The 114849-nt window shown below is 67.1% G+C and carries 102 protein-coding genes, 2 pseudogenes and 1 riboswitch (1 of these 105 cut by a window edge); of the genes and pseudogenes, 63 read left to right on the top strand and 41 right to left on the bottom strand.

Annotation, left to right across the window (positions count from 1 at the left end):
- Window positions 1–7: 7 nt before the first annotated feature.
- Window positions 8–1897, bottom strand: a complete 1890-nt coding sequence (locus ACQPW1_RS24720; protein WP_433653839.1) for a tetratricopeptide repeat protein — start codon at window positions 1895–1897, stop codon at window positions 8–10.
- Between the two features lie 13 nt (window positions 1898–1910).
- Window positions 1911–2690: a hypothetical protein gene (locus ACQPW1_RS24715; protein ID WP_433653838.1), complete on the bottom strand. Its 780-nt coding sequence runs from the start codon at window positions 2688–2690 to the stop codon at window positions 1911–1913.
- A gap of 237 nt (window positions 2691–2927) precedes the next feature.
- Between ACQPW1_RS24715 and ACQPW1_RS24710 the strand changes: the two genes are divergently transcribed.
- The 6 genes from ACQPW1_RS24710 to ACQPW1_RS24685 all read left to right on the top strand — a co-directional run bounded on the left by ACQPW1_RS24710 (window position 2928) and on the right by ACQPW1_RS24685 (window position 10265).
- Entirely contained in the window at window positions 2928–6956 is a 4029-nt protein-coding gene (locus ACQPW1_RS24710; protein ID WP_433653837.1) for an FtsK/SpoIIIE domain-containing protein, read from the top strand.
- Window positions 6949–7872: a hypothetical protein gene (locus tag ACQPW1_RS24705; protein WP_433653835.1), complete on the top strand. Its 924-nt coding sequence runs from the start codon at window positions 6949–6951 to the stop codon at window positions 7870–7872. The genes ACQPW1_RS24710 and ACQPW1_RS24705 overlap by 8 nt, the downstream gene beginning before the upstream one ends.
- On the top strand, window positions 7869–8090 hold the full coding sequence (locus tag ACQPW1_RS24700) for a hypothetical protein (RefSeq protein WP_433653833.1): 222 nt from the start codon (window positions 7869–7871) through the stop codon (window positions 8088–8090). The genes ACQPW1_RS24705 and ACQPW1_RS24700 overlap by 4 nt, the downstream gene beginning before the upstream one ends.
- 23 nt (window positions 8091–8113) lie before the next feature.
- On the top strand, window positions 8114–8377 hold the full coding sequence (locus ACQPW1_RS24695; RefSeq protein WP_433653831.1) for a hypothetical protein: 264 nt from the start codon (window positions 8114–8116) through the stop codon (window positions 8375–8377).
- 759 nt (window positions 8378–9136) lie between these two features.
- A complete protein-coding gene (locus ACQPW1_RS24690) occupies window positions 9137–9709 on the top strand; it encodes a TerD family protein (protein WP_433665326.1) in 573 nt (190 codons plus the stop codon).
- 1 nt (window position 9710) lies between these two features.
- Window positions 9711–10265 (top strand): hypothetical protein, encoded by a 555-nt coding sequence (locus ACQPW1_RS24685; protein WP_433653830.1) that lies wholly within the window; start codon window positions 9711–9713, stop codon window positions 10263–10265.
- Between the two features lies 1 nt (window position 10266).
- Here the strand turns inward: ACQPW1_RS24685 and ACQPW1_RS24680 are convergent, their stop codons facing one another.
- Genes ACQPW1_RS24680 through ACQPW1_RS24650 form a run of 7 tightly spaced genes read right to left on the bottom strand, consistent with a single transcriptional unit; the run spans window position 10267 to window position 17163 of the window.
- Complete coding sequence (locus ACQPW1_RS24680) at window positions 10267–10440, bottom strand: hypothetical protein (protein WP_433653829.1); 174 nt, start codon at window positions 10438–10440, stop codon at window positions 10267–10269.
- Window positions 10437–12194 carry a protein kinase domain-containing protein gene (locus ACQPW1_RS24675; RefSeq protein ID WP_433665110.1) on the bottom strand — a complete coding sequence of 586 codons (1758 nt, stop codon included), beginning with the start codon at window positions 12192–12194 and terminating at the stop codon, window positions 10437–10439. The genes ACQPW1_RS24680 and ACQPW1_RS24675 overlap by 4 nt, the downstream gene beginning before the upstream one ends.
- Window positions 12187–12927, bottom strand: a complete 741-nt coding sequence (locus ACQPW1_RS24670; protein ID WP_433665109.1) for a PP2C family protein-serine/threonine phosphatase — start codon at window positions 12925–12927, stop codon at window positions 12187–12189. Before ACQPW1_RS24670 ends, ACQPW1_RS24675 begins: the two co-directional genes overlap by 8 nt.
- Window positions 12927–13391, bottom strand: a complete 465-nt coding sequence (locus ACQPW1_RS24665) for an FHA domain-containing protein (protein ID WP_433665108.1) — start codon at window positions 13389–13391, stop codon at window positions 12927–12929. Before ACQPW1_RS24665 ends, ACQPW1_RS24670 begins: the two co-directional genes overlap by 1 nt.
- The gene (locus tag ACQPW1_RS24660) at window positions 13388–14128 is read right to left on the bottom strand and encodes a 4Fe-4S cluster-binding domain-containing protein (protein WP_433665107.1); all 741 of its coding nucleotides are present in this window, start codon (window positions 14126–14128) and stop codon (window positions 13388–13390) included. The genes ACQPW1_RS24665 and ACQPW1_RS24660 overlap by 4 nt, the downstream gene beginning before the upstream one ends.
- A 60-nt stretch (window positions 14129–14188) precedes the next feature.
- The gene (locus tag ACQPW1_RS24655) at window positions 14189–16018 is read right to left on the bottom strand and encodes an AAA family ATPase (RefSeq protein WP_433665106.1); all 1830 of its coding nucleotides are present in this window, start codon (window positions 16016–16018) and stop codon (window positions 14189–14191) included.
- Window positions 16015–17163: a hypothetical protein gene (locus ACQPW1_RS24650; protein WP_433665105.1), complete on the bottom strand. Its 1149-nt coding sequence runs from the start codon at window positions 17161–17163 to the stop codon at window positions 16015–16017. The genes ACQPW1_RS24655 and ACQPW1_RS24650 overlap by 4 nt, the downstream gene beginning before the upstream one ends.
- 261 nt (window positions 17164–17424) lie before the next feature.
- Here ACQPW1_RS24650 and ACQPW1_RS24645 point away from each other — a divergent pair, with 261 nt between their 5' ends.
- From ACQPW1_RS24645 to ACQPW1_RS24615, 7 genes are all read left to right on the top strand, one after another.
- Window positions 17425–18792: a hypothetical protein gene (locus ACQPW1_RS24645; RefSeq protein ID WP_433665104.1), complete on the top strand. Its 1368-nt coding sequence runs from the start codon at window positions 17425–17427 to the stop codon at window positions 18790–18792.
- Between the two features lie 12 nt (window positions 18793–18804).
- The gene (locus ACQPW1_RS24640) at window positions 18805–20211 is read left to right on the top strand and encodes a hypothetical protein (protein WP_433665103.1); all 1407 of its coding nucleotides are present in this window, start codon (window positions 18805–18807) and stop codon (window positions 20209–20211) included.
- A complete protein-coding gene (locus ACQPW1_RS24635) occupies window positions 20208–21566 on the top strand; it encodes a CHAT domain-containing protein (RefSeq protein ID WP_433665102.1) in 1359 nt (452 codons plus the stop codon). The genes ACQPW1_RS24640 and ACQPW1_RS24635 overlap by 4 nt, the downstream gene beginning before the upstream one ends.
- Window positions 21567–21951: 385 nt before the next feature.
- Window positions 21952–22647 (top strand): response regulator transcription factor, encoded by a 696-nt coding sequence (locus ACQPW1_RS24630; RefSeq protein WP_433665325.1) that lies wholly within the window; start codon window positions 21952–21954, stop codon window positions 22645–22647.
- Window positions 22644–23831: a sensor histidine kinase gene (locus ACQPW1_RS24625; protein ID WP_433665101.1), complete on the top strand. Its 1188-nt coding sequence runs from the start codon at window positions 22644–22646 to the stop codon at window positions 23829–23831. The genes ACQPW1_RS24630 and ACQPW1_RS24625 overlap by 4 nt, the downstream gene beginning before the upstream one ends.
- Window positions 23828–24910, top strand: coding sequence for a hypothetical protein (locus ACQPW1_RS24620; RefSeq protein ID WP_433665100.1), 1083 nt, complete (start codon window positions 23828–23830; stop codon window positions 24908–24910). Before ACQPW1_RS24625 ends, ACQPW1_RS24620 begins: the two co-directional genes overlap by 4 nt.
- 126 nt (window positions 24911–25036) lie before the next feature.
- Entirely contained in the window at window positions 25037–25318 is a 282-nt protein-coding gene (locus tag ACQPW1_RS24615; protein WP_433665099.1) for a response regulator transcription factor, read from the top strand.
- Between the two features lie 60 nt (window positions 25319–25378).
- Here ACQPW1_RS24615 and ACQPW1_RS24610 read toward each other — a convergent pair whose 3' ends face one another.
- Window positions 25379–25861: a hypothetical protein gene (locus ACQPW1_RS24610; protein ID WP_433665098.1), complete on the bottom strand. Its 483-nt coding sequence runs from the start codon at window positions 25859–25861 to the stop codon at window positions 25379–25381.
- 473 nt (window positions 25862–26334) lie between these two features.
- Here ACQPW1_RS24610 and ACQPW1_RS24605 point away from each other — a divergent pair, with 473 nt between their 5' ends.
- Entirely contained in the window at window positions 26335–26748 is a 414-nt protein-coding gene (locus tag ACQPW1_RS24605) for a hypothetical protein (protein WP_433665097.1), read from the top strand.
- Window positions 26749–26761: 13 nt separating this feature from the next.
- On the opposite strand, the gene ACQPW1_RS24600 is transcribed toward ACQPW1_RS24605, so the two are convergent.
- Window positions 26762–27046: a helix-turn-helix transcriptional regulator gene (locus ACQPW1_RS24600; protein ID WP_433665096.1), complete on the bottom strand. Its 285-nt coding sequence runs from the start codon at window positions 27044–27046 to the stop codon at window positions 26762–26764.
- A 266-nt stretch (window positions 27047–27312) separates the two neighbouring features.
- Between ACQPW1_RS24600 and ACQPW1_RS24595 the strand changes: the two genes are divergently transcribed.
- Window positions 27313–28545 (top strand): TetR family transcriptional regulator, encoded by a 1233-nt coding sequence (locus ACQPW1_RS24595; RefSeq protein WP_433665095.1) that lies wholly within the window; start codon window positions 27313–27315, stop codon window positions 28543–28545.
- Between the two features lie 62 nt (window positions 28546–28607).
- On the opposite strand, the gene ACQPW1_RS24590 is transcribed toward ACQPW1_RS24595, so the two are convergent.
- A complete protein-coding gene (locus tag ACQPW1_RS24590) occupies window positions 28608–28751 on the bottom strand; it encodes a hypothetical protein (protein ID WP_433665094.1) in 144 nt (47 codons plus the stop codon).
- A complete protein-coding gene (locus ACQPW1_RS24585) occupies window positions 28703–30127 on the bottom strand; it encodes an alpha/beta hydrolase family protein (protein WP_433665093.1) in 1425 nt (474 codons plus the stop codon). Before ACQPW1_RS24585 ends, ACQPW1_RS24590 begins: the two co-directional genes overlap by 49 nt.
- An 83-nt stretch (window positions 30128–30210) precedes the next feature.
- On the opposite strand from ACQPW1_RS24585, the gene ACQPW1_RS24580 reads away from it, so the two are divergent.
- Window positions 30211–30651: a nuclear transport factor 2 family protein gene (locus tag ACQPW1_RS24580; protein WP_433665092.1), complete on the top strand. Its 441-nt coding sequence runs from the start codon at window positions 30211–30213 to the stop codon at window positions 30649–30651.
- A gap of 2 nt (window positions 30652–30653) precedes the next feature.
- Here the strand turns inward: ACQPW1_RS24580 and ACQPW1_RS24575 are convergent, their stop codons facing one another.
- Window positions 30654–31745, bottom strand: a complete 1092-nt coding sequence (locus ACQPW1_RS24575; RefSeq protein WP_433665091.1) for a ThiF family adenylyltransferase — start codon at window positions 31743–31745, stop codon at window positions 30654–30656.
- The gene (locus ACQPW1_RS24570; RefSeq protein ID WP_433665090.1) at window positions 31742–33181 is read right to left on the bottom strand and encodes a phenylacetate--CoA ligase family protein; all 1440 of its coding nucleotides are present in this window, start codon (window positions 33179–33181) and stop codon (window positions 31742–31744) included. The genes ACQPW1_RS24575 and ACQPW1_RS24570 overlap by 4 nt, the downstream gene beginning before the upstream one ends.
- A 119-nt stretch (window positions 33182–33300) precedes the next feature.
- On the opposite strand from ACQPW1_RS24570, the gene ACQPW1_RS24565 reads away from it, so the two are divergent.
- Entirely contained in the window at window positions 33301–34959 is a 1659-nt protein-coding gene (locus tag ACQPW1_RS24565; protein ID WP_433665089.1) for a pentapeptide repeat-containing protein, read from the top strand.
- A gap of 145 nt (window positions 34960–35104) precedes the next feature.
- Here ACQPW1_RS24565 and ACQPW1_RS24560 read toward each other — a convergent pair whose 3' ends face one another.
- On the bottom strand, window positions 35105–35230 hold the full coding sequence (locus ACQPW1_RS24560) for a hypothetical protein (protein ID WP_433665088.1): 126 nt from the start codon (window positions 35228–35230) through the stop codon (window positions 35105–35107).
- A gap of 382 nt (window positions 35231–35612) precedes the next feature.
- On the opposite strand from ACQPW1_RS24560, the gene ACQPW1_RS24555 reads away from it, so the two are divergent.
- From ACQPW1_RS24555 to ACQPW1_RS24510, 10 genes are read left to right on the top strand one after another with little or no spacing between them, the layout of a single operon-like run.
- The gene (locus tag ACQPW1_RS24555; RefSeq protein ID WP_433665087.1) at window positions 35613–36044 is read left to right on the top strand and encodes a hypothetical protein; all 432 of its coding nucleotides are present in this window, start codon (window positions 35613–35615) and stop codon (window positions 36042–36044) included.
- Window positions 36041–38713 (top strand): vWA domain-containing protein, encoded by a 2673-nt coding sequence (locus ACQPW1_RS24550; RefSeq protein ID WP_433665086.1) that lies wholly within the window; start codon window positions 36041–36043, stop codon window positions 38711–38713. The genes ACQPW1_RS24555 and ACQPW1_RS24550 overlap by 4 nt, the downstream gene beginning before the upstream one ends.
- A gap of 51 nt (window positions 38714–38764) precedes the next feature.
- Window positions 38765–42310, top strand: coding sequence for a tubulin-like doman-containing protein (locus ACQPW1_RS24545; protein WP_433665085.1), 3546 nt, complete (start codon window positions 38765–38767; stop codon window positions 42308–42310).
- A 1-nt stretch (window position 42311) separates the two neighbouring features.
- Complete coding sequence (locus ACQPW1_RS24540; protein WP_433665084.1) at window positions 42312–44948, top strand: hypothetical protein; 2637 nt, start codon at window positions 42312–42314, stop codon at window positions 44946–44948.
- A gap of 14 nt (window positions 44949–44962) precedes the next feature.
- Window positions 44963–46993, top strand: coding sequence for a hypothetical protein (locus ACQPW1_RS24535; protein ID WP_433665083.1), 2031 nt, complete (start codon window positions 44963–44965; stop codon window positions 46991–46993).
- 1 nt (window position 46994) lies between these two features.
- On the top strand, window positions 46995–49772 hold the full coding sequence (locus tag ACQPW1_RS24530) for a hypothetical protein (RefSeq protein ID WP_433665082.1): 2778 nt from the start codon (window positions 46995–46997) through the stop codon (window positions 49770–49772).
- Window positions 49769–50746, top strand: coding sequence for a hypothetical protein (locus ACQPW1_RS24525; RefSeq protein ID WP_433665081.1), 978 nt, complete (start codon window positions 49769–49771; stop codon window positions 50744–50746). The genes ACQPW1_RS24530 and ACQPW1_RS24525 overlap by 4 nt, the downstream gene beginning before the upstream one ends.
- Window positions 50743–51906: a hypothetical protein gene (locus ACQPW1_RS24520; RefSeq protein WP_433665080.1), complete on the top strand. Its 1164-nt coding sequence runs from the start codon at window positions 50743–50745 to the stop codon at window positions 51904–51906. The genes ACQPW1_RS24525 and ACQPW1_RS24520 overlap by 4 nt, the downstream gene beginning before the upstream one ends.
- A 46-nt stretch (window positions 51907–51952) precedes the next feature.
- Window positions 51953–52459, top strand: a complete 507-nt coding sequence (locus ACQPW1_RS24515; RefSeq protein ID WP_433665079.1) for a hypothetical protein — start codon at window positions 51953–51955, stop codon at window positions 52457–52459.
- Window positions 52456–52977, top strand: coding sequence for a hypothetical protein (locus tag ACQPW1_RS24510; RefSeq protein ID WP_433665078.1), 522 nt, complete (start codon window positions 52456–52458; stop codon window positions 52975–52977). Before ACQPW1_RS24515 ends, ACQPW1_RS24510 begins: the two co-directional genes overlap by 4 nt.
- 26 nt (window positions 52978–53003) lie before the next feature.
- On the opposite strand, the gene ACQPW1_RS24505 is transcribed toward ACQPW1_RS24510, so the two are convergent.
- Together ACQPW1_RS24505 and ACQPW1_RS24500 are read right to left on the bottom strand one after the other, a co-directional pair.
- On the bottom strand, window positions 53004–54122 hold the full coding sequence (locus tag ACQPW1_RS24505) for an alpha/beta fold hydrolase (protein ID WP_433665077.1): 1119 nt from the start codon (window positions 54120–54122) through the stop codon (window positions 53004–53006).
- A 304-nt stretch (window positions 54123–54426) separates the two neighbouring features.
- Window positions 54427–55339 (bottom strand): annotated as a pseudogene (locus ACQPW1_RS24500) (esterase/lipase family protein).
- A 382-nt stretch (window positions 55340–55721) separates the two neighbouring features.
- Between ACQPW1_RS24500 and ACQPW1_RS24495 the strand changes: the two are divergent.
- Window positions 55722–56789 (top strand): annotated as a pseudogene (locus ACQPW1_RS24495) (fused (3R)-hydroxyacyl-ACP dehydratase subunits HadA/HadB); the annotation flags it as partial.
- Between the two features lie 39 nt (window positions 56790–56828).
- On the opposite strand, the gene ACQPW1_RS24490 reads toward ACQPW1_RS24495, so the two are convergent.
- The 4 genes from ACQPW1_RS24490 to ACQPW1_RS24475 all read right to left on the bottom strand — a co-directional run bounded on the left by ACQPW1_RS24490 (window position 56829) and on the right by ACQPW1_RS24475 (window position 60956).
- On the bottom strand, window positions 56829–57863 hold the full coding sequence (locus ACQPW1_RS24490) for an LLM class flavin-dependent oxidoreductase (protein ID WP_433665076.1): 1035 nt from the start codon (window positions 57861–57863) through the stop codon (window positions 56829–56831).
- A gap of 72 nt (window positions 57864–57935) precedes the next feature.
- Complete coding sequence (locus tag ACQPW1_RS24485; protein ID WP_433665075.1) at window positions 57936–58937, bottom strand: alpha/beta hydrolase; 1002 nt, start codon at window positions 58935–58937, stop codon at window positions 57936–57938.
- A 29-nt stretch (window positions 58938–58966) separates the two neighbouring features.
- Window positions 58967–59953, bottom strand: coding sequence for an acyl-ACP desaturase (locus ACQPW1_RS24480; protein WP_433665074.1), 987 nt, complete (start codon window positions 59951–59953; stop codon window positions 58967–58969).
- A 58-nt stretch (window positions 59954–60011) separates the two neighbouring features.
- Window positions 60012–60956 (bottom strand): transcriptional regulator, encoded by a 945-nt coding sequence (locus ACQPW1_RS24475; protein ID WP_433665073.1) that lies wholly within the window; start codon window positions 60954–60956, stop codon window positions 60012–60014.
- 554 nt (window positions 60957–61510) lie between these two features.
- On the opposite strand from ACQPW1_RS24475, the gene ACQPW1_RS24470 reads away from it, so the two are divergent.
- Window positions 61511–63058, top strand: a complete 1548-nt coding sequence (locus ACQPW1_RS24470) for an acyl-CoA carboxylase subunit beta (RefSeq protein ID WP_433665072.1) — start codon at window positions 61511–61513, stop codon at window positions 63056–63058.
- A 240-nt stretch (window positions 63059–63298) separates the two neighbouring features.
- Here ACQPW1_RS24470 and ACQPW1_RS24465 read toward each other — a convergent pair whose 3' ends face one another.
- The 6 genes from ACQPW1_RS24465 to ACQPW1_RS24440 form a co-directional block, all read right to left on the bottom strand.
- Window positions 63299–63883: an Rv1733c family protein gene (locus ACQPW1_RS24465; RefSeq protein WP_433665071.1), complete on the bottom strand. Its 585-nt coding sequence runs from the start codon at window positions 63881–63883 to the stop codon at window positions 63299–63301.
- Entirely contained in the window at window positions 63880–64524 is a 645-nt protein-coding gene (locus ACQPW1_RS24460; RefSeq protein ID WP_433665070.1) for a TetR/AcrR family transcriptional regulator, read from the bottom strand. The genes ACQPW1_RS24465 and ACQPW1_RS24460 overlap by 4 nt, the downstream gene beginning before the upstream one ends.
- Before the next feature lie 188 nt (window positions 64525–64712).
- Window positions 64713–65660, bottom strand: coding sequence for a helix-turn-helix domain-containing protein (locus ACQPW1_RS24455; protein ID WP_433665069.1), 948 nt, complete (start codon window positions 65658–65660; stop codon window positions 64713–64715).
- Between the two features lie 140 nt (window positions 65661–65800).
- The gene (locus ACQPW1_RS24450; RefSeq protein WP_433665068.1) at window positions 65801–66868 is read right to left on the bottom strand and encodes a fused (3R)-hydroxyacyl-ACP dehydratase subunits HadA/HadB; all 1068 of its coding nucleotides are present in this window, start codon (window positions 66866–66868) and stop codon (window positions 65801–65803) included.
- A 212-nt stretch (window positions 66869–67080) separates the two neighbouring features.
- Entirely contained in the window at window positions 67081–68520 is a 1440-nt protein-coding gene (locus ACQPW1_RS24445; protein WP_433665067.1) for a lipase family protein, read from the bottom strand.
- 227 nt (window positions 68521–68747) lie between these two features.
- Window positions 68748–69971, bottom strand: a complete 1224-nt coding sequence (locus ACQPW1_RS24440; RefSeq protein ID WP_433665066.1) for a lipase family protein — start codon at window positions 69969–69971, stop codon at window positions 68748–68750.
- A 299-nt stretch (window positions 69972–70270) separates the two neighbouring features.
- Between ACQPW1_RS24440 and ACQPW1_RS24435 the strand changes: the two genes are divergently transcribed.
- Window positions 70271–70513 (top strand): hypothetical protein, encoded by a 243-nt coding sequence (locus ACQPW1_RS24435; RefSeq protein ID WP_433665065.1) that lies wholly within the window; start codon window positions 70271–70273, stop codon window positions 70511–70513.
- 110 nt (window positions 70514–70623) lie between these two features.
- On the opposite strand, the gene ACQPW1_RS24430 is transcribed toward ACQPW1_RS24435, so the two are convergent.
- Window positions 70624–71751 (bottom strand): lipase family protein, encoded by a 1128-nt coding sequence (locus ACQPW1_RS24430; RefSeq protein WP_433665064.1) that lies wholly within the window; start codon window positions 71749–71751, stop codon window positions 70624–70626.
- Between the two features lie 209 nt (window positions 71752–71960).
- On the opposite strand from ACQPW1_RS24430, the gene ACQPW1_RS24425 reads away from it, so the two are divergent.
- From ACQPW1_RS24425 to ACQPW1_RS24410, 4 genes are all read left to right on the top strand, one after another.
- Window positions 71961–72488: a DUF2599 domain-containing protein gene (locus ACQPW1_RS24425; RefSeq protein WP_433665063.1), complete on the top strand. Its 528-nt coding sequence runs from the start codon at window positions 71961–71963 to the stop codon at window positions 72486–72488.
- 34 nt (window positions 72489–72522) lie between these two features.
- Window positions 72523–73218: an SDR family oxidoreductase gene (locus ACQPW1_RS24420; RefSeq protein ID WP_433665062.1), complete on the top strand. Its 696-nt coding sequence runs from the start codon at window positions 72523–72525 to the stop codon at window positions 73216–73218.
- 30 nt (window positions 73219–73248) lie between these two features.
- The gene (locus tag ACQPW1_RS24415; RefSeq protein WP_396993548.1) at window positions 73249–73548 is read left to right on the top strand and encodes a putative quinol monooxygenase; all 300 of its coding nucleotides are present in this window, start codon (window positions 73249–73251) and stop codon (window positions 73546–73548) included.
- A gap of 155 nt (window positions 73549–73703) precedes the next feature.
- A complete protein-coding gene (locus ACQPW1_RS24410) occupies window positions 73704–74072 on the top strand; it encodes a hypothetical protein (protein ID WP_433665061.1) in 369 nt (122 codons plus the stop codon).
- A 676-nt stretch (window positions 74073–74748) separates the two neighbouring features.
- Here ACQPW1_RS24410 and ACQPW1_RS24405 read toward each other — a convergent pair.
- Both ACQPW1_RS24405 and ACQPW1_RS24400 read right to left on the bottom strand, forming a co-directional pair.
- Entirely contained in the window at window positions 74749–75642 is an 894-nt protein-coding gene (locus ACQPW1_RS24405; RefSeq protein ID WP_433665060.1) for a helix-turn-helix domain-containing protein, read from the bottom strand.
- A gap of 89 nt (window positions 75643–75731) precedes the next feature.
- Window positions 75732–75953 (bottom strand): DUF397 domain-containing protein, encoded by a 222-nt coding sequence (locus tag ACQPW1_RS24400; protein WP_405163765.1) that lies wholly within the window; start codon window positions 75951–75953, stop codon window positions 75732–75734.
- A 326-nt stretch (window positions 75954–76279) separates the two neighbouring features.
- Between ACQPW1_RS24400 and ACQPW1_RS24395 the strand changes: the two genes are divergently transcribed.
- The 4 genes from ACQPW1_RS24395 (at window position 76280) to ACQPW1_RS24380 (ending at window position 79548) form a co-directional block, all read left to right on the top strand.
- Window positions 76280–77080, top strand: a complete 801-nt coding sequence (locus ACQPW1_RS24395; RefSeq protein ID WP_433665059.1) for an SAM-dependent methyltransferase — start codon at window positions 76280–76282, stop codon at window positions 77078–77080.
- A gap of 210 nt (window positions 77081–77290) precedes the next feature.
- On the top strand, window positions 77291–77521 hold the full coding sequence (locus tag ACQPW1_RS24390; RefSeq protein WP_433665058.1) for a hypothetical protein: 231 nt from the start codon (window positions 77291–77293) through the stop codon (window positions 77519–77521).
- A gap of 260 nt (window positions 77522–77781) precedes the next feature.
- A complete protein-coding gene (locus ACQPW1_RS24385; protein ID WP_433665057.1) occupies window positions 77782–79044 on the top strand; it encodes a PucR family transcriptional regulator in 1263 nt (420 codons plus the stop codon).
- Window positions 79045–79113: 69 nt separating this feature from the next.
- The gene (locus ACQPW1_RS24380) at window positions 79114–79548 is read left to right on the top strand and encodes a CBS domain-containing protein (RefSeq protein WP_433665056.1); all 435 of its coding nucleotides are present in this window, start codon (window positions 79114–79116) and stop codon (window positions 79546–79548) included.
- A gap of 13 nt (window positions 79549–79561) precedes the next feature.
- Here the strand turns inward: ACQPW1_RS24380 and ACQPW1_RS24375 are convergent, their stop codons facing one another.
- Complete coding sequence (locus ACQPW1_RS24375) at window positions 79562–79984, bottom strand: pyridoxamine 5'-phosphate oxidase family protein (protein ID WP_433665055.1); 423 nt, start codon at window positions 79982–79984, stop codon at window positions 79562–79564.
- Between the two features lie 123 nt (window positions 79985–80107).
- Between ACQPW1_RS24375 and ACQPW1_RS24370 the strand changes: the two genes are divergently transcribed.
- From ACQPW1_RS24370 to ACQPW1_RS24350, 5 genes are all read left to right on the top strand, one after another.
- Window positions 80108–81424, top strand: a complete 1317-nt coding sequence (locus ACQPW1_RS24370) for an aminotransferase class V-fold PLP-dependent enzyme (RefSeq protein ID WP_433665054.1) — start codon at window positions 80108–80110, stop codon at window positions 81422–81424.
- Complete coding sequence (locus ACQPW1_RS24365; protein WP_433665053.1) at window positions 81421–82710, top strand: heavy-metal-associated domain-containing protein; 1290 nt, start codon at window positions 81421–81423, stop codon at window positions 82708–82710. The genes ACQPW1_RS24370 and ACQPW1_RS24365 overlap by 4 nt, the downstream gene beginning before the upstream one ends.
- Window positions 82707–84197, top strand: coding sequence for a decarboxylase (locus ACQPW1_RS24360; protein WP_433665052.1), 1491 nt, complete (start codon window positions 82707–82709; stop codon window positions 84195–84197). The genes ACQPW1_RS24365 and ACQPW1_RS24360 overlap by 4 nt, the downstream gene beginning before the upstream one ends.
- Window positions 84197–85522 carry a pyridoxal-phosphate dependent enzyme gene (locus ACQPW1_RS24355; RefSeq protein ID WP_433665051.1) on the top strand — a complete coding sequence of 442 codons (1326 nt, stop codon included), beginning with the start codon at window positions 84197–84199 and terminating at the stop codon, window positions 85520–85522. Before ACQPW1_RS24360 ends, ACQPW1_RS24355 begins: the two co-directional genes overlap by 1 nt.
- Window positions 85523–85638: 116 nt before the next feature.
- Window positions 85639–86046, top strand: coding sequence for a hypothetical protein (locus tag ACQPW1_RS24350; protein ID WP_433665050.1), 408 nt, complete (start codon window positions 85639–85641; stop codon window positions 86044–86046).
- Here ACQPW1_RS24350 and ACQPW1_RS24345 read toward each other — a convergent pair.
- On the bottom strand, window positions 86012–87517 hold the full coding sequence (locus ACQPW1_RS24345) for a condensation domain-containing protein (RefSeq protein ID WP_433665049.1): 1506 nt from the start codon (window positions 87515–87517) through the stop codon (window positions 86012–86014). The genes ACQPW1_RS24350 and ACQPW1_RS24345 overlap by 35 nt on opposite strands.
- 205 nt (window positions 87518–87722) lie before the next feature.
- On the opposite strand from ACQPW1_RS24345, the gene ACQPW1_RS24340 reads away from it, so the two are divergent.
- Window positions 87723–88352, top strand: a complete 630-nt coding sequence (locus ACQPW1_RS24340) for a TetR/AcrR family transcriptional regulator (RefSeq protein ID WP_433665048.1) — start codon at window positions 87723–87725, stop codon at window positions 88350–88352.
- A 106-nt stretch (window positions 88353–88458) separates the two neighbouring features.
- Window positions 88459–88629, top strand: a riboswitch (M-box (ykoK) riboswitch).
- A 70-nt stretch (window positions 88630–88699) separates the two neighbouring features.
- On the opposite strand, the gene ACQPW1_RS24335 is transcribed toward ACQPW1_RS24340, so the two are convergent.
- Window positions 88700–88891: a hypothetical protein gene (locus ACQPW1_RS24335; RefSeq protein ID WP_433665047.1), complete on the bottom strand. Its 192-nt coding sequence runs from the start codon at window positions 88889–88891 to the stop codon at window positions 88700–88702.
- Between ACQPW1_RS24335 and ACQPW1_RS24330 the strand changes: the two genes are divergently transcribed.
- The 4 genes from ACQPW1_RS24330 to ACQPW1_RS24315 all read left to right on the top strand — a co-directional run bounded on the left by ACQPW1_RS24330 (window position 88890) and on the right by ACQPW1_RS24315 (window position 93264).
- Entirely contained in the window at window positions 88890–89606 is a 717-nt protein-coding gene (locus ACQPW1_RS24330) for an MgtC/SapB family protein (RefSeq protein ID WP_433665046.1), read from the top strand. The two genes, ACQPW1_RS24335 and ACQPW1_RS24330, sit on opposite strands and share 2 nt — an antisense overlap.
- 73 nt (window positions 89607–89679) lie before the next feature.
- Window positions 89680–91416, top strand: a complete 1737-nt coding sequence (locus ACQPW1_RS24325; RefSeq protein ID WP_433665045.1) for an ABC transporter permease — start codon at window positions 89680–89682, stop codon at window positions 91414–91416.
- Window positions 91417–91456: 40 nt separating this feature from the next.
- Window positions 91457–92803 carry an ABC transporter ATP-binding protein gene (locus tag ACQPW1_RS24320; RefSeq protein WP_433665044.1) on the top strand — a complete coding sequence of 449 codons (1347 nt, stop codon included), beginning with the start codon at window positions 91457–91459 and terminating at the stop codon, window positions 92801–92803.
- 71 nt (window positions 92804–92874) lie between these two features.
- A complete protein-coding gene (locus tag ACQPW1_RS24315) occupies window positions 92875–93264 on the top strand; it encodes a hypothetical protein (protein WP_433665043.1) in 390 nt (129 codons plus the stop codon).
- Here ACQPW1_RS24315 and ACQPW1_RS24310 read toward each other — a convergent pair.
- A complete protein-coding gene (locus ACQPW1_RS24310; protein ID WP_433665042.1) occupies window positions 93261–94139 on the bottom strand; it encodes a LysR family transcriptional regulator in 879 nt (292 codons plus the stop codon). The two genes, ACQPW1_RS24315 and ACQPW1_RS24310, sit on opposite strands and share 4 nt — an antisense overlap.
- 91 nt (window positions 94140–94230) lie before the next feature.
- Between ACQPW1_RS24310 and ACQPW1_RS24305 the strand changes: the two genes are divergently transcribed.
- Window positions 94231–94947, top strand: a complete 717-nt coding sequence (locus tag ACQPW1_RS24305) for an SDR family oxidoreductase (protein WP_433665041.1) — start codon at window positions 94231–94233, stop codon at window positions 94945–94947.
- Window positions 94948–94961: 14 nt separating this feature from the next.
- Here the strand turns inward: ACQPW1_RS24305 and ACQPW1_RS24300 are convergent, their stop codons facing one another.
- Entirely contained in the window at window positions 94962–97991 is a 3030-nt protein-coding gene (locus ACQPW1_RS24300; RefSeq protein WP_433665040.1) for a tetratricopeptide repeat protein, read from the bottom strand.
- A gap of 167 nt (window positions 97992–98158) precedes the next feature.
- On the opposite strand from ACQPW1_RS24300, the gene ACQPW1_RS24295 reads away from it, so the two are divergent.
- From ACQPW1_RS24295 to ligD, 5 genes are all read left to right on the top strand, one after another.
- Window positions 98159–98392, top strand: a complete 234-nt coding sequence (locus ACQPW1_RS24295) for a hypothetical protein (RefSeq protein WP_433665039.1) — start codon at window positions 98159–98161, stop codon at window positions 98390–98392.
- 19 nt (window positions 98393–98411) lie between these two features.
- Entirely contained in the window at window positions 98412–99512 is a 1101-nt protein-coding gene (locus tag ACQPW1_RS24290) for an SPFH domain-containing protein (protein ID WP_433665038.1), read from the top strand.
- A gap of 34 nt (window positions 99513–99546) precedes the next feature.
- Window positions 99547–99951 (top strand): cold-shock protein, encoded by a 405-nt coding sequence (locus ACQPW1_RS24285; RefSeq protein ID WP_433665037.1) that lies wholly within the window; start codon window positions 99547–99549, stop codon window positions 99949–99951.
- A gap of 135 nt (window positions 99952–100086) precedes the next feature.
- A complete protein-coding gene (locus tag ACQPW1_RS24280) occupies window positions 100087–101166 on the top strand; it encodes an ATP-dependent DNA ligase (RefSeq protein WP_433665035.1) in 1080 nt (359 codons plus the stop codon).
- Entirely contained in the window at window positions 101163–102164 is a 1002-nt protein-coding gene (ligD, locus tag ACQPW1_RS24275; protein ID WP_433665033.1) for a non-homologous end-joining DNA ligase, read from the top strand. Before ACQPW1_RS24280 ends, ligD begins: the two co-directional genes overlap by 4 nt.
- A 9-nt stretch (window positions 102165–102173) precedes the next feature.
- Here ligD and ACQPW1_RS24270 read toward each other — a convergent pair whose 3' ends face one another.
- Entirely contained in the window at window positions 102174–102944 is a 771-nt protein-coding gene (locus ACQPW1_RS24270; RefSeq protein ID WP_433665032.1) for a hypothetical protein, read from the bottom strand.
- 196 nt (window positions 102945–103140) lie between these two features.
- Between ACQPW1_RS24270 and ACQPW1_RS24265 the strand changes: the two genes are divergently transcribed.
- Entirely contained in the window at window positions 103141–103503 is a 363-nt protein-coding gene (locus ACQPW1_RS24265) for a hypothetical protein (protein ID WP_433665030.1), read from the top strand.
- Between the two features lie 21 nt (window positions 103504–103524).
- On the opposite strand, the gene ACQPW1_RS24260 is transcribed toward ACQPW1_RS24265, so the two are convergent.
- From ACQPW1_RS24260 to ACQPW1_RS24250, 3 genes are all read right to left on the bottom strand, one after another.
- Entirely contained in the window at window positions 103525–104178 is a 654-nt protein-coding gene (locus ACQPW1_RS24260; RefSeq protein ID WP_433665028.1) for a TetR/AcrR family transcriptional regulator, read from the bottom strand.
- Window positions 104162–105307: an acyl-CoA dehydrogenase family protein gene (locus tag ACQPW1_RS24255; RefSeq protein ID WP_433665026.1), complete on the bottom strand. Its 1146-nt coding sequence runs from the start codon at window positions 105305–105307 to the stop codon at window positions 104162–104164. Before ACQPW1_RS24255 ends, ACQPW1_RS24260 begins: the two co-directional genes overlap by 17 nt.
- A 131-nt stretch (window positions 105308–105438) precedes the next feature.
- Window positions 105439–106128: a TetR/AcrR family transcriptional regulator gene (locus ACQPW1_RS24250; RefSeq protein WP_433665024.1), complete on the bottom strand. Its 690-nt coding sequence runs from the start codon at window positions 106126–106128 to the stop codon at window positions 105439–105441.
- Window positions 106129–106425: 297 nt separating this feature from the next.
- On the opposite strand from ACQPW1_RS24250, the gene ACQPW1_RS24245 reads away from it, so the two are divergent.
- The 7 genes from ACQPW1_RS24245 to ACQPW1_RS24215 all read left to right on the top strand — a co-directional run bounded on the left by ACQPW1_RS24245 (window position 106426) and on the right by ACQPW1_RS24215 (window position 112739).
- The gene (locus ACQPW1_RS24245) at window positions 106426–107355 is read left to right on the top strand and encodes an alpha/beta fold hydrolase (RefSeq protein ID WP_433665022.1); all 930 of its coding nucleotides are present in this window, start codon (window positions 106426–106428) and stop codon (window positions 107353–107355) included.
- A 45-nt stretch (window positions 107356–107400) separates the two neighbouring features.
- Window positions 107401–107616 carry a hypothetical protein gene (locus ACQPW1_RS24240; RefSeq protein ID WP_433665021.1) on the top strand — a complete coding sequence of 72 codons (216 nt, stop codon included), beginning with the start codon at window positions 107401–107403 and terminating at the stop codon, window positions 107614–107616.
- Window positions 107613–109136, top strand: a complete 1524-nt coding sequence (locus ACQPW1_RS24235) for a hypothetical protein (RefSeq protein WP_433665019.1) — start codon at window positions 107613–107615, stop codon at window positions 109134–109136. The genes ACQPW1_RS24240 and ACQPW1_RS24235 overlap by 4 nt, the downstream gene beginning before the upstream one ends.
- Before the next feature lie 45 nt (window positions 109137–109181).
- Complete coding sequence (locus ACQPW1_RS24230) at window positions 109182–109973, top strand: hypothetical protein (RefSeq protein ID WP_433665017.1); 792 nt, start codon at window positions 109182–109184, stop codon at window positions 109971–109973.
- A 95-nt stretch (window positions 109974–110068) separates the two neighbouring features.
- Window positions 110069–111499 carry an SDR family NAD(P)-dependent oxidoreductase gene (locus ACQPW1_RS24225; protein WP_433665015.1) on the top strand — a complete coding sequence of 477 codons (1431 nt, stop codon included), beginning with the start codon at window positions 110069–110071 and terminating at the stop codon, window positions 111497–111499.
- A gap of 54 nt (window positions 111500–111553) precedes the next feature.
- Window positions 111554–112333 carry an O-methyltransferase gene (locus tag ACQPW1_RS24220; RefSeq protein WP_433665013.1) on the top strand — a complete coding sequence of 260 codons (780 nt, stop codon included), beginning with the start codon at window positions 111554–111556 and terminating at the stop codon, window positions 112331–112333.
- A gap of 16 nt (window positions 112334–112349) precedes the next feature.
- On the top strand, window positions 112350–112739 hold the full coding sequence (locus ACQPW1_RS24215) for a DUF2784 domain-containing protein (RefSeq protein WP_433665011.1): 390 nt from the start codon (window positions 112350–112352) through the stop codon (window positions 112737–112739).
- Window positions 112740–112774: 35 nt separating this feature from the next.
- On the opposite strand, the gene ACQPW1_RS24210 is transcribed toward ACQPW1_RS24215, so the two are convergent.
- The gene (locus ACQPW1_RS24210) at window positions 112775–113548 is read right to left on the bottom strand and encodes a thioesterase II family protein (protein ID WP_433665009.1); all 774 of its coding nucleotides are present in this window, start codon (window positions 113546–113548) and stop codon (window positions 112775–112777) included.
- Window positions 113549–113588: 40 nt separating this feature from the next.
- Here ACQPW1_RS24210 and ACQPW1_RS24205 point away from each other — a divergent pair, with 40 nt between their 5' ends.
- Window positions 113589–114849, top strand: partial view of a CoA transferase gene (locus ACQPW1_RS24205; RefSeq protein WP_433665008.1) — the 5' portion only. 86 nt of this gene lie beyond the right edge of the window; 1261 of the gene's 1347 nt are visible here — the first part of the coding sequence; the start codon lies at window positions 113589–113591; its stop codon lies off the right edge, out of view.

Genomic DNA, 114849 nt, shown 5'->3' with positions numbered 1-114849 from the left:
CGCCGAATCACCAAACCCGGACCGGTGCGGCCGATCTGGCGATCCGGCGATAGCGCGTCTCTATGTGATCCAGATGCGGAGTCAGCGCCTGGTGACCATCCGGCATGATCAGGCGGGGCGGCGCCGCCATCGGCAAAACGGCCCCGAGGATCAGCCGCACGGCGCCGCCGGATCGGGGCATTTCCACGCCGGATTTCGCCGGATTGTCCGCTGCCGCAGTGGGCGCCGCCGGCTCGACGACGACACCCGCCATCCCGAATTCACCGGTCGGATCATCAGGCGATGATGTCGTATGAATGCCGGAATTGATGGCCGTCTCGACCAGATCCGCGACCAGCATCGCATCGTCGAGCCGCGCGGCCAGCTGAAACAGCCGGGACATCGAACCCTGGTTGGCCGCGGTCCAAGCCAGCCGCTTCGGTGCGTGTTCGAATTGGAAGCGGGTCGCATCCGAGAACATCACCGCGGGCACCATCACCGCCACTGCGGTAGCGACCAATTCGGTCCCTTCCGGCATGCCCTGCTCGAGTCGACGACTCCGGAACAGCATGGTCGACGCCCGGGCAGCATCGCAGCGGGCCACCTGCTCCGGCAAACCCAATTCCGTATAGGACGCCGCCGCCTCGACGAATTTCGCCTCGGCCTCGTCGTATCGGCCCGCGGGCGTATAGATGTAGCCCAGATCGGCCACACAGGCGACGACCCGATCGACGCTGCCGAGCTCGCCATACAGTTTCTGAGCCCGCAGCACTACTCGCTCGGCATCGTCGAATCGTCCGGTCGACATATAGACGTTTCCGAGATTCACCGAGCTGTCCGCGACGCCTTTGTCCAATCCCATTCGGGCACAGATGTCGCCCGCGGTGATCAGGGCTTGTTCCGCTTCGGGGTACCGGTCGGTCGATGCATACACGTTTCCGAGATTCGCGACGCACTCGGCGACGTGCTTTTCCAGGCCCAACGTCGTGTACACCGCCTGCGCCTCGAGGTACGCCTGCTCAGCGGCATCGTATCGGCCCGCAAGCAGATGTGCGGTCCCGAGGGTGAACGTGCACGCTGCCGCGTACTGGTCGACGCCGCGCTCAGCGAAGCGGTCTCTGGCGGCGGACAGCACACGTTCGGCGTCGGCATAGCGTCCGCTCGAGAAATAGACGTTGCCGAGTGCCACAGCGCACCTGGCGAACTGCTCGCTCAGGCCCAATCGAAGAAACGTCTTCTGGGCGCTCACCAGTGCCTGCTCCGCGAGACCGAAGCGTCCGGTCGCGGTGTAAACGTTGCCGAGGGTGAGCGAACACACGGCGACATCCTCGTCGGCACGTTCCGCTATGTAGGACGGCACCACGCCGAGAATGGCCTCTTCCGCTTCGGCATAACGCCCTTGCGACTCATAGATATTCGCCAGATTCATGATGGAGGCGCGAGCGCGGCCCGCCTGGCCTCTGGCGAGGTAATAATCTCTGGCCTCCAGGTGCGCCGCTTCGGCTCGACCGAACTGCTCCGTCACCCAGTAGAGATTCGCGAGCCCCGCGTTACATTCCGTGACTTGCTCGTCGACGCCGACGCGCTCGAATGCGCCACGCGCGCTGAGCAAAGCCGTCTCCGCCTCGGCATATCGGCCGAGCTCTCGGAGCACCAAGCCGAGATTCTGGTCGCATCCGGCCACTCCGAGCTCGAGTTCCAGCCGCAGACACGACTCGCGCGCTTGTCGATAGACGTGCTCGGCCTCGGCATAGCGGCCCGTGGCCAACAGTGAGTTTCCGATAGCAATGGTGCAGCCGACCACCATGGTCTGCAGACCGAGCGCTTCGAATATCGCTCGCGCCTTGGTGTATTCGTACTCGGACTCGCGATAGCGGCTGCCTTCGGCGTGCGTGATCGCCGCCTTCAGGTGCCGCATCGCGGCATTGCGATCATTGATAACCGGTACTCCCCTCGACCGAATGGCTGGTGCTGATCAGCTTCGCGTAGCAGTGGTCGCGATCCAATCCGTTGTCGGCACACCACCGAATCGCACCGTCCTTGCTCGGGAATCCGATGGCGACGATGGTGATCCAGAAGTCGGGATAGCTGAACGTCGACCAAGCGCCCGACCACAGCAACCGGACGTTCGGATAACGCGCGCGCAGTTCCCGATGCTCGCGCAGGATCTCCGCGTGGTGCCAGGTGATGCCTTCGGCGACGAGGCCGAACTGCTTGGAACTGATCTGCGGCACCCAGCGCTCCGCGACATCGCGGGTCAATACGGGCAGGTCGCTCGCGACGGTCGACTGCAATCCCGTCAGCCCGGCGGTCTCCGGGTCGGTGACGACCGTTGTCGCCGTGACGATGCCCACCGCCGAGGTCGAGATCGCGATCGGCACGCTGTTCGACACATTCGTACTGGCCGCGCGGGTCCGGTCGTGCAGCAGCAGGCCCGCCGGAATCAGCAGGATGAGCAGTGCGATCGTGACGCCTATCGCGAGGCCGGCCTGGTTGCGCCGGGTGGCCATGTTCGGCGCGAACGTCAGCCGGGACGCGACGGGCACCGGTGTCGGTGGCGGCGAATCCGCCTGGCTCGTCTCGGATCTCGCGCTGCCGAGGCCGAGGGCGTGGCGGCCGTCCGACGACACCGACCCCTTCCGCAGATTGACGCGGACGCGCGGACGAACCACGTCGGACGAGTGGGTGGACTCGTCGCCGGAACTTCTCATGCGTCCCCCTGGGGTCCGCTCGCGGTCCTTTGCTCGCCGGTGTCCGCTCTTACCTCGTCCCTGATGCTAGGGGCCGAATCCCGCTACCGATGTCGGTCGATCGTCGGACAGCGACGTCGCGGCAAAACCGTTCGCCCGCAGCGCTGTCGGCTGTTTGCAGGACAGCCAGCGGGGTCTCGGTGAACCGATAATCGGCAGCAACAGCCTCGACGGTGTCCGCGACGAAGGAGAAGGCCGATGCAGCTGACGAAGGGGCAGAACACGCAGCTGCACAGCACAGCGTTGGATATTCGCCTGAGCTGTCCGGCCGGTGCCGTGCCCACGGTGTACGCCGCACTGCTCGGCGGCGACCATCGCGTCGCCACCGGTGCCGACTTCGTGCGCGGCGATACCGTCCCACCCGTCGCCGGTCCGGTGTCGTGCACCGAAACCGGTCTGCACATCGATCTGGTCGGGGTGACCGCAACGATCCAGCGCATCGTGGTACTCGCCGACCTGGGCGGGATCCGGTTGCCGAGTCTGGAACTGACCGTGACCGGTCCGGGCGGCGTCACCGTCGCGGGCTTCTCGATGCCCCCGGCTGATGAGGAGACGGCGATCATCGCATGCGAGGTGTACCGGCGCGACACACAGTGGAAGGTGCGGGCGGTCGGCCAAGGCTATCGGGACGGACTCGCCGCTGCCGCAATCGATTTCGGCTTCGATGCGACCCCGGCCCGGACGCAGGCGCCTGAACGCACTGCGCCGCGGATACCCGAACGGGTTTCGGTACGGCCACAGATCGGCGAACACGTTGTGACGCAACGTGCTCGGCGCAACCGCGGCCTACGTGCGCCGGAACGCTCGACACCGGACACGATCCAGTCCGCGCCTCCCCCAACACCCCTCGCACCGACACCGGCCACGACACCGCCGGACCAGACCGCACCATGGACGAACTCTCCTGCGCCACCGACACACTCACCAACACCGCGCACGAATGAGCAGCCACCGCGCATTCCCGTTCTCGCCCGCCGCACCGAGCTGGCCGGGCTCGTCGCTCAGGTCGGCGCCGAGGCCATCACGTCGATCACGGCACTGCTGCAACGCATCACCGCGAGCGCGACGAGCAACATGCCGTCCACCCGAGACGGCGTGCGCCGAATCGGGCAGGAGAACACCGCCGATCGCGCCGTCCTCTGGCGCGCACACGAAACCGTACGTGGCGAAATCGTGCGCAAGTACCACACGAATGCCTTCAGCAATCGCCTGCCCGCCGATTGGCGCGAGCGACAGCCGGAGCCTCGCGGCGGCTACAACAACACCGCGGACATCACCGCGACCGTCTGGCTGGCCGACGCCGCCGTCGTCGCGGAAGCCGTGCGAACAGCGGGCTTTCGACCGACCTCGACCGGACGTGCGAAGCAGCGCAGCGAACTGACCGACGCGGCAGCCTCCGTGCTCGGCGAGTACGACGGCGCGCTCCGCAATGTCGAGCAGGCGACGCAAGACAAGACCGCCAAACTGTTCGCCGACACCTTCCAGGAGTTCCGCCGCCGCATGACCGTGACGATCACCCAGGTCGTCGGCGAATACATGGCCGCCGAGCTCCATTCGGTCACCCCGTGCCCACCGGAGGGCGCACCCGTCTGGCAGGCCGTCCCGTCCGCGGCGGCCATCGCGCCCTCGCCGCCCACTCGAATGATCTTCCCGCTCGGGGTGCTGTGGCTCGCGCAGGCGAGCGTCGACACCGAGCTGACCGTGCCCTCGCCACCCGGCGGCAAGCATCAGCATCGTTTCACCATTCCGCTGGCCGACGCGACACCACCGATTCCGGTGCTGCTCGATCTGGACGAGACCGGCGGCATCGTCACGGACTCGACGGCGGTGGTGGAGAACCTGACCCTGGACATGCTGGCCACCTTGCCCGCCGGACGGCTGAAGATCGACGTCGTCGACCCGGCGAAGGTCGGCGCCTCGATGAACTTCCTCTACGGCGTCGGCGAGGCGGGCGAGAAGATCTACGGCCAGAAGGTGTGGGGCTCGCACAACGTCGGCGAGCTGCTCACCGAACTGGAGAATCACGTCGCCTTCGTGACCCAGAAGTACCTGCAGGGCACCCACGAGACACTCACCGCCTACAACCGCGCCGCAGGCGAGGTCGCCGAGCCGTACCGGCTGCTGCTGTTGTTCGATCACCCGAACGCCTTCACCCGCGACGGCAAGATGTTCGACGACGAGTCGCTGCGCAGGCTCGAACGGCTGGCCACGGTCGGCCGCCGGGCAGGCGTATTGATCGCCGCGACAACGGATTCGGCGACAACCGCGCTCGAACCGCTGGCCACCGCGTTCACCGGCATGGAGGATCCCGCGTTGCTGGCCCGGATCGGGCTGCCCCGCACCATCCCGAGCAGCAGGCATGTGCCCGGCGGGCAATTCCAATGGCAGCTGGTCCCCTACCCCCTGCCGTCGGACGAGATACGCGCCGAGGTGCTGGCACACATCGAACGCAGCCTCGCGACTTCCGGCAGCACGCAGGTCGAGCCGAAACGCATCCATGAGCTCGCGGTCCAGGCCATGGAGCGCGCGGTGGCGCGGGGCACGCAGTCGCCGGAGGTGATCGCCGACCCGCACGACACCGACACCTGGTGGCGTTCGTCGGTCGACGAACGGATCGTCGCGCGATTCGGCCGGATGGGCGCCTCCGACGTCGCCGAGCTGCGCTTGGATTCCGGCGGCCTGTCGAGCGCGCTGATCGGCGGGCGCACCGGCTCGGGCAAGTCGGTGCTGCTGCACTCGATCATTCTCGGTATCGCACTGCAGTATTCACCCGTCGAGGTCGAGTTCTACCTGATCGACTTCAAGGAGGGCGTCGAGTTCAAGCCGTACGCGACGCCGGGCCTGCCGCACGCCAAAGTCGTTGCCATCGAGACGAATCGGGACTTCGGCATCAGCGTGCTGGAGAGCCTGGACAGCGAGATCGCGCGCCGCGCTTCGCTGTTCAAGAACGCCGGGCAGGGCCAGATGGAGATCGGCCGGTACCGGCAGGCCACCGGCGAACGGCTGGCCCGGATCGTGCTCGTCATCGACGAGTTCCACATGCTGCTCGAGCAGGACGATGCCACCTCCACCCGCGGTGCGGCACTGCTCGACCGAATCATCCGGCAGGGGCGCGCCTTCGGCGTGCACACTATCCTGGCGTCGCAGTCGGTGTCCGGCGGCGGGCAGAAGATCAGAACGGCCCTGAACCAGATACCCAACCGGCTGGTGCTGGCCAGTTCCACGCAGGACTCCGAACAGCTGCTCGCGGAGGGCAATGCGGACGCTCAGCTGCTGTCCAAGCCCGGCGAGGGCATCATCAACGACCACGCGGGCCAGGCCGAGGCCAACAACCGATTCCAATGCGCGTACTGGCCCGCTGAACTGCGCTCGCGGCTGATCGAGCAGCTGCGCGAGAAGGCGGACGCCGGCGGATTCACCGGGCGCCCCGCCGTTTTCGAAGGCGATATCGCGGTGGCGCCGCAGGATTACCCCCTGGACATCTTCCGGCAGTCCGACCGCGCCGCAACGCTGGTGCTGCCGATCGGCGCACCCATGTCGCTCGACCCGCCGCTCGCGGTCCGGCTCGGCCGTCAGCCGGGTAACAACCTGCTGCTGGTCGACCCCGGCGGGCTGACCGCGATCGGGCTGCAGATCGTCGCGCTCCGCGCGGCGGATGTCCGGGTGGAGTACGTCGATTTCGCGGCCATCGAGCAGCAGGCCGAGCCGATGTTCGCGCGGTTGCGGGCCGCAGGCGCCGAAGCGTACCACCGGCGCAAGCTCGGCGACGTGCTCGACTCGATGCTGACCGACCTGGCCGAGCGCACCGAACTCGACGACTACCACGCCCCCGCCCGCGTGCTGTTCCTGATCGGCGCACACCGGGCCCGCGAACTGAGCACCGACACGTACGACGAGGACACCGAAAGCGGCAGGCTGGCCCGGGTGCTGCGGCACGGACCGGAGGTCGGCATCCACGTCATCGTCTGGGCCGACCGCTATGCGTCGCTGCAACGCCGATTCGACCACGACGGCTTGCGCCAGTTCGGCTTCAAGATGCTCGGGCCCGCGAGCGAGGACGACTCGCGAACCCTCATCGACTCCGAAGTGGCCGCCACGCTGACCCCCAATCAGTTCGCGGTGGACGACTACGACAACGCACGCACCGATACCGTCCGCCGGTTCGCCGACCCCGACCCCGGCTGGCTGGACACCGTGCTGCGCGGTGAGCGCGGTACCGATGGCTGATACCGCACGCAACGACCCGCGGGTGGTCCGGCAGCTCGCCCAGGACCTGGACCGGTATCTGCGCGAGGCCGAATCCGGTGAGCGGACCGGCGGATTCGCGCAGCGCAAGGTGGAGCTGGAGATCACGCAGGAGGTCGGTCAGCGGCGGCGAACGCTGCGGCAGGCCGAGCAGGCGTACGCGGCGTGCTGCCGGATCGAGGACGCGGATTGCTCCGGACCCAAGCGCGAGCTCGATCGGGCCGTGCGCGCGTTGGACGCCGCCCGTCGCGCGCAACGGATGTACACGCAGGCGACCGTCGAATACACCGCGGCCTGCGCCAGATTCGCTCAGGTGCGGGTCTCGTTGACGCTGGAGTCGAAACAACTGCTGCACGACATCGCGCACGACCTCGACCGGTACAACCGCGCCTCGTCGGCCGCCGGAGCGGTGTACACCGGAAGCGCGCCGAGCAGACCGAGCGGAACCGGTGGCACGAGCGGAACCGGTGGCGCAGCAGGCGTTCAGACCGATAACCCACCGCTCGTCACCCCGGTGGGCTTCCCCGCCGGGTTCGCTTTGGTCCCACTGTCCTCGATCGACACCTCGGGCAGCACCGTCACCGGACCCGAGTCCTTCAAGTCCGATGCGTCGCCCACCGATCTCGAATGGGGTCTGGAGGCGTTCAACAGCGTGATCGTCAACGCGCTGCGACTCGGCAAGGGCATCGACTACTTCCGCGAACGCGACGCCATCGAAAAACGCTACGGCGCACGCAGTTACGCCGACACCTACACCTGGTTCTTCGGCGAGCAGGAAGCGTTGCAGGTCGGTCGGCGCGCCGACGGGACCTTCGAGGTGCACAACGGGTACCACCGGATCTGGGTCGCTCGGCGAATGGGACTGACCGACATCCCCGCTCGGGTGGTGCAGGCATGAGCAGACTGTGCCCGGCGATCGACATCTTCGACGCCAACCGCCGCGCCCGCGTGCAGGCCGAACAGAACGCGGGTCAGGTGTGGCAGGACACGGTGCTGCGCCGACTGACCGACCGCAAACTACAACCCCTCGCCGACGAGGAACGCCGGTTCCTGCAGGCCCTGGTCGCCTATGACGTCGCCATCGACTGCGTGCTGCACGAACTGACCAACTACTGACGATCGTTCGACAAGGAGACACGATGAGTTCCATTCAGGCGAACCCGGATTCGCTCAAGAAACTCAAGGGCGATATCGACCGGTCGCAACGGGAGATCAATCAGGCCATCGCCAGGGTCCGCTCCTCACTCAAGTCCGCCGAATGGCGCGACAGCGTGAAGGATCAGTTCGAGCGCGATCTCGAGCAGGTCCTTCGCTCGGTCGCGGCCTTCGACAAGAACGCCGATCAGCTGAAGCGGTACCTGGACAAGAAGGTTCAGATTCTGCAGAGCTACCAGGGGCGTTGAGCGATGGGCATCTTCACCAAACGGTCCCGGCCGCAGCCGAGTTCGCTGACCGAACGGGTCACGCTGACCGATCCGCACGATGAAGGCAGTCCCAAGCAGGGGGCCTTCATCGGTCTCGACCAAGCCGGGCTCAGTCTGTTGATCTACGGCCCCGGTGACATTCGCAGTTGCTTCGCCGCGCTCAGTGCGGCGGCGCCGGCCTTCCGGACCGCCGAGCTCGTCTCGGATTCGCCGTATCTCGGCTGCTTTCCCGGCAAGAGCGAGATCATGTGGATGGCGCTGGACGGGCCCGCCGGTTCCGCGATCGCCGTGCACTGTTTTCCGCAGTCCGACAGCGAGTTCACCACGACGCAGATCGCAGTCCGGGTGAGCGGGCCCAAGAGCGCGCTGAAACCGCCGTGGCAGTTCGGCATCGGGACGGTCGGTGCGCAGGTGCCCGTCGACTTCGCGGATGTGTTCGGTGTGGCGCGAGCGGTACCGCTCGGCATTCTGCCCGGTTTGGAGCGGTTGCCGGTGCCGGACTCGGAGCGGGCGCTGGATGCAGCGAAGGCCGAAGAACACCGTGAACCGCTGCTGGACAACGCTTTCCGGGTAGACGCCGCAGGAGTCGCTACCTCGCCTGCCGCTCCGCCGAGTAGACCCGTACCCGTCGCGCCGGTTCCAGCGGCGCCGGTCCGGCCGGTTTCGGCTCCGCCGGTCTCGCGTCCCCCTGCCCCGCCGTCGGCGCCGCCGGTCGCGCCAGTGACACGGCCGACGCAGATACGGTCACTGCCGCGGGGCGGCAATGTGTCCCTGTCCGCACAGGCGCCCGCCCTCGCCAAGGTCTCGGTCGGCTTGGGCTGGGACGTGCGAACGACCAGCGGCGCGGAATTCGACCTGGACGCCAGCGCGATCGCCACCGACGCGCGCGGAAAGGTCGTGGACGACGCGTATTTCGTGTTCTTCAACAACCTGCGCTCCCCCGACGGATCGATCGTGCACACCGGCGACAACCGCACCGGGGTGGGCGACGGCGATGACGAGGTGATCAACGTCGACCTGGCCGCCATCCCGGCCAACATCGCGAAAGTCGTTTTCGTGGTGTCGATCTACGACGCGGACGTCCGCGGCCAGTCCTTCGGCCAGGTCACCGCCGCCTTCATCCGGGTGGTCAACAGCATGACCGGCGCCGAACTGGCCCGCTACGACCTCACCGAGAACGCGGCCACCGAAACCGCCATGATCTTCGGCGAGCTGTACCGGCGCGGCGCCGAGTGGAAGTTCCGCGCCATCGGCCAGGGCTACGAGTCCGGCCTCGACGGCATCGCCCGCGACTTCGGAGTGTATGTCTGACATGACCACACCACATTCCCGGCTCGCCGCCGCACTCCTCGCCGACTCCACGGCCCTGATCGCCCGCGACGAACGCCGCAACCAACTCGACACCGAGGCCGAAGCCCGTCAGCGCCGCAACCTGCCACAGCTGGCCGACCGCCGAGCAACGCGCGCGCAGTGGGCCAATCCAGTGGCAGGCTGCGCGACAGGCGCGACGATCGGCATCATCGCGATGGTCAACATCGGCCCCCTCGGCTTCCTCCTGTTCCTCATCGGCGTCGCCGGGGGCGCGTGGGTCGGTCGCTTCGACAGCAACGCGGGCGGCGGGGGCAGTGACCGGCTGGTCGGCTTCGTCATCGGCGCGGGCATGTTCGGCGCCGTCTGCGGCGCCCTGATCGGCGCGATTCTCACCACGGTCGCAGGCTGGAGCAGCGACGGGCCGATCATCCTGCTCGCAGCGCTGATCAACGGCATCGGCGGCGCCATCGTGGGTGCCTTCGTCCTCGGCGTCGCCGGTCTCCTGTATTGCCTACTCGGTTGGGTGGCAAGGGTTCTGCTGGAGTGGACGGCGTAGCCTAGGCCTTTCGACGCTGTTCCTGTTCGGTAGCGTCGGCGCGGCGACGACGTTCCGCGGCCTCGTTCTCGCGCAGCTGCTCGTACTGTTCGCGGGCCTGTCCTGCCGTCGCATCGGCCAGCAGCACAGCAGCGAGTTGGCGGTGATAAGCCCGTGCGACAACGGGTTCGGTCACAGGTGCGCCTCGCGGCGGAGCTCGGCGAACCACGGGATCTCGCTGGCGGGGGCCAGGTCGGGGGCGTCCAGGCGTTGGCGGACGTTGTCGAGGTAGGCGTCGATCACCGGCTGGTCGGCGGCGGAGACGAGCAAGCCGTGGCCGATGACTTGGTTGCGAGCGGTTTCGCCCAGGTCGATCAGGCGGGAACGCGCGAGATCCAGGGCCTGTTCGACGATGTCGCGCCAGTTCGCCTCGATCATCCGGTACGCGCTGCGGGTGGGGCCGGCCAGGCAGCCCAGCAGTTGCTTGTCGTACAGCTCGACGACGGCGTCGAATGCCCGTGGGTTGGTGCTGATCACGCACAGGTCCTCGGGGGTGGACACCGACCAGCCGCGGTAGGTGAGCGGGGCGGCCGGATCGAGTTGTGCGGTGAAGTAGGTGGCCAGTTCGTCCGGACCCCAGTGTCCGCCATACGTTTTCAGGTCGGTGTAGGGCGCGCCGGTGCGGACCTCGTCGGTGAGCCAGTTCACCAGTGCCTGGCGGCCACGCCCACTCAGTGCGCGTGCGGCCGACTCGGGGTGCCGCGCCATGGCCGCACCGAGTGTGGCGGGCTCATAGAAATCGCCGACGCCGGGCAGCGCGAACGAGACCGACGCGCGCCGTGGCCCCTGCGTCGGCTGCGGTGCCGCGGGGCCGCCGACGATCGACCGATGTACCGCGGGCGCCTCCCCGGCAAGCCAGGCCTGCACCTGAGCCATCCCCCACCGGAGGTCGGGATCGCGCGTCAACAGCCCGGCCAGCAACAACTTCCAGCGTTCGCGATCAGCGGGCCGGAAGGCGATCGCGTCGATCGCGGTGAGCGAGATGTCGCGAGTGTTGATCTCGGCCTCGATGGTGCGCTCGTTGAGAAAGCGCCCTTCCTCGTCCTGGAAGATACTGCGCCCCACCAGCACTCGGTACATGATCATGCCGACGCTCCACCAATCGTCGGCGGGCTTCATCCGCTGGAGCGCGCCGGGCGCGCTGTAGGCGATGGTCCCCTGCCCGGTATTGGTCAGCTTCGACCGACCGCCGAGGTCGACGGTCAGGCCGAAGTCGGCGATGACCAGATCCAACGGGCCATCGTTGCGGACGAGAATGTTGCGCGGATTCATATCGGCGTGCACGAGATTGGCCGAGCCGCCGGATCGTTGCAGGCCGTGCAGCGACGCCGCGATCTGCTCGAGAATCTCCACCGCGTGCTTGTTGGTGCCGACGCCGCCGCAGGCGGTGAGGAAGTCCTGCAGCGACCCGAACCGGCAGTACTCCATCACCTCGTAGTGCACGCCGTGGTCGACACCCCGTTCTTCCACCTGCACGGTGTGTTCGCGGGGCAGCTGTTCGAGGAAGTCCTGCGATCCGGCTTCGCCACGGTATCGCGGCGGATGGTGAAACAGCTTGATCGCGTACTCGTTTCCGCTCGCGTCCGCGCACCGCCACACCGACGCCTCACCACCGCTGCCGAGCGGCCCGGTGATCCGGAATCGCGAGGCCAGCCCCGGCGGCAGATTCACCGGATAGAACTCGGGCGACTCGGCCCGATCTGCGGCCTGGGTGGGCGGCTCAGGCTGGTCCAGCCGCGTTCCTGGAGCACCCGGACTCGGGGGTTGGTCCAGCCGCGTCGCAGGCGCGGCGGGCGGCTGCGACGGCGGCGCCCACTCGCGCGGATCCAGCCGCGTCTCGGCCGGCCGGTCGTCCGGCGCTGCTCCGTCGAGCCGAGTTGTCTCAGCCATGGGCACCTCTCAGTATGGTCTCGATCCGGACGATGCTGATGTTGTCGCCGCCGCCCCCGGCCAGCGCCAGATCCCTTAGGCGCGAGAGCATCTCGGGCCCGCCCGCGACGACCGTCTTCTCGATGTGGCCCGCGCCCGCGTAGTCGTTGAGTCCGTCGGTACACAGCAGGAGGTCCTCGGCAGGCGATAGGCCGCACTCGAAGAAGTCCGGCTCCAGCACGGTGCGCAGACCACCGCCGAGCGCCTGCTGCAGGCGGTTGGAATCGGGGGCACGATGGTCCACGCTCAACTGGGCCAGGTAGCGGCCCTCCAGTCGGTAGGCGCGGGAGTCGCCGATGTTGAACACCAGCGCGGACCCGTCCGGGTACACGGTGACACCGACCGCGGTGCAGCCCATGCCGCGTAGATCCGGCCGCCGTTCGGCGACGTCGTTGATCATGTCGGAGGTCTCCTGCAGCAACGCACGCATGCGGTCGACGGGTTTCGCGTCCGATGCCAGTTCATGTGGTGCGCTGAGCATTTCGCTGGCCAGGCGGCTGGCATCCGCGCCGCCGGCGTGCCCGCCCATGCCGTCGCAGACCACGATGGTGACCGGCTCGACAACGGTCCGTTCGATCGAGATCTCGGCAGGCGCACTCCCCCGCAGCGACCATCCGCCGCAACCGATGCTGTCCTCGTTGTGCGCGCGGCTGCACCCCCGATGCGTCACGGCCGATATTCGGATGCGCACCATCAGGATCTCCAGTCGATAGTGATCGGCACGTCGACGGCCAGCCGCAGGGTGGTGCCCGGCTCGATCCGATGCTCACGGTGCGGTTCGAGCCTGACGCCGTCGACGAATGTGCCGTTGCTGGAATCGGTGTCGGTGACGAAGAGTTGCTCGCCGTCGTATCGCAGCATCGCGTGATATCGAGACACATTGGTGTGCGCGGCGAAGGCCGCAGCGGCAGGATAGCTTTCGTCGCGACCGAGACCGAGGCCACTACCCGGCGAAAGACTCAGCCGGGCACCACCCGCCACCGTCAGTTCGATCGACTGCGGGACCGGCGGCGCGGGCGGCGCGGTGTCCCACAGATCATCGCCGCTGAGCGGGCATTGCTCGAATTCGTTGCGGTCACCGGTCCAGCCGCACTGGCAGGTCACGATGTCGGCAGCCGGATCCGCGCCGGGTTCTGCCGGACCGAGCGGCGTACTCACGTCAACCACGATGTTCGCTGCGGCCGGACCCCGCGGTCCGCCAACGCCACGCCGAGCCGAGTCATGTCGCCCGGCAACGGGATACCGACCAGGCGGATCGAGTCGCCATCGACATGCACGCCCATCCGGTGCCGCTGATCGGCATACGCGTCTTCCAATTCCGCTGCGGCGTAGCGTTCTCGCCCGAGTTCGGTGCCGACGAGCACCCGCTGATTCGCCGAACCACGCAGCGCGTCGTCACCCGCCTGCGCGGCGACGAACGGTTCGGTGACCAGCACGTCGACCGAGGAACGCAGCCAAGGGAATTGGTCGTCGAGCAGCGCGGTCGGCCGTCCCGAATACAGCAGGATGTCGGCAGGGCGCTTTCGCTGCGCACGCCACGCGTCGATCCCGTCCAGCAGCGCCCGCAATGCGACGGGCTGGTCGGTCGGCTCACCGCCGGAAATCGTGACCCCGTCGACCTGATCGACCGGCAGCGCGCCGAGCCAGTCGAGCACCACATCGACGCCGCACCTGGTCGATTCGTCGAAGACCCAGGTGTCGCGCGCGAGGCACCCTCGGCAGAAGACCCGGCAACCTTGGAACCAGATACCTGCCCGAATCCCGTAGCCGATGTTGTCGACCGGAAAATGTAAGCGCGACAACAGCATTGTGGCGCTGTCCGGCTGCTGACTCGAGTGCACGTCGTTCTCTCCTGAGTCGTACCACGCGGCAGCGGTACGCCACGCGATCCCCATTTACCGAGTCTCGTTGTGCCGCAGCGTGCTGTCTGTCCGCCGAACACTCGACATCGGACGTCAGCCGAGCAGCGCGGTCCAACCCTCGTCCGACTCCACCAGCGCCGTGACCACCACGTCGGTCACCTTCGGCGCCAGATCGAACAGGGCGCGGGCCAACGGATTGACCAGTAGCGATTCGACGGTGGCCGCGACACCACGCCCGCCGAAGTCCAGCCGGGTCAGCGCAACGTCGAGCAGCGTCCGATGCACCTTCTCGTCGACGGTCACCGACACGCCGGTATGCGCGCGCACCCGGTCGGTGACATTGCCGACGAACATCGGCACCAGCCTGGCCGCCGTCTCCGCCGAGATGAAGTCGAACACGACGACGTTGTCGCCGATCCGATTGAGAATCTCGGGCCGCCCGATCTCCTTGATGAAATGATCGGCCACCGCGGCCCGGATGGTCGACTCGACAACGGGATACGGCGATCCACGCGCGACCACCGGCACCCGCCTGCCCTGCTCGTCCGTGCGATACACCCCCAGGTTCGAGGTGAACACAAGCAGGGTCTCGGAGAAGAACACCGTCGACCCGTTCCCGTCGGTCAGCCGGCCGTCCTCGAGGATCTGCAGGAACTTGTCCAGGATGCGCGGGTGCGCCTTCTCGATCTCGTCGAACAGGATCAGCTGAAACGGTTGCTGCCGTACCGCATTGGTCAGCTCGCCGCCGCTGTTGTGCCCGATGTAGCCCGGCGGCGCGCCGATCAGCCGGGCCTCGGCCTGCTCGGCGGAGAACTCGCTCATGTCGAATCGAAGGAACGCTTCGGCCCGGCCGAAGACGAGTTCGGCGATCGACTTGGCGAGCTCGGTCTTGCCCACACCGGTCGGACCGGCGAAGAACAGCACACCTTGCGGGCGTGCGCCGCTGCTCGCGGTATGCGCGCCGGTCAACCCCATCGATGACCGGATCAGGATGTCGACCGACTTGCGAATCGCGGCAGGCTGCCCGAGCACCTTCACACCGAGCAGTTCGGTGCCGCGCCGAATGCGTTCCTTCAGCGCCATGTCCTGCCACGGATTGTCGGGCACCCCGACCCGGAACATCCGGATCGCGTCCTCGATGTCGGCCGCGGCGATCCGGCGATCGATGGCCAACCGGTTGATCTCACGGATCGACCGCAGGGTGAGTCCGCTGGTTTGCCGCGCGTATCGATCGATCAGGGCGTCCCGCGCGGGCGTTCCCCGCTCGGGGACCTCGGGCAGCGACGACACCAGCGTCGATACCGCGTCCCGTCGTTGGCCGAGGCCGGGCGCCGGAATCGACACCACCCGTGCCGCTTCCGCACCGATCAGCCAGTGCGGCAGATCGTTCTCCTGGTCCACCAACCAGAACACCGTGTTGTACAGCTGGGTGCGATGCGGCCCCGCGACCGGATGCCTGCGCGCGGTGTTCATCAACTTCTCGGCGATGATCAGCACCCGATGCATCTCGGCGATGCTGAAATCGGAGTCCGGCACCAGCCGGGACGCGCCGTCGATGATCAGGCAGCACGGCCGGTCGGCGCCGACCACCTCGCGCAGCAACACCGAAAGCACACCGAGCGCACCCTCGGCCGATTGCGCGCCGCGCACGATCTTGGCGGCGCTGCTGTGCGCGTCATCCATCAGGACCCGCGGCCCGTCGACCGGATCGAATGCGATCAACGCGGTATGCCCGGCCGTAGCAAGCACCGCGTGCAAGGCCTCGACCACGTCGGCCAGTTGCGCCGGTGCGGGTTTGGGTCGCGGCAGCAGGATGTAGTCGCGCAGGTTGCCGCTGATCAGGATCTGCGGATTCGCCGCGAGCGCGATGTCGACCTCGCGCAGCCAGGCGGGCAGCGGCGCGAGGGGTTGCGCCGTGGTCATTCCCGGCTCCGCTCAGCAGGCTTCCGCCGCCGCTTGTTCGGCGTCGTCGGCTGCGGTGCGGGCAAGGCCACGTGCTCCTTGGCCGCCGTTCCCGGCGGCGACTGGCGCACCCGTTCGGGTAGCACGCCGCGCTGCCGCAGGGATTCCGGCAGGGTGCGCAGATCGGCACACACTGCCGCCTCGGCGGCGGCATCGTCGCTGCCCGCACCCGTGTCGACGGTTCGGACATCGATCTCGCCGTCGACCACCCGTGCCCGCAGCCCGTAGCGCGTCGATCCAGGGGCACGGGCCACGATCGAATCGGCCGTGTCCTGGCCGACCGGCACGACGGCGTAACCCAGTTCGGTAAGCGCCGCCTCGACCGCGTCGAGCACGAAGCTCCGGTCACGGGCGGCGCCTTCCAGGGTGATCCGCTCCTCGATCAGCTGCCGCACCCGGTGCAGTAGCGATGCGGCGCTGCGTCCGGCGCACACCTCACTTTCGGCCCGATCCAGCAGCACAACGGCGCCCCCTGGATCCACCAGACCGTCTGTGTCGGCACGCAATTCGATGATCTCGGCCTTCTCGGCGCGGAGCAGTCGGGTGGCGGCGTTGGCGGCCGCGACTCGGGAGCTGAGGTCATCGAGCAGCAGGCGGGCGCGCGCGGCATCGTCGACGGAAATGGTGGCCGCCGCGCGGTCGATCTCGGCGGAGTGTTCGAGTAGTGAGCCCAGTAGGCGGGCACGACGTTCGGCGATGTCCAGCGGCGGCAACTCTGCGACCGGCGCGGAGGATTCGGTGACAGTATCAACGGTTTCGGTGCGGGCCCGGGCTGCCGCCCGCAGTGCCGCAGCCGCGAGCACCTCACGCAGCGCCTGCCCGAGCTGCTCGGAACGCTGCGTGGTCTCGGCTTGCTCGAGCTCGGTCATCGCGGTAGCGCAGCGTGCTTCGAGGCGATCGCAGGCCGCGCTGATGGCGGCCGAGTCACCGGCGGGCCGGGCCGGCACGTCGATCCCGGTCAGCCCCGCTGACGCACAACGATCCGCCAAGGCCGTGGCCCGTCCGGCGAGCCGCCGCCATCGTCGCTGCGCGTCCTCCACCCGGCGACGCTCAGCGGCGATCGCGTACTGGATACCCGAGTTGCTCAACAGAATCCGCCTGTTCACCGCGCGATCGATGATGCCGTCCGGTAGCCAACGATACGACGACGACCTCGGCGGACGGTGTCGGTCGAACACCCGACACCGGGCCGATCGGTGGCGTGCGATGCGCTCGACAGATCGGCTGCGCGCGGGTCGTTGCCGACTGTCATTCATTCGAATGCATTGTGCGCGAATATCTCTCGTTTTCCGCCACAGCCCGCACAATGGCGAACAGCACCTCGGTGACGAATTCGCGCGCCGCGTGCGTGACCATGTGGAGGATCGATGCCGCCCTACGACCGACCGAGCTGGGTCGTCCCCCTCTGGTGGGTAACGGATCCCGACCAGCACGCCATCTCCGGCTGTCGGCTCATCGAGCGCTGGTGCGCCGAGATGACCCCGCCCAAGCCGCTCAAGAAGGCGCTCGAACCCGAGCTCGCCGGGTGGTCGGGCCGGCTGGGCGCGACGCCGTGGGTGCAACGCCAGTACGGTCCGCGCCCCGCCGAATTGGCGCGCGGCAGCGGATTCCGCCGCATCCCGCTCGACGAACCGGTCGACTGGTACCAAGTGAGCCTGCTCTACGCCGACTACGCCGACCCACTGGCCCGGTTCAGCGCCCAGTTCGCCGCGGCGGTCGCCCCGCTGTGCCCGGAGGGGCTGCCGAACGACGGCTGGGTGCGCCCGCTGAAGAATCGCGTGCCGCCCAGCGTGCGCGCGGTGATGGCAGGCCCGGTGGTTGGGCCGGTGGGCGGCGTCATCGACTCGGCCGAGGCGGCCGACCAGTTCCGTGCGGACCCCGCGGCGCAGTACGAGCACTACATCAATCTGGCGCGCCGCAGCTACCTTTCGGTGCTGCTGGATCGACTCGACAAACTCAGGGACGCCGACAGCCCGGACGAGTTGGTGATGCAAGTGCTGACGGACACGATCGCCCGGCACGCCGCCGACTACGGCGACCCGGAACAACCGCTGCGCAAACCCACCGACGACGAGCGCAAGCGTGTCCACGAAATGCTCGTGGCGAAGATCGAGGAGCAGCCGGAGATCCAGCACAATCCCTACTTCACCGAGGCCTACGAACGTGCGACACGCACGTTGCTCCGCTGGGTCGTCGAAGGCCGGGAAACCATCGACGCGGGCATAATCCGCAACGCGCTCAAGTGGTCTCGACTGGATGCGCAACGCAAAGAAGGCAGGATGGCCGCACACGCGGAGGTGCTCACCGACCTCCGGGCGGCGGCACCGGATATCGACCACGGCATCGACGTCCGAACACAGCTCGCTCGAGCGCATGCGGCGCTGCTCGCCTACGTCGAAGACGGCGTTTCCGTGAGCACCGAGAGCTGGGAGAAATCCCTCGCATCGCGCCTGCTCACGGACGGCAATTCACTTGCCCTCGTTGCCTTTCCGACACTGGCAGACCTGGTTACGACGGCTTGGCACGAGGCGGTTCCGGCGGGCGGGCGTGCCCCCGTCGGCGCGGCCGAGCGCGATGCCACGGCCGCAGCCTGCTACGTGCACGCACTTTTGTGCACGGCAGTCCTGCTCGTCTCACCCACCGGCGGCGCGGCCACCAAACGGCTGGCCCGAATTCGCCGCGACATCGAGAGAAACCTCGACGCGCATCGGCGCGACAATGCTGAGCGACAGTGAGGAGCTGCGGCGATGAGTGCTGACACCGCGCATCCGGCGGACGGTGTGCTGTTCGTCGACGGCGAGCGGACGGCGCGCTGGTACTCCGAACACGTCGCCGCCGTCGCACCCGTCGAGCTCGACCTCGGCGACGGGTGCGTCGTCGAGATCGACCCCGCCGATCCGGATGTTGTTCTCGCCTGGCGCGCCTCCTCCGACGCGGCCGTCACGGCATTGGCCAGGGCGGTGGACGATCCGGCGATCGCCGAAATCGTCGGCAGCGCACGCGCGGCCGGAACCGGGGAGCGAGTCGTCCGAGCGCCGATGCTTATCAACGCGTGGGCACGTTTCGCGCTGGTCGCCGCTGCCACGCGATGGACCATGCGGCCGGTACACAAGGGCGCTCTGCTGATCGACCGCGCGGTAGCCGCGGCAACGGTCGGCCAGGACGCCGCGGCCAAGACTCTGTTCATCTACGCCGAGGACGCGCTGCTCGAGCTAGGCCAACAATGTGTCGACGGCGAATTGCCCGCCGCGGTAACCGATCTCGTCGCACAAGCGGTGCAGGTGGCGAACAGGCTGGGCGTGGCAGGCGATGCGGCCGGGCTGGCCGATGAGCTGGACAGCCGCACCGCGATCGACGACGACATCCTGCGGGAGTTCCTGACCCGGCGACGGCGGGCCGCCGCCACGGCGAGCACCGACCTGCAGAGCGGAACGCTCGATGGCGAGGAAGCCGTCCTCACCATGGGATCCGATGTCGTCGACATCCAGGCCGTGCCACCGCGGATCATCGCCTGGCACGGTGCCGAGCAGCCCGAGCTGGTGATCGAACACCTCAGCGACAGTGCGGTTTTCGTCATCACCACCACACTCGCCGACGGCGTGGATCCATCCTGCCGCGAGGTCCGCAGACTGCTGGCCTACGCCGCCGAACGCGACACCGGAACGCTTGTCGCAACCGCGCCGCTGCGGCCGCTCGGCCCAGTACTCACCGCGAAACTGCCCGCAGGCCAATGGGTGATCGCCGATCTGCACTTCGGCGTGCTGGACGCGGGCACCGACCTCGAAGCACTGCGGACCGACCCGATCGGCCGCTGCCTGGCCGCGGTGGACCGCACGATGGTCGAAGCATGGGGCCACCAGCGCGCCGCGAACGCCACACTGCACACGGTGCCGGCCACCGCCGACGCCGAGCTGCTGGACAAGGCGCAGGCCGAGCACCGCGCACAGCTGCGCACCGCACGGAGCTCGGCGGCCAACGCCCGCAAGCGCATCGAGCGCGAACTGCGCGTACTCGACCCGGCCGACCAGGACACGGACGCGCTGCGCGCACTCCTTCGGGACCGACTCGACGCAGTGAACCGGTACCCGCAGGCAATGGCGAGCGCCGCGGACCCGATCCTCACCGAATTGATACCACCGGAGCAGGACGAATGACCGAGCCGATCGATGTCCTGGTCCGCGCGGCCGACGCGGGCGACACCTATCTGGCGTGGCGCTGGCTCGACGACGTCGGCCAGCCACGCTTCGAGGTGCTCACCACGGCAGCCATCGAACCCGCACTCACGGCACTCGCCGACGCGCTGGTGCACCGCCGCGCGGGCGAGCGCGGCACCGACGCCGCGCACCGGGCGCTGACCGAGGGCGCCTTCGCCGATGTAGACCGGGAGCGCGAACTCGCCCGCCTGCTCACCGACGCGGTGCTGCCACCGGGACTGCGCGCGGGCATCCGGCAGCGGATCGCCGCGGGTCAGCGGGTGCGCGTGCGGTTGACCCCGAGCCCTCGTCTGGCCCATGTGCCCTGGGATCTGCTCTGCGTCGACGATGACGATCGCCGGTTGCTCGAAGTCGCCGAGGTAGTGCTCGAACCGCCCGCCACCGTGCACGCCGAGCGCGCGATACTGCCCGAGCCGTGGCCGGATGTCCGCGATCGGCCGCCGCTGGTCATCGTCGACCCCGTCTTGCCGATGCGAGCCGGGTCGCACGGCCTCGGCCAGGTGCTCGATCGGGCGGAGCTCGACCGATTCGCCGAACGCGTCGACGAATACGTCACCGCGGGACGCATGCCGGTCACCGATGGCGATCAAGTCGTGCACTGCGCGATGGATCGGGTCGAGCTGAGCGCGGCGCTGCGCAGCCCGCGGTCGAGGTTGTTCTACCTCGGTCATGTCACCTCCTCCCCCGACGAACCCGGTTCGGCGGCAATCCATTTGAACGACACCGTCGCCGAATGGGGCATGGCGGCACCACTGCGATTCCCCGGCCGGGACGGCGACCGGCTCGACCGCGACGACCACCGGCCGTTCGCGGCGCTCGATCTGCTGATGGGCACCAGTTCGGCGGACCGAGAGACGTGGCGGCGCTACGGATTCGACGAAGCGCGCCTCGGCCACGAACTCTGGCCGATGCCGCAGCGGGTCGCCGTGATCGCCTGCGAGGGCGGCGCGGACTATCGCTCGGCGGAGACCTTCGGCCTGGTGATCGCCATGGTCAACGCGGGCGCCGCGCTGGTCACCACCACCCGCTGGACGCTGCCCGCCGATCGGGTATTCCGCTCGGCCATCGGCGGATTCGAGGCACAACCGACGACCGAACTCGCGCTGCGGGTGGACCGCGCGCACGAGGGCCTCGACCCGATCGGCGAGCTCGCCGAGTGGCAACGCGGTAGGCTGCGCGAGTGGCGGTCCCGCGGCGAACTCGCCGACACACCGCTCGTGTGGGCGGCGTTGACGCACACGATCGCGCCGCTGAAGCAGCCCGCCGTCGTCGGCGACCAGCAGCCGGAACAGTGATCACGCCATTTCCAGCACGCTGGAACGAAATAGGTAATTGCGAGACATTTCATATAACTTCGAAGATCTCGTTCGTGACCGACAAGCCCTTGCTTCGCGCAGTAATGCAGAATTCGAATCATCGACGCACCGGCATCGAGAAGGTGGTGCATCGCACGCTATGAACTCCTGATCGCCGGTGCCGCAACCGGATTCGAGGACCAACAACTCGAAACCGACCGGTCGATATTAATATACGACGTACGACTTTCCCGGCAGGACGACATTCGATCACTATTCGATCGAGCGGCACCAGGCGCGAACTCCGAATATGTGAACGACTTCACTTGGCACCTCGGTGGCCGAGTGCTTTAATCCATTCATGGTGATCCGTCGACTGCTCACAATGGCGGGCGTCGCCGTCACCGATCTACCCGGCCCCTACGCGACTCCGGGAGTCGTCCGCCGGATCGGCATCGTCGAAGACCACCAGGCGGTCGCGGTCGGCCTGGCCGCGATCCTCTCCGATCAACCCGATCTGACCGTCGTCGCGATCGCGCCGACGGTCCCCGAGTTGCTGGAGCAGGCAACGGATCTCGATCTGGCCGTCCTGGACCTCCGGTTGCCCGACGGCTCCAGCCCGCGCGCGAACGTCGAGATGCTGCACAACCTGGACATCCCCTGCCTCGTCTACACCACCGGCGACTGGCGCGACCTCATCCGCTCGGCGGCCCGCGCGGGCGTGCTCGGCGTCGCGTTGAAGAGCGACCCGGCCGAACACACCACCGCGATGATCCGCGCGGCCGCCTCCGGCAGGCAGGTCGCGACGACGGCCTGGGCGTCGGCCATCGACAGCGACCCGGCGTTGACCAATATCGATCTGCCGCCCAGACAACGAGACGTGTTGGAGCACTACGCGAATGGCGAGACCGCGGGGGCGGTGGCGCACAAGCTCGGACTCTCCGAACACACGGTCAACGACTACCTGAGCCGGATCCGCCGTCGCTACGCCGAGGCGGGCCGGCCGGTCCGTTCGCGCGTCGATCTCTACCGCGAGGCCAAACGAGACGGTTTCATCGGCGGCGATCCCCGGCCCCGATGATCGATGCCGCCGCGCCACCGCGCAGCGCCGAAGCCCGCCTCGTCCGCGGCGCCTGCCTCTTCGTCGGAACAGGCGGCCTGTTCTACGCGGCCCTCACCGTGCCGATCGCGCTCGCCCAGTCGGCGCTGGCCGCGTCGTGGTGGACACCGCTCGCGCTCACCGCGGTCTACGCGCCGACCGTACTCGTCATCGCCGCCGCGCTGCGCTGGCGCCTCGACCTGGCCCGCTACGCGGTACTCGCGTTCGCGATCGGCTATCTGCTCGCCGCGGGCAGCTGGCTCGTCGTGCGGACCGGAGCCACCGTGCCCGCCGAGGAATCGTTATGGACCACCTGGATTCCGGGACTGCCCGCGGTGGCACTGTGTATCTTCTGGCGGCGCATGCCATTCGGCTACCTCACCGTCGCCGCGGTCCTCGCCCAGATCGCCGCCGCAGCCGCCCGTGGACCGGAAACGCACAACCCGATAGTGCCGGAATTGCTTTTCGCCGTGGCATATTCGGCGCTCCCCTGTGCGGCGTGCGTCGTCCTGGTACAGGTCGGGCGGACACTGGATCGGACCGCGCACGCGGCGCGCGCGAAGGCCACCGCCGGCGCCGCCGCCGACGCCCGCCGATTCGAGCGGCGGCGCTTCGACGCCCTCACCCACGACTGGGTCATCGCGACACTGCTGGAGGCCTCGCGCACACCCAACTCCGCGGTGCTGACCCATCACGCGGACGTGACGTTGCGCGATCTCGAACGGCTGCGCTCCGGGCTGCCGGTGCAGGACAACCTCGATCTCGACCAGGTCGTCGCCAGCATCCGCGCGGCGGCGGCCGAGGTCGACGACACGGTCCAGCTGCGGGCCGACCGGGCCGCCGATGTCGACCTCGTCGTCCCGAGTGATGTCGCGACCGCACTGGCCGCCGCGGTGGGTGAAGCGATGCGTAACTGGCAGCGGCACGCCAGTTCCCGGACGCGCGAGGCGGCCTGCGAGGTACAGGTCACCGCCGACGCGGCGTCGGTGCGAGTCGACGTCATCGACGACGGCGTCGGTTTCGATCCCGCGACCGTCCCGCCCGATCGCCTCGGCCTGCGGGCCAGCATCACCGACCGCCTCGCCGAACTGCCCGGCGCGTGGTCCGCCATCGATACCGCGCCGGGCCGAGGTTGCCGGGTGAGCACCGGATGGGTGGCGACATGACGGTGAATCACACGGTCCGCGACAATGTGCGCGACATCCTCGGGATGCGGACGCCGGCCGCGTGGCTGCTGTCCGGGTTGTTCGCCGTCGCGATCTGTTCGATGGCGCTCGCCGCCGACGACGGGATCCGCGACATCCGGTTCACCGCGTTCGCCGCGGTGCTCATCCTCGGCGCCGGGCTGAGCATGATTGTCGCGCCCGGAGATCCGCTGCCCGCCCGGTTCGCGGTACCGGCCGCCGTGGCCGCCCCGCTGGCCACCGCGCTGGCCATCTGGCAGCTGCCGGTCCCGATGGCCAACTCCACGCAGATCTGGTTCCTCGGCGCCGGATCCGCGTATCTGAACTTCCTCTGTGTGCGCGGAGCGCCGCTGTGGGCATGGGTGGGCGTGCTCGGACAGATCGTCATCTGCGCAGGCTGGACCGCACACACCGGCCAGGGACTGCTCACCGGCGTGGGGTTCTCGTTCATCAACCTGACCCCGCTGCTCATGGCGACCTTCTTCGCCAGGGTGGTGCGCCCGATGGCGCACTCGATTCTCGCGCTGCGCCAACAAGATACCGAGCGCGCCGCGGCCGAGGCCGCCGCATTGGCCGCCCAGCAGGAGCGCGACGAGCGGGTCGCCCGGCTGGACAGCGCCGCGCGGCCGCTGCTGGAGATCATCGCCTCCGGTCGCCAGCTCACCGCGCAGGAACAGGCCGAGTGCCGGCTGGTCGAGGCGGAGTTGCGGGACGATATCCTGGGCGGCGTCATGATCGATGCCTCGGTCGGCCTCGCGGCGCGCTACGCGCGACAGCGTGGGGTTACGGTGGTGCTGGACGATGGCGGCGGCCTCGACGAGGTCAGTGCCGAGCTGCGACAGCACGTGCGCACCGTGCTGCGGGATGCGCTCGACTACGCCGACGGCGGCACCGTCACCGCCCGGATCCTGCCGCCCGGGCGCAGCACCCTCGCGTCGATCCTGTTGCGCGACAACACGGAACTGCGGATCGAGGTCGAGTCCACCGGCAAGGTGCGCTCCGACCTGGACAGCGGGCAACTTGTTCGCGAAGCGAAGCAAGACCCCAGACCTAAGGGCTGAGAGCTGGGGAATTCCCCTGGGCGGCAACGGATCATATATTCATTAGGCACATCGGTTATTGGTCCGCAACCTTCGGGGAGGTGGGGTACCGGAACCGACGGACAATGCTCGAAGTGGGAAGTACTGATGACCTCGATCGTTCCGGATCCCCGACCACACCCCGACCAGCCACCATCGTGGCGCGACCCGCACCTGTCGGCGCGCGAACGCGAGGTGCTCATCGCCTGGGTGAAATGCGATTCGAAAACCCAAGTGGGAAAACAGCTGTATCTGTCGATCGGAACGGTCAACACCCACATCACCCGTATTCGCGGGAAGTACGCGGCGGCCGGACGGGCGGCGAATACCAAAGCGGCGCTGGTGGCGCGCGCATTGCAGGACGGCCTGCTCGTGCTGGACGAGTTGTAGTCGAATGAACAAAGTTTCGCTGGCCGGGAATTGCCGACCAGCGAGACTTCGCCGCGATCTTCAGTAGGTCACACCCGCGACGTCGTCGAGCCGCGCGAGCTTGCGGGCCAGCCGCCACCGCTTCGAGATGACCCGGTCGCAGCACGCGGTCACGCCGAACCTGCGCGTCCATTCCGACATCCAGATCTCCACGCCGGTGCTGCCGTCCTGCCGGTCCACCAGGTCGATGGACAGCACGGGATGCTCCATCCCGTACGAGTTCAGGCCGATCCCGCGGGCCTGAAAGTTGAGATCGCCCTTCCCCTGCACCGCACGCCAGCCGGCACCCTTGAAATGCCGTGCCACCGCTTCGGCCACCACATCCGGCGGCCCCGGCGCGACCAGAATTACGTGCCGCCGGGCCGCGATACTGAGCACCCAACCCGCGACGAGCAGTCCGACCATATAGATAATGGCAAACGTAAAGAATGCCTCGACGCTGATGGCCCACGAAGCGAAGATGCCGACCATGCCGATGGCAAAGGCAATAAGAAATACTTCCACGATTCCACTCCAAATCCGACTCCGGATAACAGTCCGAGGAAACCGTGGAATGCGGTATGGCCCGGACACAAACGACGCTAACATCGCTGTCCGGGAACCGAAATCATTCAAATGACGGATGCCGACCGGGCGACGCATGCTCGCATTGCGGCAGTGCTACGCCGATCACCCGAACCCGGCCCGCGCGCTGCCGACGACACCGCGACACGGCCGGCCCGCATCGCCCGACGGAGCCCCCGGCGGTCGTGTCGGACATTCGACCGACAGACAACGATGCCAAATCGTGACACCGTCAGTGTTCGAGGACGAAACATGACAAGGCATCCGGCGAGGACCGCGCGGGGTGCAAAGCAGTTGCGCCCACGATCTTCTCGAACATTAGATTATTCTGAACTCGGTCGCCGGTGCGACAGGATCGCGACCGCATGCGGAAGGTGTGGGCACCGATCGTGAACCGTCGACAAACATATGAGGTGACTGTCTCGGCCTCGGCACTCGGCGAGCTCATCCTCGCGGTGCACGAAGCCGCGGGACAGTCGAGTGGGCCATCGGCGCGCCGGTGGAGATACGGCAACGTCGTCGGGATCAGCACGCCACGGGTGCGCGATCTGGCCCTGGCCACCGTCCGGGTGAAGCATCTGGTCGAGCGCAGGGCGATCGCGGCGATCACCGTCGCGGTGCACCGGAAGGTCGCCGTTGATGTGGTCTTCGCGCTGGACAACAGCGTGGCGTCGGCTCAGTTCCTCTGTGCGACAACCGACTCCGAGATCGTCATCGAGCAGGAGACGTCCTGGGCCGAGTACCTCGCGACCAAGACATCGGCGGCGCTCACCGCCACCGATATTGCGACCAGTCTGTCGCACCGGTGCGCGAGCGCCACCGACTGAACCCGTGAGGCGATCACAGGTCATCGATACCGACGAGCCCGTCCTGCAGCGCCCGGACGACCAGGATCGCCTTGGTCGGTGCCGGCCTGCCCACCGCCGCGTACTTCTCCCTGATCCGGGACAGGTGCGTATTCACCGTACCCAGCGAGATGAACAGCAGCACGCAGACCTCCGGCTTCGAGTCGGCGCGCAGCCACGCGAGCAGCACCTCGACCTCACGGCCGCTCAACGTCGGGCGCTTGCCCGGGTCGGTCAGGGCCCGGATCGGGTCGTTCTGGTGATCGGCCACGGTACTCATCGACGGTTCCTTCGTTCACTGTGCCAGTACCCGACGTGCGCAACGGCATCGAGGGGACAGCGCCTATGTAACCGTGGATAGATCCGCACGTCACTGCCACCGCGCGGACCGATCGCACGCACCTGAGAGCGATCACTCTCAGCGCCTGGGCGTAACGGCTCACCGGCGAGTCCGGATCAAGTCACTGACCGCCCGCGCACCACCCGAGCGAGGATTCCAGTCAGGAGCAACTCATTTCCATCGATGACCGCGCCGCCGCCGAACTCGTGCACGCCGGACTGCAGCTCGTCCTCGACCAACCGGCCAAGCTGCTGGACAGCGGTCTGCGCGTCGAGGACGTGATCGCCCGAGCGAACTCTTCGAACGCGACCTTCTACCGAAAGTTCGCCACCAAATCCCGGTATCTGACCGAGGTACTCGATCAGTTGATCGATGACGCCCGGCCCGCGCCCGCCGATGTCCGGCCGCGCGTGCAACTGGTGCTGGACAACGCCGATGGCGACCGCATCCGCGCGGTACGTCAGCTCGTACTCGACTACTTCGACCAGGCCTTCGCCGACAAGGCCGCTACCAGAAGACTTCTCGCGATCACCCTCGGCCCGTCCAGCCCGCGCACCGCGCGCGGGATCCGGGCGACGTACCGGCGCACCGATCAGCTGATCCTGCAGATCTTCGAGGTCCTGTTCGCCCGGTCCGGCGCGACGCTGCGCAAGCCGCTCACCAAGGAGAGCTTCTGCGTCGTGCTGACCGCCCTGCTGGAGGGGTTCATCATCCGGCACCGCGCCGAACCGGCGGCGGTGTCCGGCGAACTCGTCGCCGATGCCGTACTCGCGGTGCTGAACATCGCGGTCGACGGTTCGCAGCGGCACGCGCACATCGACGACGCGCTCACCGCACTCGCCGGCACCCCCGCACAGCCGACCGCGCTGCCGAGCGAGCCGCGCGTGGCGCTGCTGATGGCCGCCCGCGCGGAGTTCACCAAGCGCGGCTACTTCATGACCGGGATCGATTCGATCGCCACCGAGGCCCGCGTGCCCGCCGAGGCGGCCCGCCGGATCTTCCCGACGAAAACACAACTCATCGTCGACGCATTGAAGTCGGCGTACGCGGGCCTCGGCCAGGACATCACCGACGACACCACGATCGGGTACGACGCGGTGGCCATCGTGCGACGGCATTTCGTCCGGGTCGCGCGCCTGGTCGCCGACGAACGCGCGTTCATGGACGCGCTGATGGCCGCCGTCGCGCACGATACCTATGCCGACGAGGACGGGTTGGTCTCCGTCAAACGGGAACTCAACTTCCCCGGTCTGCTCGTCCCGCTCATCCTCCGGGCGCAGAAGGACGGCGAATTCGCCGATGATCAGCCTGCCGAGGAGATCGCGGCGCTGCTCACCAACACCCTGCTGCTCCGCTGCTTCACCCGCAGGGAGCACAGCCCGGCCGACAATGCCGACTTCGTCAGTCGGCTGGTCCTGGACGGACTGCGCATCCGGTAACCGATCATGCTGCCGCACAACCGAATATGCGGCGCCCGCCAGTCGACGCGCGCCGCATACTGTTATCGGTTGAGCATCCACCAGGCGATCATCGTGCCGCAGACACTGCCTACGGCGTTGCCGAGGCCCTGGATCGCGGCCACCAGTGCGGCGGTGGTCAGTTCCGCGCGGCGAGTGGCGCGGGTACGGCGGGCGAACAGGTCCATCTGGAATCCCTTCGGTCGAGCCGGTGCGGGTCCACCGTCTCTCCTCGCCCACCGATCCCCCGCCACAGCCACGCCACCGCATCGTCCAACCAGTCCACGAAATGACCTGGCGCACAATGATCATCATCGGGATACAGGCGCAGCGTCGCGCCCGGCACCGCCGCGGCGAGTTCCATCGAGTCGCGCACGTCGATCACCGCGTCGTGCTCGCCGTTGACGACCAGGAGCGGAATCCCGATGCGTTGGTACATCCCGCGCAGCGACAGCGCCGCCAGCTTCCCGCCGATGCCGAGCATGCTGCCCGCACCAACCGCGGCACCCATGGCCCGCAGCACGGGCTGCGGCATGCCGATCGCCGCGGCCGGGCCGAAGCCGCGGTGGGTCGGCGTGCCGACGCACACCGCGCACCGCAGCCTGGCATCGACCGCAGCCAGCCGCGCCGCCCAGTAGCCGCCGAAGCTCATGCCGAACATCGCGATTCGGCCGGCGTCCACCCGTCGATGTGCGGACAGGTAGTCGAGCACCGAGCGATAGACCTCCTCCGATGCCGCCGACATCGGCCGCGGAGCGGTGTAGCTGCCCGGCATCTCCATGATCAGCATGCCCAGGCCCGCGTTCCGGTACTTCAGCAACGGCAGCACCAGCTCCTGGACCGTCCCGTCGAGACCGTTCGTCACGAGCAGCACCGGGCAGCGCCGCGTCCCCGTCGGGAAAACCGTGATCGCCCGGACGATCTCGGACCCGGCCGGAATCTCCACCGCCTCGACCTCGACGCCGAGCCACGGCCCGAGGGCCGTGAGCAAGACCTCGAACAGTCGCCGCGAGGTGCGGTAGGCCCGCAGCCGGGCGGCCGTCGCGCCCGGCCAGGCCGCCACCAAGTGGTAGACGATCGCCTTGACCAGCACGTCCAGGGCGACGACCATCGAGCGCTCCCCTGCGTCGACTGGACGCCCGGACAGGAACCGCTCGACGGCGTCCGCGCCCGGCGCGGGACCTCGGTCGCCGACGAACTCGGCCGCAGGTCCGAGCAGCCGGCCGAGCAGCTCCGCGAACATCATGGCGTCCGCCCCGAACAGCACGTCCGACTGCGGCAGTCGTTCCCCTCGCTCGGCCGCCACGACCGTGAGCGCGCGATACGCGGTGGCAGTCCGATCCGCGGCCAGCCGCTCCCAATGCTCGGTCCAGCCTTGATCACTGAACGACCGCGCGTTGTCGATCTGCGCGGTGAACTCGGCGATCTCGAAACCGCCGAGCCCGGCGAACCGATGTACCAGCACCTCGGGCAGAAACCATCGCGCGCCCGTATACCGGGCAACGAGATCGGTCGTCTTGGTGAGCGCACAAGCGGTGACCAGCGCGCGCCGCAGCGGCCTCATCGCCGCACCTCCTGATTCGGTCTTGTGCGCTCGGCTGCGCGATTGCCATGGCATCGGCGGCCGGGCTGCATTAGTTTGACCGCATGACGTCGAAGCCCCGGTGCATCGAGGACCTGTTCGACCGCGCGGAATTGCACGATCTCGTCACGGTGCTCACCGGCTGCCTGGACACCAGGGATTTCGACGGGCTGTCCGGCGTGTACACCCCGGACGCGACGCTGGAGACGCCCGCCGGTGTGTCGACCGGCGCGGCCGCGATCGTCGACGTCGCCCGGAGCAACCACGAAATATACGCCGCCACACAGCATTTCGTCTCGGGTGTCGCGATCACCCAGAACGGCTCCCAGGCGACGGTGACCGCCGATGTGCTCGCGGTATTCGTCCCCACGCAGAGCCAGCCCGGCGAGCACCGAATGTTGGGCAGTCGCTATACCTTCCAGGCCCGCAAGGGCCGCGCCGGCTGGCGGTTCCAGCAGCACGTCATCACGCCGATCTGGGCGCACAGTCCGCCGACCGACCAGTAGCCTCATTTCTCCTGCCGCCCTTCCGAATTCGCCGACATGGCGGCGAGGAAGTCGCCCTCGCCCAACTCGTTCCAGCCATCGGTGGCGTCGGCCGCCGGGCCGAGCATCGCCCGGTCCAGATCCACCCGGTACCGCCCGGACGGCAGCCCGTGTCCGGTCGCCACCATGCGGGCCGCGTAGGCCGCCGCCGCGCCGGCCACCGTCGCCGCGGTGCCGAGCTGCGGCCAGGAGGTCAGCGAACGACCGACCTCGGTCAGCGAGAACCGGGTACGCGGCGTGAGATCCGCGCCGACGATGCGCTGCGCGATGCGAGCCCTAGTGCGCGGATCGGCGAGATCGTCGCCGGTCGCGCCCGCGAGGTCACCGGCCAGACCGTGGAAGATCGGGTAATCCCGATCCAGATCGAACCGCTCGACATCGACAATCGCGTTGTCTCCGTTGTCCGTTGCCATCACGACCGGGATGCCCGCGGCGCGGGCGCGCCGCCGGATATCGATCTTGGCCGGGAGGTCGTCCATCTCCTCGACCAACACGGTCAGCGGTTCGTCGCCGGGGCCGGTGCCGAGGAAATCGGCGGCCGCCGCCGGTGTGTAGCCGTCCGGGAGCGCGAAAAGCTCACTATAGGGATCGGTTTCGAGCACCCGCCGCTGCGCGATCGTCAGCTTCGGCAGTCCGAGGTCGCAGACCGAGGCGGACAACCGGTTCAGGTTGGTGATGGACAACCGGTCGTGCTCGGCCAGCCGGAACCGGCGCGCGCCGGTCAGCGAGCACACCGACAGCGCGGACGCGCCGACGCTCAGTCCCGCGACGCCGACCAGCGCGGCCGACCAGCGGCGCTGCTCGGCCTCGTCGAGCAGATACCGGTTGCGCGCGGTGCGCAGCCGCCAGAACGTGTCGGCCTCGGGCAGTCGCACGATGGTCTTGCGCCAGGGGTACACCACGTAGCGGCTGGCGATCGGTCCCGCCGTCGGGTCGATGGCGGCCAGTTCGTCCGACGCGCTCGTCCACGCGTCCACCAGGCCATACCGCGCGGCGGGCCGCAGCAAGTAGGCGAGGCGCTCGGCGTGGATCATCGGGTCAAGGATCTCGATCATCGGTTGCTCTCCAGGTACTTGTGCTTGACGGTGTAGTGGAATCCGTTGCCGCCGAAGGGAATCAGGGTGATCACGGGTTCGGCCACGACACCGGGAACGGTGCGCAGCTTGCGGTATTCGCTGTTGGTGCGGTCCAGCGCCGCCGTGACGAGCTGCTGGAGTTGGGCGGCGAGTTCGCCGCTGGGCTCGACCGATTCGCGCAATTCGACCCGGAGGTCCAAGGTCTGGGCGAAGGCCGCGTCGGAAACGGTGGCCAGCACGAACTTTCCGGTGACCAGCTCACGGACCGCGGCGGACTCCAACGCCGCACGGACACTCTCCGGATAGAGCTTGACCGCGTAGAAGCTCGCGGCCACGTCGCTGCGCCGGCGCAACGCGAGGAAGCCCGCGCCGAAAGTGGAGGTGCGCACCGGAATTCGGTAGCCGCAGCGGCGCAAGACCGCGGCGACGCGCCACGGGGTGCGGATCGTGCCCTCGTCGTTGATGCGGTAGCGCACCAGCGGCAGCGCGCTGTCGACGGTGAACAGGAACCGGCCCTGCTCGTCGGTTTCGGTGAACCGCAGGTTCGGGTCGTATTCGACGAAGGTCGGCATGGCCGGGTCGTCGTCGCCGAACAGCTCGGTGCGCAGCCGCGGATCGGTGCGGGCGAGTCGCCGGATATCGATGGTGGTCGGTGTCTCGTGACCCATCACTCCGGCGTCGGCGGTCCCGTAGATCAGGCACGTCCGGTCCGGCCGGTCCGGCTGACCGATCCGGTCGAGAATGTGGTCGCGCCACTCCTCGCTGATGTTCTCGCCGGCCAGCAGCACGCCCAAATTCATTGCGCGCACGTGCTTGTCGGCCCGATCGAGCACGTCCTGGACGAACGGCGGATATCCGGCGAGCACCACCTGGTCGTAGCTCGGACCGAGGTCGGCGATGTTCGCCAGGATGGTCTCGGCGTCGATGCCCGGCGCGACCACCGACACCCGGTGGCCGCGGCGGCGCAGTTCGAGCGCGGCCTGGTAGGTGTAGGTGCCGCCGATCCAGTTGCCCATCGCGAAGCCGACGACGAGCAGCGTGCTGCGCCCGATCGAATCGAAGCTCCGGGTCAGCATCCTGCTGTAGAACTCGATGCTCTCCTGGAGCGACATCAGGTCACGCGGAAAGTAGGTCGGCTTGCCCGTGGAACCGGAGCTGCTCGACCAGGTCCCGGCCTCGCTGATGTCGCCGTGCCAGACCAGGGCGCCGAGCGGATTGCGCCGCAGGTACTCCTCTTTGGTGACGACGGGAACCCTGGCGAAATCCTCGGGCGTCCGAATCGAATCCGGGTCGATGCCGTGGCGTTCCAGGTGTGCCCGGTAGGCGGGCACATCGCGGGCCGCCCGGTGGAATATGTCCAGTGCCCGAACGAATCCCGGCTCGCCGCCCGGCGCGAGCGACAGTAGCGCAGTCATTTTCGTCGAATCTCCCTCTGTGAGCTGGTGGACCGAAGTCCTGTGCTCGCAGAAGCGATCCCCCGGGCGGGAACGGCATTGTGGGTGCGACGTGGTGCGGCTTCGATAAGAATCGAGCCGTGACTGGGTGGGTTGGCACCGTTCGTGGGCGCGCGAACAAGGCGACCAATGCCGTTGCGCGGCGCGCGGAACGGATGCGGCTGCTCAACGCGGTCCTGTGGGCGGTCATCGCCGGGCTCGGCGTCGCCTTCGTCGCGCAGTGGTACCTCAAACGCATCATCCACACGAACAGCGCCGCCGCGGCCGCGCCGATCGACATCACCCGGGTCGCGCTGACCATCGTCGGCGGGGTCGGCGGTGTCGTCGCGCTGGTCATCGCCTATCGGCGGCAACGCGATCTCGAGCAAGGCCGATTCGTCGAGCGATTCGGTGCCGCCGCCGCGCAGCTCGGGGCCAGTGACGTCGCGGTCCGGATCGCCGGGGTGTACGCGATGGCCGGTGCCGCGGACGAATCCGACGGGCTACAGCGTCAGCAATGCATCGATGTGCTCTGTGGGTATCTCCGCCTGCCCTACACACCCGAGCTCGGCGGCAACCACCAGACCAAGCTGGTGCTCAAACATCACCGAGCCGTTGCGGACGGCACCCGGGCCGACGACGAGGAACGGCATCTCGAATATCGACACAACGACAAGGAAGTACGGCAGACCATCGTGCGGGTCATCGCCGACCGGACCCGGCCCACCGCGGAGTACAGCTGGTCATCGAGCGAGTTCCGCACTGCGTATCTGGAGGATGTCGACTTCAGCGACGGGGTGTTCGGCGGTGCCGCGCGGTTCGGGAATGCGACGTTCGCTGGTGACGCGATGTTCGTCGACGCGACGTTCGTGCAGATCGCGCAGTTCGAAGGAGTGACGTTCGGCGGCGCCGCGATGTTCGACGGCGCAACGTTCGGGGGCAGCACGGCCTTCGATGGCGTGGCGTTCATGGATGAGGCTCGGTTCACGAACGCGTCGTTCACCGATCGAGTCGGGTTCGCTACCGCGACGTTCTCCAGTACTGCGCAGTTCGCCGACGCGGTGTTCTCAGGTCCGGCCCACTTCGCACAGGTCGAGTTTTCTGGCCGTGCTCAATTCGTGAATGCCAAGTTCAGGCAACCGCTCGTTTTCTCGGGCACGACGTTCAGCGACACGACGTGGTTCAGCGACACAACGTTCTCGTCCGACGCACTCTTCGATCGCACGACGTTCGCGGCCGACGCCGCGTTCGCCGGCGCGAGCTTCCTCGGTGACACGTCGTTCCATGCGGCGCAATTCGCAGGCAACGCGCGCTTCGGGTCTACCGGATACGCGGGCGCGGCCACGTTCGCACTGGTGACGTTCTCCGGTGCCGCGATCTTCAATGGCGCGAGATTCGCCCGCCGCACGGTCTTCCAGGAGGCGACATTCCTGGGCAACACTCGGTTCCAGGACGTGGATTTCCGGGGCGACGCCGTCTTCCGGCGCACGGTATTTTGCGGTATCGCCGTGTTCGTCGGCGCGTACTTCGCAGGGGACACCGATTTCGAGGGTGCGACATTCGCCGATGCTGTCGACTTTCGCGGCATCGACTTCGGCGGCGACCGAGTCACGTTCGCCGGTCCCGCACAGTGGGGACCACCCGCGCCGCGGTTCGACTGGGACCCGGACCCAACTGCGATGCCCGTGAACGTCGAACCGCAGGACTGGCCCCCGCCGGTATCCAGTACTGGCCCAAACGAATTGGACCCGAGCAGCTAGCCTGTCTGGTATCCGGCCTGCGCGGTGGACCCCTCGGTCCACCACGCAGGATCTCGACGAGCAGTGTCGGGCTGCCCGCCAAGCATTTTCGGATCGCCTAGGTGGCGGCGCAGTCTCATCGTCACAACCACCTGGACCGCCTGCGCTACTTCTTGTTGACCGCGTCGATCGCGGCCTTACCCAACGCCCGGTCGGTTTGTTCGCTGCGTGGCTTCACCGGCGGCGGCGTCTCGCTCTTCGGCGTCTTTTCCTTGTTTTCGAATCGCTCCATTTTCTGTCACCCCCTTTCACGAGTTACCTGCCAACGCTATTCGCGGCGACCGCCGAATGATGTCGGCTGTTCGAGGGACATTCCACGCACCGGGTCGCCCAGGACGACGGCGGCACGCAGCCGCCCATGACAGGCCGATCACCTACAGCCACAGCATCTTTGGCGATCAGCGCCCGATTCCGGCAGGTCATCACCCGCAATGCCGGTCGACAGTGTCATTCGTTCGCACGATATTTCTCGGCGGCGCATCTCCTTACTCTTGGGGCGACTCAGTCATGCACGGCTATAAGTCAGTTGGAGAGAATCGGTGGCTGTTCCGCCAGGATCGCCTAGTCCATTCGACTACAGCGAGTATCAAAAGCGTCAGCAGCAGCGCTCGGCAATGCCCGATGGTGCATCCGATGTTCGTGCGACGCCGCGGCCGACCGATCCGGTGATCACCGAACAGCCGGAGCCGCGCATCCGCCGCCGCGACAAGCCTGCGAACGTTCCTTTCGCACAGGCGGTTTCGCACATCTCCGGCAAGGCGCCGGTGTTGTGGCTGGTGCTGGCGGCTTTCTTCGTCGCGGCGGGGATCGTGCTCGCCGTCACGGTAGGTCGTTCACCGTTCGCGGTCGCCGCGTGGGCCCTCGCCGGCCCTATCGCCATCAGCGTGCTGGCCATCTTCACCCGGGTCGATATCGAACAGCGGGCGCGGGCGCTCTACGACCCGTGGCCGTACGCCACCGTCCTCTACTGGCTCGTGCTGTGCTCCGCGGGGTGCGGGGTCCTGCTGAGCGGATGGCTCTTCGCGAACTGGTGGGCCCGACAGTGAGACGACATCGCTGGTCTGGGCTGGCCGCCGCCGGGGCCTTCCTGTGCTGCGTCCTGCTCGGCGGATTCCCGGCGGGCGCACAGCCGTCGGATGTCACGTCCGCGGTCGTCGACTACGGCGCGTGCCTCGTCGGGCAGAAGCACGGCGACCTGCTGTTGCTGTTGGACGAGTCGGGCAGCCTCAAGCCGCCCAACGGCTCCGATCCGCAGGCAGCGCGAGTCCCCGCCGCCCAGCGTCTGCTCGAGAAGCTCGCCGAGTGGACCGAGAATACGCAGGTCGACCTCGATATCGCGATTGCCGGTTTCGGCGACTCCTACGACACACGCCACCCCTGGGTGACGTTGAACAGCAAGTCGTTGCCCGGGCTGAAATCCGCGATCGATGGCGCCCGAGATCGCACCCAGGGCATCGACACCAACTACGGCCTCGCGTTGAGCGAGGCGCTGCACACACTCACCGAACACCGGCCCGACCCCAATCCCGCCGCCTGCCGCGGCATCGCGTGGTTCACCGACGGCGAGCTCGACTTCCGGACCTCCGACGACAGCCTCCGCTTGGATCGCATTGCCACGACGCGCGATTCGATCTGCCGGTCCGGCGGCATCGCCGACCAGCTCAGGGCCACCGGGGTTCGCACCTTCGCCCTCGGCCTCGGCGGCGTACGCAGCGTCGACGGGCAACCGCCCCGGGCACCCGATTTCCGGCTGCTCGAATCGATCGCCACCGGAAAACCGTACGACGGCAAGCCTTGTGGCGACATCGTGAAGCCGCGGCCCGGAGAGTTCTACGCGGCCAACAACATCGACGAATTGCTCGGCGTGTTCGCCAAGCTGGGGCCGAACTCGACCAGGATCGACACCGACCGCACCATTTGTTCAGGACAGGTCCGAGAGGACTGCAAACACAAATTCGTCCTCGACAACTCGATCCGTGCGGTCAACGTCGAAGCAAACGGTGGCGCCGCCGGTCTGATTCCGACCTTGATCGCGCCGGATAACACGACAGCCGAAATACCCGCCGCGCCCGAGGGCAAAGTTGCCCTCGGCAGCATCTCGGTGGAGTACCGATGGACCTCGTCCAGCGAACTCACGTTCAAGATGGCGAATGCTCCCGATGCCGCGTGGCGCGGCATATGGGCGCTCGGCTTCGTCGACAAGGGAGGCAAACTCCCTGCGACACAATCCAAGTCGAGCATCACCATCTACGGAAACCTCGTCCCGACGTGGACCGAACAACGCACTCGGACACTGCACGCCGCAGAGAAGACCCTGTTGCGGCTCGGCATCACCGACCGCGCGGGCAAGCCGGTCGATCCGGCCACCATCGAGGGCTCGGCCGAGTTGTCGGCGTCCATCATCGAACAATCCGGCGCGTCACACGAACTCGCGAAGGCGATCACCCGCGACCACATCGCCGACCCGCTCGCCGTAGACCTCACCGGAATCCCGCCGGGGCCCGCAACACTGCGACTCGCCCTCGGCATCACCACAGCCCCGTCCGGCGACCAGCCGGGAACCGTCCTGCACCCCGAACCTCTCGATATTCCATTGCAGATCGCACCGCCGGCCGGGTTCCCGGAGCCGGGCCCACTCGACTTCGGAACACTGGAGGGCTCAGGCGAATTCGCCGCTGTGCTCCCGGTGCGCGGTGAGGGCTGTGTGTGGGTTGCCCCCACCCGTCCGCCGGTGTTCAAGACACAGCCCGACGGAATCGGCGCCCTCGCGCTGACCAATACCGCGCCCACCGATCCGCAAGGATGCGTGCCCGGAGCGCAGGCTCGCTCGATTCCAGTGGTACTGAAGATCGAGAACCAGACCAACGGCCTGGTGAGCGGAACGATTGCGGTCACCGCGGCCCGGGCGAACGAGATCGACGGCGCGATCACGATAGACGTGCCGTTCCGGGCGAAGGTCCAGAAACAACCGGACCGTCCGCTGTTCTGGATCGTCCTGATCCTGACCATCGTGCTCGGGCCCGGCATTCCATTGCTGTTGCTCTACCTCATGAAATGGATCACGGCCCGGATCCCCGGTCAGACCCTCAAGGCACAGCAATTCCCCGTCCACGTGAAGAATGGGGCACTGTGCCGGGACGACGGTACGCGCTTCGCTCTTCGCGACACCGACCTCGTCGACAGCTTCTCCGGACTGCACCGCTCCACCCGCAAGCTCGACCTGGGCGGGGTGACATTGCGAGCGCGCACCGGGTGGGCACCCGCTGGACGCGGTTACGTCACCGCCCACGCACCGGGCATGGTGGGCGCGTCGAGCGTCGAACCGCGCACCAACGCGCGCGGCAACGCCGTACTCCCCCTCTCCCTGCAGGGCACGTGGTTCGTCCTGCACAACCCCGACGGCCCCGCCGACACCGCCACCCTGGTGCTGCTGCTGGGTGGTGGCAGCAGTCCGGCGCAGCGTGCCGGATTGGTAACGGACGCAAGCAATAACGTGCCGGGTCTCGTCGCGCAGCTACGGAACCGGGGTGCGTCCGACGGTGACCAGTCGGGCCCGCGGACCACAACACCTGAGCCCGGCGGCAATCCCTTCGCATCGCGGTACGCGGGTCCGTCCACCTCGGGCGGGAACGGAAACAATCCGTTCGCGACCGACCGGGGCCGGCCGCCGAGTCGATACGGCGGTGGCGGCGGTGCCGATCCGCACACCCGCTGAGCGAACCCCGAACGCTATGACCCGCAAGAACATTCAAGTGAAGGAACCAGAATGAGGCGCTTCCTCGTCGTCGGTTGCGGTGGCTCCGGCGCCGTGACCATCGCGTACATGATGGACCAGGTGCGGTCCGACCTCGGCCGGTCCGGAATTCACCGCATCCCCGCAGGCTGGCAGTTCGTCAGCATCGACGTACCGACCGCGCCCGGCGGATTGCCTACCGGCCTGCGTAATGTCCGGGAACAGGGCGGCACCTATTTCGGTGCGGCGCCGCAGGGCGAGAAGTACTCGGTTCTCGACAACGCGCTGAGCCACCAGCTGCGGCAGAAGAACCGGCTCGACACAATTGCCACCTGGGCACCGCGCGAGCCAGGGGCGGTACCCGTGCCGGTCAGCACCGGCGCCGGTCAGTTCCGCGCGGTCGGCCGAATGATCACGCTCAATCAGGCGACGGCCATCTCGCAGCGCCTGCAATCCTGTTGGGACCGGCTCAATTCGATCGAGACGGCCACCGAGATGCGCGATCTCGCGTTTCCCGGCAGCGGCAAATTCGAACCGGACGCCCCGCCTCTGGTACTGGTGGTGTCCTCGATGGCGGGCGGGTCCGGCGCGTCGATGGCGTTGGATGTGTGCCGTTTGCTCACCATGGTCCAGGGCCTGGATCCGTTGACCATCGGGCTCTTCATGGTCACCGCGGATGTCTTCGACCATCTCGGCACGGCCGCGACGACGGGCGTCCGGCCGAACGCGCTCGCGATGCTCGGCGAGATCATTTCCAGTCAGCTCGGCTCCGCGCGGGAACACGATGTCGACCTGCTGTCCGCGCTGGGGCAGCAGAAGGGCGCCGGTGCGCCGGTGCCGTTCGCGCGGGTGTTCCCGGTCAGCCGAACGATGGGCGCGCAAGCTGCCCCCTTCGGCGACGGCACGCAGGAAGCCATCTACCGCGGGCTGGCCCGCGGCCTGGCCGGAATGATGCTGAGCGGGCGGGCGACCGACCAGTTCGTCGACTATGACCTGACCAACCGGGCCGCCGTCGCGGGCGAACGCGATTACGTCGGATGGGGCGCGAACTACTGGGATGCGCTGCCGTGGGGCAGTTACGGCTTCTCCAGCCTGAGCATGGGCCGGGAACGCTACGCCGAGTACTCCGCGCAGCGGCTGGCCCGAAGCTGTGTCGACCTGCTGCTCGACGGCCACGCCGACCCAACCAGCCGGGCCTCCGACGACCAACAGATCGACTCGATCCTGGACAGCCAGTGGGGAACGGTCCTGTCGCGCACCGGGCTCGGCACCCACGAGCTGAATCCGCACGACGTGGTCGGCTGGCTCACCGAAATCTTGCTGCCGCCCGACGATCTCGAACGGATGATCGACCATATCGCCGAAACGGTTCTCCGCCCGGCGATTCCGCGGGCCGACGGCCAGCATGCCAAACAGTGGGTGCCCGACGTACGCGCCGCGATGGACGATGATTCGCTGCGCAAAAGGATGCGGGACGCCGCCAATCGCGCCGCCGAAACCCATGCGTTCACCTGGTATCCGGCCATGGTCGCCGCGATCGAGGACCGGATCGCCGATGCGGCATCGGCGATCGGACTGCCCTATGCGACAGCGATGCTGAACAGGTTGGCCACCCATCTCGGGGATAACATCCGGCCGGGCGCCGAAGACTTGGCCAAACACGCGCCGCGCGATATCACCGAACCGCCGCCCGCCGTCGAGCACACCCTGAAAGGCTTGCGGCGCGGTCAGATCACGTCCGGTGCGGCCATCATCAGATCCGTCGTCAACGACTATCGGCCGCAGATCCACCAGCAGATCATGGCCGCGCTGTCGGCGAAGGTCGCCGACCTCACCACCGCGGTAGTACCCGAGGTACTGAACCCGCTGCTCGACGCGCTCAACCAACCGCACACCGCGCTGCGCGCCGACCGGGATCGACCCACCCGAGACGTGGGGCTTGCCCTGCTCGCCACCGACCAGTACGCCGCGTGGCCCTCGGACCGGGCACCGATTCCCCGACGCTTCATGCATGCGAACAACGAGGTAATGCTCACGCCCTCAACCGAATTCGCCGCACAGTTCGCGGTCGACCTGCCCAGCGCCGTCGCGCTGGACGCCGCGGCGCCGCCGCAGCTGATCAAGGCGGTGCAGACCGCGGCGACGATCGTGGTCACCGGAATATGGGGCACCAGGGACGGTTCGGCGGCGCCCGGCGTGCACACGCCGCTGATCGAACGCACCGTCGATTGGCGGCCGAAGGCCTTCGTCCTCGACCCCGCCACCGGCGAGCAACTGCCGCCGCCCTCCGCCGCGCGCTACGAGGTGCACCTGCGCTCCGCCGAGATCCTGGACCGCGCACGGGCTTTCATCGCACGCACCGGGGAATCCTTCGACCGCTTCGTCCGAGTCAGCCTGCGCGAGTTCGTCTCCGACCGCCGGGAACGCGACGCGGTCCTGGCCCAGCGGCGCGAGTTGATCGCGGCCAACTTCACCGACGCGCTGCGGCTCGCTCGCCCGCTCGCCAGCGTCAACAACGACGCACTCGGCGTGCTGCACCCGAATCAGCCGCTGCTCTATCGATACAAGTTCTCGTCGATCCCGTTCTCCGACATGCCGATCGCGCCGGACCTGGTCGCTGCCCTGCGCAACGACGCATCGATCGAGGAAACCGTGCAAACGTCGTTCCAGGACTCACTCAGCAGTGAAGACGGACTGACCCGCATCGACATCTTCGGTTCCTTTCCCAACTATTCGCCGCTGGTCTTCCGATCGGTGCTCGATCCGGCGGCCAGGCAGTGGGACGGGTCGACGCGATCGCAGCAGACCGAGTTCTGGAAATGGCGGCGCGCCCGTCCGCTGCCTGCAGCGCTACCGATGACCGACGCAGAACGCCGCACCATGGTGGCCGGCTGGTTCCTCGGCCTCAGCCTCGGGCTGGTCCAGATTCCGGTGGCGCCGTTCAACGAGCCCGTCCGGGTCTGGGATGACGAACTCGGGCGCTGGCTGGACTTCCCACATCCGCTGCTGACATCGCCGGACCGGCTCGGTCCCAATGATTGGCTGCCCGCCGTTTTGGAGTCGGTGCTGCTCGCGATGGCGCATGCCCACGACGCGCCCGTCATGCATTCGCTGCGCCCGTACAAGGCGCTGCGCGGCATCTACGACGCGTCGCCCTACGATCCGGCCGAAGGGTTGAACCTCAGCAGCCGATCCTCCGACCAACTGATGATCGACTGGCTCCGCACCGGCAAGACGCGATCCGGATCGGCCCCGGTCGAGGGTGTCGCCAGGGGCGATTCGGTCCAGGCACGCGCGGCGGGCCTGACCGCGTGGTATCAGAAGGTGCGCGGTATCTGCGGCACGTTCTATATGCCGCGTGGCCCGCACGGCGCGGTGGGCGGTGGCAGGTTCTCCACCATCTCGACTCGTGAACTCGCTTCGCAGACACCACTTTTCCGCGATCTGGCGCCCGACGTCTATCAGTCGGCCGGCGACCTGATCGAGCTGGTACGGCGCTGCACGCCACTGGCGGAGGTATCCGACAAGCCCGTGTACGACCCCGATGATCCCGACCACGAGCCGGATTTGAGCGTGTGACATGCGCAGAGTGACGGTGATCGTCGCGTCGCCCGGGTCCGCGGCGGCGATCAAAGATGTCTTGACCGACCTGTCCGCGACCGGACTGGTGCGCGACTTCTTCTGGCTCGACAACGACGCGGCCGCACCGGTCGGCGGGGCGGCGCCCGTGCTGCGGCTGCACGATGGCGTCGCACAGCCGCAGCGGTTGGCGGACGTGCTGGCCGGTCCGACACCGGTCGATCACGTCACCCTCTGCGTGCTCATCACGACGGTGACCGGTGATCGGGCCACGAGCGCCGCCAGCGAACGCGCGCTGTCGGCGTATCTCGACGAACACCGTCGCGCGGCTGCGCAATTCACCAAATTGCGGGTGCTGATCGTGCGCGGTGGCGCGGAGCTGCCGGACGACGCCGAACCCGCGTTCGCCGGCTGGCACAACGTCGTGATAGCTCCCGAGGACGCGCACGGCCCGGCGCTCGGCCACGAATCGCTCGATTCCGACGACCCCGTAGTGGTGGCCCGCAACGCCACACCGGTGCTGGTCGCCCTCTGCGGTCTGTGGTCGGCGGTCGAACATCGGCCGATGGCGGACCTGCATCCGCTGCCCGGCGACACCTTCCGGGTGGCGCGTTCGTTCTACCGCCAGCTCGAATGCGGCGGCATCGCAGAACAGTTGCGGCACAAGCTGTTCGATGTCGCCGACAGGCTGCCGCTGCCGTACGACCAGATCGATCCGGTGATCTACGTCAACGACGTGCCACAGGAAACACGCCGGATGGCCGAGCAGCTCTGGACCAAGCATGAGTCGCTCTTGAAGGGGCCCCGTGCGGAACCACCGCCGGACAGCAAGCGCAAGCTCATCGGCTGGCGTGAAGTCCTGCGGATGTTTCTGTCCTTCCTGTGGGCGGCACTGCGGAACTCGCCCGGTTCCTGGCAGCAGCGATACTCCGACGAACGTGCCACCGCGACAGCGCGATTGATCGAAAGGCTGGTCCTCGGCAAGGAGTCGGACTACCGGGTGGTGGTCGACGGAAAGAGCTCGGACGGCCGCGCGGTGCAGTGGACCGCCTATGCGCCCGCGGCCCGTCAGCTCGCGAACGCACTCGACGAGTCCGCGGACGAGCCGATGGGGACCATCGCGAGCTCGGACCTGTCCGTAGTGTGGAAAGACTATGCGTCCGCGGCGTTTACGCTCTGCGATGCCCAGGAAAGGTCGGATCGGTTGCCGCCGGCGCAGATCGGTGTCAACCGGGCCATCATTCCCGCCGCGGCCGATGTCATCCCGGGGCCGGAGTCCGAATTCGTCGTGACACCGCAGGCACTCGCGCATGAAGCCGGGATCAGCTCCGTCTCCCCCGGCGACATCGCGGGCATCAATACGCTCGCCGAACGGCTCGACGCCATCGAGGCGGACGAGTCGCTCCAGGCCGAAGCAGCCAGCGCCACAGCCGAACTCGGCAGCTGGCGGTCGGGCTTGCACCGCAGCTACGGACACGTGTTCGGGCAACGGATCAGCCAGGAGCTCGACCGCACGCTCGCGGAGGTGCGCTACCTACTCGAGAAGATTCGGGAAGCGGCGCAGGCCGCGAAACCGACGGCCGCCACCAAGCGGCAACGCTGGCTGGTCTTCTGCACGCAGGTCGCGATTCTCCTGTTCCTGCTCGTACTGGCGGCCGATGTCGCGGGGGTGATCACGGAGCGACTGACCGTGGTCCGGGCGCTCGAGATCGGCGGCGGCGCGGCGATCGTGCTCACCCTCGTGCTGCTACTCGCCTTCGTCCTTACCGAACGTGCGCTCTTCCGGTTGCTCAACCGGCTGCGCGAGGCGGCGAGCACCATCGACATCGACAAGCACAATCTGCGCACGGCGCTGCGTGACGTCGAACGTCTCAGCCAGGCATGCACCCAATACCAGTCGTGGACACAGATACTCGGGACGTTCCTGGCAGATCCGCTCGGTTTCACCGGCACACCGACCGACCACGCGGCGCGAATCCGCTGGGGACTGCCCCGCAAGACCGCGGTCGGGTCGGCGCGGCCCGACGATCGTCAGGTGGACGAGGTGGCGGCTGACCTGCGGGCCAACCTCTTCCAGGTCGGCTGGCTGTCGGCGCCATGGGACCAGATCATCGGCTCGGTGGGCGAGCAGCTCGGGCCGACCGCCCGCGCTATCAGGATGAAACCTGAGCTGATCCTGTCCCAACAGGGTGCGGGATCGGGCTCCGCGCTCGATATCTGGGCCGACCGGTTCACCGGTGCGGGCGTGCCCGCGGCCGGCTCATCGTCGATGTGGGCCGCCGCGCTCCGTGAGCTCGGCCCGGGCACGGCGCGCGATCGTCTGATTCGCGACGTCCAATACTTCGAACAAGGTGTGCCGCAACTGGTATCGGTCGAGCACTTCCGCGCGGGCGTCGGTGATGCGGAATCAGCCGAGGACGGTCATTTCGATACCGAACTGTTCACCGACCCGGCGGTAGCGGGCGGGAAGACGAGGGTCACCGACGAATCCCCAATCGACTTCGTCGACAAGGACCTGGGCTGGATCGCGGTGACCACGCAGTTCAGCGATGGGGTGTCGTTCGACGAGCTGAATCTCGGTGGCTCAGCGACGCCTTCGCGGTCCCCACTGCCCGAGCCGACCTCACCGATCTTCTGAAGGAGGAAGCCGACGTGACATCTCTCGATGACAGGATCCTCGACGATCTGCGCGAGTGGCGGGACGAGCAAGTCGCCAAGGGCAATCTCGAACAGGGCGCGGTCACCGACTCGCGCCTGAATCAGATCCTGCGCTCCGGCAAGACCAGCGCGGACGATATCGCCCAGATCCTGCCCGCCTCCGCGAAGTGGGCGGCGCAATTCCTTGCCGTGCTGATCAACCGGGACCGCATCGATGCACCACTCGACCCGCCGGAACCCGAAACGCCCATCGACACAGCGGTAGCGGCAGAACCGACCTTGCCCGCACCGGACGCCGATTTCGACGAGACGCCGGATCCGTTGCCGGACATCGAATACACCCTCAGCGATGGCGACTTCCCGAACAATGACGTCATTCGAGGGACGGGTTCCGCTGCGCGGCTGTCGATCACGTCCGCTGTCGACGGCTACCGACTCGACTGGAAGAGCGAGGTCACCGACGATCCCGGCGTCGTGATCTATCGCGTCGCCGCACGTGACGATTACGAGCCGCATCGGCCCGACCGAGGACGTTTCATCGCGGCTACCACCTCGGCTGAAGCGTACGACACGGCACCACTGGTCGCGGCGGCACGATTCGTGGTGGTCTGGCGACATCGCGGCAGCACGATCGACGAGGCCAAACGGAGCGCACCGGAACTGCTGGCGCGCGGGCAGATCATCGCACCGGTCAGCGGTTTCGAGGTCGTCGCCGACCATGGCTCGGTGATCGGCAGGTGGTCGGTCCTGCCCAACACCACGCGGGTGCGGGTGTACCGCGTACCCCTGCGCGGAATGATCGACATCGGCGACGAGCGACACCGCATCCTCGCGACGAACCATAACCTCACCGGCTTCACCGACACCGAAGTATCGCCTGGTAGATACCTTTACCGCGCGATCAGCGAGGTCGACATCGGGGACGGGACCGTTTTGTCGGTAGCAGCCGAAGACGAGGTCGACAGACTCGGCGACCTGCAGCGGATCACTGATCTCACCGTTCAGCAACGGGGTGCCGGAACCAAAACCTGGCTCGATCTGTCCTGGACAACACCGCCGAGCGGTGACGTGCACATCTACCGGACCGCGGCCAAACCACCGCTGAGCCTCAGCGAGTCGGTCGTGGTTGTCGAGCGCCTCACCAGCACCACCATCGCGGCCGACGCCCAGCTAACAGCCGCTAGCCGCGTACCCAATCCCATTGTCCCCGGGGAGATGTCGCAGATGACCGAGGTTGCCTGGCCGTCGGACTGGGTGTTCGTCTACTTGACCCCGGTCACTACGCACGACGGGAAGGTTCAAGTCGGCACGACGATGGTGGCGGCCCGGCGCGCTGAGTTCATGCCGAGTGCACGAGTGGTCGAGCGCTGCAACGAACAAATCATCACGATGGCATGGCCCGCCGAGGCCGACGAGATCCGAGTGTATGTGGCAGGCAACCACATTCCGGTCGAAACAGCGGTGGCGCAACGCCCCGTGGGCACCATCGACCGCGACATGTACGTCCGTGACGGCGGGTTGCACCTGCCCGAACCACTCCCCGCGCTCGGCTGCTCGGTTCACCTGGTACCGGTGACCTTTGCCGCTGGGGCTCCGACTCTCGGCGTCGTCACCAGTATCGAATACCCGGGCTTGCTTCGAGTGCGCTACGAGGTGCTGACCATACAGCTCAAACGGCGCGATCGCTGGTTGCAAATCAGGCTGTTGCCCGAACTGGATCGGCCGTCGGCGCCGCCCTTCGTCCTGGTGCACAATCCGGAGCGACTGCCGTTGAGCATCGACGACGGCCGGCGAATCGACACCTACTTCTACGACCAGAACGCCGGATCCGCATCGGTGGACTGCATCATTCCGGCCGCATTGCGGCGCGGCGACCCGCATCTCGTCTGGCGGGTACCCGCCGACGAGCTCGCCGGGTACGTTCGGCTCTTTGCGGACGTGCGACCCGAACAACAGCAGGTGCTGGCGATCATCGATCCGCCACTGCGCACCCTCCGGCTCACCGGACCTTCCCGTGGGCGATGACATGACGACTCCCCGATACACCGCACAATCCGCGCCCGCCGACACCGGCCGGTTCGGCCAGCTCACCTACACCTCGTACTCCGCGCCTGCGGGATCCGGCCTTGCCGGACGCAGCGGATGGCAGCCGAAGGACCAGACCGCGGGCCTCACCGACGGCGAGCAGACCGCGCTGGTCGGCTGGGTGTCCACGCAGCTGGACCCGGTGACGCCGATACCACCCTTTCCCACCGCCGCTGACATCGCCGCACTACCGAGGCGACTGATGTACGTCAGTATCGACGCCCGTTCGGCTGTCTACTGTCACACTGTGCCTGCGGGCGCCGACGCCGCAGGCAGACCCGGAAATGTGTTCGCGCACATCCTGTTGGACCGTGACATCGGCGAGACGAACGGCGTGCGACCGATCGACCTGTGGCGCTCACCCGATTGGCTCACCCCCTTCGGGCAGACGAGTGTCGCCACTGCCGAACTGGAACCCGGGCAAGCTCGCCCGCGCCGAGGGCGCGCCATCGAACGGTCGACGGTCCTCCAATTCCTGCTCACCCCGGGGTTCTCATACATCGGCATACTGCGGGTGCTACTCGACGCGGTCGAGCACAGCCTGCGCGGCGGTCCGCGCATCGTCCTGGCCGTGGACGATCCCGACACCGCCGCGCTCTGGATCGGCGCCGTCAGCTATTTCATGGCGGCCGTGACGGCAGCGAGGTTGAGCTGGACCACCTTCGATCGCGCAGATTCGGTGGCATCGGCGATCAGAAGCGGCCTGCACATCGTCGCCATTCCCGCACGCGACAGTGCAGCCATCCAGGACAGTGCCGAGGTTGTCCTCGTGGATACCACCCAACCGGTCCAGCCCGGCGAGTTCGGCAGGTCCGACCACCACACTCAGCGCGGCACGATCGTGCCCATCACCGGATGGTCGGCCCTCGCCGAAACCGTGCTGCTGAACTACGCAACCGCTGATCAGGCACTGCAGCGCGTCGAGGAGATTGCGGCGCGGGTGCCGGAGCCCTACCTGACACCGGGTTGGCCGCTGGCGATGGTTGTCGCCGGGAATCCACTACTGCACGAAGCCAAAGAGGCTGCGCGACAGATTATCGACCGCGAATCACCCGCATCGTTGAAACGGGATCCGGTACTGCTGGCATCCGCCGCGGGCGTGCTGTTTCCGACGCTCGGCACCACCGCCGAGGGCGCATGGAACGCGTTGGCCGACACCGCCGTCGACACTTCGCCGGGCGGGCTGACCAGAGATGTCGTCGGCCGGATGTTCGTCGTGTTGGCCCTGCGGGATCCGGATTGGCTGGGGCGCGAACAACGCTTCTACGAAACACGATTCGTGCCGGACGCCGGCCAGGAGCCCACCGACCTCAGTTCAGAAGCGCGCGACGCCGTGCACGAGCTCGCGTGTCGTGCGCAGGAGGTCGGCGCGGACTGGGTGCAGTGCGCTCACGTGTCCCGAACGGCGCTCAGAATGCTCGAGCTGCTCGATTACGCCGGACTCATCAGCGACGACATCGACGCGGTCATGCGCGAGGTGCTGGTCAGGACGCTGCGACCACTCCTGTACGACCACATACACGGCCCGGAGTTCGTCGCGGCGATCGGATCCATTACCGAACATGTCCGTACGGCGTTCGTACTTCCCGCCGTGGTGCCCGAGGAACCGGTTGTCGGTCGCCCGCTCGGCGAGCGTTTCGCCGGCGAGGTCGGGCAGTGGCTGCTCGGTGCCGACACTGTCCGATTCGCTGCCCTGACCCGTGCCCCGGCCCTGATCGAGACATCGCTGTACCAGCTCGTAGCGGACTCGGTCTTTCGGATCTTCCGCTCGTACGACGGACAGCACCGACGGGATTGGGCGTGGGCGGCGCCGATCGGCCTGTCCCGAGCACTCTACGAGGAACATTCGCGACAGGATTGGCGCAGTACCGATATCACGCCGCTGTTCACCGATGAGCCGTGGGACATTGATGAGCTGCTGAGCGTTGATGCGCAGTGGCACAACATGATTCCGCCACGTTTCTTCAGGCTGTCACTGATCGAGACCTGCTCCCCGGCGGAGCTCGCCGCCCTCACCCACCGCATCAGCAGACGTACTGGGTCGAGCAAGTCCCGTTCCGCTCCGCTCACCGGTACCCCACACGACGATGCCCTCGACGAAGTGGCGGCGACATGGGCGAGGCTGGCGACAGTGGACTGGCGCGGATTTCACCGGACCGAAATCCGGACGCTGTGGCCATTGTTGGCGGACTACGGGCAACGGCGAGAACCGCGGCTGCCCGCACCGCTCGCCACAGATATGGCCGTCGCCTACATCCTTTTGCGTTCCAAAGAGTTCGAGCATCCGACGGCACCCCGCGTCCTGACGCTCGGCACGGCCCATGCGGTCGCGCTGGCGAACTATGCGGTGCAGAACTGGCAGGCCACCGTCGCAGGTCTACTGGCGTTGATCGATCACACCGGTCTCGACGCGCACTGGGTGTGTGTGCTCGCCGTCCTGGCCGCACCCACCGCGCCTCCGTCCGCGGCACGGCAATCGGATGACCCCTTGCTGCTTATGCGAAAGCCGGGTGGGAGAACGATTTTCGAGGAGGTAGCCGTGCAAGCCATGCGCAATCCGCACCGGTGGGACGCGCCCAGAACCGAAGCAGCGCTCGTCGACGCGGTCAAGGGCGAGCTGCGGGACCGGACCGCCGAGTCCGGCCAGCTGATCCACGAGTTCGACCGCTTCACCCGGATCTGGCATAACGCCAACTGCGGGAACGGGGTTCGGCAATGACCACCTATTTCCTCGACCGAGGGAAGCAGTTTCTGTTGCCGCATGGCGAATTACAGATCCGGTCGGAGGGCACCGGGGGCCGGGTTCGGATCAGCGTCGACCGTGCGGACCGATCCGAGACGTTGACGGCTCGAATCCATCAAGGGCATGTCGTCGTCTCGGACATCGAATCCCGCTGCACAGTAGCGGCTTTCCCGAACGACGGCACCGCGGTGTTTCGAGACGGCACCGCCGTAACGCTTTTCGTCGAGGTGGACGGTGGGCAGCACAATTCGGACTCGCTCCGGGTAGAAGTCGTCCAGCAGGATGTGAGCGGGCTGCATCGAGCGGAACTGGCACGGCTGCGACCAGCCGGGAACCAGATCGAGGTCAGCGTGCGGCTACCGGACGAGCTCGGCCCGCTCGCCCGAGCGGCCTGCAGCGCGGCGCACGAGATACTCGGCTCCGATCAGGCGCCCCGGATTTCGGCGGCCACTGTTGGTCTCGCGATCGATACGACCGCGTCCATGGTGCCGCGGATCGGCGACGGCTCCGTTACGGTCCTGACCGAGCTGGTCACCGGCGTGGCCGAAGCGGCCTCCTGCGACCTGCGCAGCGTCGACATCCTCGGGCCGACAACACTTCCCGTCGATATACACCCGGTCGGCGATCTCGCCGAAAGAGTCGAGTCGATGTTGCGCGACATGGGTGCGGGCATCGGCCTGACAACACGAGATCTGTTGCCGCACAACCAGCAGCACGTGGTTCTGGTGATCACCGATACGCCACCGCTCGGCCGCGCCGCACAGCAGGGCGTGCGTCATCTCGTCCTCGCTCATGGCACACCCGTGCCCCGGGCGACCGGATACACCGCGATCGATCCCGGACACCTGAAGAGCTTGCCCGACGCCGACAGCCGTGCACCGGTGCTGCGGAGTGTCGTCCGCGGGCTGCTCGCCGCACTGACCACCGAAGACAAGGAGATGGAGCGGTGACCCGATGCCCAATGTGTTTCAACGCGCTCACACCGGAACGCGTTAGCTGGATGGCGACCAGCGGTGAGACGAAGATCGACGAGGTCGCATCGCGCTATTACGGCGCCGAGGTCCAGACACGCCACATCGTGCCGTCCGAGTTGAAAAGGGAGCGGAACAACATCGTGCTGACTCCGTCACGCGCCCTTGCCGCGGCGCAGGTCGGATCGCAGGTCGAAGAGGTCTGCCCGTACTGCCACTACCGGATCCCCGACGGCTGGCGGGACAGCCGATCAACCTGTATCGCCATGGCAGGCGCGCGGTACACCGGAAAGACCGTCTACGTCGCAGTGCTGATAAAGGCGCTGCAGCTGTTCGGCGAGCGGATCGGCTGCGTCGTCGAGCCGAACGATCAACGTACGGCGGACACCTATCAGAAGCACTATCAGAACACCCTGTATGTGCAGCGGCAAATGCTGCCGCCCACCTCGAGCATCGGCGTCAAGGATCCGTTCCACCGCGATCCGCTGATCTTTCGTCTTGGGCACTGGAACGGCAGAAAGCAGTACCTCGTCATTCGTGACGTCGCGGGCGAGGATCTGCACGATCAGAACAACATCGGCCAGACGTGGACCAAGTTCTTCGGCAACGCGGACGGCGTTGTCTACATGTTCGATCCACTCAAGGTACCGAGCATCGCCAGTCAGCTTCGGGACCTCATCCCCGCTCAGGAGACGTACGACGTGGCGCCGATAACCGTGCTACAGACGGTGATCTCGATGATCGGTCCGCACAATCCGAAACTGGCCGTGGTGCTGTCGAAGTTCGACGCCCTGCACGCGTTGAAGAATGTGGCCGGAACCGACTGGAGCACCGTCATGGGCAATCCCGGCGCCGGGTTCTCCCGTGACCCGAGCCTGATCCGCGGGCCCTACGACAATGACGACGGCGAGCTGGTCGACGCCGAAGTACGCAGCCTGCTGGTGAAACTCGGCGCCAAACCGATCATCGACGCCGCCGACTCACCGCACACCGGCGCACGGCTACCCACGCGATTCTTCGCCGTCTCAGCCCTTGGCGCATTGCCCGCAGGCGAACAGGTACACGAAAGCGGGATATCGCCCTTCCGCTGCCTCGATCCCGCCCGCTGGATATTGAGCGAGGCAGGCGTATGGAACTGATCGCGCCGTACGGCGGGCTGAACCGCATCGACCAAGGGTGGGTGTAATGGCAGAGTTTTTCTTCCGGCTTGCGATGGCGCTGCTGATCGCAGTCGGTTGCATAGTGCTCGGGTACTGCCTACGCGCCATGGAAAACCGCGAACAGCAATCGGATTCGAACGATGAACTCTATCGGCCGACGCCACCGGTCGAGTCAGGGGCGGTCCGGCGACAGGAAGAACTCATCGCGAGGCTGCGCGGTGAAAAAGAGGGCCTGATCGACGGGCTGATCCGCGCCTACGATCTCAGTGAGAGCATCGATGAGGCGCGGATGCACATCTGGCGTGAACTCGACTGCGTCGGGGTGAAGTATTTCCAGCCGGTCGAAAACGACGTCGTCGATCCGAGCAAACATGTCCAGGTCGGGACGACGGCCACCGACCGATCCTCGTTGGTGGGCCGGGTCGCGACGACACCACGCCTCGGCTGGCGCGATCAGCACGGCGTCCTCCGACAGGCCGACGTCACGGTCTGGGTTGCCGACAGCCCGTACAGCGAAAGGTGGGACTCATGAAGCAGCTGGATTGGCCGGCCCTGCCGCCGATCGTCGGGGCCGTGGTCGGCGGCCTGACCGCACTGTCGGCAACCGTCGTGCTTCTCGTGCATACTCCGCCCGCCGAACCTGCCGAATCAGTTCCGCCGCCGCCGAATTCGGCGGTCGAGACCGCACCGGCCCGTCCCCTCGGCATCGACCTGCCACGCGCGATCACCGACTCGGGCAGCTGCGTCATCCCACCGCGCAACGCGCTGCCTACATTCAGTTGCGGCACAAGCGATGGCAAACCCCTGACCGCCGTCAAGTTTGCCGACAACGCCGCCGCACGCGACGCCACATCGAAGTACCCGACTTCCTGGCCCGCGAACGCCACCGCACTGGGACGCTATGCCGTGGAGCTGGATTGGGACGGATCGTGGGTGCTGCGGTGGGCGCAGAACTCGATGGCGACGGTGATCGCGGTTCCCGGTTTCAAGGACAAACCGGCGGCAGAGCAGTGGTTCCGGGAGATCGATCCGCAACTCGAACCGCGTTGACACCGAGGGCATTTCGCGTCGGGTATCTACAGGTGCCCACCGCCCCCGATCAACCACGGGTTGAACGTGCAGGCCAGGTTCGAATGGCCAGCAGGGTCCAGGGCGCGCAGCGCTATGGACAGGGCCCGGGGTGAGTACATCAGGGTCTGATGGTCGGAGAAGTCTGTCTCGCACCCGTCCTGGAGCGTGATGTTCTGGACAGACGCACCGCGGGTCGGCCGGAGGAAGGTCAGGTTGTAGGGCGTCATGATCTCGTCGTAGCGGGTGCCGACGATCGTGTAATCGATGCCGGGGATGGTGTCGCCGTTGGCATTCAGCTGGTTGACGAAGTCCGAGCCGACGGTTTGTTCGGCGACGGCGTGGCCGACGACGATCGAGCTGGCGCCGACGACATCGACACCGATGTTGTTGATGGCGCGGCCGAGTGCGGCGATGCCGTCGATGGTGGAGCCGTGATGCGTCGCACCGAAGGTGATCAGGTGCTGCACCTTGTCGGCGCCGCCGTCGAACTTGGTGTACCAGTTCGCCATTGCGCCGCCCTGCGAGTAGCCGATGAGGTCGACGGCGGGTGCGCCGGTGGCCGCGAGCACCCGGTCGACGAAGGTGGCGAGCTGCTTGGCGGAGTCCTCGATGGTGCTGGTGCCCATCACGCCGGGCAATACCGGCGGGAGGCCGCCGCCCTGCGCCGGGTTGGACCGGCCGTAGTTGAAGGCGAAGGTGCAGAAGCCCGCGTCCTTGATCGGCTGACTCATGAACGCGAAGCTGTTGTAGGCGTTCATCCAGGTGCCGTGCAGCAGCACGACGGGGCGCGGGTGTGCGGCGGTCGGCTTGCAACCCCAGTCGTTCGCGCCGGGCGGCGCGGCATCGGGGTTCAGCAGGCCGTAGCCGAAGGCGGCCAGCCAGGACGGCAGCACCGGACCGGAACCCGCTGTGTCGCTGGCGAATCCACCGGACAGGCCCGCGCTGAAGCCGTAATCGGCGACTGCCGCGCCGCGCCCGGCCACGTTGATGCGGTCGGCGATCTGCTGTTCGATCGACTCGTCCGGCGCGGCGTTCGCGCCGGTGCCGGCGACGCCCATGACGAGCGCCGTGACGCCCATCAGGACGGCCGCGATCGACGATCGGCTGGAGGTCCGTCGTTTCATTGATACAGGCAAACAGCGAATCATGGAGCGGATATAACCACGTGACCAATGGCACGTAAATCTCATCCAGATTCGGTAAACCTCTTACAGATTCGATGAAAAAGCACAGTGCCCACCGGGCGGCGCGTGCGGTCGCCGCTCGGTGGGCACGTTCGCCACGACGCGGACAGTTCGCGACAGAACAGGGGCGGGGTTGAGGTCCCGTTCGGTGCGGACTGGTCGCGTGGCGGTGGTGCGTCTGCCGGAACAGGCTCGGAGGGTATGGGTTTCGCCTGTTCGCCGAGACGCACGTTCTCTGCGGGTGCTACAGCTGGCCAGCGCCGCCGATCACCCACGGGTTGAAGGTGCACTCGAGATCGGGATGCCCGGCCGGGTCCAGGGCGCGCAGCGCGATGGACAGGGCGCGGGGTGAATACATCATCGTCATGCCGAAGTTGTTGATCGCCCGGCCCAGCGTGCCGATACCGTCCAGCGAGGTGCCGTGATGCGTTGCGCCGTAGGTGATCAGGTTCTTCACCTTGGCCGCGCCGCCCTCGAACTTGGTGTACCAGTTCGCCATCGCGCCACCCTGCGAGTGCGCCACGATGTCGAGCTCAGGGGCGCCGGTGGCGGCGAGCACCCGGTCGACGAAGGTGGCCAGCTGCTTGGCCGAGTCCTGGATGTAGCCGGTGCCCATCACGCCGGGCAGCACCGAGCCGAGGCCGCCGCCCTGGATCAGGTTGGACCGGCCGTAGTTGAAGGTGAAGGTGCAGAAACCCGCGTCCTTGATCGGCTGGCCCATGTAGGCGAATCCGTTGTAGGCGTTCATCCAGGTGCCGTGTAGCAGCACCACCGGGCGCGGATGCGCGGCGGTCGGCTTGCAGTTCCAGTCGTTGGCGCCGGGCGGGCGCGGCGTCGGGGTTCAGCAGGCCGTAACCGAAGGCGGCCAGCCAGGACGTCATCGGCAGGCCGTAACCGACTGTGTCGCTTGCGTATCCGCCGGACAGCCCGGAGCTGCTGCCCGAGCCGCCGAAGCAATTGCCGGAGCCGTTACCCGATCCGGCGCCGCTGCCGGAATTGCAGGCGGAGCCGGACGAACTGCCGGACTCGGCGACCGGTGCCGCCTTCCGGCCCGCGGCGATGTAGTCGGCCAGGGACTGTTCGGTCGGCGTGGCCGTGGGGTCGGCATTCGCGCCGCTCCCGGCGATGCCCATGACCAGCACCGAGACGCCCGTCATCACCGCCGCCGCGAGCGACGATCGGCCGAAGGTACTTCGTTTCATTGCATGCCTTCCTATGTCGAGCACAGAATTCGAGTGACAGTGCCGAGGTATGCGCGCAACGGCACCGAAACTGCGCCAACGCTAAAACCGTGCGGCCGGTCGACCCACTGCTCGACGTCCTTTCTGGACAGCTCACCAAAGCCGCTGTCGCGGTTAGGTAAACGACACAGTCCGGCGGCGGAGAACAACTCGGTGAGGAATAGTCACAACGCAATCGCCGGATTCTCTGGACGCCGCACAGCGGGCACGTGCCTATTACCGAATAGCGACCGCGTCGAACGGTGAGGTCTACAGACAAGCGGCGGAATCATGGAGCTGATAGGCGCAAGGGCCGAGCATGGGTGAATCTTTTCCAGCCGTCGGCGCCGAACCGATGGTCGACCCCCGGAGAGCAATCATGCGCGACGTTTCCGTGAATCCGTCCGATCAGGTCAGAGCACTGGTCGACCGCCGGTATCGTGCTACGACGCCTTACGAAGTGACCCGAGAAAAGATTCGCGAATTCGCCCGGGCCGTCCAGGATTTTCATCCGGCACATTGGAGTGAGGCGGGGGCCGCCGATCTCGGTTTCGCCGGGCTGGTTGCACCGGCCACCTTCTCGTCGATCATCCTCGGCCAGGTGCAGCGGGAAATGCTCGATACCGTGCTCACCGGCTATCGGGCGACGCGAATTCTGCATGCGGATCGAGTGCTCGACATCGGCAGGCCATTAGTCGCCGGTGACCGGTTGACCTGCGACATCTATTTCGAATCGTGCCGCCATTTCGCCGACTACGACGTACTGGCGATCAAGAGCGTGCTCATCGATCAGCACGGCGAGACGGTGCAGACCGGCTCGACCGCACTGCTCGCCAGGACCGGGCTCGCCGACCCGCGGCTGGCTGAGACCGTCCGCAACGTAGCCCCCGACGGATACTCCCCCAGCCTGCCGAACCCAGCGCCTGGTCCCCTCGCGGCCGCAGCGCGTGTCGCCCCGCTGCGCGGGATCCGAATACCGCGCACCACAGTCGATTTCGATGCGCTCACCGTCGGTACCGAGCTGCCGCTTCGCCCCGTGCGGCTGTCTCGCGGCGATCTGCTGAACTACGCCGCCGTTGTCGACGACACCGATCCGGTCTTGTGCAACGACGAGTCGACGGACGGATTACCGTCGGCTGTCGCGCCCGGAATGCTGAAACTCGGTATGGCCGCGGCGTTTCTGAGTTCCTGGCTGGGTGATCCGGCCGCGGTGACCAGATTTCGCGCGCAGTTCGCGCACTACACGCACTGCCTGCGAATCTCACCGTTCGCGGCCAGCATGATCGAGTTCCACGGCCAGGTGACCTCGCTCGATCCGCGCCGGCGCCGCGCCACCGTCTCGATCGACGCACGCTCGGACGGACGCAGACTCTTCGGCTACGCCGCCGCGGAAGTCCGCTTCCCCCCTTGCCGATCGACTCATCGCCTAGACCGCGGCGACAGCGCGATTCGCTCCCTCGGAGCCCAGCAGTCCGGTCAACCGCGCCAACCGCCGATGCGACTCCAGCCGCGCGGCACGATCGTAAGTGCTTGTGTGCACGAGGATTTCGTCGGCACCGGTACTGGTCACCAGCCGCTCCAACTGATCGGCGACCTCGTCCTCGGTACCGTGCACGTGACCCTGCAACGATTCCTCGAAGATCCGCCGTTCCCGATCAGTCATGGTCAGCGCCTCGAGCTCCGCGGGCGGGAGCAACGTCGGAAACTCGCCGCGGGTCCGCGAATACGCGTTCGACCACGCCTCCGGCAAGAGCAGTCGGTGCGCCTCCTCGGTGGTATCGGCGATCACGACCGACCCCGACACCATGACGTATGGCTCAGCGCCCCACGCGGTGGCGCGGAATCCGGCGCGGTAGCGTTCGATCGCCTCGACCATCCGGTCCTGCCCGCCGACCGCGGCGATGACCAGCGGCAGCCCGAACTGCGCGGCCCGATCCGCACCCGAACCGGTCGCCAGCAGAAACGCCGGAATCCGCAGGCCCTCGGCAGGCCAGCCGTGCACGCCGTTGCGGCCATGGTCGAAGTAGTCGAGCAGCTCGGTCAGCTGCGCGTCGAAGTCCTCGGCGTCGCGCTTGTCGTGGCCGAGCGCGCGGCGCACGCCGTCGGTGAAGCCGACCGACCGGCCCAGACCCATGTCGATCCGACCCGGATACAGCGATTCCAGCACGCCGAACTGTTCGGCGACGATCAGTGGCTGATGGTTGGGCAGCATCACCCCGCCGGTTCCGATCCGGAGGCGTTCGGTCGCCGCTGCGGCGGCCGCGGCGAGCACCGTCGGCGCCGACCCGGCCACGCCGGGCACGCTGTGGTGCTCGGACACCCAGAACCGGTGATAACCCCATTCCTCGGCGAGCCGCGCGAACTCGATCGTCTCGCGTAACGCGGCGGGATGGCTCTGACCGCGCCGAACGCGGGAACGGTCCAGGATGGAGAACCGGACGGAGGGAAGTGCCGAGGTCATATCTGTGTCAACGCGACGAACGGCCGCTGATTCCGCGCTGCGTCGATGGTCACTTCGGGACGGCGTCCGGGATCACTTCGGTGACGGCAGCTCCAGCGCCTTCGCCAGCACCGCCCAGGCCCGCGGCAACTCTGCCTCGAAGTCGGGCCAGGAGTGCATGCCCGCGGCGTCGTATTCGACGGTGGCGGGGATGTTCAGCTCGGTCAGCCGCCCGGCGAACCGCTCGGTGCACGACCGCGCACCGGCCTCCAACGCCGCGCCGCCGCCCGCCAGCCGCAGTGCTTCGACGAGCGTCGCGGACTGCGCGATGGCAACCAGATCGGCACCGGTCGGCACGCCGGTAGCGGCCGAGAGATAGATCGCGGTACCGCGCAACTCCTCCGCGCCGAGCAGGCTGTCGTGCTCCGCCCACTCCGGCGAAGTCGGTGGGCCCCAAAGGTTCTCGACGTTGCCGCCGCGCGAGGCGACGGTGATCGTGGTGACGGCGTGACCGAGCGGATCAGCAGTGGAGTAGCACCCGCTCATGCCCGCGACGGCGCGATAGCGTCCCGGATGCCGTTGGGCCAGCATCATTGCCGCCTGCGCACCCATCGAGACTCCCGCGATGGCACGACGTCCACTGGACTTCAGCAGCGATTCCACGATCGGCGGGAGTTCCTCGGTGAGGAAGGTTTCCCACCGGTTGAGGCCGAGGGCGGCGTCGTGCCGGTCCCAGTCGCTGTACATGCTGCCGGTGCCGCCGCTGGTCAGCACCACGTCGACGGGTTTGTCCGCGAAGAACTCCGCGGCGCCGCCCTTGCTGAGCCAGCCCGAGGTGGTCTCACCGTCCACCCCGTCGAGCAGATACAGCGTCGGGCGTGGGCCCGAACCGGTGCCGCGCAGCACGTCTACCTCGATGATCCGCCACATGGCCGCGGAGGCGATCTTCAGGTGGTCGCGGTGCTGGCCGGCGCTTTCGATCGAGATCAGCCCGGTGCGGGTCATCGCCGGATCGACGGCGGGCGGCGGCCCGCTCGGTAGGCCGGGCGTATCCGCCACGGCGGGCACAGCGACCGTCGCGGCGATTACTGTCATCGCCGCCACGCTGATCGGGCCCCGGAGTCTCATATCGCTGCGGCGGCTCGTTCTGCCTGCCTGGCCGCCACCCGATCCCGGTTTTCCTCGAATCGCGTTGCCTTCTCGGCTAACTCGTCGAGGTATGCGCTGAGCTCGTCGCGGGCTCGTTCGCCGTCACCGGATAGGTCGGTGCGCTCGAACACATTCCATGCCCGCAGCACCGGCCGCACCACCACATCGAGGTGTTGCCGCAGGTCGTAGATGCCGTGCGGCCTCGGACATTCGTCACTCGCAAGCGCTCCAAGCTTGGCGAGCACGACGGCGTTGCGGCGGAAGTTCGGCTGGGTGAGGCCGGGCATCTGGAAGCGCGTGACGATGTCGGTGATGGCACGCAGCGTCTCGTTCGGCATCAGATCCAGAGCGGCGGCACTGATGTTGCGGTAAAAGATCATGTGCAAGTTCTCGTCGGCGGCGATCCGTTGGAGCATACGCTCGGCGATGGGTTCGTCGCACGCTGTTCCCGTGTTCCGGTGACTGATTCTGGTGGCCAATTGCTGCAATGTCACATAGCTTACCGAACGCAGAAACTGTGGCCCTTTCACAGGTTTCGCGATACCCGTGGTCATATGCGCCATCCTGGCCTCTTCCAGCAGTACCGGATCGACCGCGCGGGTGACCACCAGATAGTCCCGCATGACGATGGCATGCCGGTTCTCCTCGGCGGTCCACCGACCGACCCAGGTGCCCCACACACCGTCGAGGGAGAACGACTCCGAGATCTCGCGGTGATAGGACGGCAGATTGTCCTCGGTGAGCAGATTGGTCACCATCGCGGTTCTGGCCACCTCGGTCAGCTTCGATTGACCTGGCTCCCAATCCATTCCGCCCATCGCGGCGAAATTCCGGCCGTCGTCCCACGGCACATAGTCGTGCGGGTTCCATGGCCTGGCTTTGCGCAGGTGCTCGTTGAGCAAACGTTCGGCGACGGGTTCGAGTTCGCGGAGAATATCGCGATCGGTCAACGCAGTGGTCACACATGCTCCTTTTGCTCGACGCCGACAGCGCGGCGAATTCGACACTAGGCGGGCGCGGTCAGGCGGAACGGCCGATTTCGTGATCGTTGGTCGAGGTGACGACGGGAATCCGAACCTGCTGGGCCGGATCACAATCCGCCTCCTCCACCCGGTAGAGACCCGGCGGTCTGCCCGCGGCGCGGATGCGGTCCAGCAGGTCGTGGGTGCGCGCGGCGAGTTCCGGGATGCGTGCGGTGCCGGCGGTGGCCACCACGGCGGTCAGCGGCACCTCGGCGGCCTCGGCCAGCGCGGTCAGTACGTCGGCGGTCATCGACGGCGTGCCGACGCGGGCGGGCCGGACGTCGGTGGGTACCAGCACGGTGCCACCCGCCGCGGACAGCAGCGACAGCGCGCGGGAGCCGAGCGGATCGGCCAGCGCGGCCTGCACTCTGCGCAGCTTGCGCCGGGCCGCCGCGGCGCCCGCGCCCGGTCTTCGCTCGTCCGGATGGGCCGGAATGCTCAGCGCCACCACCTGATACGCCGGTGCGACGGCAATCCCAATTTGGCTCACCAACTCTCCCACCGCATGGCCGCCGAGCAGCGCGGACACCAGGGTTTGCGCCGCGGTCTGGTGTTCCCTTGCCACCAGGCGATGTTCGTCCACATAGGCGGTCGACGCCGTGACGGTCACCATTTCCAGCAGCCGCAAGATCAGTTGCGCGCCTGCGACCTCGTCGTCGCCTTCGGTATGTGCCGCAATGAATTCCAGGCCCGACCGGATTTCGTCGTGATAGGCGGCCAGCACGGTTTCCAATGCGATGCCCTCGCGCGCCCGACGTGTTGCGGTGCCTGCGATTTCGGGTGGCTCGGCTACCTGGTTCGGGGTGGGCGGTGCGAGTAACTCGACGGCCGCCGCCACACAATCCCTGGTGGTTGTCGCAACGTCGCCGGAGAGATCACCGCCTGCGCGCGGTGCCAGGTAGTCGAGAAGTTTCGACGCCAGACTCTCGGAACTCGAACTCATCCGCATAGCCGTCATGACTTACGAAGGCTAGCGACGAATCGTGATGAAATCGGGATACTTGCACGGAATCGGGTAAGTCATCAGCGATCACGGCACGCGTTGGGCGAAATCACAAGCACCCGAGTAAGTTTCGTTACGTCAACCGTCCCATACGAGCACAATTCTGGTACGGACAGCATATTCGACACACTGCGATTTTCACTTCGGCGCGATCCCCCGGACCCGAGTTTGTTTGTGACGCAGCGCCGACCGCGCATTCCGGCGCTGCGTCGACGTCACCTTAACGCCACCTGCCCGTCCCCGAATAGACATCTGCGCGATCCTCGGGAGCTGTCATCGGCGCGTCGCGCGTCGACTGGTAAGTTGCACAAACACCGCGCTCCTGTGCAGGCAGCGCAGGGTGACGCATGGACCATGCGGGCCACGGCCAAACCTGTGAGCTCTCCCATGGGATGTGACGAACAACTGTGCAGTAGCTCTCACCACGGATAACATCGAGCGCTGCGCCCCCGTACGGCGACGCTGCAGAGTTTCGAAGGGCAAAGACACCACATATGACCGGTACGCGAGAGAAGCTGGAAGAGCTGCAGGGGATCCTGGAGCTCGCTGAGGAACCCGCCGGCGAAACCGGCATCGCGAAGCGCAAGGCCAAGGGCATTCCCAGCGCGCGGGAACGCGTGCGCGCGCTGCTCGACCCGGGCAGCTTCGTGGAGATGGGCGCGCTGATGCGCCAGCCCGGTTCGGCCGGCGCCATGTACGGCGACGGGGTGGTCACCGGCCGCGGCGCCATCGACGGCAGGCCGGTCGTCATGATCGCGCACGACCAGACCGTGCACGGCGGCTCGGTCGGCGAGATGTTCGGCCGCAAGGTCGCTGCCGCGATGGAGTTCGCCTACAAGAACGCCTGCCCGGTGGTGGCGATCAACGACTCCGGCGGCGCGCGGATCCAGGATGCGGTGACCTCGCTGGCCTGGTTCGCGCTGATGTGCAAGCGCCAGAAGGATCTCTCGGGATTCGTGCCGACCGTGGCGATCATGCTCGGCAAGTGCGCGGCCGGCGCGGTCTACGGGCCGGTGAACATGGACCTGCTCGTCGCGACCGACAAGTCGTACATGTTCGTCACCGGCCCGGAGGTGATCAAGGCGGTGACCGGCGAGATCGTCTCCGCGGAGGACCTCGGCGGCGCGGCCACCCTCACCAGCAACGGCACCGTCCATCATGTCGCGGACTCCGAGCAGGCGGCCTTCGACTGGGCCCGCAAGTACCTCAGCTACCTGCCGTCCAGCTGCCTCGAACTGCCACCGGTGGTGAATCCTGGCCTCGAGCCGGAGGTGACCAGCCACGACCTGGAGCTCGACAAGATCATCCCGGACACCGACAAGGTCGGCTACGACATGCACGAGATCCTGCTCCGGATCTTCGATGACGGCGACTTCCACGAGATCAGCGCCGACACCGCGCAGAACCTGATCACCGGCTTCGCCCGGGTCGACGGCCGCAGCATCGGCGTCGTCGCCAACCAACCCCAGGCACTCGGCGGCGCCCTCGACGGGCTGGCCTCGGACAAGGCGACCCACTTCATCCGGCTCTGTGACGCGTACGGTCTGCCGGTGGTGTTCGTCGTCGACACCCCCGGCGTGCTGCCCGGTCTCGAGGAGGAGCGCAACGGCGTCATCAAGCGCGGCGGCCGCTTCTTCCGCGCGGTCATCGAGGCGACGGTCCCGATCGTCACGCTGGTGACGCGCAAAGCCTATGGCGGCGGCTACGCGGTGATGGGTTGCCGACAACTGGGCGCCGACATCAGCCTGGCGTGGCCCACCGCCCGGATCGCGGTGATGGGGGCCGACAGCATGGTCAGCATCACCGGGCGCAAGCAGCTCGAGGCGACTCCGCCCGACGAGCGTGCCGCGGTGCGGGAGCAGATGGTCGACTTCTACAACGCCGTCCTCTGCACCCCGTGGATCGCGGCCGAGCGCGGCTACATCGACGCGGTCATCGAGCCGTCACAGACCCGCCTGGAGATCCGCAAGGCCCTGCGGTTGCTGCGGGACAAGGGCGCCGCGACACCGAATCCGCGCAAGCACAGCCTGCTGCCCATCTGATCGACGCTGGCCCGGTTGTGGTGTGTCACAACACAACCGAGGTTCCGATCGTGGCGTGTCCGGTGATCATGTTCCAGCCGAACGGGTTCGGGTGTGATGGCTTAACGTCGATGCCGTGCCCGGACGTCGTTCGCCGCGACCCGGGCACGCGACGTGCCCGCCGAGCCTGAAACCCCACCCTCGCCGGCGGGCACGGAGCGCTTGCGAGGACGAATGTCCGAGGCCACGCCGCACTCTTGATCAGCTGTGGCTGCCCCAGCGCAGATCCGCTGTGGCCCACTCCATTTCCCACATCCGCAGGCGCTTGCGATCGAGGCTGCGGCGCAGCGCGAAGTAGCAGGCCGCCACCGCGATCAGCACGCCGAACAGTGCGCCGGAGGTGAGCAGCACCGCCTTGCTGAGCGCCTGCGTCCCCGACGGCGGCTCGACGATCTTGTTGGCGCCGTTCAGCCAAATGGTCACGGCCTGACCGGGTTGCACGACGGTGGTCGACTGATAGTCGTCGATGTGCACGACGCCGTCGGCGTCTTTCCACTGCACCTTGGCGGGCATGATCGGCGCGTACAGCGGCGCTTTCCCGGTCTCGGTCACCGTGGCGTCGACCTGGTGCAGCTGCGCCGTCTTGGCTTGCACCACAGCGGTTTCGGTGTGATACACCCGGACGCCCACCGCGAGCACCAGTATCGGCACGATTATCAGGAAGACCAGCGCCAGGGCCGCGGCGACCACGGTCTGCACGCGATCTTCTCTGCGGCGCATCGGATTTCGGTCCAGCCCGACGCGGCGGCACGTCCTGCGATACATATTCACCGACCCTGTGGTCATGACGGTGACTCCTCGGTCCGGAATTCGGTGGTGAGTGCGACGAGTGTGGCGAAGTAGTCCTCGATGAGATCGGGTAGGGCGCTCGGATCGTCGCCGGCGGCCCAGGTCTGCAATGCCGAGATGAGCAGGCCCGCGCCAGCGGCCACCGCGGTGGCCGGACGCAGGTCGCACTCCGGGTCTACGTCGAGCCGGGCGGCGATGATCCGCACCGATTCTCGCTGACCTTCGATGCGGATGCGCTGATATCCGGCGAACAGCTCGGGTTCGTCCTCGAAGCGCTGGAACAGTGCCCATCGGCGGGCCAGCAGCGTGGCGCGTTCGCCGCCGTATTCGACGGCGAACCAGTCGTGGACGGCGTTGCGGTACGCGAGCAGCGGCGATTCGTGCACCGGTCGGCGGCACAGAGCGTCGTTGAACAGGTGAACGTCTTGGTCGACATCGCCGAGGATGGCTTCCGCGATGGACGTGAAGTGGCGACTGAAGGTGCGCCGGGTGACCCCGGCCCGCACCGCGATGTCCTCGACGGCTACCGCGCCGAGCCCCCGCTCGGTGAGCAGGTCGAAGGCCGCGCGCGACAACGCTTCCCGGCTGCGCCTGGTACGCAGCCGACGGCCATCGAGATCGACACCATCGTCGCTCATGTTGTCAGTTTACCACCTTATTGTCCCATTGGGACAATACTTCGCGCCCATTGTCGGCCCGTTTCGGGGGTCACTCATCGGGGGCGGGCTGGACCCCACTGAGCGCGCTGACGCAGCGCGATACGAGCATTCGTCTATCTATCAGATGCCCAATTCGGCCGAGCCGAATCACCTTGGCCTACTGCGGATCAGACCCTACGGGGACTCGACGGCTGATCCAGGATCGGCGGCTGACGGCGGCGCAGCGCCTTCAGCAGCGAGATGGTGTACTCCGGCGGCGCGGCGTGCACCGAAAGTTGGTTCGCCACAGCACGATACGCGTCCAGGTCGGCTTGTTTGTCCAGATACAGCGCGCTGGTGAGCTGCTGCAGGTAGACGATGTCGGGCAGGTCGGCCTCGGCGAAGCGCAGGATGGTGAAGGCGCCGTCCGCGAGCGCGGGTCCGCCGACATGGTCGGCGAGCACCTGCACGATGACGTTCTTCTTGGCGACGACGCGCAACAGGTGATCGATCTGGTCGTTCCACACGGTGGAGCCGCCGATCGGGCGCGAGAGCGCCGCCTCCTCGACGACCACCCACAGTTGCGGCGGGTTCGGACGATCGAGGATCTCCTGACGGCGCACCCGCAGGGCGACCCGCCGTTCGATGGCGTGCTGCGGCTCGCCCGAGTGCGCCAGCGACAGCAGTGCGCGGGCGTACTCCGGGGTCTGCAGCAGCTCCGGCACCGCCCGCGGTTCGTAGGCGCGGACCAGCGTGGCCGCCTGTTCCAGGCCGAGATAGGTGTCGTACCACTTGGGCAGCCAGTCGTTGTCGCGGTGCCACCAGCCCGAGGCGTTGCCCTGCCGGGCGAGCTCCAGGAATTCCTCGCGCTCGGTCGGATCGGTGACCTGGTAGAGGTCGAGCAGATCGACCAGGTCGCGGACCCGGAAGCCGGTGCGGCCGAGCTCCAGCCTGCTGATCTTCGAGTGCGAGCCGCGAATGGCCTCGCCCGCGTCCTCGCGGCTCATCCCGCAGTTCTCGCGAAGTTTGCGCAGCCTGCTGCCGAGCATCATGCGCAATACGGTCGGCCCGCCCGCCGGACTCACCCCACGCACCAGCGGGGAATCAGCCGACTGTCGAGCCTCCGAAGGACGCATTCCTAAAGTTTGCCATGCGAACCTTGTCCGTTTCTACTGACCAAAGACCCTGTGCGGGTAACGGACCACTGGTCTAGTGCCCGCCCAGAACACGCGATCCGGGCGGCCGCACTATCCGCGCGCGACGAAACCGGCCGGGTTCAGCGCAGCGCGACGTCCGCCGTCGCGCGACCGAACAGCTTCCGGCCGTCGCAGGTCGCGGTGAGCGAGACGGTAGCCGTCCGCCGCTCAGGGTCCAGCGACTTGATCTTGCCGCGGAACTCGATCTCGCTCGTCTTGCTCGCGGCGACCGGTGCGAAACCGGCGAACCGCACGCCGTAGCTGGTGACGGCGGCCGGATCCCCCAGCCACGAGGTCAGGTAGCCCGCGCCGAGGCCCATGGTGAGCAGCCCGTGCGCGACGACGTCGGGCAGTCCGGCACTGCGCGCGACCACATCGCTGAAGTGGATCGGATTCGAATCACCGGACACGCCTGCGTAATTCACCAGATCGCCGCGCGACAGCGGCATCGAATGCACCGGCAGTTCCATGCCGACCGACAGCTCGTCGAAGCTCGGCACGGTGCGCGGGGTCCGCTGACGGTCGAGCGGGTCGGCCTGCGCGGGTTCGTCGAAGCACTCGACCACGCCGGCCTCCGCGCCGAGGGTGGCCCGCTGCGCCGCCGCGTCGTTCCGGTCGGCCCCCGACTGTCCGGTCATGATCACGCCGTCGACCGCGGACCGCAGGTCGGTGGCGATTTCCACGCCGGTCTGCGCGACGGCGGTGGAGGTCGCGGTCTGCAGCAGTTCCTTGTGCTGGTTGGTGAGCACGTTCTTGGTCACCATGAAGTCTTTGTCGCCGAACTGCCGGAACGACTCGACATACGAGACGCAGTGCAGCTGGTCGCCCGCCAGCACCGGGCGGTGCACCTGGATCGACTGTTCGGTCTGCAGCACCTGGCCGATGTCGTAGGCGGTGAGCACCGACTCGAACATGTTGCGCTGCATCAACATCAGCACGATCGAGGTGAAGGTGAGCGGCGCGATCAGGGCGTCGTACCCCAACTCCGCGGCGGCCGTCTCGTGCCAGTGCGCCGGATGTTGCTCGTGCACGGCGCGGGCGAATTCCCGTATCTTCTCGCGCCCGACCTCGTAGTGCTCGGTCATCCGGTAGTGCCGCCCCACCAAGGCCAATGCCTGTTCGGACGCGGTGGTCGTGATGTCGTTCATGTGCCTCTTTCGCGAATCCTGGCGTCAAGCTCGCCCGGACCGGCCCACAATACCGAAACGCGGCAGAGTCGCACCGCCGGGGCGGCAGGGCCGGACTTGGCCCAACCGACATCGAGGGGAAGGGGTCGTCCGTCATAGATCGCGGCAAACGCGGCAAACGCTAACACCGATAATCCAGCGGACTTGACGACGCACCGCTGGATGGCTAACCGTCAGCACTCGTTAGGGGCGGGTACGCCTTGCAGCCGTTGATCCAGCCAGAGCATTGCCTCCGGATAACCGAGGCCGCCCGCGATGATGTGTTCGCCGAGCACGCTGCGATAGACCGAGGGCACCCCGAGCCGACATTGTTCGAGATAGAGATTGCGGGCGCCTTCGGCCGGAATCCAGAATTCCTGCTCGCCGTTATAGATATAGAGCGGCGTACCCGATTTCATGTCCGCCATCTTGGTTACCCGGAAGATCTCCCCCGCGACCTCGGAGTGCAGCGGGTCGGGGATGTTCGCGGCGATATCGATCGGCAACATGAGCGCGCCGATCAATCCGTAGCTGCTGCCGCACAGGTCCTTCACCGGCGACGTCGCCACCCACTGCGCCAGATTGTTCATCCGGGCCAGGATTTCCGGGCGTTCCCGGCCGATGCCGAAGACCGCCGCCATGAATACCGCCGAGGCGAGGTTGCCGTTCATGCTGCGCGCGACGATCTCGTAGTCCGCGGGCACGCCGCCCAGCGCCGCGCCGACGATGACGTCCGCCAATTCCGGTGCGTAACCGTCGATCAGCTTCACCGCGCCGTGCGTGGCGATGGCGCCGCCCGAATATCCGGTGATGCCGAACTTGCTCGCGCCGAACTCGTCCGGGAGCAGGCCGCGCACCGCGCGGATCGAGTCGAGCACCGCGTGACCCGCGACGACCGGCTCGGCGTAGGCCATCCACGGGCCTTCGTGATCCGGAATGAGCACCGCGTATCCGCGCAGTGCCGCGACGTAGGTGGTGGGCGGAATGAAATCGGTGACGCTGGTGTCGGGGTTGAATCCGTGCGCCAGCGTGTAGCCGGGAGTACAGGTGCGGCCGAGTGCGTCGATCGGCAGGTTGTTGACCACGACCGGCCGCGGACCCGGTCCCGGCCAGGCCGCGGCCGGAATCACCAGTGTCGCCGTGGCATACGAGGGTTCACCGTGCGAGTCGGTGGTGCGGAACTTGAGCAGTTGCGCCCGTTGGATCGGCAGCAGCATCAGTGGCGCGGTGGTCGCGGTAACGTCACGTGACTCTATGACCTGACCGTCGGCGAACTCGGCCAGATCCGACGGCCAGGCATCGAACATCGGATCACCGATGTTCCCGGGCAGTGCGGCGTCGCGCAGCGCGACCAGCGACGGCGAGGTGCTGGTCGCCTCCCACATCGGCGACGGCTCGGTCGGGGCGGACGCGATCGGCGGGGGCGGGATCACCCGATCGATCAGATTCTGCACGCCGGGCAACAGCGAGCCACCGTCCGGCGGCGGGAACAGGCCCGGAAGCTCCGGCAGCGCGGGCAGTTCCGGCAGGCCGGGCAGCGCTGGTGGCGCGGGCAGCGGCTCGGCGACCGCCTGCCCGGTCACTGTCGGGCAGACGATCAACAGTGCCACGGCAATGGCAGGCAAGCATCTCATGGCACACACGCCTTTGGGTGCGGACGTCGGGTTCACCTGGCACCCAGGAAGATGCGGCTTTCGCCCCCGAAATGCCCCCTGTTGTACCAGACAGTCAGGCTAACCCGCCGTACGCGCCACATCGCGCTGAAACGACCGAGTTGTGTGTGACACGTGGCCGAACCGCAACAACCGAGCCGAATGCCGCTTGTCGCGAATCAGGTTCGGCTCGGTGGTGCGTCGTGCGCTCAGCAGTTGCTCGGTGCGGGCTCCCCTCGGAAGCGGGCGTCGAGCCAATTCAACGCCGCCGGAATGCCGAGCACCGCCGCGGTGAGGTGATCGGGTACCGGGATCTGTTCGGTCTGCACGGTCGCACCGGCGGCGCACCAGCGTTTGTCGGTATTGACCACCGCGTCCACCGGGATCAGCCCGTCGATCGGCGAATGCCATTCGAAGACCGGTGTTTTCGGCACGCCGTCGTAGAGCTCGAGGCTGTTCTCCTCGACCACGCCGCGGGCGGTGTCGTCGTTGATCATCGACGTGGTCTTCGCGAAGTCCAGCGCGCCGTGCCCCGCGCCCGCGGAGAGGATGTCGTTCGTGCAGCTGTTGGCCATCTGCGCGCGGGCGGCCAGGCCGCGATCGTTCAGCTGCTCACTGAGCGGAAAGCGGTCGGGGTATTCGCGTTCCAGGCCGAGACCCGCGGCCAGCGCGAGACCGAACACCGGGTGCGAGCCGAGGCCGAGCGACTCCAGCATCTTCACCAGGTTCATCGGCACACCGCCCATGGCCGCGCCCGCGATGTTCAACTCGGGCGCGTACTTCGGTGCGAGCGCGGCGGCCCAGGCGGTGGCCATGCCGCCACCGGAGTAGCCGACCATCGCCACGGTGCTCTTCTGCACTTCCAGCTCGGCCACCTGCTTGACCGCACGGATGCCGTCGAGAGTGATCTGGCCGCCCAGTTTCGCGGCGCCGTAGGCGAAGTTGGGCCCGAGATGATCGGGCAGCGCGACGGTCCAGCCGCGTTGCAGCAGCACATTCCAGCCCGGCGCCTCGCGGACGATCAGGTTCGGGTCGCCGGTGTAGAGGACCTTGGAGACCGAGCATTCGGCGCCGAGTCCGTTGATGATGTGCTGGAAGGACAGCAGCGGTCCGTCTTTGGCGTGCACCCGCGGGGTGAGCACGGTGGTGGTCGCGGCGATCGGCTGGTTCTCGGAACTGGTGGAACGGAAGCGGACGACCGTGACGGTGGTGTCCGGGAAGATCATCAGCGGCGGCATCACGCGGGTCGCGAGCACGTCGCCCGGCTTCTTGTCGGCGATGTCCGCCGGTGTCGCGTAGAAGGGATCCGGGTCCGGTGCCGGATACAAGGGGGAGGTGTGGCCTGGTCCGGCCATCGTGGCGACGAGCACCAGCCCTGCCGCCATCGCGCCGAACGCGCGAGCCAATCGTGTGCGGGTCGCTCCCCTGCCCATCGAACGTAGGGCCTGACTCATCGATAGGTGCCTCTCGAATGGTCCAACGTTGTGACTCATCCTCGACACTTTCGGCACCCAGCGGCAGATACCGCGGCGATCACGTTGAGATCTCACAAGTTTGGAGCGACCAGTCTGTGATGGTTAGGCGCATTCGCTCGTGACACAGCCCCACCGCCGCAACCCCGTCCTGTGACATGTCCAGCCAACGAGACGGAACATGTTCCAATCCATGTCGCGGTTCTACCTTCACAGGGCCGGGCGCGGTTGCCGCGCCCGGCCCGGAAGGAGACGGTGGCATGGACGGCACTGCGCGCAAACTCGCGTACCGCGAAGACATCGACGAGCCACCGACGCGACGCGTCACCGTTTACTTCGACGGCCCCACCCCCGATGACGCGATGGTCCTGGAGTACGCGGCCAGCAGTACCGAGGCATGGGAATTCACCTCCGCCGCCGTACACGCCGGGCTCACGGTCACCGTGGACGGGATGCTACGTCCGGGATTGCGCCGTCTCCCCTGCCGATCGCTCTGGCACTGAGCCGATTTCGTCCGACGCGCGACGAAAATCGCCGAGTTTCAAGCACATCCTGCGCGTCGGCATCGCGCGCGAGTCGGCACCGCGTGCAGTTTCGAAGAGAGACTTCGCCTCTAGACCGGATCCAGTACGCGACGCAGGAAGGCCACGGCATCGGGCAGCGCCGCCCGCGCGGCACCCAGGTGATCGCCTGGGTAGATATGGGTTTCGAGGTCGGTGCCCGACAGACTCAGCTCGGCAAGCAGTTTGGCGGTCAACGGCGGCGGGACCTCCATGTCCGTCAGGCCCTGACCGACGAAGAGCGGAATCGTGTACCCGGCGGTCGGTATCCGCAGCATCTCCCTGGCCGCCTGCTCCAGCGCCGGATCGTTCAGCGGTTTGGCCAGCATCGCGCCGATCGGGACGTCGGCCAGGCGCGCGTTGGCCTCGGTGATGCACTCCGTCTCCACCACCCGCAGCGCCTCCTGACCGGTCGGTGTCAGGTAGCTGTCCACATCGAGTTCCGGTGCGCTGGCCCGCAATCCGGCCAGCAGCATGGCGACGTAGGCGGGGGTCTTCTCCAGCGGCAGGCGCGGAATCCACGGTCCGGCCAGCGGGAGCAGCAGCTCCAGGTTCGACGGCGGGCCGGTGGCCGCCGCGCCGCGCAGCTGGAGTTCCGGCGCGTCGGTGGGCCCGAGGTACGCCGTGAACAGGGCGGCCTGCGCCCCCTGCGACTGGCCGAGCACCGCCCACCTGGTGCCCACCTCCGGCGCGACCTCGCGGGCGGCACGAACACCGTCGATCACGCTGCGGGCCTGCGAAGGTCCGTCGAGGTAGGGGTGGACGCCCGGCGTGCCGAGCCCGACGTAGTCCGAGATCACCACCGCGTACCCGGCGCGCAACAACTCCGGGTACAGCGAATCCAGGTAGTAAACGCGGGGTTCCGTGGTGAACGCGCACTGATCGGCGATGCCGGTGGTGCCGTGCGCGTAGGCGACGATCGGCCAGCCGCCCGGCGGCGGCGGGCCCGGCGGGACGTATACCGCGCCGGTGCTCTGCATCGGCCCGCGTGGCCCACGCGACCAGTAGGTCAACCGCTCTGCCGTGTCAGCGCCGTCCACCCGGAAACGTCCGGTCAGTTCCGCAACATTCGTTACCGTGCCCGGCTCTTCGCCCGCCCCCGCCACCGCCGGTGGCGCCAATGCGAGACCCATCGAGATCACGACCCCGGCCGCCCCCGCCATGATCCGTGTACACATCATCGACCGACTATCCCCATCGAGGCATCGCGGAGCAAGCCACCACAATCGGTGGCCTATGCGGGGGCACCACACCGCATCTCCGGCAGTCACCGAGGCATGGCTACGCTTAGTTCCGGACACGAAAGCTGTCAAAGGTACCGGCCGGTCGCTAGGCTCGGTGGGCAGGGCCGGGTCGCGAACGGCCCGGGAACGACGCGAAAGGAGCCGGAGTGGGACACTCGAACCGGCCGACTCGCCTATCGCGACGGGCCGATGTCGCACGCCAGGCCCGAACGACCGTGTTGCTCTGTGCCGCACTCTTGCCGACAGCCTGCGGGTCGAGCAGCCCCGCCGCCGTATCCCCCGTCACGACAACGATTTCCGCGACGTCGCCACCGGCCCGAACCTCCGCGGCACCGAGCAACACGCCGACCGTCGACCCGTATGCGGGTCAACCACTCATCGACCACACCGACTGGACCGATGCCGTCGACGGCGCGCGGCTACTCGTCTACCCGACACCCGCCGGGCGCCAAACCACCTTCCCCGGCACCGACGAACGCGCCTGGCAGGAGGTGCTCGCGCAAGCACCCGACGCGGACACACCCGGCATGCGCGATCAGTTCATCTGTCACTGGACCTGGGCCCGGCTGGTCGAGCCGGACAAACCGAGTTGGAATCTGGAACCCTGGCGTCCGGCGGTCGGCTACCAGGCCACCGTCGAAGCGCGCTGCAACCCGGGTGGCCCCGAACGCTGAGTCCGGACCCACCCCCGATCGGAAGGACCGACCCATGCGCACTGTCATCGCAGGCGGACACGGAAAGATCGCGCTGCTGCTCGCCGAACTACTGACCAGCCGCGGCGACCAGGTGGTGTCGCTCATCCGCAATCCCGAGCACGCCGCCGACGTGACCGCCGTCGGCGCCGAACCCGCCGTGCTCGATCTGGAACACGCCGACGCCGCGGACCTGCTCGCCACCGTGCGGGGTTCGGACGCAGTGGTTTTCGCGGCCGGCGCCGGACCGGGCAGCAGTGCCGAACGGAAGTACACTGTCGACCGGGACGGCTCCGTCCGGCTGGCCGACACCGCCGAACGGGCGGGCGTGCGGCGTTTCGTGCAGATCTCCACGATGGGCGCCGGTCAACCTCCCGCACCCGGGAGTGATGACATCTGGGCCGCCTACATCGACGCCAAGACGCAGGCCGAAGACGACTTGCGCAAGCGCGCGCTGGACTGGACGATCCTGCGGCCCGGCCGCCTGGTTGACACCGCGGCCACCGGCCTGGTCACCCTGGCCGTGCCGCCCGTCGGGCGCGGCGACATCGCCCGGGCCGACGTCGCCGCCGTGCTCGCCGAACTACTTCCCGCCACGCACACCGCGGGCGCGACGCTCGAGCTCGTCTCCGGCGACACGGCGGTCGACCGGGCGGTGGCGGCGCTCGCCGACCGCGCCAGTTCCGATGATGCTGCCCCCCTTATCGATTGACGTTCACCTTCTCGTTAGGAGTGAGCAACCTTGTTCAGCCGCATCGTGTCCATGAAAATCCGGGAGGGATCGCGCGCCGACTTCCTCGACGCCATCTCGCGTAGCGCCGTGTCGTCACTGCGCGACGAGCCGGGTTGTCTACGCTTCGATGTCTGTGCCGACCGCCTCGACCCGCATCGATTCTTCCTCTACCAGCTATATACCGATGATGAGGCCGCCGAGGCGCACCGCTTCACCGAACATTTTCTGGCGATGCGAGCCGCAGCCGACAAGTATGTAGAGCCCGGCACGCAGATCCACTACAGCACAGACGTTCTTTTTGCGAACTGATCGTCTTATTGGTACACGGTGTCAGCAAACTTACAGACGCCCAAACCCGCATGTGCGCTTGCAAATCGATCGTGCAGATGTACTTGCATATGAAAGGTGCAGCGACCTAAACTCAGTCCCGCAACGCTTTACAGGGGACAACCAGGGGAGGCCGGATGGTCGAGCCGAAGGCCGCAGTCGCCGTGGGTCCGCCGCCGCCAAACGTCAGGGGCGTTCGAATGAACCAACCACTTTCCGGCGCTCGGCTCGGAATAGCCGCCGCCGCACTGGTCGACAAGCCAGCGAACGGTACAAAAATGAGCACACCCACGGCCCGTAGCGGCCAAAGGAACACCGCGTACTCGCGGGAAACCGCCGTCGCGTTCGTCATCGATGCCGTCGAGTCCAAAGGTGCGGCCACTCGGCACGATTTCGATATCGATCGGATCGTTACCACGGCGCACGACGTGGTCGACGACTGGGACTTCCATACCATGCAGCCTTCGACGTTCTGGCGGATAGCCTCCAGCTTCATCAGGCAGTAAGACTTCCGGGCAGCTCGATGTCCGGTAGACGCCGAATTGCCTTGTACCGCAAGCGCTGAGCCGACATGCTCCAATGGCGATGATCTACCCTCTGGCGCAGGGTTTGCGGCACAAGGCAATTGGGCGTTGATTCGGATCGAACTGCCCGATAGTGCACGCGCCGCATGAGGCTGTCCCCGCGTTGAATTCTGCTGCGCCCGTTCAGAACTGAACCGCGCTCGCGCTCGCACCGAACCACCCTGTGCCCGAGCCGAATTGCGCGCCCGCAGTGAATCACCCTGCGCCCGTGCTGAATTCGTCAGCACCGCCGACACCAGTTCGTGCTGCATCATCGGTGCGATACGGCGTCGGACTCCCCCACCGAATTGCCCTGCGCCGCAAGCACTCATCCGCGCTGCGCCACCGGCGCTCAGCTCTCCGTGGGGCAGCGGTGGTGCGGGACCCGAAAGCCCATTCGCGACGGCTGATTGCGCGTACGACCGCGTAGCGGGCACCGGCTCAGGCGAGGTGCCCAGCGAATAGCTATGCCGCGCAGAATCGCACACAGCGGCCGAAAGCCCGCGTGCCGCCCGGCTAGGGACAGCACAAAAACCAGACCACCACGGCCAACTTCGTGACACGTAGTGTTCTGGCTTATCCATACTTACGAGTTTCGACATGATCCCCTCGCGGGTGATCAGGAACCGTAACCCTCGGCATACTTTTCGAGGATCTCCACCGACTTCTCCGGCCGCTCGGCCTGCACGCTGAGCCGGTCCATCACCGACAGGTACAGCGCAAGGTCTTGCCGCCGATCCAGATACAGCGCACTGGTCAGGTGTTCGAGATACACGATGTCCGGTAGCTCGGATTCCGCGAAACGCAGGATGCTGAACGAACTACCCGCGGCAGCGTGTTCACCTGCCGAGTAGGGCAACACCTGAACGGTGACATTCGGCAAGCCGGCGAGCTCGATCAGGTGCTCCATCTGCTCGCGGTGCACCCGCGGGCCGCCGACCGGTCGATGCAACGCAGCCTCGTCGATCACTGCCCACACGATCGGCGGATCCGACCGGTGCAGAATCTCCTGTCTGCGTTGGCGTACCTGGACCCGCCGATCGGTGTCGGCGTCCTCGTACCCGAGCGCCACTACCGCCCTGGCGTATTCGGGGGTTTGCAGTAGTCCGGGAACAAGATGCGCCTCGTAGGTGCGAATCTTGCTCGCTGCCTGTTCGAGTCCGAGGTAGGTGCCGAACCACTGTGGCAGCAGATCGCTGTAGCGATGCCACCACCCGGGTTCGTTCGCCTGCCTGGCCAGATCGAGGAACCGCTCGCGCTCGATGGTGTCGTCGACGCCGTATAGCGACAGCAGGTCCCGGATATCGCGTTCCTTGAAACCGGTGCGGCCCAACTCGAGACGACTGATCTTGGCGTGCGAGCCACGGATGGCGTCGCCCGCCGCTTCTCGGGTGATTCCTTTGGCTTCTCGCAGTCTGCGCAACTGGCCGCCCAGTGCGATGCGTAGCACTGTCGGACCACGTTCCGGGACAACGGGATGCACCTGACCATCGTCGTCGGGTTCAGCGATCATTGAGTTCGTCTCCGATACTCGGGGGTTGCCCACAGTGTGTCACAACCACCTGTCGCGAAACACACCGCACCGATCGCTTATGTTACCGCTCAACTCGTCAGATAGTCGAACTCTCCGGCCTTCGCGCCGCGAACGAACGCATCGATTTCCGGGCGGGTGTAGAAGAGCGTCCCGCCTTCGGGATCCCGGGAGTTCCGCATGGCTACCTGGCCATTGGTCGCCTCGGCGACCTCGACGCAGTTGCCACTCGGGTTGCTGTAGGTGCTCTTGCGCCATGAGCCGGTGACCTTGTTGATGGATGTATCCGACATCTTCCCCACTCCTTCGGTTACGCCAGTTGGGTTAATCGGTTCGTGCATCTGCACGCTCAAACGTTCTTGCATCTGCACCAACAGTTTGGACGATAGCACGAAGTTCGCCGCCGCGCCCCTACTAATTCGGACCATCTGGTCCGGGATCTGAGGCACCAATGTTTCGATCTACGAACCGACTGGTCAGGTGGTTGATCCCGACCCTCCGAGAAAGATGAATCTTGTACTGTCCCAGGGCAGATCGGATATATGAGTCATTCGCGACACCCCCGGTGCAGACCGTCGACACGTGCTGGCAACCGGGCGTTCCAGAGGAGCTCCAACCCATGCCCGAAGAGGACAACAGCCCCGTGATCCGGACCGACATCCCGCACTCGGCGCGCATCTGGAACTACTGGATGGGTGGCAAGGACTACTACGAGATCGATCGGATCGCGGGCGACGCGGGCATCGAGATCGATCCCGAGATCGTCACCATGGCAGTGCAATCGCGCCAGTTCCTGATCCGCGCGGTCGGCCACCTGGCGGGCGAGGCGGGGCTGCGGCAGTTCCTCGACATCGGCACCGGCCTGCCGACCATGCAGAACACCCACGAGGTCGCCCAGGGCATCGCGCCGGAGTCGAAGGTCGTCTACGGCGACAACGACCCGATGGTGCTCGTCCAATCAAGGTCGTTGCTGACCAACACGACTCGGGAAGGCGTGACCACCTATATAGAGGCCGACTACAACGATCCCGAGCGCATCGTCGCCGACGCGCAGAACGTGCTGAACTTCGACAAGCCGATCGGCGTCATGTTCATGGGGGTACTCGGCCACGCCGCGTCCTATGCGGATCTGACCCACATCGTGCGGACCGTCATGGACGCCGTGCCATCGGGCAGCTACCTCGTCGCCTGGGACGGCACCGACGACAGCGCCGAGTACGTGAAGCTCTGCGAGAACTACACCGGAACCGGCGGCGCGCCCTATATCCCCCGTCCCAAGGAACAGATCCGCGGCATCTTCGACGGACTGGAACTGGTTGAGCCTGGGTTCGTTTCGATCACCCAGTGGCGAACCGACGCTTCCGAGAAGGCTCTGACCAGGGAGATCTCTGCCTATTGCGCAGTAGGTCGTAAGCCATAGTGCGATCACAGCCGACGACGGCGGTCCGCGACGGCCGCCGTTTCGATCGATTTTCACCCAAGTTCATCGTGACCGTTAGTGCAAATGTACTTGCATCTGTAAGCGACGGCGGCATAGACTCGGACCCATATCGGGGAGGTACGCAGGGAGATTCGAGCCGGCGGTGCCTACACAGCAACTCCCCACACGCCACACGCGAGGGGCGGTCGAATGAGCCAGCCATTCCGGACTCCCCGCCGGGTTGCCGTCTTCGGCACCGGCGTCGAGACTTTGCGGCAGTGTCCCGCTCCGGTACCGGTGTCCGACTGCGGTGTCGAACCACCCGGCCTCACGTATCGGCAGGCGCGTGACATCCTGTCCGCCCACGAGGTACACGGCCCGCAGTGCAGGCAGTGGCTGGCGGCGGCCGCCTACCTTTCCGCCGGTCTCGACGACGAGTAGTCGCTCGAACCCGTTGGCACGCATCGATGTTCGGACGAAACCGAACATTGTTCGAGCCGACCGAACATTCCGTGCAGCATAACGCGATTGCGCGTCGATGTCCCGAGACAGTGCAATGTCACGATCGGGTTACCGCATAGTGCCGTAGGCTCCCAAGGGATCTCGCCGATAACTCCCCAGGCGCAGTACCCTTTCGTATAGTGAGCCGAACGATTCGGGCACAGTTCTATTACGCCCGACGTGGCAATGGAGCGACCCGAATGACCTTCTCCGCGCTGCATCTTCCCGCCGATTCGTCCGACACGGCGCTCGAAATCGGTGGCCAGCCGGCTTCGGTGCCCCTGCAGAACACCGACCGGGTGGCCTCGCGGATGGTGGGCTATTTCGCCACCTGCATGGCACCGTGCCGCTCGCTTCCTGGCGAACAATTACGCGGTGACGTCACCAAACTCACCCGCAGCTGCCTCGGTTTGGTCGCCGAAATGTTCGACCGGCGAACAGTTCCCGGCGACGAGCAATTCGGCGAGGTACGCGACGCCGCGGCCCAGTGGGCCCGCGAAGGCGTGCCGCTGAGCACCATTCTGCGCGGATACCACGAAGGGGTCCGCATCGCCTTCGGCCTGGTCACCGCGCCCGCCAGGGCCGATGACCTGGACGAACTGCTGGTCGCCACCGATCTCATGCTGGAATTGCTGGAGGCAGTTACCGCGGCCGTCGCCGATTCCTACGTCGACGAACAGCATCTCGTCGCGAAGGAACATCAGACCGCCGCGCAGACCCTTGCCTCGGCGTTACTCAGCGGGCGTGGCAGCTCGGCGCTCGCCAGACAGGCGGGAATCCCGATCGCCGACGCGTATCAGGTGGTGGCCCTGTCGCTTTCGGAGCATCCGGACGAACGCGATCCGCGGGTCGACACGCACGTCGCGGCCCGGCGCAAGCTCCGCAGGCTGCAATCCGCACTGGCCACCGTGTTCGCCTCGCGCGCGCTGGCGCTGCTCAGCACCAAGGGTGGCACCATGCTCATCCCGGTCGGCGACAGCGCCGACGCCACCATGACCGCCGAGACGCTGGCGCGACTGGCCGAGGCCGCCGAGGTGCCGCTCACCGCGACGGTCGTCGCGAGCGGCACCGACGAGGTCCCCGAATCCGCCGACCAGGCGCACGAACTGCTCAATCTGGTGCGGGTGGGTGGCAAGCCCCCTGGCCTATATCAAATGGCCGACCTGGCGGTGGAATACCAACTGACCCGCGGCGGCCCGGCGACCCGGCGCATCGCCACGATCCTGGACCCGCTCGAGGCGCACGCCGAACTGTTCGAAACTATGCGCGCCTACCTCGGCAATGACATGAATCGCCAGCTCACCGCACGTCAGCTGTACGTACACCCGAACACCGTCGACTATCGACTGCGCCGCATCGCACAGCTCACCACCATCGATCTGGCCACCTCGGCCGGGATTTCGCAGGCGGCCATCGCCCTGCTCGCCCGCGATCTGGACAACAGCGTCACCCGTCGCCTGTGACAGGGCACTAGCCACCAGGGCACGAACTTGGGATCCTGAAACTGCCGCGGACGTCTGGATGGTGAAAGTATGCGAATAGCCGAGATCTTGCGCAGAAAAGGTAGCGACGTGGCCACAGTCGCACCCGACACGACAGTTCGAAGCCTGCTGGCCACGCTGGCCGAACACAATATCGGCGCCGTAGTGGTGTCACGTGACGGCGAAGGGATCGTCGGGATCATCTCCGAACGCGACGTGGTGCGCAACCTGCATGCGCGCGGCGCGGAGCTGCTCGATACCCCGGTGTCGGAGATCATGACCACCGATGTGCGCACCTGTGCGCCCGACGACCGAGTCGACGGGCTGCGAAACACCATGACCGAGCATCGGATTCGACACCTGCCCGTCGTCGATCAGGGCAGGTTGATCGGCATCGTCAGCATCGGCGATGTGGTGAAGAGCGCGATCTCCGAGCTGGCCACCGAGAAGCAGCACCTGGTCGAGTACCTACAGGGTAAGTACTGAACCTGCCGCGGCCTCAGACGCTCCCGAGGTCCGCGGACAGCCAGTGCTCGGGTCGCAGATAGACCGCGACCTGATCGCCGAATCCGGCCGCCTGCTCGAGGTACTTGTCGACGGCGTCGCCGCTCAGGTAGCGGCGCACCATTTCCAGGTGCAGTTCGTCGGTGATCGGCACGATCTTGGAAACGGAGCCCTCCACCGCAACATACCGAGTGGTCGGCTCCGATCGCTGCACCATCAAGGTGAACCGGCCGGACTCCTTGATCAACTGCAGTTTCCGCGACTCGGCGCCGGTCAGCAGCCACGGCTCGGCGCCGGGCTCGTATTGGTACCAGATCGGCACAGACAGCGGGCCCCGGCCGGGACCACCGGCCACGGACAACGCCGCGATATGCGGCTGCGCGAGGAACTCTTGACGCTCTTTCAAGGTCAAAGCCATGGAATCCACCCTAACGTGTGAAAGCCGTTGCCCTCGATAACCTTCGAAGACCCTACCAAAAGTGCGTATCGTGGGTGGCGTCCAACGCACCTTGTGAACGGGTTTTGCGGAGGGAGCGTCACGTTGCGATCCCATGCCTCGAGGTCGCATTTCGCGCGGCCACCGGCCGCTCGATTATCGACAGCATCGACGCAGGCTCCGGCCGACATTCGGAAGCTCTTTCCGGCACTGGCCGATTCCACCGAAATCTACCTCGACAGCGCCGCCACCACGCAGAAGCCGCTGCCGGTCATCGAGACCATTCATCGTTATCACAGCTCACGAACCGCCAATGCCGGGCGCGGCACCTACCCGTGGGCGACCAGCCTCACCACCCGATTGAGCAGGATCCGCGATCGGACCGCGGCCTTCATCGGCGCGGAGCATCCCGACGAGGTGGTCTTCACCGGCGGCGCGACCGCGGCGCTCAACGCCGTCACGCTGGCCTGGGGGTTGGCGGTACTGGAGGACGGCGACGAAATCCTTTACAGCCCAGCCGATCACGCTTCGAATGTGCATCCCTGGTATCACCTGCGCGGCCTGCTCGCCCGCTTCGGCCGCCGGATCGAGCTGGTCCCCTACCGGGTGACCGGCGGCGGCGAGGCGGACACCGCCGACATCCTCGCCAAGGTCACCCCGCGCACCCGGCTGATCACCACCAGCCACCTGCACCACGTGTACGGCGGCCTGACCACGCTCGGGCCACTGCGCGGCCTGCTGGACCCCGCGATTCTGCTGTGCTTCGACTGCAGTCAGAGCGGTGGGCACGTGCCGGTGGACGTCACCGAGCTCGGCGCGGATTTCGCGATCTTCGCCGCGCACAAGATGTTCGGCGCACCAGGAACCGGAATCCTGTACTGCCACAGGCGAGTACACGATAGTCTGGTGCCGTTCCTGCCCGGCGGTAACTCGGGGGTGCTGGTGAGCGAGGCTGGGCTGGTGCCGGCGGCGATGCCCGCCCTACTGGAGGGCGGCACCCACAATATCCCCGGCATTCTCGCGCTCGGCAGCGCGCTGGAGGTGTTGGAGTCGTTCGATATCGGCGCCATCGCGGCGCACAATCGCGAGCTGACGGCGCGGCTCATCGACGACCTGCGGCCCATCGACGGTCTCGAATTCCTGCCCGGGCCAGCGCATTCGCCGAGTGTGGCCGGATACGGCATCGTCTCCTTCCGGCTCGACGGGATCTCGGCGACCGACCTCGGATTCGTGTTGAGCGAACTGGGTTTCCTGGTCCGCACCGGCCTGCACTGCACGGTCGCCGTGCAGGACAGCGCGTTCGATCAACGGCTGGCGGATGCCGACGACTCGGTGCGGGTCAGCACGCACATCTACAACACCGCCGACGAGATCGACCGATTCACCCAGTGCGTCAAGACGATTGCCGAGGAGGTCAGATGACCATGGACACTCCGCGCTACGACCGGCGGGCCGCGTCCCGGGTGCTCGCCGGGCTGGCGGAGCCGGGTCTGTTCGGGGCGCCGGTGCCCGTCCCCGACCGGCGCAGGTTCGAATTCACCTGCACCGCACTGCATACCGAGCCGAACAGTCACCTCACCTACTCCCAGCGGCTGTATCTGGAGCGGTTCATGCGGCCGTGCCGGTCGTATCAAGTCACCAGCGCCACCCACCGGATCACCTGGACCGACAGCGACGGCATCCCCAACACCGGCCACTATCGCGCCGACGGCCTCGGCCCGCTGGTGCCGATCGCCATGCGCGAGACCGTATTAGCGCTGTGGCACGCGCTCGGCGCGAATACCGCGTTCGCCGAACGCATTTCCGCGCTCGGTCCGCGCGCCCACGCGATGCTGGACGGCACGACCACCGACCACGAGCCGATGGACATCTTCCGGGTCGGCATCGAGGCGGCGGGGCGGGCGCTGGCGCAGCACGCGCTGCTGGCCCGGCAGACGCCGTATCGCAGCGCCGCCGAATTCGCCATGGGCATGCACGAATCCGGCCTCTTCGCGGCCGTAGCCACCCGCTGGTATTGGGAGCTACAGGCGTCGACCTACCGGCGCGGCATGATTCCGGTGACCCTGATCGTGCAGCCCGACGGCACCGTGCGCTACTCCGCCGAGACGGTGGCGATGCTGCGGGCGATGAAGGACGCCACCATCGCCGACGCGCACACGGTGATGCGCCGGGCCACCCATGTCGAGGGGCTCAGCGTTCCGGAGGCGCTCGCCAAGTATCACGACGACCTCGACGTCATCTCGCGCCAGTACGCGCTGCTGCCCGCGGGGACCAGGCCCGCCTGTCTGGCCGCGATGCCACACCACCTCGGCGGCGGGCACTACAGCATTCTGCCGGTGGTGGTCGATCAGTTCGTCGCGGTGTTCGCCCAGGTGGCCGGGCGGTGCGAGCTCGTCGAGGTGAGCGCCGACCTGGCCGGGGACACCGCCGATCGGGCGGCCACCGCCGAGGATCAGGTGTTCTATGTGCCGGATATGACCTGTAAGCACTGTGTCCGGACGATCGGCGGGGTGCTGGAGTCGATGGACATCCGGGTGGTCGAGATCGATCTGATCAGCAAGCGGGTGGTCGCGGAGTTCCGCAGTCCGCGGAATCGGGCCAGGGCGTTCGAGGCGATTCGGGACGGCGGCTACAACCCGGTCGCCGAGCGGCCCGAGATCGCGGCGGAGGGCGCCGTGGCCGCCGCGCCGTCGGAAACCGCGGTATGACCGCACCGACCCCGGCGCTGCCCGCGAAGATCGATCCGCTGGTGCGCGCATTCCTCGATACCCCCGGCGCGGTGGCAGACACACTGGACCGGTTCGGTTCGCCGGTGCACCTGGTGTTTCCGCAGGTGTACGCGGAGAACCTGGCGCAGTTCCGCACGGTGCTCGATCGGCTGCTGGCGCGGTACCGAATCTGCTACGCGCACAAGGCGAATCAATCGTTGGCGTTCGTGCGAACGGCCGCGCGGGCCGGAATCGCCATCGATGCCGCCTCGCCGCAGGAGGTGACCAGCGCGGTCGCCGCCGGGTTCGGACCGGAGCGCACAGAGGTGACCGGGCCGAAAGGTGAGGTGTTCCTGCGTGATCTGATCGACCGCGGCCTAACGATCAATGTGGACAATCTGTGGGAGTTGGCGCGCATCCCCGAGTTGGCGAGCGACCGGACGGGAGTGCCGGTGCTGCTGCGGGTTTCCGGGTTCGAGGATGGGCAGGTGAGCCGGTTCGGGGTGCCGCTCGGGCACATCGAGCGCGCGTTCGAACTGCTGTCCGCGCACCGAGATCGAATGACGTTCCTCGGGTTCGCGTTTCACCTCGACTCCGGTGACACGAACGAGCGGATCCGGGCGATCGACGCGTGCTTGGCGCTGGTCGAGCGAGCCTATGGCTACGGGCTGACGCCGTCGGTGCTGAATATCGGCGGCGGGTACCGCCAGGTCTTCACCGCCGACGCCGATCGGTTCGACGAATACGTGCACGCGCTGCGCGAATCGCTGCTCGGCCGCGGCGAGCCGATGAGCTGGGGCAGCAACACGTTCGGCTATCACGTCGCCGGTGGCGCGGTGCACGGGATTCCGGTGTTCCATAAGTACGCCAACACGATTCCGGCGACCAGGATGCTCGAGGATCTGTTCACCGCGCCGCTGGAACGGCACGGCGGACGCACCGTTGCCGAAGTGGCGGCGGACAATTTGCTGGACGTGTGGCTGGAGCCGGGCAAGGCGTTGGTCGATCATGCGGGGATGACGGTGGCGATGGTCGAGTTCGTCAAGGAGATCGCCGATGGCAGCGTGCTGGTCAATGTGGATCTCAGCCGCGACTCGGTGACACCGGCCGATCAGGAGGTGATGGTCGATCCGATCATCCTGCCGAGAGACGGCGGTCCGACTATCGAAACACAGCCTGTCGGTGTGTATTTCGCGGGGCGACTCTGTCTGGAGCGTGATCTGATCACCAACCACAAGGTGTGGCTGGCGGCGCGACCGCGCCCCGGCGATCTTGTGGTGTTCCCGAATACCGCCGCATACCACATGGATCTGTCGGCGGCGACGGCGTCGATGCGGCCACCACTGATCAAACTGGCGGTCGCGCATCGCGGCGGCGACTTCCAGGTGTGCCACGACTCCGATTACGATCCGGACCTACCGATCGCGCCGCACCACAAGACATTTCGGCATTCGCCGGTGTCGCGCATCCCTACCGAGGCGCCCTGATGAGCTACGACCACATCACCGAACTCATCGGCAACACTCCCCTGCTGCGGCTCGACCCGGCGGTCCACGGCCTGCCCAATGTGGAGCTGTACGCGAAACTGGAGTCCTACAACCCCTTCGGCTCGGTCAAGGACCGGGTGGCGTGGGGCATGATCCGCGACGAGCTCGACGGCATCGCGACCAACGGGCAGACGTTCATCGAGGCGTCGAGCGGCAATACCGCCAAGGCGTTGCGGATTCTCGGCGCCATGCACGGCGTCGGGCTGCGCGCGGTGACCAACCGGATCAAGGTCACCGAGGTGCGAGATCTGTTGCAGCTGTTGGGCACCGAGATCGTCGAGCTGCCTGGCCTGTCCGAGTGCCCCGATCCGACCACACCGAACGACGTGTACTCGGTGATCGAGGCGACGATGGCGCAGCAGCCGAGCGCCTACTTCCACCCGTCGCAGTACACCAACGAGAAGAACATCGAGGCGCATCATCACGGTACCGGCCGGGAGATCCACGAAGACCTGGCCGCCGACGGCATCAACCGGGTCGACTACCTGATCGGCGGACTCGGGACGACCGGTTCGACCAGGGGCACCGCCACCTACCTGCGCAAGCACAATCCCGAATTGCGCACCGTCGCCGTGGTTTCCGACCGTGCCGACTTCATTCCCGGGATCCGCTCGGAGAGCGAGATGTGGGATGTCGGCCTGTTCCAAGCCGACTTCTATGACGACATCGTGACCGTCGAGGCCGGGAACGCGGTGGACGCCACCCTGCGGCTCGCCACCGGCTACGGCATCCTGGCCGGGCCGACCAGCGGTGCCAGCTACGCGGCGGCGCTGGAAACGCTTGCCGCATCGACTGTTTCGGAGCCAACGGATGGGCCGATCGTCGCTGTGTTCATCGTCTGCGACCGGCTGGAACCGTATCTGTCCTACATCAAGAAGCGCAGGCCGGAACTGTTCGATCGCGCCGACCGCCGACCGCTGCCGACCCCTGCGGAACAGGCTGGCACACCGACTCTTTCACCCGAAGAGCTGGCCGAGTTGGAACACACCGGCAAGCCGACAATCGTGGACACCCGCGGTTCGATGGCCTACCGGATCGGACATGTGCCGGGCGCGTTGAACATTCGCGACGATCAGCTCGATGACATGTTCGTCCAGGGCATCCCGTTCCCGCGCTCGCGACCGGTGGTGTTCGTCTGCCCGGTGGGCGAGCTGTCGCTGCGCTTCGCCACCCGGGCCAAGCAGGCGGGGTACGACGCGAGCAGCCTGGCCGGCGGCATCGTTGCCTGGCGGGATGCGGGCCTGCCGCTGGAAAGTGGCGGGTGACGCGCGCGGGCCATCCGCCATTCCGCGCGTGTCACTTTCGCGTCGCGCGGAGACTACCCAGCAAGCGCGGAACCCAGCGCTGTCACCACGTCAACGCCCGAGAGAGATGATTCATCATGGACCGGTCGAAGAAATCCGTCGCCGCCGCACTGACCTCGTTCGGTGCCGTCACCGCGGCCCTGGTACTCACCGCACCCACCGCAGCGGCCGCCGTCACCGCCGTCGGGGTGGCGCCGGGGCTGAGTTTCGGCAGCTCCACGTCGTTCGGCACGAACTGCAGCTACATCGCCACCGCCACCGCCGCGCCCGGCGATGTCGTCGGCTTCTTCGACCCCACCGGCACCTTCGACCCCGCGGGCTGGATCACCGTCCCGGCCTCCGGCACCGTAACGGCGAAGTGGACGCCGCTGCTCCCCGGTAACCACACCGTCTACGCGGTGCACAACTCGAGCGCGTTCGTCTCGACCACGGCCACCGTCGGCAACGGCGTCAACCTCGGCCCGGTCTGTCTCGTATTGCCCTGAGCGATGCGTTCGCCAGCGAGTCCAGCGGCCCGCGATAACCGTCGGCCATGATTCCGGCTGTCGCGGTGAAGAGAGCCACGATCTCTACCGCCGTCGCCGGGTCGAACAGCGCAGTCGGATAAATGAATACGCCGTCCACACCCGCGGGTGCCCCGAGCCGGTCGTAGCGCTCGATGAGACCGATTTCGAGGTCGTGCTTCGCCCGGGTCGCCCCGGTGGGGAGCTCGGTGATCGCCACCGGGCTCGCACAGGCGGGCTCGGGCGCGGTGCCGCGCTGCAGGATCAGTGTCGCCTGGAACAGCGGGCAGCTCGCGTCCTGCAGCAGGCAGCGCTGCAACCGTGGGTTCGGTGTGTCCGGATGCGCGAAGGCGGCCAGGGCGACCCGGCGCACCTGCTCGAGCAGTTCGTCCACGTCGGCGGCCCGGTCGAGGCGGATCCGCATGAGCACGTCGTCGGCGAAATTGCCGACCAGATCGTCGAGTAGGCGATGCTCGCGACCCGACACGGCGGTCGCGAGCGTGATATCGGTGCTGCCCGCGAGTGCGCCGACGACGACCGCGAACACCGCCTGCAGCACCATCAGCAGACTCGCCCGCGACTGCTGCGCCCGGCGTAGCAGCGCGCGGTGCACGGCGGCGTCGAACACAACGGGTACCGTGGCGCCGGTGGTGTCGCGGGGTGCCGTCGCTGGATGCGTTCGCGCGCAATCGAATTCGAGGACCGCGGGCCGCCCGGCGAGCGCGTTCGCCCAGTAGCGCAACTGCTGCGTCGCCCGGCTCCACTCGTCGCTGTAGTCGCCCAGCTGAGCGTGCTTCCACAGCGTGTAGTCGGCATAGTCGACCGGCAACGGCGACCATTCCGGCGCCCGGCCCGCCTGCCTGGCGAGATACGCGGTGGCCAGGTCACGCTTCAGCGGTGCGACGGATCGGCCGTCCATCGAGATGTGGTGCACGACCAGGATCAGCACCACATCCCGCGGACCGAGCACACACAGGCGGGCACGGAAGGGTAGATCGGTGGTCAGATCGAAGGGAATGGCCGCGAATTCCGCGATGCGGCATGGTAATTCGCTCTCGGTCGGCATGATGATATCTGGCACGATCGCGGCACCGACCATCGGAACGACCACCTGGGCGGGCCCCGAAGTGGTTGCCGGATAACGGGTGCGCAGCGGCTCGTGCCGGTCGACGACATCACGGATCGCCGCGGCCAGCGCGGGCAGATCTACCGCGTGGCCCGAAATGCGTACGGCGCGTGCCACATTCCAGTCGCTCGAGGTGCCTGCCCGGGTCGCGTGCCACATCCGCTCCTGCGCGGGGGCCAGCGGTAGCCACGCGGGACGGGGCCCGCGAGCAAGTATCGTCTGGCGCGCAGGTGTCCGGAATGATTGTGCCGCACGGCGGTTCGGTACCGCGACCGTCCCACCGCTGACGTACTCCCCCGTCGATATCCCCGCAGCGGAGCCGTCCACTCGTTACTGCCCTCCGCTGTGCTGGCGACTGTTCGGGCGCACGCTAATCAGCTCGAATGAACCGATCATGGCCGCGGGATGGACGTCCCGAATCCGAATCAGCAAGACCCCGATCTCAGGGGCGTGCGTCCTACTTCGCTCGTCGGCGCCGGTCATCTGGTGCGCGCCGACGAGCCGGCCGCCGACCAGGCACTAGTCTGGTGCGGTGCAATCAGGCCAGGAATCAGACGACGACGCGGGCCCGCGGATCTGGGGCGGCACGACCCTCACCGAACGCAGAGAGGCGCGCCGCACCGCGCTACTCGAGGCCGCGCTGGATCTGATCGGCGAGGCGGGTGCCGCCGGGGTGACCATGCGCGCGGTCTGCCGCCGGGCCAACCTCACCGACCGGTACTTCTACGAGAGCTTCACCAGCCGCGACGAGCTGCTCGACGTGCTCTACCGGCAGGTGGCCGAGGAATTCCTGCAGCCGATGACCGCGTTCGCGGCGACCGACGAACCGACCCGCGACCGGGAACTGGCCCGGATCCTGGTCGACAAGGTGCTCGCCGACCCGCGCAAGTCCCGGCTGTTCCTGGTCGAGCCGTACTCCAGCACCGGCCTGGGCCAGACCACCATCTCGGTGATGCCGGTGTTCACCCGGCTCATGCAGGACCATCTGTTCTCGCATATCGACGACCCGGTCAAGCGCAGGCTGGCCGCGGTGACCATGGCCAGCGGCAACGCGGGCATGTTCTCCGCCTGGCTCAATGGTTCACTGCGCGCCACCCGCGACGAGATCATCGACCATTGCGTCGCGGTGATCACCGCGTACCGCTCGCTGTACCGGTCCTGACCCGCGTCGTTCTCGGCTCGGCCGCAACGGAATTCGGCCCGCAGTGCGACCGCGATCACAGCTGAGTTGCCAATGTTTCCATTCGGGTGTTTACTGACCAGCGCAAGGTGCCGATCGTTCGCTGAGGCTCCTTCACGGAAACAGGCCAGCGACCCCGAACGTCGAGAGACGCCCCGGGTCAGGACAGATCTCCCCGGCTTAAGGGGTGATCCCGATTGGCTCCCGGCTACCCCGGGTTTACGCCGTGAAGTGCCAAAGGTCTTACGAGGAAGGCGGCTCACCGGCGCTTTCTTCCAAGAAGGATGACCCAGCGCCGGGTTCCTCTGCTGCGCTCTGCAACGATCAAGTCAATGACGTGCGGCATTTGCCGTGCGCTGATGGACGAAGGAGGTGAGCCGGATGCCCGGCGGTAATAGTCCGTATCCCCAGTTTGCCAAGTATTCACCCGGCGACACCTCAACAGCTGATTTCATTTCGGGAAAAGCCCCGTAACCTGCTGTTTTCGACGGTGCGCTGACAAGTTCAGGGAGTGCGGTCATGACAACAGTGGAAATGATCCTCCGGCTGCTCGCCGGGGTCGGCTTCGGCGCGGCCATCGGCTTCGAGCGGCAGTACCGGGCCCGGATGGCGGGCCTGCGCACCAACGCGCTCGTCGCGGCGGGCTCAACACTGTTCGTGCTGTTGTCGGCAAACGGCTTCTCCGGCGGCGACGCCGACCCGACCCGCGTCGCCGCGCAGATCGTCTCCGGAATCGGCTTCCTCGGTGCGGGCGTCATCATCCGCGACGGGCTCAACGTGCGCGGGCTCAACACGGCGGCCACGCTGTGGTGCGCGGCGGCGGTCGGCGCGCTGGCCGGTGCGGGCATGTACAGCACGGCGGCCGCGGGGACCGTCGCGGTGGTCGGCGTCAATGTCGCGCTGCGCGCCGCGGGACGCGCGGTGGACAAGCAGCCAGAAGCCGGTCACGAACAGCCCGCGTCGTACACCTTCGCCGCCGTCACCAACGACGACAACGAAGCACACGTGCGCGCGCTGCTCGTACAGGCGTTGACCCGCACCGACTTCCAGCTGATCTCGATCTCCAGCGCGAACACCGGCACACCGGGCCGGGTCGAGGTGCGCGCCGAACTGTTCGGCGACCAGCGCGACGATCGCCAGATGGAGTCGGCGGTGAGCAGGCTCAGCCTGGAGCCGTCGGTGACCAGCGTCGGTTGGCACATCGCCACCTCGGATGTGAAGGGCCCGCAAGCATGAGCGAGCGCAGCGAGCGAATCGAAGACACAGCGACGCCAGTCAGGCCGGAGCCGAGCGCCAGCGAGGTGCAGGCATGACTCTGCTTCGTTCCTACCCGGCCGGCAGTGCGACCGACCGGCCGCGCAATCGGTTCGCCGATGTCGTCGTGTTCGTCGGCGCGGCGGTGCTGATCTGGCTGGTCGTACGGGTGTCGGCGAGCGCGAATGTGCCGTTCGACCAGGCCGACGCGCCCGCCACCGTGTCCACCGATCCCGCGCAGCTGCCCTACTACGCGGCGCGCTCGCTGCTGCGGATGTTCGCCGCGCTCGGGCTGTCGATCCTGTTCACCTTCGTCTACGCGACGGCGGCGGCCCGGCTGCGGCGGGCCCGCACGGTGCTGCTGCCGCTGCTCGACATTCTGCAGTCGGTGCCGATCCTCGGGTTCCTGTCGATCACCGTCGCCGGGTTCATCGCGCTGTTCCCCGGCTCCCAGCTCGGCCTCGAAAGTGCTTCCATCTTCGCGATTTTCACCTCGCAGGCGTGGAACATGGCGTTCGCGTTCTATCACAGCCTGGCCGCGCAGCCCCGCGAGCTGGACGAGGCCGCGCGCAACCTGAGACTGTCACGCTGGCAACGGTTTTGGCGCGTCGACGTGCCGAGCGGCATGATCCCGCTGGTCTGGAACGGGATGATGAGCTTCGGCGGCGGCTGGTTCTTCCTGGTCGCGTCCGAGGCGATCAGCGTGAACAACCACGAGTACGCGTTGCCCGGCATCGGGTCCTACGTCGCGACGGCCACCGGGGACGGCGATCTCGGCAAGGTGTTCATCGCGATCGGCGTGATGGTCGTGATGGTGGTCGGGGTGAACTTCCTGTTCTGGCGGCCGCTCACCGCGTGGGCGGAACGCTTCCGGGTTGAGGACACCGGGGCGGCCGACGCACCGCGCAGTGTGATGCTGAATCTGTTGCGGCGCTCGCATATTCCGCTGTTGCTCGGCAAGGTGTTCGGCCCGTTGGTGTCGCCGCTGGATCGGCTGATGAGCGTGTTCGGGCTCGCCGAGTACCCGCTGCACGCCTCGCCGGTTCGGCGCCGCGCCGGTGATCTCGTCTTCGCCGCGGTGGTCGCGGCGGCGGTCGCCTACGGCGGGTATCGGGTGGCCGACTACATCGAATCCACCGCGGGCTTCGCCGAAGTCGGGCACGCGTTCGGGCTCGGCTTCCTGACCCTGCTTCGAGTAGTCGTGCTGCTGGTGTTCGCGACCATCGTGTGGGTGCCCATCGGTGTGTGGATCGGGTTGAACCCCAAGGTGTCTCGGCTCGCGCAGCCGGTGGTGCAGGTGCTGGCCAGTTTCCCGGCCAACTTCCTGTTCCCGTTCATCACCGCCGTACTCGTGTGGAGCGGGGCCAGCCTGAACTGGGCGGGCACCATCCTGATGGCGCTCGGCGCGCAGTGGTACATCCTGTTCAACGTCATCGCCGGTGCCAGCGCGGTGCCCACCGATCTGCGCGAGGCCGCCGCCAACCTGCAACTGCCGCGAAAGCTGTGGTGGCGCAGGCTGATCCTGCCCGCCATCTTCCCCAGCTATGTGACGGGCGGGATCACCGCGGCCGGTGGCGCGTGGAACGCGTCCATCGTCTCGGAGGTGGTCGACTACGGGTCGACCACGCTGGTGGCGGCGGGACTCGGCTCCTACATCCACGAGGCGACCAAAGTCGGTGACTCACCACGGATTCTGATCGGCGTGCTGGTCATGAGCATCTACGTGGTCGGCATCAACCGGCTGTTCTGGCGGCGGCTCTACGCACTGACCGAACGGCGGTACTCGCTGTGAACGCCCGCTCCTTCTCCATCCGTTCGACGGGAGACCGATCATGACCGTGACCACCACCGAAGCGAACCGCGATGTGCTGCTGGACATCTCGGGGGTCGGCAAGCGATTCATCGGCGCCGCCGGTGACGAGTTGCGGGTGCTCGACGGCATCGATCTGCAGCTGCGCAGCGGCGAGATCGTCGCGCTGCTCGGCCGTTCCGGCTCCGGCAAGTCCACGCTGCTGCGCATCATCGCCGGACTCATCGCGCCGTCCGACGGCGAGGTGACCTACCGTGGCACCCCGCTCAACGGCAGCAATCCCGGTGCGGCGCTGGTGTTCCAGTCGTTCGCGCTGATGCCATGGCTGACCGTGCAGGACAATGTCGAGCTCGGGCTCGCCGCCCGCAACGTCCCGCCTGCCGAGCGGCAGCAGCGGGCCCTAGCAGCCATCGACATGATCGGCCTGGACGGCTTCGAATCCGCCTACCCCAAGGAGCTTTCCGGCGGCATGCGTCAGCGGGTCGGCTTCGCCCGCGCGCTCGTGCTCGAACCGGACCTGCTGCTGATGGACGAGCCGTTCTCCGCACTCGACGTGCTCACCGCGGAGAATCTGCGCACCGAGTTGGTGAACCTGTGGGCCACCGACGGTTTCCCCACCAAGGCGATCTGCGTCGTCACCCACAACATCGAGGAGGCCGTGCAACTGGCCGATCGGGTGCTCGTCCTCGGTTCCAACCCTGGGCGCATAATCGCGGAAATCCAGGTGCCGCAACCACGTCCGCGAGACCGACGCGCACCGTGGTTCGAGGCGATGGTCGACGAGATCTACGGCCTGCTCACCGGACGCGACATCGAACCCGTTGTCGCCGAACCGGATAAGGCCACGCCGACGGCCCAGCCGCTGCCCGATGCCTCGGTCGGCGGGCTGGCCGGTCTGGTCGAGCTCGTCTACGCCACCGATGGCCGTGCCGATCTCCCCGACATCGCCGACGAGCTCAACTTCGAGATCGACGACCTGCTCCCGCTCGTCGACGCCGCCGAGATGCTCGGCTTCATCACCGTCGAGGACGGCGACGTGCTGCTCACCGACATCGGCACCCGCTTCACCACCGCCGACATCCAGGAGAGCAAGCGGATCTTCGCCGAGCAGGCCCGGCATCGCGCACCTTTGGTGCGGACCATCTGCAAGGGCCTCACCGGCAGTTCCGACGGCAGCTTGCGCGCCGGGTTCTTCCTCGATCTGTTGCGCCGGGGCTTCGGGCCGGAAGATGCTCGGCGGCAACTGGATATCGCCATCGACTGGGGTCGGTACGCCGAGTTGTACGACTACGACACGGATTCCGACAAGATCACGGCCGATCCGGCGGCACAGGTCTTCGCGGGCGTGCGCGGGAAGTGGACGACGTAGCCGCAGTGTCTCGGGGTCGATTACCTCCGAGGTAATCGACCCCGCAGCGTCTTTCGGGAATTCTCGTACCCATGGCAACGAATATCGCGCCACCTTCCCCACTAGCCGGCGCACTGCGCGGGCTAGCCGTCGGCCGAATCGCGTTGGGTGCCGCAGCCATTGCGCTGCCACGCACCCTGACCGTGGCATTCGGCATCCACCCGACGCCCGAACTGACCTATATGACAAGGATTTTCGGTGCGCGAGCGATCGCGCTGGGCGTGGGATACCTGACGGCACCCGCCGAAGAGCGCCCCCGATGGCAGCGCGTGGGGTTGATGGTCGACATCATCGACACCGCCCACGGTGCCGCGCATGTTGTTCGCGGTGACCTGCCACGCCCGACCGCACTCGCCATGGTGACCCTCACCGGCAGCTACATGACCGTCGGTGCGACCCGGCTCGCCCGCGACCTGCGCTAGCGCGTGCTGACGCGCGACGGAGTTTGCAGCGCAGCGGATGCTGAGCGGACCAGTGCCGCAACCGTCGGGGAGTGCGTGCTCGGCGGCCATGCGATCACGGTGGTGACGTCCGGCGCGTCGACAACGGGCACCGCGACGTGATCGGGCCACTGCCAGGCACGGCTGGAGGCAGGGATGACGAGCAGCGCTCTGCCGAGCGCCACCAGCTGAGCGAGCTGCGACTGCGTGCGCGCCTCTGGACCGGGCCCGTCCGGGTAGGACCCGTCGAGCCGCGGCCAGCGCGCGATCGGCAGGCCCGGCACATCAACGACATCCGCCAGCGTGAGTTGATCGCGTGCCGCGAGCGGATGCACCGCGGGAAGGATCGCGACCTGGCCTTCGACGCGGAGATCCTCGGTGTCGAACCCGGCGAGGTCGTCGAACGGGCGATGCATGAGAGCCACGTCGGCTTGCCCGTCGCGCAGCATCCGCGCCTGCTCGCCGACCTCGCACAGCAGGATTTCGATCGGCGCCACATCGGGTTCGCTCGCAAACGCGTCGAGAAGCTGTTGCAGCAGATCGTGCGCCGCCCCGGCCTTCGTTACGAGCACCAGCGGCCGCTTCGGATCCCCGGCACGTCGCGTCCGACGCGCGGCGGCCGCGACCGCATCGAGGGCCGCTCCGGCCTCGCGAAGTAGCACCGTGCCCGCCTCGGTGAGCTCGACGCCGCGACGGTCCCGTTCGAAGAGCTGGACGCCGAGGCGCCGCTCCAGCTGGCTGATCGCACGGGAGAGTGGCGGTTGCGCGATCCCGAGCCGAACGGCGGCGCGGCCGAAGTGCAACTCCTCGGCGACGGCAACGAAGTAGCGAAGCTCGCGGGTCTCCAGATCGTGCACGCACGAAGCCTACCCCCTGATACCCGGCAGGTATCACAACGTACTCGATCCGTCTTGGACAGCGACCGCGCGAATCGCGCAGCATGACAACGTGATCGACACAAAGACCGCGCTGGTCACCGGCGCGAACAAGGGAATCGGCTTCGCCATCGCACAGGGTCTCGGGGCGATCGGTTACACGGTCGCGGTGGGTGCTCGCGACGACGTCAGGGGCAAGGAAGCAGTCGAACGTCTGCGTGCCGCGGGCGTCGACGCGTTCGGGGTCGCCCTCGACGTCACCTCCGACGACAGCGTCACCGCCGCCGCAGCGACCATCGAGCAGACGGCAGGAAGGCTCGACGTCCTCGTCAACAACACGGGCATCGCCGGCCGAACCGACGGTGGCGCACAGGATCCGACGACCCTCGACCTGGACATCGTCCGTACCGTCCTCGACACCAACGTGTTCGGGGTCATCCGGGTGACCAACGCGATGCTCCCACTGCTGCGCCGCGCGAATTCGCCGCGCATCGTCAACATATCGAGCAGCATGGGCTCGCTGGCCCTGCAACCCGGCCCAATCCTGGCCGCCTACGCACCGTCGAAGTCGATGCTCAACAGCATCATGACCCAGTACGCCCGCCAACTCGCCGACACGAACGTCATCGTGAACGCCTGCTGCCCCGGCTACGTCGCCACCGACTTCACCGGCTTCAACTCACCCCGGACACCCGACCAAGGCGCCGCGATCGCTGTCCGCCTCGCCACCCTCCCCGACGACGGACCGCGCGGCGGCTTCTTCAACGACGAGGGCGTCGTGCCCTGGTGAACCAGGACGCGCACCTACTTCACGAGCTGGCTGCGCCAGTGGGCGAGGGTGGTTTGGGTGCGGATGGTGGCGGCGTGGGTGGGGCCGAGGGCGCGGAGTTCGGCTACCAGAAGGACTTCTAGTTCGGCTATGGCACGGGGGAGGTCGCCGTTTTCGGCTTGGCGAGTGGCCAGGTCGTTGCGGGTGGCGAAGGTGTCGGGATGGTCGGGGCCCAGCACGCGGAGACGGTCGGCGAGAAGTTGTTCGAGTTCGGCGATGGCGTCGGGGAGGTAGCCGGTGTCGGCGTGGTAGTCGGCGAGAGTGCTTCGGGTGGTGAGGGTGTCGGGGTGGTCGGGGCCGAGGACGCGGAGGCGGTCGGTGAGGAGGTGGGTGAATTCGGTTGCGGCGCCGACGAGGTCGCCGCTGCGGGCGCGAAAGGCGGCGAGGCTGTTGCGGGCGGCCAGGGTCGACGGATGGTCGGGGCCGAAGATGCGCAGGGAGTCGGCGAGGAGTTGTTCGAATTCGGTTCGGGCGCCGGTGAAGTCGCCGTTCGCGCCGCGCCAGTAGGCGAGGCTGTTGCGGGTGCGCAGGGTCTGCGGGTCGTCGGCGCCGAGCACTCGGGCGCGGTCGATGCGCAGTTGTTCGAAATCGGCGATGGCACCGACGAGGTCACCCAGGTCGGCGCGGTTGGACGCCAAGTCGTTTCGGGTACGGAGCGTATCGGGGTGGTCCGGGCCGAGCAGGCGGCGCTGGTCGGCGAACAGGCGCTTGTAATCGGTTCGGGCACCGATGTAGTCGCCGCAGCGGGCCCGGTAGGTCGCCAGATTCGTGCGCGTGCCAAGGGTTTTCGGGTAGTCGGGGCCGAGCACACGGAGGCGGTCGGCCAGCAGCAGCTCGAAGGCCGCGATGGCGCCGACCAGGTCGCCGCTTTCGGCGCGGTGGTACGCCTCGCGGCTGCGCGTGGTGAGGGTGTCGGGGTGGTCGGGGCCGAGCGTCTCGATGAAGGCGGGTACCCAGGCGGCCCAGAGATCGCGGTTGTCCGCGGATCTCGTGGTTTGCAGTAGTACGAGGAAGTGCAGGGCGCTGGCGGAATCCCGGTAGGCGAGGCAGTGGCGCACGGCCGAGCCGCGTGCATAGTCAGCTGCACGGTCACTGGGACTCTGCTTGATGGCCGTCACGATGGCGCGGTGCGCGTCCTCGAGTTCGACGTCGAGCTTCTGGCACTCGACGCGTAGTCCGGGCAGCAGCGCACCGTGCGTCACGCCGAGCGACTCGCGCGGCGTACCGGGCCTGCTGCGGGTGACCAGCGAACCCAAAGCCACTGTCATGTCGCGGATTCGCGCGATGTGCAGATCGAATCCGCGAGCCGTCAACGCCGCGTCGAGGAGTTCGATCGGCAGCACCGGCCCGACCCCGGCGGCGACCATGATGCTGAGGAAAGCGCCTGTCGCACCGGCAGTTTCGGGGTACATCCCGCGCAGCGCCGCGTCGACCCGCAGGGCGACGATCCGATCGAGGCCGATACCGGCGGCGACCGCGCCGTCGGTGATGCTCGACGCCACCTCGAGCAGCATCCGGGCCAGCAGCCAGCCGCCCGAGACGACGTGCGTTCCCTCGACGTCCGTCGGTGTTTCGGTGAGCAGCGACTGAATCCAGTCCACCCAATCCGACGGGTCCGCGGGCGCCCCGCTACCGCGCGCGGATCCGACGGCGGTGGCGATGTCGTCGGCGGCGGGTTCGCCCACGTCGATCCGGTACATGTGGGCCAGCGCGGGGTCGTCCTCGACGCCGGTGCCGTCCCGAATGCCGACGATGACCCGGACGTGCCGCAGGTCGTGGCGGCGGGTCAGGTCCGCGATGGCCGAGATCAGCAGCCGCCGCGTACCTTCCTGCGGTTGGTTCAATCCGTCCAGCACCAGCGTCACCCGGCGACCCGCGGTCGACAAGCGCGCCAGCGGATGCCGCACCGACAGGTCGAAGATGTCGAACTCGTCTCGAGCCCGGTGCGCGTGCACCGCCTGCGCCGCCTCCGCGAAACCGGGTACCCGCGCGCTCAGCTGCGCCGCCAGCTCCGCCGCGACCGCCTCGATCGAGCTGGCGGCGGTGAGAAACACTGCCGCGGTGATGTATTCGGGCGTCACCGCAAGGCCTTCGACCAGGCTGGGCCGGATCAGCATGGCAAGTAGGGTGGATTTGCCGGCACCGGCCGGGCCGATCACCACGCGCAGCCGATTACTGCCCGCGTCCACGATCGTGTCGAGATGCTCACGGACATCGGGTGTCACCAGCAGACCACGGGTCAGCTGATCGACGAAACCTGCTGCGGAGCGGCCACTTACGGCGTCGCGATGCCGAGCGGTGTTGGGTACCAGCCACAGTCCGGGGTCCGCACCGTGCGCCACCGACACCGCGCCCGAGGTGAACGAAAGGTATTGCGGCTGTTGCTGAATGCATTCGCCCGCGATCGGATCGACCAGGTCCGCGGGCAGCAGGTTCTCGCCGCGCAGCGGCAGCCCGCCGTCGAAGGTGGACAGCATGGTTCGGGTGAAGCACCCGGAAAACGCGGGTCCCTCCCCCGCCGCGACCAGCATCTCCATCCGCCCTGCCGACTGCGCGAGCAGATCGGTCCACCGGCGCGCCGCACCGATCACGCCCTGCCCGGTCTCGCAGGCGTCGACCAGCACCACCAGACCGTCCACGGCCGACTGGTTCAATCGCTCCCTGATCTCCTGGGTGAGATGAAAGGCGTTGTGCGAGTTGGGTACCGCGGGCGAATCATGCCCGAGGAGATAGAAGTCCTCGGGACTGGTCGCGACACCGTGCCCGATGAACGCGAGCAGTAGCGTCGCCTGCCGCTGCCCGGCCTCCTCGAACGCCGCGTCCACCGCCGTCACCAGCTGCGCCGCAGTCGGATTCAAGACCGGCCCGTCGTCCGCTGTCGCGGACCGCCACCCTCCCGCCTCGGTCAAACTCCCATACAAACCCGTCGCGAGTTCGCCGGTGAACCCCAGTTCCCCCAGCGCTACACACTCGGACCCGACAACCAAAGCGAGTCGTCCTCCCATGCAAGCAACATACCCGCGTGCTATCGAAAGAGATCACACACCCGCAACCTGGGGATTCCGTCGTCACAACGATCGCGTTACATTCGCCGACATCATTCGTATATCGAAACGTGCTGTGCGAGACGTAGTGTGGCGGGCCTGGATACGAGTGGGAGGAGATCGTTGCGATGAGCGACCCCGTGGTCGGTTTGACGGGTACGCTCACATCGCCGATCCGAGGTGCGGGGCTGCTCGGGGAGGTCCTGGTGGCAATTCGAGGGGGGACGGAGCTGTACATCGCACGTGCCGTCGAAGCGATTCCAGCGGGAACAACCGTGCTGGTCATCAATGTCAACCCGGGGCGCATCGTCGATGTGGTGCCCTGGATACCGCTGACGGCCGATCCGGCGGAAACCATCTGAAAGAGTAAGGGAGACAACCGTGCTGGGTTACCACGTACCGGACCCGGACGAGGCGATGCTGATCAGCGGCGCCAAGAGCAAGGACAACGCGCCGTTCAAGGTGGTGATCGGCCGCGGAAGCTGGGTGATTCCGCTGTTCCGCAAGGTCAGCTACCTTTCGCTGGCCATGTTCGAGGCCGAGATCAAGGAGCGCTGCGTCACCAAGCAGGCGATCCAACTCGAGGTCCGCGCGGTGATCGCGTTCAAGGTCGCCAACGACACCACCTCGATCGTGAATGCCGCGCAACGCTTCCTGTCCGAGCAGGAACGGGAGATGTCGGTCCTCACCGGTCGTATCTTCTCCGGTCATCTGCGCTCGATCGTCGGCTCGATGACGGTCGAGGAGATCATCCGGGAACGCCAGAAGCTGGCCGATGAAGTGCTCGTCGCCTCGAAAGTGGAGATGGGCAATATCGGGCTCTGGGTGGATTCGTTCCAGATCCAGTCGATCGATGACGGCAATCTCGGCTACATTCAGGCGCTCGCCGCGCCACACAATGCCACCGTCCAGCGCGACGCGCAGATCGCGCAATCGCAAGCGGCGCAACTCTCCGCGCAGGCCGAGCAGGAGTCCCTGCGTAGGCAGGCCGAGTACGCGCGCGAGACCGCGATCCTGCGCGCGCAGTATCAGCGCGACATCGACAAGGCGAATGCCGAAGCGGCACAGGCAGGTCCGCTCGCCGAGGCGATGGCGCTGCAAGAGGTGCTGACCGCGCAGGCCGAGCAGGCCCGCAAAACAGCGGAGCTGCGCGAGCAGCAGTTGCAGACCGAAGTGGTGAAACCCGCTCAGGCAGAAGCGGAACGGGTGCGCATCCTGGCCGAGGCAGAGGCCGACCGCACCAGGATCCAGGCCGCGGCCGCCGCGTCGAACAACCGGATCGCGTTGGACCAGTTGTTGATCGAACAACTGCCGGAAATCGTCAAGCAGGCCTCGAACGGGCTGGCGGGCGCGAATCTGACCGTACTCAACGGTCCGGATGGAGTGAGTGAACTCGTCAACGGAATGGTCGGTCAGGGACTCACCGTTTTCAATTCATTGCAAAAGGCGCTTTCGTCCAACAGCGACGATAACGCGGGCTAAGGTGGCCGGGTAGCGACGGCGCGACGAGGAGCAGGTGTTGGTGTCCATCGGGAAATTGGTGTCGTTCGATAGCTCTCGGGGATTCGGGTTCATTCGACCGGAGGACGGCGGGCCGGACGTATTCGTGCACGTCAACGACATCGGTCTGGATGAAGACGAGTTGCGGCAGGGGCGGGTGTTCGAATTCGACATGACAGAGGGTGATCGTGGGCCGAAGGCAGTCAATCTGAGCGTGGTCGGTGGTCAGCCGAGCCCGCCGCCGGCGCCGCACAAAACCAAACACCGGTCGAACTCGGGCCAGCTCAACGCCGCCGAACACAAACGCCTGATCACCGAGCTACTCCTCGACGCGAGCCCCGCACTGACCGCGGGCGAGATCCTCACCATCCGCGACCGGCTCACCGTCTTCGCCGAACAACACGGCTGGCTGGACGTGTAGGAGTTCCTCGTGGCGCCGCATCCGCAAGTTCGATGATCTTGTCGGATGCGGCGCTTACGATCATCGGCAAGTACCGATGAATTCCGCCCCATCGCTCCGTCGGTACCGGTGAGAACCGAATCCGAGGAGGATCGCGTGGACCTACCGGTGATGCCGCCCGTCAAACCGATGCTGGCCAAAACCGCGCCCGGTGTGCCACACGAGGCGGGGCTGAGTTACGAGCCGAAGTGGGACGGCTTCCGCTGCATCGTCTTCCGTGACGGTGACGAGGTGGAGCTCGGGTCCCGCAACGATCGTCCGTTGACCAGGTACTTTCCCGAGGTCGCCGAGCTGCTGAAGAAGGCATTGCCGGATCGGTGCGTGGTGGACGGCGAGATCGTCGTGGTCACCGACGAGGGCCTCGACTTCGACACTTTGCAGAACCGCCTGCATCCGGCCGCCTCCCGGGTCAACAAGCTGGCCGTGGAGACGCCCGCCAGCTTCGTCGCCTTCGATCTACTCGCCCTCGGCGACAAGGATCTGACCGAGGAACCGTTCGCCGAACGCAGGCGGCTGCTGGAAACCATCCTGGACACCGAACTCGCGCGCGTGCACCTCACGCCGATCACCCAGGATCCCGAGGTCGCCGAGGACTGGTTCACCCGGTTCGAGGGCGCGGGGTTCGACGGGGTGATGGTCAAGGCCAACGATCTGGCCTACCTGCAGGACAAGCGGGTGATGCTGAAGGTCAAACACGAGCGCACCGCCGACTGCGTCGTCGCTGGATTCCGGTGGCACAAGGACGGCGAGGGTGTCGGATCGCTGCTACTCGGGCTCTTCGACGACGAAGGCAACCTGCATCACGTCGGCGTCGCGAGCAGCTTCACCGCGGCCCGGCGCAAGGAACTGGTCGAGGAACTGAAGCCGCTGCGCGAGAACGCCCTGGACAACCATCCGTGGCGGGAATGGGCCGACGCCGCGGCGCAGGCCAAGGCCGACGGCAAGATGCCGGGCGGGGTGAGCCGCTGGACCGGCGGCAAGGACCTTTCGTGGGTGGCACTGCGGACCGAACTGGTCGCGGAGGTCCGCTACGAACACGTGCAGTCCGGACGGCTGCGACACGGCGGCAGGCTGGTCCGCTTCCGCTCCGACCGCACGCCGGAATCATGTACCTATGCTCAGCTCGACGAGGCGCCGCCCGCGGAATTGAGTGCGATCTTCAGTGAGGCGAAGTGACCGCGTCAGTAGATATCGAGACCGACGGCCGGACCGTCAGCATCAGCAATCCCGACAAGGTGTATTTCACCAAGCGCGGCGACACGAAACTCGATCTCGTGCATTACTACCAGGCGGTGGCCGAACCGTTCCTGAATGTGGTCGGCGGTCGCCCGCTGCTGTTGGAACGTTATCCCGACGGCGCCTCCGGTAAGTCGTGGTTTCAGAAACGGGTGCCGAAATCCGCGCCGGACTGGTTGCGCACCGTCGAGGTGTCCACGCCCAACGGCACCACCGCCGACGCGCTCGTCGCGCACGATCTCGCGCACATCCTGTGGGCAGTCAACCAGGGCTGCTTGGGTTTTCACGTGTGGCCCAACCGAGCGGACAACCTGAAGATCGCCGACGAACTGCGCATCGACCTCGATCCCTCCCCCGGCATCACCTTCGACGACCTCAAGCACGCCGCCGTGCTGACCCGAGAGTTGTTCGTCGAGTTGGGAATCGAGTCGCGGATCAAGACCTCCGGCTCCCGCGGGCTGCACATCTACATTGCGCTGGAACCGAATTGGGATGGCTACCAGGTGCGCGCCGGGTCCGTCGCGTTGGCGCGGGAACTGGAGCGCCGCCATCCCGAGGAGATCACCGCGCAGTGGTGGAAGGAAGAACGCGGTAATCGCGTCTTCGTCGACTTCAACCAGAATGCCCCGCACAAGACGGTTTTCGGCGCCTGGTGTGTGCGGCCGAAGGTCGGCGCGCAGGTGTCCACGCCGATCGCCTGGTCCGAATTGGACACCGCCGTACCGGACGAGCTGACCATCGCCACCGTGCCCGCCCGGCTGGCCGAACTGGGTGACCCGTGGGCCGATCGCGCACCGCAGTCGATTGCCCCGCTACTAGAGATGTCGGAACGCGATATGGCGTCCGGACTCATGGACGCGCCGTGGCCACCGCAGTATCCGAAGATGCCGAACGAACCGCCCCGCGTGCAGCCGAGTCGCGCCAAGAAGGAGGAGTAGCAGGCGCTGCTACTCGGTCCATAAGACCCAGGTGCCGCTGCGAGTCGCGGGTTCGCAGACGAGCGCACGGCCGTCTGCGGTGCGCCCCGTTTTCGCTGTGGTGCCATCGCATTTCGCGCCGGGCTGCTGGACCGCCGTGGCCACCGTGTACGGGCCTGCCCACTGGTAGCTGCCGCCGGAACCGAGTAAGCAGATAAGGGTGCCGCCGTCCGCGGCGCTGCCGATCTGCCCGACCTGTCCGTCGGCGCACGACGCACCCTTTTTCAGATTGCTCTGATTCGTGGTGGACGGGCTCGCCGTCGTGGTCGCCACCGGACTCGGCGGGACCGCGGCCGTGGGCTGGGGTAGTTGATTCACTGTCGCCGGCGCCGATGCGCTCGCCGCCGCGGTTTTGTCCGTGCGAGTCAGCGAGTCCGGCAACATGTTTCCGGACACCACCACCAATCCCGCTAACGCGGTCACCTCCGCGACACCGATCAGCAGCGCGAACATCGCCATCACGCGCCCGCGTGGGTGCGAGAACGCGATGAAGCCGAAAACGATGGCCACCGGGAACAACCCGATCAACGCGGCCACCAGCGCGACAATCGCATACGGATTCACAATGGGCGGAATCTCCACCCGTAGTCGACCCGTCCTGCGTCGACTAGGCGCGGGTTCCTGCCACCGTTCCTCGGGCTCCGGCTCGACCCACTGTTCCTCTTCGCCTGCCGCAGGCCACCGGTCGTCCTGCCCTGCCGCAGGCCAACGTTCACTTTCACGGCGTTCCGCCCGTGCCATGCCAGGTCCCTCTCCACACCAACAACCGTGCAGGAACCTCGGACTGCCCGGACCCGCCCCGATATCCCGACCCACAATAGGGGCCTAACGGCGCGACATCATCTGAAACGTCCAATTACAAGCCGTTTTCCCCTGCTAAGGGTCCATGATGATCGGAAAGTGTCACTGATCTTGCGCTGACTCCCCAGGAGGAACCATGTTCGGTAGCACCACCCCTGATGGCCGGGAAAATCGGCCTTGGCACGCTCAAGCCGGCGATTTGCTCGGCGACAATTACAACGTTCCAGGCCTCATTCTGTGTGCGCTCGGCATGGTCGCGATGGCGTGCACGCTCACCGCCGCGGGCTACGGCTTCAGCGACTGGACCCAGACCGGCGCGATCGTGACGGCCGCGCTGTGGATCCTCGGCATCGGCGCGCTGCTGGTCGAACATCGGCGCGAGGAAGTGATCGAGCTGAAGTACGGCAGGCACGGTCACATGCCGGGGCATCGGCGGCCGGTGCGCTACAGCGCGGAAAGCATCGCTCCCGGCGACCCCGCCCCGGAGGCGCTCACCTAGCGAACGGGGACCGCCGTGCGCTCAGCGCCGGCGGTCCACCCTCGGTAGCGAATCGGTGACCAGGGTCATCAGCATGTCCGCGAGCAGTTCGTGCACCTGCGGACGGGTCAGCGTGCCGCGGGTGATCCATTCGCGCCCCGCGACTTTCACCAGCCCGCCGTAGGCGCGGACCATCGCGCGCAATGCCGCACTGCGTGCCGAATCGGCGAGGCCCACCATCAGCAGCAGTCGTTCGGCGGCCGCGTCGTCGGCCTGGTCGAGGATCTGTTGCACCTCGGGGTCGTTGCCGACGCCCTCGTGGCTGGTCACCTTCACCCAGGTGCTGCCGTGCTCGGCGATGGTATCCAGCAGCCAGTGCACACTTGCCTCGACGCGCTCGCGCTCGGTGCCGGTGGGCACGATCATGTCGTCGAGCTTGGGCAGCGTGACCATCCGCCGCACCACCGCGAGGTAGAGGTCGCGCTTGTTGCCGAAGTAGTGGTTGATCAGGCCGCGGGCCACCCCGGCGCGCTGGGCCAGCTCGGCGGTGGAGACGGCCGCGTACGGGCGCTCGCCGAACATGTCGATCGCGCACGCCAGGATCTCGGCTCGCCGCTCGTCGGGTTCGAGCCGACGGCGGCGCGGTGCTGCGGCATCGTCCGCGGTCTCACTCGTCGTATCAGAGAGACCGGGCAATGAGATCCTTCATCACCTCGTTGCTGCCCGCGAGGATCCGCAAGACGCGGGCGCCGGTGTAAAGCTGCGAAATCGGATACTCCGTCATGTAGCCGTAGCCGCCGAACAGTTGCAGGCAGCGGTCCACCACGATACCCAGCTGGTCGGTGAGCCAGTACTTCGACATCGCCGCGGTGGGAATGTCGAGCTCGCCGCGCAGGTGCTTGACGATGCAGTCGTCGAGGAAGGTGCGGCTGATCTTGGCGATGGTGGCGCACTCGGCGAGCTCGAACTTAGTGTTCTGCATGGCGAACAGCGGTTTGCCGAAGGCCTCGCGGCCCTTGGTGTAGTCGATGGTCAGCTGTACGGCCTGTTCCATCATCGCGACCGCGATAATGCCGGTGACCAGGCGTTCCTGGGCCAGCATCTGCATCATCTGATAGAAACCGAGCCCCTCGGCCTCGCCGAGCAGGTTCGACGCGGGCACCCGCAGTCCGTCGAAGAACAGCTCGGCGGTGTCCTGAGCCTTGCCGCCGATCTTGTTCAGGATGCGGCCACGCTTGAAGCCGGGGGTGTCGTCGGAGACGTCGGCGAAGATCAGCGAGACGCCGGACGCACCCTTGGTCGGGTCGGTCTTGGCGGCGATGATGATGCCGTCGCAGAGCCAGCCGTTGGTGATGAAGATCTTCGAGCCGGTGATGACGTACTCGTCGCCCTCGCGGACCGCGCGGGTCTTGATGTTCTGCAGGTCGGAGCCGGTGCCCGGTTCGGTCATCCCGATCGACAGCACCATCTCGCCGGTGGCCGCCTTCGGCAGCACGCGCTGCTTGAGTTCCGCAGATCCGAATTCCTTGATGTACGGCGCGATGATCGAGGTGTGCACCGGCATGCCCATCGAGCCGTCGCCGGCCCGGGACTGCTCCTCGATGATGGCCGCCTCGTGCGCGAATGTGCCACCGCCACCGCCGAATTCGGTGGGGATGGCGGTGCACAGCAGGCCGAGCTCGCCCGCCTGGTTGTACAGCGCGCGATCGGGGTGGCCCTGCGCGACGAACTTCTCCTCGTGCGGGACGACCTCCTTCTCGAAGAAGGCCTTCGCGAGATCGCGTACCGCCTCGACCTCGTCGTCACTCCATGCGGCGCGTGCCATCGTTGGATCCTTTGCTCGCAACTCCCCGGCCCGGATGCCGGTCCTCGCCATCAGATTCCCGCACTATTGGCAACGTGTCAACAAAGCGGGCACGCGTCGAGCCGACCCAGCCCGATAAGCGCTGGCTGCGGTCAGCTTGCGGGCTGTTGCGTCTGATTGACGGCGGCGAGCGAGGTGAAGATCGGCGTCTCCGGATCGGCCGAGATGCCCTGCCTGCGCAGGAAGCCGTCGATCAGACCCCAGACGAATTCGGTGGCCTGGTCGATGAATTCGGCGGTCCGGTCCGGGTGCGGCAGCGCCGATTCGGCCAGCCACAGGTCGGTGATGGCGACAACGACACCGACCACCGCGCGGGACAGGTAGTCGATGCCCGCCGTGTCGATCGGGATGGACTCGGCGATGTCGCGCGCCTGCCTGGCGAAGCGATCCGAGGCGGCGCGGCCGAGGTCGAACTGCAAGACCGTTCCGTCGGACTGCTGCGTTACCTGCGCCTGGCCCAGGAAGCGAAAAACGTTGGGATGCTGCAGAATACTGTCGGCGTAACCGGTGAGCACTCGTCGCAACGCGGTGCGCGGCGGCTGCAGCATGAGCGTCAGATCGTTGCCCGCGGCGGCCGCGGCGGCCTTGGCCATCCGGTTGCCGATCTCAGTGTAGAGATCGGCCTTGTCGGCGAACTGCCGATACAGGCGGGGCTTGGTGATGCCCGCCTCGCGGGCGATGTCGTCCATGCTCGGGCGCGGCCCGTCCCGGTCGATCACCCGGATCGCGGCGTCGACGATCTCCGCACGGGAGGTCGTCGAACGGACGCTGGGACGTGGCACGACCGCAGCATACACGTACCGCCGGTACGGATATCGGGCGTGAGCGAGCGAACCGATAACACAGCGGTCCTACCGAACGGCGGAGCTGAGCGCCAGCGAGGCGTAGCCGTGAGGTACGCCATACTCTGCGTCTTACCCCTCCCGCTAGCGGAAATTGCCTCGTACTGTCAGTATCGGAAAACGTACTACCGGTACGGGCCGATTCGTTCCAGCGACTTCGCAGTCGCCAGTGTTCAGTGCCCGGCCGACCACCGCGTGACCGTCCGGCAGCCCGCACCCGAACGAGGCAACAACAACATGACCAACCAGCTCGATACCGATACGCCCCGCCCGGATCGGCAGTGGACGGTGACCGCCGACGGCACCGAACTCGCCGTCTACGAATGGGGCGACCCCGCCGCCGCTCCCCTGGTTCTGGTGCACGGGCTCTCCGATACCCATCGCGTGTGGGCCACGGTCGCCGCGCTGCTGACCGACGGCTTCCGGGTGATCACCTATGACGTGCGCGGCCACGGCCGTTCGGCCACGCCCGCGCTGCTGTCGGACTTCCGGCTCGACCGGCTCGCCGCCGACTTCTTCGCGGTGATCGACGCGGCGAGCCCGAAGCGACCGGTGCACACCTGCGGACACGGCTGGGGTGCGGTGCAGCTGTGGGAGGCGGTCTGCGATCCGCGGGCGAACACCCGAATCGCGTCGTTCACCGCCATTTCCGGCCCGAACCTCGACCACCTCGGCCTGTGGCTGCGGGCCTTCGCGCCGCACGCCCGGCTGCGGGCGGGCGATATCGGCTGGTGGTTGAGCGGGGTGCGCTGGACGCTCAGCCCGGTGCCGGTGGCGCGCAGGCTCTACCCGCCGCGGGTGCGCACACTGGTGGTGGAACGGCTCGGCGGGCTCTCGCCGCTGCCCGCCCGGATCGCGCGCACCTGGCGCACGGATCTGCTCTCGGGTGGTCGGATCGCGCAGGCCAATCTGCTGCATCATCTGCGGCGGCCGCGGGTGCGGCGCACCGCGGTGCCGGTCCAGTTGCTCGTCGACACCACCGACCCGTTCGTGCCCGCCTCCATCTACGACACCTCGACGCGCTGGGTGGATCGACTGTGGCGCTGCGCCGTCCCGGCCGATCACTGGCTGCCGGTCACCGAGCCGCTGCTGGTCGCCGAGGCGATCGCCAACTTCGTCGACGACATGCGGGCCGACCACGCCGCGATCACCCCGCGCAGCAGCTGACCTGCCCACCCCTTCGATACAACTCGACACCGATACGGAGATCCCATGCCGGACGCAGCCCACCCGCTGATCCACACCCTCGGCGCACCCCTGCCGGACGAATTCGACCGGCTCACCGACTCCGATCTCGCCGAACTCGACCGCCTGCTGCGCGATGCCGTCACCGCGCGCGGCAAGCGTCTCGGCGCGGCGGTCGAGTCCTCGCTCCAGCTCATTCCCCGGTTGATGCGGCCGGCCGTCAAGCGGGCGCTCGGTCTATGAGTGCCCAGCTGATGGCCCGTGCCGAGATAACCAAACTCGCACGCCTGCTTGATATTTCCGACCCGGCGGCGCTCGATTTCCTCAACGGGCTTTCGCCGGAGGCGATTCGGTCCTTTCGCGAACGCGTCACCGATCTACTGTTCAACGGTGACGCCGCACGCATGAAACGCGTTGCCGCAGCGACGAAATTGGTGCCGACCGCGATCAGCGCTAAGGCGGCCGAGCGCGCGTTCGGCCCGGTGCTCTGCGCCGCCGTCGCGGGATCGGTCGAACCTGCCCGCGCGGTCGATATCGCCAAGGCGCTGCCCGCGAAGTTCCTCGCCGAGACCGCGATTCAGCTCGACCCGCGCCGCACCGCCGACATCATCGCCGCCGTGCCCGCTCGGTTGGTCGTCGAGGTGGCGCGTGAACTGCTGCGCCAGGACGACCACGTGACGATGAGTCGCTTCGTCGGCGTGGTGCCGGAGGAGTCCATGCGGGCCGCCGTGCCAGTGTTCGGCGACGCGGATCTGTTGCGCATCGGCTTCCTGATGGAGGACAAGTCCGCGCTGGACCGGCTGATGGGTCTGGTCACCGACCGGCTCGCGGGCGTCATCCGCGCCGCGCACGAAAAAGACCTGTGGGCCGAAGGACTCGACCTGCTCGACAACGTCGGCCCGGCGAATCGGGCGGCGCTCGGCGATATCGCCGCCGGGCTCGGCGGCGCGGTGCTCGACGGCCTCATCGAGGCGGTACGGACCCTCGACGCCTGGGATTCACTGCTGCCGGTGACCAGCGCGATGAACGCGGACAGCTTGCGCGCATTCGCCGAAAGGCCTGCGGTACAGGAGGAATCGGTGCTCGCCTCGATCATGAATGCCGCGTTGAACAAAGGCTTCTGGCTCGACCTGCTGCCGCTCGTCGTGCATCTGCAGCCGTCGCAGCTGGCCATTCTCGCGGCACGCCTCGCGGACAAGTCCGATGAGGAACTCGGTGACCTTGTCGCCCAGGCGGATACGGCGGGCCTGTGGAACGCCATGCTCCCGGTGGCGCTCGCGATGACCGATATCGACCGCCGCCGGATGGCCGGTCTGCCGATCATGCAGAACCCCGACGTGCTCCGCGCGGTGATCAACACCACCGCCGAACACGAACTCTGGTCCCAGGCACTGCCTTTGGTGGACGCGCTGCCTGAGTCGGCGACTCCGATCCTCGCCTCGTGCATCGGCGATCTCAGCACCGACCAGCTGCTCGCCGCGGTTCTCGTCGCCTCGCGCAGCGACAACATCGACACGCTGGTCGATATCGCGCTCGCCCAGGACACCGACGGCCGCGCCCAGGTGCTCGAAATCATCGACGGGATGGACGATCTCGACGAGTTCCTCGCGGCATTGACGCCGGACACACCAGATGTGGTGTGGCACGGTCTGATCGAGGTGCGTGCGGAAATCCCGGCCACGCTGCGCACGCGGCTGGCCGACCGCGCGGACAGCTGCGGCCGCGGCACCGCCGCCACCAGCTTGCGCGAAGACCAGGCCTGACGCGAACGACCGGCGGCACCACCGACGAAGTGATACTTTCGCCCCATGATGGGACCGGCTGGTCAGAGGCCTCCTAGCCTCAGCAACGCCGGATGGCTGCACGAGCCGTTGACGCCGATCGGCGCGATGCGGCCGTACCCGGACGGACCGGTGCCGCCGCAACCGCTCGGTCGGTGGCGACAGCCGGGCGGCAACCGGGGCCGGCTATGGACGCTCGGCGCCATAGTCGGCGTGTCGACGCTCGTGGTCGTCGGCGTGCTCGCCGTGTCCGACAGTCATCGCGCCGACCCGGTACCCGACCTGCGCGGCTACCACCACGTCGACAACCTCTGCGCGATCACCGACACCGCACCTTATACGCACGCCGGATACGCCTTGGCGCCATCCAGTTCGGCGACGCTGAAGTACCCGCTGCACCAGACCCGGCTGCACCCGGCGCTCGACTCGATGTCGTGCACGATCCGCCTCGCCCCACCGGGCCCCGGCGAACGGGCCGACGACACCACCCTCATGGCGAGCGCGTCGGTGCACAAGCGCGCCGATCCCGGCCCCGAGTTCACCGCCCGGTACGAGACCTGGACCCAGGCCGACCTCGCCGCGGACGACAAGGTCAGCAAGATCGACGGCCTCGGCGACGAGGCGTACGTCGTCCGCAAGGAGACCGAGCACGCCCAGCACACGGGTGTCATCCTCGCCGTTCGCGACGGCTGGACCACCTTCGAGATCAGTTGGCTGCACCCGCCGGCGGTGGTCAAGACCAGCGATATCAAGGCGCCGCAGGTCATCGAATTGCTGAAGCAGACCGCGGCCACCACCATGGCGCTGCTTCGCGCGTAGGCCATCGAGAGGCAACCGGGCGGCAACCTGGTCGCGGAGTTTGCGACAATGGTCCGGTCGATTTCCCAGCTCACCGAAGGATGCCTGTACCACCGATGGCCGAAAGCATGATTGATCCGGACGAGCTCGCGACCTGTCTGCGGGTACTGGACCAGGCCGGGCAGCTGGAAAAGGAGCATCCCGACTCGGTGGCGGTGCAGCGCGCGGTCGGCCACATGTTCAAGAAGCTCAAGCAGCGCCGCCGGATCGAGGCCAGGACGGCCGTAGCCGACGCCGACCGCGAGGTCATCGCCGCGACGGCCACCGGATCGCCGCAGCGGATCGATGACGAGACCGCGGGCATCCCGCTCGCCTCGAACGCGCGCGGCGCGACCGCGGGCACGCTGATCCGGGCGCGTCCCTGCTACATCTGCAAGCAGCCGTACACGCAGGTCGACGCCTTCTATCACCAGCTGTGCCCGGAATGCGCCGCGAGCAGCCACACCAAGCGGGACGCCCGTACCGATCTGACCGGTCGCCGCGCGCTGCTCACCGGCGGGCGCGCCAAGATCGGCATGTACATCGCGCTGCGGCTGCTGCGCGACGGCGCGCACACCACCATCACCACCCGTTTCCCGAACGACGCCATCCGCCGCTTCGCCGCCATGGACGACAGCCCGGAGTGGCTGCACCGGCTGCGCGTGGTCGGCATCGACCTGCGCGATCCGGCGCAGGTGGTCGCGCTCGCCGATGACGTCGCGGCGCAGGGGCCGCTCGACATCCTGATCAACAACGCCGCGCAGACCGTGCGCCGCTCCCCCGGCGCCTACAGTGCGCTGGTCGACGCCGAGTCCGGTCCGCTGCCCGCCGGCGCGCTGCCCGATGTGGTGACGTTCGGCAAGACGATGCAGGCGCACCCCACCGCCCTCACCGCCTCGCTCACCCCGACGCTGTCCGCCGCCGACGTCGCCGAGCTCGCACTGGTTGCGGGATCGGCTACGCCCGAACGCATTTCGCGTGGCGTGGCAATCGATGCCGGTGGGCTGGTGCCGGATCTGGCGCACACCAACAGCTGGGTGCAGACCGTCGCCGAGGTCGACCCGACCGAGCTTCTCGAAGTGCAGCTGTGCAATTCGGTCGCGCCGTTCATTCTGGTCTCGCGGCTGCGCCCGACCATGGCCGCCGCCGCGGCACGGCGCAAGTACATCGTGAATGTGTCGGCGATGGAGGGCCAGTTCGCCCGCGCCTACAAGGGGCCGGGCCACCCGCACACCAATATGGCCAAGGCCGCGCTGAACATGCTGACCCGCACCAGCGCGGGCGAAATGCTCGAAGCCGACGGCATTTTGATGACCGCTGTCGACACCGGCTGGATCACCGACGAGCGCCCGCACTACACGAAGGTCCGGCTCGCCGAAGAAGGCTTCCATGCGCCCCTCGATCTGGTCGACGGCGCGGCACGCGTGTACGACCCGATCGTTCAGGGTGAGGACGGCGTCGATATCTACGGCTGCTTCCTGAAGGACTACCGGCCTTCGCCCTGGTAATCCCGTCGTGTCCCAGGCAGAATCGGCCGCGTACCGACCTGACTAAGGGGCGACATGGTGAATCAAACTGGGCTCGGCGCGATTGTGCGCGATCGGCTGCCGTTCCTTCGCTGGTCGTTCATTCGAATGGGGCTCGGCATGGGCAGCGTGCTGCGCACCGGGCAGGTGGGCGACGGTCGCGAGCAGGCCTTGCTGGACCACGTCCGCGCCACGGCCACGGCGGGCGATCCGGACAGTGTGCTCGCCGCGATCGACGACTTCGCCCGTAATCGCAGCCTGCTGATGAACATCGGCGACGAAAAGGGTCTGATTCTGGACAAGGCCATCGCGCGTGCCGACCCGATTTTGCTGCTGGAGCTGGGCGCTTACTGCGGGTACAGCGCGGTGCGCACCGGTCGGGCAATGCCTGCTACCGCGCGCCTCGTTTCGGTGGAGGCCAGCCCCGAGAACGCCGAAATCGCCCGCGCGGTGATCGAGCACGCGGGTTTTGCCGACCGGATCACCGTGGTGCACGGCAGGATCGGCGATGGCGGCGCGACCATGCGGCACCTCGCCATCGAGCACGGCTTCGCCCCTGGCGCACTGGATTTCGTCTTCGTCGACCACCTGAAGACCGCGTATCTCCCGGATCTGAAGTCGATCTTGGCCGCGAGTTGGCTGCGTCCGGGATCGATCGTGGTGGCCGACAACGTCCGTGTCCCCGGCGCCCCGGCTTACCGCCGCTATATGCGTGACCACGAAGCTTCGAAGTGGCGCACCACCGAGCACAAGACCCACCTCGAATACCAATCCTTGGTCCCCGACCTCGTGCTCGAGTCCGAATACCTCGGCTGACGGCTACGCTGGTGGGGTGCTGTATCGGCTGCTGGCCGATGCCACCGCCGCCGCGCATTTCGTGTTCGTGGCGTATGTGGTAGTCGGCGGGTTCATCGCGTGGCGCTGGCCGCGCAGTATCTGGCTGCACTTGATCGCGTTCTGCTGGGGGTTCAGCACGGTTTTGTTCGGGATCGATTGTCCGCTCACGCATTTGGAGAATTGGGCGCGGCATCGAGCCGGTGAGGCCGGGTTGCCGTCGAGCGGGTTCATCGATCACTACATCACCGGGGTGATCTATCCGGAGAGTGCGCTCGGGTTGGTGCGGGTGCTCGTCGCGGTGTGTGTCGCGGTGTCCTGGATGGGGTATGGATGGCTGCGGCGGCGGGCAGCCGGGTCGACCACCCGCCTGCAGGCATCCCACTAGTTAAACGTCCGAAACAGGTTGGGCTAGTAACAGTTTCATGCGCGCGAGCGGTCTCTGGCGAGATGTTCCGTGATGACCTCGGCAACCTCGGCGGGGCGTTCGTCGAGATAGAAATGACCGCCGGGGAACGTTGTGCGATCGAAGGTTCCGGTGGTGAAGTCGCGCCACTCGTCGGCCTGGTCCGGTGTCACGGTGGGGTCTTCGGTGCTGACGAAGGCGGCGATATCGGCGGCCAGCGGGTCGCCCGGGGTGTACCGGTACGTCTCGACAGCCTGGTAGTCGGCGCGCACGGCGGGCAGCACCAATTCCGCGAGACTCGGTTCGTCACGCAGCATTTGGATCGGCGCGGGATCGGCCGCCAAACGCTCCAGTTCCGCGATCAGGTCGTCGTCGGTTCCGAGGTGCACGCGCTGCGTCTCCACGAAAGTCGGTGCGGGACGGCCGGAGACGAACAGCATCGGCACCGGTTGACCCTTGCGCTCCAGTCGTCGCACGGTTTCGAACGCGACTGTTGCACCCATGCTATGACCGAATAACGCTAGCCCAGCACCGATTCCGAGCCGCAGCACTTCTTCAGCAATCCGATCGGCGAGCGTATCGAGGTCGGTGATCGGCGTCTCGCCGAGCCGATCCTGGCGCCCCGGATACTGCACCGCGGCAACGACGATGCCCGCGCCGAAGCGTTGCGCCAAATCTCGGTAAGCGGTGGCCGGACCGCCGCCTGGCGGGAAACACAGCAGGTGGTGCCGGGGAGTCGCCTCGGATCGCAGGATCCGCAGCCAGTCACCGGGCTCGAAGGTTCGGCCCATGTAGATCTCCTTCTCAGACGGAACTATTACGCTCTTTCGCGTGAACGCGCACATACGGCTGGTCCACGACTATGAAGCCGGAATCGGTGTCACCCCCTCTGTCATTACGCCGTCTCCCGAGCCGGGCAGCAATCTGGCTGCGACACTGCCGGTCTGGTCGCTGGCCGCCGGGTCGGTCGCCACGCTGATCGCCGCGGCGAACCGGATCCGCGGCATCCGCGGCCTGGACCCGGTGGCGCACCGCATCGACCCCGCGCGCATCACGGCGGCGTTCTGTAGTGAACGCTTACTCCGGATCAATGGTCACCCCGCGAAGATGTTCGGCGACCTCTCCGGATTCTTCCCCACCTTCGACGGGTGGGTCCGCACCCACGCCAACTACCCGCACCATCGCGACCGACTGCTCGCGGCGCTGGGCCTGCCCTACGACGCCCCCTTCGATCTCGCCGTCGCGCATATGGCGATGAGCCGCGCGGCCGACATCGAGGAGCACGCCGCCGCGCACGGGGCGATCGCGGTCCGCGTCCGCACCGAGCAGGAGTGGGCGGGCAGCGCCGAGGGCTGGGCCGCCGCGTCCGGGCCGCTGGTCGCGATCGAGACGCGCGCCGACCGCGGCGAGCCGGGATTGCCGGTCGGCGCGGCGCCGTTCCAACCGCTGCGCGGGCTTCGGGTGCTCGATCTGACCCGGGTGATCGCCGGACCGGTCGCGACCCGCACCTTGGCACTGCTCGGCGCGGACGTGCTGCGGGTGGATCCGCCGCAGATGCCCGAGATACCTTGGCAGTACGCCGACACCTGCCAAGGTAAACGCTCCACGCTGGTGGATCTGTGGACGCAACTGCCGCTGGTTCGTGATCTGCTGGCGTCGGCCGATGTGCTGGTCACCGGATACCGGCCGGGGGCGCTGGAACGCGCGGGTCTCATTGCCGCCATGCGTCCCGGCTTGGTGCACGGCCGGGTCAGTGCCTGGGGTGAAGACGGGCCCTGGGGTGGGCGGCGCGGATTCGACAGCATCGTGCAGGCGGCGTCCGGGATTTCGATCGCCGAGGGCGCGCCCTCCGTGCCGAGCACGCTGCCCGCGCAAGCTCTCGACCATGCCTCCGGTTATCTGCTCGCGGCGGGCGTGATCGACGCGCTGGTCGCCCGAGCATCGGACGGAATCGGCCGCGACGTGCGAGTTGCCTTGGCCCGCACCGCCTCCTGGCTGCTCGCAGCCCCGGACCGTACGCCGCGGCACCCTCCCGCCGCTCTACCCGACCCGACCGATGTGATGTCCACTGGCGACGTCATCACGGCGACGC

The sequence above is a fragment of the Nocardia sp. CA-128927 genome (assembly GCF_050955855.1).
Taxonomy (GTDB): domain Bacteria; phylum Actinomycetota; class Actinomycetes; order Mycobacteriales; family Mycobacteriaceae; genus Nocardia.
This window is presented reverse-complemented; position numbering and strand designations above follow the sequence as displayed.

Coding starts and splice junctions, on each gene's coding strand:
- ACQPW1_RS24695 (WP_433653831.1), top strand. CDS start 8,114: ATGAGTTCCATTCAGGCGAACCCGGATTCGCTCAAGAAACTCAAGGGC.
- ACQPW1_RS24225 (WP_433665015.1), top strand. CDS start 110,069: ATGGCCGAAAGCATGATTGATCCGGACGAGCTCGCGACCTGTCTGCGG.
- ACQPW1_RS24475 (WP_433665073.1), bottom strand. CDS start 60,956: ATGAGTTCGAGTTCCGAGAGTCTGGCGTCGAAACTTCTCGACTACCTG.
- ACQPW1_RS24630 (WP_433665325.1), top strand. CDS start 21,952: ATGGCGGGCGTCGCCGTCACCGATCTACCCGGCCCCTACGCGACTCCG.
- ACQPW1_RS24465 (WP_433665071.1), bottom strand. CDS start 63,883: ATGACCACAGGGTCGGTGAATATGTATCGCAGGACGTGCCGCCGCGTC.
- ACQPW1_RS24230 (WP_433665017.1), top strand. CDS start 109,182: ATGATGGGACCGGCTGGTCAGAGGCCTCCTAGCCTCAGCAACGCCGGA.
- ACQPW1_RS24235 (WP_433665019.1), top strand. CDS start 107,613: ATGAGTGCCCAGCTGATGGCCCGTGCCGAGATAACCAAACTCGCACGC.
- ACQPW1_RS24295 (WP_433665039.1), top strand. CDS start 98,159: ATGAGCGACCCCGTGGTCGGTTTGACGGGTACGCTCACATCGCCGATC.
- ACQPW1_RS24405 (WP_433665060.1), bottom strand. CDS start 75,642: ATGATCGCTGAACCCGACGACGATGGTCAGGTGCATCCCGTTGTCCCG.
- ACQPW1_RS24655 (WP_433665106.1), bottom strand. CDS start 16,018: ATGACCACGGCGCAACCCCTCGCGCCGCTGCCCGCCTGGCTGCGCGAG.
- ACQPW1_RS24675 (WP_433665110.1), bottom strand. CDS start 12,194: ATGGCTGAGACAACTCGGCTCGACGGAGCAGCGCCGGACGACCGGCCG.
- ACQPW1_RS24350 (WP_433665050.1), top strand. CDS start 85,639: ATGGACCGGTCGAAGAAATCCGTCGCCGCCGCACTGACCTCGTTCGGT.
- ACQPW1_RS24470 (WP_433665072.1), top strand. CDS start 61,511: ATGACCGGTACGCGAGAGAAGCTGGAAGAGCTGCAGGGGATCCTGGAG.
- ACQPW1_RS24525 (WP_433665081.1), top strand. CDS start 49,769: ATGACCACCTATTTCCTCGACCGAGGGAAGCAGTTTCTGTTGCCGCAT.
- ACQPW1_RS24700 (WP_433653833.1), top strand. CDS start 7,869: ATGAGCAGACTGTGCCCGGCGATCGACATCTTCGACGCCAACCGCCGC.
- ACQPW1_RS24435 (WP_433665065.1), top strand. CDS start 70,271: ATGGACGGCACTGCGCGCAAACTCGCGTACCGCGAAGACATCGACGAG.
- ACQPW1_RS24590 (WP_433665094.1), bottom strand. CDS start 28,751: ATGGACCTGTTCGCCCGCCGTACCCGCGCCACTCGCCGCGCGGAACTG.
- ACQPW1_RS24320 (WP_433665044.1), top strand. CDS start 91,457: ATGACCGTGACCACCACCGAAGCGAACCGCGATGTGCTGCTGGACATC.
- ACQPW1_RS24240 (WP_433665021.1), top strand. CDS start 107,401: ATGCCGGACGCAGCCCACCCGCTGATCCACACCCTCGGCGCACCCCTG.
- ACQPW1_RS24375 (WP_433665055.1), bottom strand. CDS start 79,984: ATGGCTTTGACCTTGAAAGAGCGTCAAGAGTTCCTCGCGCAGCCGCAT.
- ACQPW1_RS24560 (WP_433665088.1), bottom strand. CDS start 35,230: ATGGAGCGATTCGAAAACAAGGAAAAGACGCCGAAGAGCGAGACGCCG.
- ACQPW1_RS24555 (WP_433665087.1), top strand. CDS start 35,613: ATGCCCGATGGTGCATCCGATGTTCGTGCGACGCCGCGGCCGACCGAT.
- ACQPW1_RS24540 (WP_433665084.1), top strand. CDS start 42,312: ATGCGCAGAGTGACGGTGATCGTCGCGTCGCCCGGGTCCGCGGCGGCG.
- ACQPW1_RS24585 (WP_433665093.1), bottom strand. CDS start 30,127: ATGAGGCCGCTGCGGCGCGCGCTGGTCACCGCTTGTGCGCTCACCAAG.
- ACQPW1_RS24445 (WP_433665067.1), bottom strand. CDS start 68,520: ATGAGATGCTTGCCTGCCATTGCCGTGGCACTGTTGATCGTCTGCCCG.
- ACQPW1_RS24530 (WP_433665082.1), top strand. CDS start 46,995: ATGACGACTCCCCGATACACCGCACAATCCGCGCCCGCCGACACCGGC.
- ACQPW1_RS24660 (WP_433665107.1), bottom strand. CDS start 14,128: ATGGGGATCGCGTGGCGTACCGCTGCCGCGTGGTACGACTCAGGAGAG.
- ACQPW1_RS24245 (WP_433665022.1), top strand. CDS start 106,426: ATGACCAACCAGCTCGATACCGATACGCCCCGCCCGGATCGGCAGTGG.
- ACQPW1_RS24335 (WP_433665047.1), bottom strand. CDS start 88,891: ATGACCGCACTCCCTGAACTTGTCAGCGCACCGTCGAAAACAGCAGGT.
- ACQPW1_RS24490 (WP_433665076.1), bottom strand. CDS start 57,863: ATGACCTCGGCACTTCCCTCCGTCCGGTTCTCCATCCTGGACCGTTCC.
- ACQPW1_RS24510 (WP_433665078.1), top strand. CDS start 52,456: ATGAAGCAGCTGGATTGGCCGGCCCTGCCGCCGATCGTCGGGGCCGTG.
- ACQPW1_RS24580 (WP_433665092.1), top strand. CDS start 30,211: ATGACGTCGAAGCCCCGGTGCATCGAGGACCTGTTCGACCGCGCGGAA.
- ACQPW1_RS24220 (WP_433665013.1), top strand. CDS start 111,554: ATGGTGAATCAAACTGGGCTCGGCGCGATTGTGCGCGATCGGCTGCCG.
- ACQPW1_RS24355 (WP_433665051.1), top strand. CDS start 84,197: ATGAGCTACGACCACATCACCGAACTCATCGGCAACACTCCCCTGCTG.
- ACQPW1_RS24440 (WP_433665066.1), bottom strand. CDS start 69,971: ATGGGCAGGGGAGCGACCCGCACACGATTGGCTCGCGCGTTCGGCGCG.
- ACQPW1_RS24450 (WP_433665068.1), bottom strand. CDS start 66,868: ATGAACGACATCACGACCACCGCGTCCGAACAGGCATTGGCCTTGGTG.
- ACQPW1_RS24325 (WP_433665045.1), top strand. CDS start 89,680: ATGACTCTGCTTCGTTCCTACCCGGCCGGCAGTGCGACCGACCGGCCG.
- ACQPW1_RS24360 (WP_433665052.1), top strand. CDS start 82,707: ATGACCGCACCGACCCCGGCGCTGCCCGCGAAGATCGATCCGCTGGTG.
- ACQPW1_RS24400 (WP_405163765.1), bottom strand. CDS start 75,953: ATGTCGGATACATCCATCAACAAGGTCACCGGCTCATGGCGCAAGAGC.
- ACQPW1_RS24600 (WP_433665096.1), bottom strand. CDS start 27,046: ATGAGTACCGTGGCCGATCACCAGAACGACCCGATCCGGGCCCTGACC.
- ACQPW1_RS24710 (WP_433653837.1), top strand. CDS start 2,928: ATGCAGCTGACGAAGGGGCAGAACACGCAGCTGCACAGCACAGCGTTG.
- ACQPW1_RS24210 (WP_433665009.1), bottom strand. CDS start 113,548: ATGGGCCGAACCTTCGAGCCCGGTGACTGGCTGCGGATCCTGCGATCC.
- ACQPW1_RS24625 (WP_433665101.1), top strand. CDS start 22,644: ATGATCGATGCCGCCGCGCCACCGCGCAGCGCCGAAGCCCGCCTCGTC.
- ACQPW1_RS24420 (WP_433665062.1), top strand. CDS start 72,523: ATGCGCACTGTCATCGCAGGCGGACACGGAAAGATCGCGCTGCTGCTC.
- ACQPW1_RS24385 (WP_433665057.1), top strand. CDS start 77,782: ATGACCTTCTCCGCGCTGCATCTTCCCGCCGATTCGTCCGACACGGCG.
- ACQPW1_RS24645 (WP_433665104.1), top strand. CDS start 17,425: ATGCCGCCCTACGACCGACCGAGCTGGGTCGTCCCCCTCTGGTGGGTA.
- ACQPW1_RS24620 (WP_433665100.1), top strand. CDS start 23,828: ATGACGGTGAATCACACGGTCCGCGACAATGTGCGCGACATCCTCGGG.
- ACQPW1_RS24720 (WP_433653839.1), bottom strand. CDS start 1,897: ATGCGGCACCTGAAGGCGGCGATCACGCACGCCGAAGGCAGCCGCTAT.
- ACQPW1_RS24255 (WP_433665026.1), bottom strand. CDS start 105,307: ATGGCACGCGCCGCATGGAGTGACGACGAGGTCGAGGCGGTACGCGAT.
- ACQPW1_RS24330 (WP_433665046.1), top strand. CDS start 88,890: ATGACAACAGTGGAAATGATCCTCCGGCTGCTCGCCGGGGTCGGCTTC.
- ACQPW1_RS24430 (WP_433665064.1), bottom strand. CDS start 71,751: ATGATGTGTACACGGATCATGGCGGGGGCGGCCGGGGTCGTGATCTCG.
- ACQPW1_RS24715 (WP_433653838.1), bottom strand. CDS start 2,690: ATGAGAAGTTCCGGCGACGAGTCCACCCACTCGTCCGACGTGGTTCGT.
- ACQPW1_RS24410 (WP_433665061.1), top strand. CDS start 73,704: ATGGTCGAGCCGAAGGCCGCAGTCGCCGTGGGTCCGCCGCCGCCAAAC.
- ACQPW1_RS24265 (WP_433665030.1), top strand. CDS start 103,141: ATGTTCGGTAGCACCACCCCTGATGGCCGGGAAAATCGGCCTTGGCAC.
- ACQPW1_RS24460 (WP_433665070.1), bottom strand. CDS start 64,524: ATGAGCGACGATGGTGTCGATCTCGATGGCCGTCGGCTGCGTACCAGG.
- ACQPW1_RS24575 (WP_433665091.1), bottom strand. CDS start 31,745: ATGATCGAGATCCTTGACCCGATGATCCACGCCGAGCGCCTCGCCTAC.
- ACQPW1_RS24545 (WP_433665085.1), top strand. CDS start 38,765: ATGAGGCGCTTCCTCGTCGTCGGTTGCGGTGGCTCCGGCGCCGTGACC.
- ACQPW1_RS24315 (WP_433665043.1), top strand. CDS start 92,875: ATGGCAACGAATATCGCGCCACCTTCCCCACTAGCCGGCGCACTGCGC.
- ACQPW1_RS24685 (WP_433653830.1), top strand. CDS start 9,711: ATGACCACACCACATTCCCGGCTCGCCGCCGCACTCCTCGCCGACTCC.
- ACQPW1_RS24515 (WP_433665079.1), top strand. CDS start 51,953: ATGGCAGAGTTTTTCTTCCGGCTTGCGATGGCGCTGCTGATCGCAGTC.
- ACQPW1_RS24635 (WP_433665102.1), top strand. CDS start 20,208: ATGACCGAGCCGATCGATGTCCTGGTCCGCGCGGCCGACGCGGGCGAC.
- ACQPW1_RS24615 (WP_433665099.1), top strand. CDS start 25,037: ATGACCTCGATCGTTCCGGATCCCCGACCACACCCCGACCAGCCACCA.
- ACQPW1_RS24570 (WP_433665090.1), bottom strand. CDS start 33,181: ATGACTGCGCTACTGTCGCTCGCGCCGGGCGGCGAGCCGGGATTCGTT.
- ACQPW1_RS24640 (WP_433665103.1), top strand. CDS start 18,805: ATGAGTGCTGACACCGCGCATCCGGCGGACGGTGTGCTGTTCGTCGAC.
- ACQPW1_RS24270 (WP_433665032.1), bottom strand. CDS start 102,944: ATGGCACGGGCGGAACGCCGTGAAAGTGAACGTTGGCCTGCGGCAGGG.
- ACQPW1_RS24365 (WP_433665053.1), top strand. CDS start 81,421: ATGACCATGGACACTCCGCGCTACGACCGGCGGGCCGCGTCCCGGGTG.
- ACQPW1_RS24485 (WP_433665075.1), bottom strand. CDS start 58,937: ATGACAGTAATCGCCGCGACGGTCGCTGTGCCCGCCGTGGCGGATACG.
- ACQPW1_RS24455 (WP_433665069.1), bottom strand. CDS start 65,660: ATGCGTCCTTCGGAGGCTCGACAGTCGGCTGATTCCCCGCTGGTGCGT.
- ACQPW1_RS24380 (WP_433665056.1), top strand. CDS start 79,114: ATGCGAATAGCCGAGATCTTGCGCAGAAAAGGTAGCGACGTGGCCACA.
- ACQPW1_RS24395 (WP_433665059.1), top strand. CDS start 76,280: ATGCCCGAAGAGGACAACAGCCCCGTGATCCGGACCGACATCCCGCAC.
- ACQPW1_RS24705 (WP_433653835.1), top strand. CDS start 6,949: ATGGCTGATACCGCACGCAACGACCCGCGGGTGGTCCGGCAGCTCGCC.
- ACQPW1_RS24390 (WP_433665058.1), top strand. CDS start 77,291: ATGAGCCAGCCATTCCGGACTCCCCGCCGGGTTGCCGTCTTCGGCACC.
- ACQPW1_RS24670 (WP_433665109.1), bottom strand. CDS start 12,927: ATGGTGCGCATCCGAATATCGGCCGTGACGCATCGGGGGTGCAGCCGC.
- ACQPW1_RS24505 (WP_433665077.1), bottom strand. CDS start 54,122: ATGAAACGACGGACCTCCAGCCGATCGTCGATCGCGGCCGTCCTGATG.
- ACQPW1_RS24300 (WP_433665040.1), bottom strand. CDS start 97,991: ATGGGAGGACGACTCGCTTTGGTTGTCGGGTCCGAGTGTGTAGCGCTG.